General features: G+C 68.5%; 98 protein-coding genes and 2 tRNA genes (2 of these 100 only partly in view). 48 read left to right on the top strand and 52 right to left on the bottom strand.

All coding sequences use genetic code 11. From position 1 onward, the window contains the following. Together ACZ5LB_RS10510 and ACZ5LB_RS10505 are read right to left on the bottom strand one after the other, a co-directional pair. Nucleotides 1-195, bottom strand: the start of a protein-coding gene (locus tag ACZ5LB_RS10510; RefSeq protein ID WP_464602168.1) for a DHA2 family efflux MFS transporter permease subunit. 1,362 nt of this gene lie to the left of the window's left edge; 195 of the gene's 1,557 nt are visible here — the first part of the coding sequence; its start codon is at nt 193-195; the stop codon falls past the left edge of the window. Further along, nucleotides 192-617 carry a MarR family winged helix-turn-helix transcriptional regulator gene (locus tag ACZ5LB_RS10505; protein WP_464602167.1) on the bottom strand — a complete coding sequence of 142 codons (426 nt, stop codon included), beginning with the start codon at nt 615-617 and terminating at the stop codon, nt 192-194. Before ACZ5LB_RS10505 ends, ACZ5LB_RS10510 begins: the two co-directional genes overlap by 4 nt. Before the next feature lie 182 nt (nt 618-799). On the opposite strand from ACZ5LB_RS10505, the gene ACZ5LB_RS10500 reads away from it, so the two are divergent. Continuing rightward, nucleotides 800-1,531 carry an ABC transporter ATP-binding protein gene (locus ACZ5LB_RS10500; RefSeq protein WP_464602166.1) on the top strand — a complete coding sequence of 244 codons (732 nt, stop codon included), beginning with the start codon at nt 800-802 and terminating at the stop codon, nt 1,529-1,531. Nucleotides 1,532-1,533: 2 nt separating this feature from the next. Here the strand turns inward: ACZ5LB_RS10500 and ACZ5LB_RS10495 are convergent, their stop codons facing one another. From ACZ5LB_RS10495 to ACZ5LB_RS10485, 3 genes are read right to left on the bottom strand one after another with little or no spacing between them, the layout of a single operon-like run. After that, nucleotides 1,534-2,829, bottom strand: a complete 1,296-nt coding sequence (locus ACZ5LB_RS10495; RefSeq protein WP_464602165.1) for a protoporphyrinogen/coproporphyrinogen oxidase — start codon at nt 2,827-2,829, stop codon at nt 1,534-1,536. Then, nucleotides 2,822-3,421 (bottom strand): UbiX family flavin prenyltransferase, encoded by a 600-nt coding sequence (locus ACZ5LB_RS10490; RefSeq protein WP_464602164.1) that lies wholly within the window; start codon nt 3,419-3,421, stop codon nt 2,822-2,824. The genes ACZ5LB_RS10495 and ACZ5LB_RS10490 overlap by 8 nt, the downstream gene beginning before the upstream one ends. Nucleotides 3,422-3,481: 60 nt before the next feature. Next, nucleotides 3,482-4,921, bottom strand: a complete 1,440-nt coding sequence (locus ACZ5LB_RS10485; protein ID WP_464602163.1) for an SLC13 family permease — start codon at nt 4,919-4,921, stop codon at nt 3,482-3,484. Nucleotides 4,922-5,418: 497 nt separating this feature from the next. Between ACZ5LB_RS10485 and ACZ5LB_RS10480 the strand changes: the two genes are divergently transcribed. From ACZ5LB_RS10480 to ribD, 6 genes are all read left to right on the top strand, one after another. Continuing rightward, complete coding sequence (locus tag ACZ5LB_RS10480; protein ID WP_464602162.1) at nt 5,419-6,303, top strand: LysR substrate-binding domain-containing protein; 885 nt, start codon at nt 5,419-5,421, stop codon at nt 6,301-6,303. 193 nt (nt 6,304-6,496) lie between these two features. Continuing rightward, complete coding sequence (locus ACZ5LB_RS10475) at nt 6,497-7,975, top strand: non-oxidative hydroxyarylic acid decarboxylases subunit C (protein ID WP_464602161.1); 1,479 nt, start codon at nt 6,497-6,499, stop codon at nt 7,973-7,975. A gap of 33 nt (nt 7,976-8,008) precedes the next feature. After that, entirely contained in the window at nt 8,009-8,233 is a 225-nt protein-coding gene (locus ACZ5LB_RS10470; protein WP_464602160.1) for a non-oxidative hydroxyarylic acid decarboxylases subunit D, read from the top strand. A gap of 63 nt (nt 8,234-8,296) precedes the next feature. After that, nucleotides 8,297-9,502, top strand: coding sequence for a bifunctional 3,4-dihydroxy-2-butanone-4-phosphate synthase/GTP cyclohydrolase II (locus tag ACZ5LB_RS10465; protein WP_464602159.1), 1,206 nt, complete (start codon nt 8,297-8,299; stop codon nt 9,500-9,502). 42 nt (nt 9,503-9,544) lie between these two features. Then, nucleotides 9,545-10,795 carry a porin gene (locus ACZ5LB_RS10460; protein WP_464602158.1) on the top strand — a complete coding sequence of 417 codons (1,251 nt, stop codon included), beginning with the start codon at nt 9,545-9,547 and terminating at the stop codon, nt 10,793-10,795. Next, the gene (gene ribD / locus ACZ5LB_RS10455) at nt 10,795-11,904 is read left to right on the top strand and encodes a bifunctional diaminohydroxyphosphoribosylaminopyrimidine deaminase/5-amino-6-(5-phosphoribosylamino)uracil reductase RibD (protein WP_464602157.1); all 1,110 of its coding nucleotides are present in this window, start codon (nt 10,795-10,797) and stop codon (nt 11,902-11,904) included. Before ACZ5LB_RS10460 ends, ribD begins: the two co-directional genes overlap by 1 nt. A 26-nt stretch (nt 11,905-11,930) precedes the next feature. On the opposite strand, the gene ACZ5LB_RS10450 is transcribed toward ribD, so the two are convergent. After that, on the bottom strand, nt 11,931-13,715 hold the full coding sequence (locus ACZ5LB_RS10450) for a CocE/NonD family hydrolase (protein WP_464602156.1): 1,785 nt from the start codon (nt 13,713-13,715) through the stop codon (nt 11,931-11,933). A gap of 13 nt (nt 13,716-13,728) precedes the next feature. Then, nucleotides 13,729-14,706, bottom strand: coding sequence for a hypothetical protein (locus tag ACZ5LB_RS10445; protein ID WP_464602155.1), 978 nt, complete (start codon nt 14,704-14,706; stop codon nt 13,729-13,731). Between the two features lie 125 nt (nt 14,707-14,831). Between ACZ5LB_RS10445 and murC the strand changes: the two genes are divergently transcribed. Next, nucleotides 14,832-16,199: a UDP-N-acetylmuramate--L-alanine ligase gene (gene murC, locus ACZ5LB_RS10440; RefSeq protein WP_464602154.1), complete on the top strand. Its 1,368-nt coding sequence runs from the start codon at nt 14,832-14,834 to the stop codon at nt 16,197-16,199. Nucleotides 16,200-16,249: 50 nt separating this feature from the next. Here murC and ACZ5LB_RS10435 read toward each other — a convergent pair whose 3' ends face one another. Continuing rightward, nucleotides 16,250-16,504, bottom strand: coding sequence for a hypothetical protein (locus ACZ5LB_RS10435; RefSeq protein WP_464602153.1), 255 nt, complete (start codon nt 16,502-16,504; stop codon nt 16,250-16,252). A gap of 377 nt (nt 16,505-16,881) precedes the next feature. Here ACZ5LB_RS10435 and ACZ5LB_RS10430 point away from each other — a divergent pair, with 377 nt between their 5' ends. The 4 genes from ACZ5LB_RS10430 to ACZ5LB_RS10415 are packed head-to-tail and all read left to right on the top strand — an operon-like array spanning nt 16,882 to nt 22,433. After that, complete coding sequence (locus tag ACZ5LB_RS10430; protein WP_464602152.1) at nt 16,882-18,297, top strand: YfcC family protein; 1,416 nt, start codon at nt 16,882-16,884, stop codon at nt 18,295-18,297. A gap of 11 nt (nt 18,298-18,308) precedes the next feature. After that, nucleotides 18,309-20,897, top strand: coding sequence for a M14 family zinc carboxypeptidase (locus tag ACZ5LB_RS10425; protein ID WP_464606262.1), 2,589 nt, complete (start codon nt 18,309-18,311; stop codon nt 20,895-20,897). 13 nt (nt 20,898-20,910) lie between these two features. Next, nucleotides 20,911-21,486, top strand: a complete 576-nt coding sequence (locus ACZ5LB_RS10420) for a UbiX family flavin prenyltransferase (RefSeq protein WP_464606260.1) — start codon at nt 20,911-20,913, stop codon at nt 21,484-21,486. Beyond that, entirely contained in the window at nt 21,486-22,433 is a 948-nt protein-coding gene (locus tag ACZ5LB_RS10415; protein ID WP_464606259.1) for a YheT family hydrolase, read from the top strand. The genes ACZ5LB_RS10420 and ACZ5LB_RS10415 overlap by 1 nt, the downstream gene beginning before the upstream one ends. 47 nt (nt 22,434-22,480) lie before the next feature. On the opposite strand, the gene ACZ5LB_RS10410 is transcribed toward ACZ5LB_RS10415, so the two are convergent. From ACZ5LB_RS10410 to ACZ5LB_RS10400, 3 genes are all read right to left on the bottom strand, one after another. Beyond that, a complete protein-coding gene (locus tag ACZ5LB_RS10410; protein WP_464606257.1) occupies nt 22,481-23,059 on the bottom strand; it encodes a superoxide dismutase in 579 nt (192 codons plus the stop codon). Nucleotides 23,060-23,133: 74 nt separating this feature from the next. Further along, on the bottom strand, nt 23,134-23,679 hold the full coding sequence (gene folE / locus ACZ5LB_RS10405; RefSeq protein WP_464606255.1) for a GTP cyclohydrolase I: 546 nt from the start codon (nt 23,677-23,679) through the stop codon (nt 23,134-23,136). Nucleotides 23,680-23,709: 30 nt separating this feature from the next. After that, nucleotides 23,710-24,300 (bottom strand): hypothetical protein, encoded by a 591-nt coding sequence (locus ACZ5LB_RS10400; protein WP_464606253.1) that lies wholly within the window; start codon nt 24,298-24,300, stop codon nt 23,710-23,712. A 92-nt stretch (nt 24,301-24,392) separates the two neighbouring features. Here ACZ5LB_RS10400 and purM point away from each other — a divergent pair, with 92 nt between their 5' ends. Together purM and ACZ5LB_RS10390 are read left to right on the top strand one after the other, a co-directional pair. Beyond that, a complete protein-coding gene (gene purM, locus ACZ5LB_RS10395) occupies nt 24,393-25,430 on the top strand; it encodes a phosphoribosylformylglycinamidine cyclo-ligase (RefSeq protein ID WP_464606251.1) in 1,038 nt (345 codons plus the stop codon). Between the two features lie 31 nt (nt 25,431-25,461). Next, nucleotides 25,462-26,514 (top strand): acyltransferase family protein, encoded by a 1,053-nt coding sequence (locus ACZ5LB_RS10390; protein WP_464606249.1) that lies wholly within the window; start codon nt 25,462-25,464, stop codon nt 26,512-26,514. Nucleotides 26,515-27,174: 660 nt separating this feature from the next. On the opposite strand, the gene ACZ5LB_RS10385 is transcribed toward ACZ5LB_RS10390, so the two are convergent. From ACZ5LB_RS10385 to ACZ5LB_RS10375, 3 genes are read right to left on the bottom strand one after another with little or no spacing between them, the layout of a single operon-like run. Beyond that, a complete protein-coding gene (locus ACZ5LB_RS10385) occupies nt 27,175-28,047 on the bottom strand; it encodes a DUF4037 domain-containing protein (protein WP_464606248.1) in 873 nt (290 codons plus the stop codon). Next, entirely contained in the window at nt 28,035-28,607 is a 573-nt protein-coding gene (locus ACZ5LB_RS10380; protein WP_464606247.1) for a DUF4125 family protein, read from the bottom strand. Before ACZ5LB_RS10380 ends, ACZ5LB_RS10385 begins: the two co-directional genes overlap by 13 nt. After that, nucleotides 28,604-29,281, bottom strand: coding sequence for a tetratricopeptide repeat protein (locus ACZ5LB_RS10375; RefSeq protein WP_464606245.1), 678 nt, complete (start codon nt 29,279-29,281; stop codon nt 28,604-28,606). The genes ACZ5LB_RS10380 and ACZ5LB_RS10375 overlap by 4 nt, the downstream gene beginning before the upstream one ends. Nucleotides 29,282-29,701: 420 nt before the next feature. On the opposite strand from ACZ5LB_RS10375, the gene hpdB reads away from it, so the two are divergent. The 7 genes from hpdB to ACZ5LB_RS10340 all read left to right on the top strand — a co-directional run bounded on the left by hpdB (nt 29,702) and on the right by ACZ5LB_RS10340 (nt 40,229). Continuing rightward, on the top strand, nt 29,702-32,416 hold the full coding sequence (gene hpdB / locus ACZ5LB_RS10370; RefSeq protein ID WP_464606243.1) for a 4-hydroxyphenylacetate decarboxylase large subunit: 2,715 nt from the start codon (nt 29,702-29,704) through the stop codon (nt 32,414-32,416). 2 nt (nt 32,417-32,418) lie between these two features. Continuing rightward, nucleotides 32,419-32,691, top strand: a complete 273-nt coding sequence (hpdC, locus tag ACZ5LB_RS10365) for a 4-hydroxyphenylacetate decarboxylase small subunit (RefSeq protein ID WP_464606241.1) — start codon at nt 32,419-32,421, stop codon at nt 32,689-32,691. Nucleotides 32,692-32,808: 117 nt separating this feature from the next. Next, nucleotides 32,809-34,269, top strand: a complete 1,461-nt coding sequence (locus ACZ5LB_RS10360; protein ID WP_464606239.1) for an MFS transporter — start codon at nt 32,809-32,811, stop codon at nt 34,267-34,269. Nucleotides 34,270-34,285: 16 nt separating this feature from the next. Continuing rightward, the gene (locus ACZ5LB_RS10355; RefSeq protein WP_464606237.1) at nt 34,286-35,236 is read left to right on the top strand and encodes a glycyl-radical enzyme activating protein; all 951 of its coding nucleotides are present in this window, start codon (nt 34,286-34,288) and stop codon (nt 35,234-35,236) included. A gap of 28 nt (nt 35,237-35,264) precedes the next feature. Next, nucleotides 35,265-36,596: an alginate export family protein gene (locus tag ACZ5LB_RS10350; protein WP_464606235.1), complete on the top strand. Its 1,332-nt coding sequence runs from the start codon at nt 35,265-35,267 to the stop codon at nt 36,594-36,596. A 128-nt stretch (nt 36,597-36,724) separates the two neighbouring features. After that, the gene (locus tag ACZ5LB_RS10345; protein WP_464606233.1) at nt 36,725-38,620 is read left to right on the top strand and encodes a sigma-54 interaction domain-containing protein; all 1,896 of its coding nucleotides are present in this window, start codon (nt 36,725-36,727) and stop codon (nt 38,618-38,620) included. A 22-nt stretch (nt 38,621-38,642) separates the two neighbouring features. Continuing rightward, on the top strand, nt 38,643-40,229 hold the full coding sequence (locus tag ACZ5LB_RS10340; protein WP_464606231.1) for a methyl-accepting chemotaxis protein: 1,587 nt from the start codon (nt 38,643-38,645) through the stop codon (nt 40,227-40,229). 27 nt (nt 40,230-40,256) lie between these two features. Here the strand turns inward: ACZ5LB_RS10340 and ACZ5LB_RS10335 are convergent, their stop codons facing one another. The 5 genes from ACZ5LB_RS10335 to hrcA are packed head-to-tail and all read right to left on the bottom strand — an operon-like array spanning nt 40,257 to nt 45,950. Further along, on the bottom strand, nt 40,257-41,048 hold the full coding sequence (locus ACZ5LB_RS10335; protein ID WP_464606229.1) for an alpha/beta hydrolase family protein: 792 nt from the start codon (nt 41,046-41,048) through the stop codon (nt 40,257-40,259). A 19-nt stretch (nt 41,049-41,067) separates the two neighbouring features. After that, nucleotides 41,068-42,237, bottom strand: a complete 1,170-nt coding sequence (gene dnaJ, locus ACZ5LB_RS10330) for a molecular chaperone DnaJ (RefSeq protein WP_464606227.1) — start codon at nt 42,235-42,237, stop codon at nt 41,068-41,070. 12 nt (nt 42,238-42,249) lie between these two features. After that, complete coding sequence (dnaK, locus tag ACZ5LB_RS10325) at nt 42,250-44,115, bottom strand: molecular chaperone DnaK (RefSeq protein ID WP_464606225.1); 1,866 nt, start codon at nt 44,113-44,115, stop codon at nt 42,250-42,252. A 39-nt stretch (nt 44,116-44,154) separates the two neighbouring features. Beyond that, entirely contained in the window at nt 44,155-44,856 is a 702-nt protein-coding gene (locus ACZ5LB_RS10320) for a nucleotide exchange factor GrpE (RefSeq protein WP_464606223.1), read from the bottom strand. Between the two features lie 35 nt (nt 44,857-44,891). Then, complete coding sequence (hrcA, locus tag ACZ5LB_RS10315; protein ID WP_464606221.1) at nt 44,892-45,950, bottom strand: heat-inducible transcriptional repressor HrcA; 1,059 nt, start codon at nt 45,948-45,950, stop codon at nt 44,892-44,894. Nucleotides 45,951-46,035: 85 nt separating this feature from the next. On the opposite strand from hrcA, the gene ACZ5LB_RS10310 reads away from it, so the two are divergent. The 3 genes from ACZ5LB_RS10310 to mtnA are packed head-to-tail and all read left to right on the top strand — an operon-like array spanning nt 46,036 to nt 48,554. Continuing rightward, a complete protein-coding gene (locus ACZ5LB_RS10310) occupies nt 46,036-46,890 on the top strand; it encodes a hypothetical protein (protein WP_464606219.1) in 855 nt (284 codons plus the stop codon). Between the two features lie 9 nt (nt 46,891-46,899). Further along, nucleotides 46,900-47,544, top strand: coding sequence for a class II aldolase/adducin family protein (locus ACZ5LB_RS10305; RefSeq protein WP_464606217.1), 645 nt, complete (start codon nt 46,900-46,902; stop codon nt 47,542-47,544). Beyond that, a complete protein-coding gene (mtnA, locus tag ACZ5LB_RS10300; protein ID WP_464606215.1) occupies nt 47,541-48,554 on the top strand; it encodes an S-methyl-5-thioribose-1-phosphate isomerase in 1,014 nt (337 codons plus the stop codon). Before ACZ5LB_RS10305 ends, mtnA begins: the two co-directional genes overlap by 4 nt. A 19-nt stretch (nt 48,555-48,573) precedes the next feature. On the opposite strand, the gene ACZ5LB_RS10295 is transcribed toward mtnA, so the two are convergent. Genes ACZ5LB_RS10295 through ACZ5LB_RS10285 form a run of 3 tightly spaced genes read right to left on the bottom strand, consistent with a single transcriptional unit; the run spans nt 48,574 to nt 51,143 of the window. Then, the gene (locus tag ACZ5LB_RS10295) at nt 48,574-49,323 is read right to left on the bottom strand and encodes a cupin domain-containing protein (RefSeq protein WP_464606213.1); all 750 of its coding nucleotides are present in this window, start codon (nt 49,321-49,323) and stop codon (nt 48,574-48,576) included. Next, nucleotides 49,320-49,925 (bottom strand): RNA polymerase sigma factor, encoded by a 606-nt coding sequence (locus ACZ5LB_RS10290; protein ID WP_464606211.1) that lies wholly within the window; start codon nt 49,923-49,925, stop codon nt 49,320-49,322. The genes ACZ5LB_RS10295 and ACZ5LB_RS10290 overlap by 4 nt, the downstream gene beginning before the upstream one ends. Nucleotides 49,926-49,934: 9 nt before the next feature. Beyond that, nucleotides 49,935-51,143, bottom strand: coding sequence for a sensor histidine kinase (locus ACZ5LB_RS10285; protein WP_464606209.1), 1,209 nt, complete (start codon nt 51,141-51,143; stop codon nt 49,935-49,937). Between the two features lie 97 nt (nt 51,144-51,240). Between ACZ5LB_RS10285 and ACZ5LB_RS10280 the strand changes: the two genes are divergently transcribed. The 5 genes from ACZ5LB_RS10280 (at nt 51,241) to ACZ5LB_RS10260 (ending at nt 57,207) form a co-directional block, all read left to right on the top strand. Continuing rightward, complete coding sequence (locus tag ACZ5LB_RS10280) at nt 51,241-52,674, top strand: GAF domain-containing sensor histidine kinase (protein WP_464606207.1); 1,434 nt, start codon at nt 51,241-51,243, stop codon at nt 52,672-52,674. A 113-nt stretch (nt 52,675-52,787) separates the two neighbouring features. Further along, entirely contained in the window at nt 52,788-54,809 is a 2,022-nt protein-coding gene (locus ACZ5LB_RS10275; RefSeq protein WP_464606205.1) for a S46 family peptidase, read from the top strand. A gap of 13 nt (nt 54,810-54,822) precedes the next feature. Next, nucleotides 54,823-56,889 (top strand): S46 family peptidase, encoded by a 2,067-nt coding sequence (locus ACZ5LB_RS10270; protein ID WP_464606203.1) that lies wholly within the window; start codon nt 54,823-54,825, stop codon nt 56,887-56,889. Nucleotides 56,890-57,004: 115 nt separating this feature from the next. Then, nucleotides 57,005-57,081, top strand: a tRNA-Lys gene (locus tag ACZ5LB_RS10265). A 51-nt stretch (nt 57,082-57,132) separates the two neighbouring features. Continuing rightward, nucleotides 57,133-57,207: transfer RNA gene (locus tag ACZ5LB_RS10260), tRNA-Glu, on the top strand. 195 nt (nt 57,208-57,402) lie between these two features. On the opposite strand, the gene ACZ5LB_RS10255 is transcribed toward ACZ5LB_RS10260, so the two are convergent. From ACZ5LB_RS10255 to ACZ5LB_RS10235, 5 genes are all read right to left on the bottom strand, one after another. Further along, a complete protein-coding gene (locus ACZ5LB_RS10255; RefSeq protein WP_464606201.1) occupies nt 57,403-58,290 on the bottom strand; it encodes an HNH endonuclease in 888 nt (295 codons plus the stop codon). Nucleotides 58,291-58,398: 108 nt separating this feature from the next. After that, nucleotides 58,399-60,777: a TOTE conflict system archaeo-eukaryotic primase domain-containing protein gene (locus tag ACZ5LB_RS10250; protein ID WP_464606199.1), complete on the bottom strand. Its 2,379-nt coding sequence runs from the start codon at nt 60,775-60,777 to the stop codon at nt 58,399-58,401. 200 nt (nt 60,778-60,977) lie between these two features. Beyond that, entirely contained in the window at nt 60,978-62,081 is a 1,104-nt protein-coding gene (locus tag ACZ5LB_RS10245; RefSeq protein ID WP_464606197.1) for a competence protein CoiA family protein, read from the bottom strand. A gap of 17 nt (nt 62,082-62,098) precedes the next feature. After that, nucleotides 62,099-63,058: a nucleotidyl transferase AbiEii/AbiGii toxin family protein gene (locus ACZ5LB_RS10240; RefSeq protein ID WP_464606195.1), complete on the bottom strand. Its 960-nt coding sequence runs from the start codon at nt 63,056-63,058 to the stop codon at nt 62,099-62,101. Next, on the bottom strand, nt 63,055-63,714 hold the full coding sequence (locus ACZ5LB_RS10235; protein ID WP_464606303.1) for a type IV toxin-antitoxin system AbiEi family antitoxin domain-containing protein: 660 nt from the start codon (nt 63,712-63,714) through the stop codon (nt 63,055-63,057). The genes ACZ5LB_RS10240 and ACZ5LB_RS10235 overlap by 4 nt, the downstream gene beginning before the upstream one ends. A gap of 790 nt (nt 63,715-64,504) precedes the next feature. Between ACZ5LB_RS10235 and ACZ5LB_RS10230 the strand changes: the two genes are divergently transcribed. From ACZ5LB_RS10230 to ACZ5LB_RS10220, 3 genes are all read left to right on the top strand, one after another. Next, nucleotides 64,505-65,146, top strand: a complete 642-nt coding sequence (locus ACZ5LB_RS10230; protein ID WP_464606193.1) for a hypothetical protein — start codon at nt 64,505-64,507, stop codon at nt 65,144-65,146. Between the two features lie 81 nt (nt 65,147-65,227). Continuing rightward, entirely contained in the window at nt 65,228-66,664 is a 1,437-nt protein-coding gene (pdxR, locus tag ACZ5LB_RS10225; protein WP_464606191.1) for a MocR-like pyridoxine biosynthesis transcription factor PdxR, read from the top strand. Nucleotides 66,665-66,816: 152 nt separating this feature from the next. Further along, nucleotides 66,817-67,272 (top strand): cupin domain-containing protein, encoded by a 456-nt coding sequence (locus ACZ5LB_RS10220; protein WP_464606189.1) that lies wholly within the window; start codon nt 66,817-66,819, stop codon nt 67,270-67,272. 88 nt (nt 67,273-67,360) lie between these two features. Here ACZ5LB_RS10220 and ACZ5LB_RS10215 read toward each other — a convergent pair whose 3' ends face one another. Beyond that, nucleotides 67,361-67,906 (bottom strand): pyridoxamine 5'-phosphate oxidase family protein, encoded by a 546-nt coding sequence (locus ACZ5LB_RS10215; RefSeq protein ID WP_464606187.1) that lies wholly within the window; start codon nt 67,904-67,906, stop codon nt 67,361-67,363. A gap of 179 nt (nt 67,907-68,085) precedes the next feature. Here ACZ5LB_RS10215 and ACZ5LB_RS10210 point away from each other — a divergent pair, with 179 nt between their 5' ends. From ACZ5LB_RS10210 to ACZ5LB_RS10195, 4 genes are all read left to right on the top strand, one after another. After that, complete coding sequence (locus ACZ5LB_RS10210; protein ID WP_464606185.1) at nt 68,086-68,613, top strand: MarR family winged helix-turn-helix transcriptional regulator; 528 nt, start codon at nt 68,086-68,088, stop codon at nt 68,611-68,613. A gap of 96 nt (nt 68,614-68,709) precedes the next feature. Then, complete coding sequence (locus ACZ5LB_RS10205) at nt 68,710-69,831, top strand: HlyD family secretion protein (RefSeq protein ID WP_464606183.1); 1,122 nt, start codon at nt 68,710-68,712, stop codon at nt 69,829-69,831. A 25-nt stretch (nt 69,832-69,856) separates the two neighbouring features. Next, complete coding sequence (locus ACZ5LB_RS10200; protein ID WP_464606181.1) at nt 69,857-71,407, top strand: DHA2 family efflux MFS transporter permease subunit; 1,551 nt, start codon at nt 69,857-69,859, stop codon at nt 71,405-71,407. A gap of 26 nt (nt 71,408-71,433) precedes the next feature. Next, complete coding sequence (locus ACZ5LB_RS10195; RefSeq protein WP_464606179.1) at nt 71,434-72,864, top strand: efflux transporter outer membrane subunit; 1,431 nt, start codon at nt 71,434-71,436, stop codon at nt 72,862-72,864. Between the two features lie 50 nt (nt 72,865-72,914). Here ACZ5LB_RS10195 and ACZ5LB_RS10190 read toward each other — a convergent pair whose 3' ends face one another. Then, the gene (locus ACZ5LB_RS10190) at nt 72,915-73,802 is read right to left on the bottom strand and encodes an AraC family transcriptional regulator (protein WP_464606177.1); all 888 of its coding nucleotides are present in this window, start codon (nt 73,800-73,802) and stop codon (nt 72,915-72,917) included. A 157-nt stretch (nt 73,803-73,959) separates the two neighbouring features. On the opposite strand from ACZ5LB_RS10190, the gene ACZ5LB_RS10185 reads away from it, so the two are divergent. Next, nucleotides 73,960-74,718, top strand: coding sequence for an SDR family NAD(P)-dependent oxidoreductase (locus tag ACZ5LB_RS10185; protein WP_464606175.1), 759 nt, complete (start codon nt 73,960-73,962; stop codon nt 74,716-74,718). Here ACZ5LB_RS10185 and ACZ5LB_RS10180 read toward each other — a convergent pair. Next, complete coding sequence (locus ACZ5LB_RS10180) at nt 74,675-75,244, bottom strand: lipocalin family protein (protein ID WP_464606173.1); 570 nt, start codon at nt 75,242-75,244, stop codon at nt 74,675-74,677. The two genes, ACZ5LB_RS10185 and ACZ5LB_RS10180, sit on opposite strands and share 44 nt — an antisense overlap. Nucleotides 75,245-75,413: 169 nt before the next feature. Between ACZ5LB_RS10180 and ACZ5LB_RS10175 the strand changes: the two genes are divergently transcribed. Beyond that, a complete protein-coding gene (locus tag ACZ5LB_RS10175) occupies nt 75,414-76,262 on the top strand; it encodes a DUF481 domain-containing protein (RefSeq protein ID WP_464606171.1) in 849 nt (282 codons plus the stop codon). Here ACZ5LB_RS10175 and ACZ5LB_RS10170 read toward each other — a convergent pair. From ACZ5LB_RS10170 to ACZ5LB_RS10145, 6 genes are read right to left on the bottom strand one after another with little or no spacing between them, the layout of a single operon-like run. Further along, nucleotides 76,259-77,290 (bottom strand): PLP-dependent cysteine synthase family protein, encoded by a 1,032-nt coding sequence (locus tag ACZ5LB_RS10170; protein ID WP_464606169.1) that lies wholly within the window; start codon nt 77,288-77,290, stop codon nt 76,259-76,261. The genes ACZ5LB_RS10175 and ACZ5LB_RS10170 overlap by 4 nt on opposite strands. A gap of 14 nt (nt 77,291-77,304) precedes the next feature. Continuing rightward, complete coding sequence (gene trxA / locus ACZ5LB_RS10165; protein ID WP_464606167.1) at nt 77,305-77,619, bottom strand: thioredoxin; 315 nt, start codon at nt 77,617-77,619, stop codon at nt 77,305-77,307. Next, nucleotides 77,612-78,604 (bottom strand): thioredoxin-disulfide reductase, encoded by a 993-nt coding sequence (trxB, locus tag ACZ5LB_RS10160; protein WP_464606165.1) that lies wholly within the window; start codon nt 78,602-78,604, stop codon nt 77,612-77,614. Before trxB ends, trxA begins: the two co-directional genes overlap by 8 nt. 10 nt (nt 78,605-78,614) lie before the next feature. Further along, nucleotides 78,615-80,366 (bottom strand): protein-disulfide reductase DsbD family protein, encoded by a 1,752-nt coding sequence (locus ACZ5LB_RS10155; RefSeq protein WP_464606163.1) that lies wholly within the window; start codon nt 80,364-80,366, stop codon nt 78,615-78,617. A 13-nt stretch (nt 80,367-80,379) separates the two neighbouring features. Continuing rightward, nucleotides 80,380-81,852 carry a M16 family metallopeptidase gene (locus tag ACZ5LB_RS10150; RefSeq protein ID WP_464606160.1) on the bottom strand — a complete coding sequence of 491 codons (1,473 nt, stop codon included), beginning with the start codon at nt 81,850-81,852 and terminating at the stop codon, nt 80,380-80,382. Then, nucleotides 81,852-83,366, bottom strand: coding sequence for a M16 family metallopeptidase (locus ACZ5LB_RS10145; RefSeq protein WP_464606158.1), 1,515 nt, complete (start codon nt 83,364-83,366; stop codon nt 81,852-81,854). Before ACZ5LB_RS10145 ends, ACZ5LB_RS10150 begins: the two co-directional genes overlap by 1 nt. 383 nt (nt 83,367-83,749) lie before the next feature. On the opposite strand from ACZ5LB_RS10145, the gene ACZ5LB_RS10140 reads away from it, so the two are divergent. From ACZ5LB_RS10140 to ACZ5LB_RS10105, 8 genes are all read left to right on the top strand, one after another. Next, on the top strand, nt 83,750-84,460 hold the full coding sequence (locus ACZ5LB_RS10140; protein ID WP_464606156.1) for a response regulator transcription factor: 711 nt from the start codon (nt 83,750-83,752) through the stop codon (nt 84,458-84,460). Nucleotides 84,461-84,673: 213 nt separating this feature from the next. Next, the gene (locus ACZ5LB_RS10135; protein WP_464606154.1) at nt 84,674-87,658 is read left to right on the top strand and encodes a TonB-dependent receptor; all 2,985 of its coding nucleotides are present in this window, start codon (nt 84,674-84,676) and stop codon (nt 87,656-87,658) included. A gap of 62 nt (nt 87,659-87,720) precedes the next feature. Further along, nucleotides 87,721-88,857, top strand: coding sequence for a TlpA family protein disulfide reductase (locus ACZ5LB_RS10130; protein ID WP_464606152.1), 1,137 nt, complete (start codon nt 87,721-87,723; stop codon nt 88,855-88,857). Between the two features lie 9 nt (nt 88,858-88,866). Continuing rightward, entirely contained in the window at nt 88,867-90,492 is a 1,626-nt protein-coding gene (locus ACZ5LB_RS10125; RefSeq protein ID WP_464606150.1) for a sensor histidine kinase, read from the top strand. A gap of 144 nt (nt 90,493-90,636) precedes the next feature. Continuing rightward, nucleotides 90,637-90,867, top strand: a complete 231-nt coding sequence (locus ACZ5LB_RS10120) for a hypothetical protein (RefSeq protein WP_464606148.1) — start codon at nt 90,637-90,639, stop codon at nt 90,865-90,867. Between the two features lies 1 nt (nt 90,868). After that, nucleotides 90,869-91,987 (top strand): serine hydrolase domain-containing protein, encoded by a 1,119-nt coding sequence (locus tag ACZ5LB_RS10115; RefSeq protein ID WP_464606146.1) that lies wholly within the window; start codon nt 90,869-90,871, stop codon nt 91,985-91,987. A 24-nt stretch (nt 91,988-92,011) separates the two neighbouring features. Continuing rightward, entirely contained in the window at nt 92,012-92,698 is a 687-nt protein-coding gene (locus ACZ5LB_RS10110; RefSeq protein ID WP_464606144.1) for a response regulator transcription factor, read from the top strand. Beyond that, nucleotides 92,691-94,034: a sensor histidine kinase gene (locus ACZ5LB_RS10105; RefSeq protein WP_464606141.1), complete on the top strand. Its 1,344-nt coding sequence runs from the start codon at nt 92,691-92,693 to the stop codon at nt 94,032-94,034. The genes ACZ5LB_RS10110 and ACZ5LB_RS10105 overlap by 8 nt, the downstream gene beginning before the upstream one ends. Here ACZ5LB_RS10105 and ACZ5LB_RS10100 read toward each other — a convergent pair. From ACZ5LB_RS10100 to ACZ5LB_RS10090, 3 genes are all read right to left on the bottom strand, one after another. Further along, nucleotides 94,031-95,008 (bottom strand): alpha/beta fold hydrolase, encoded by a 978-nt coding sequence (locus ACZ5LB_RS10100; RefSeq protein ID WP_464606139.1) that lies wholly within the window; start codon nt 95,006-95,008, stop codon nt 94,031-94,033. The two genes, ACZ5LB_RS10105 and ACZ5LB_RS10100, sit on opposite strands and share 4 nt — an antisense overlap. Before the next feature lie 114 nt (nt 95,009-95,122). Then, a complete protein-coding gene (locus tag ACZ5LB_RS10095) occupies nt 95,123-96,163 on the bottom strand; it encodes a DUF933 domain-containing protein (RefSeq protein WP_464606137.1) in 1,041 nt (346 codons plus the stop codon). A 121-nt stretch (nt 96,164-96,284) separates the two neighbouring features. After that, complete coding sequence (locus ACZ5LB_RS10090; RefSeq protein WP_464606135.1) at nt 96,285-97,184, bottom strand: LysR family transcriptional regulator; 900 nt, start codon at nt 97,182-97,184, stop codon at nt 96,285-96,287. Nucleotides 97,185-97,293: 109 nt separating this feature from the next. On the opposite strand from ACZ5LB_RS10090, the gene ACZ5LB_RS10085 reads away from it, so the two are divergent. Together ACZ5LB_RS10085 and ACZ5LB_RS10080 are read left to right on the top strand one after the other, a co-directional pair. Continuing rightward, nucleotides 97,294-97,641, top strand: coding sequence for an HPF/RaiA family ribosome-associated protein (locus ACZ5LB_RS10085; RefSeq protein WP_464606133.1), 348 nt, complete (start codon nt 97,294-97,296; stop codon nt 97,639-97,641). A 56-nt stretch (nt 97,642-97,697) separates the two neighbouring features. Continuing rightward, on the top strand, nt 97,698-97,877 hold the full coding sequence (locus ACZ5LB_RS10080) for a hypothetical protein (protein WP_464606131.1): 180 nt from the start codon (nt 97,698-97,700) through the stop codon (nt 97,875-97,877). A gap of 12 nt (nt 97,878-97,889) precedes the next feature. Here the strand turns inward: ACZ5LB_RS10080 and ACZ5LB_RS10075 are convergent, their stop codons facing one another. The 13 genes from ACZ5LB_RS10075 to oraE all read right to left on the bottom strand — a co-directional run. Then, nucleotides 97,890-98,801 (bottom strand): hypothetical protein, encoded by a 912-nt coding sequence (locus ACZ5LB_RS10075; protein WP_464606129.1) that lies wholly within the window; start codon nt 98,799-98,801, stop codon nt 97,890-97,892. Nucleotides 98,802-98,915: 114 nt separating this feature from the next. Continuing rightward, complete coding sequence (locus ACZ5LB_RS10070; protein WP_464606127.1) at nt 98,916-99,086, bottom strand: hypothetical protein; 171 nt, start codon at nt 99,084-99,086, stop codon at nt 98,916-98,918. Next, a complete protein-coding gene (locus ACZ5LB_RS10065; RefSeq protein WP_464606125.1) occupies nt 99,083-99,556 on the bottom strand; it encodes a hypothetical protein in 474 nt (157 codons plus the stop codon). Before ACZ5LB_RS10065 ends, ACZ5LB_RS10070 begins: the two co-directional genes overlap by 4 nt. A 227-nt stretch (nt 99,557-99,783) precedes the next feature. Continuing rightward, nucleotides 99,784-100,497 (bottom strand): LytR/AlgR family response regulator transcription factor, encoded by a 714-nt coding sequence (locus ACZ5LB_RS10060; RefSeq protein WP_464606123.1) that lies wholly within the window; start codon nt 100,495-100,497, stop codon nt 99,784-99,786. Then, complete coding sequence (locus ACZ5LB_RS10055; RefSeq protein ID WP_464606121.1) at nt 100,490-101,587, bottom strand: sensor histidine kinase; 1,098 nt, start codon at nt 101,585-101,587, stop codon at nt 100,490-100,492. Before ACZ5LB_RS10055 ends, ACZ5LB_RS10060 begins: the two co-directional genes overlap by 8 nt. A gap of 16 nt (nt 101,588-101,603) precedes the next feature. Next, entirely contained in the window at nt 101,604-102,086 is a 483-nt protein-coding gene (locus ACZ5LB_RS10050; RefSeq protein ID WP_464606119.1) for a Spy/CpxP family protein refolding chaperone, read from the bottom strand. A 385-nt stretch (nt 102,087-102,471) separates the two neighbouring features. Continuing rightward, on the bottom strand, nt 102,472-102,960 hold the full coding sequence (locus ACZ5LB_RS10045) for a cysteine hydrolase family protein (RefSeq protein ID WP_464606117.1): 489 nt from the start codon (nt 102,958-102,960) through the stop codon (nt 102,472-102,474). Nucleotides 102,961-103,037: 77 nt separating this feature from the next. Continuing rightward, the gene (locus tag ACZ5LB_RS10040; protein WP_464606114.1) at nt 103,038-106,022 is read right to left on the bottom strand and encodes a ligand-binding sensor domain-containing diguanylate cyclase; all 2,985 of its coding nucleotides are present in this window, start codon (nt 106,020-106,022) and stop codon (nt 103,038-103,040) included. Between the two features lie 64 nt (nt 106,023-106,086). Continuing rightward, nucleotides 106,087-107,451 carry an aminotransferase class I/II-fold pyridoxal phosphate-dependent enzyme gene (locus tag ACZ5LB_RS10035; RefSeq protein WP_464606112.1) on the bottom strand — a complete coding sequence of 455 codons (1,365 nt, stop codon included), beginning with the start codon at nt 107,449-107,451 and terminating at the stop codon, nt 106,087-106,089. 10 nt (nt 107,452-107,461) lie between these two features. Then, the gene (gene alr, locus ACZ5LB_RS10030) at nt 107,462-108,598 is read right to left on the bottom strand and encodes an alanine racemase (protein ID WP_464606110.1); all 1,137 of its coding nucleotides are present in this window, start codon (nt 108,596-108,598) and stop codon (nt 107,462-107,464) included. An 18-nt stretch (nt 108,599-108,616) separates the two neighbouring features. Then, on the bottom strand, nt 108,617-109,696 hold the full coding sequence (locus ACZ5LB_RS10025; RefSeq protein ID WP_464606108.1) for an alanine/ornithine racemase family PLP-dependent enzyme: 1,080 nt from the start codon (nt 109,694-109,696) through the stop codon (nt 108,617-108,619). Then, nucleotides 109,696-111,021: a glutamate mutase L gene (locus ACZ5LB_RS10020; protein ID WP_464606301.1), complete on the bottom strand. Its 1,326-nt coding sequence runs from the start codon at nt 111,019-111,021 to the stop codon at nt 109,696-109,698. The genes ACZ5LB_RS10025 and ACZ5LB_RS10020 overlap by 1 nt, the downstream gene beginning before the upstream one ends. Before the next feature lie 10 nt (nt 111,022-111,031). Next, nucleotides 111,032-112,658 carry the 3' portion of a D-ornithine 4,5-aminomutase subunit OraE gene (gene oraE, locus ACZ5LB_RS10015; RefSeq protein ID WP_464606106.1) on the bottom strand. Its footprint extends 578 nt past the window's final position, so only the last 1,627 of its 2,205 coding nucleotides appear in the window; the start codon falls outside the window, past its right edge — the gene reads right to left on this strand; it ends in the stop codon at nt 111,032-111,034.

Here is a 112,658-nt window from a genome sequence, read left to right as displayed (position 1 = left end):
GATGGGCAGGATGATGGCGTTGGCCACCAGGTAGCTGGTGATGACCCAGGTCACCTCGTCGGTGCCCGCGGCGAAGGACCCCTGGATGTTGGAGAGGGCCACGTTGGCCACGGAGGTGTCCAGTACCTCCATGAAGATGCCCAGCAGGCACGTGAAGCCCACCAGCCACTTGTGGGAGGCGCCCGGGCCGCTCATGGCCGCCCCGGGAGGCGGTTCGTGACGGCCTCGATGGTCCGCAGGGTGATGTCCAGGTCGCCGGGGCTCACCTCCCGGGTGACGGCCTCCATGTAGGCCCGGAGGTTGGCCTTGATGAGGGGCTGGACGGCCCGGGCCTTGGGGGTGGAGAAGACGATCTTGGCCCGGCGGTCCTGGCCCGACCGGGTCCGCTCGATGAACCCGGCCCGCTCCAGGGACTTCATGGCCTTGGCCGTGGCGGACTTGTCGATGGTCAGGAGGGCCGAGAGGCGCTCCTGGTTGATGCCCTCGTTGGCGAAGACGAACAGCAGGAAGATGCACTCCACGGCGCTGATGCCCAGCTCCCGGGCAAAGCCCGCGATGTGGTCCAGTGAATGGCGGTGGAGGACGCCGAACACCCTGCAGATCTGTTCGATTTCCATGGCGGGCCCCGGAAATGGTTGACTGTAACAACCATTTTAGAAGCCGGGGGCACGGAGTCAACCCGTCCTTGTCCCGAATCCCCGCTATCCTTAAACAGTTGGCCGGAACCCGGGTCTAAACCCAGGATGGCCCAGCCCCGAAGACCCCTTGTGGGCCCGTCCCATCCTTCCCGAGGTCGTTCATGACAGACTCCCCCCTCATCCGGCTCAAGGACATCAAGAAGTACTACCAGATGGGGGATATGGAAGTGAGGGCGCTGGACGGCGTCTCCCTGGACATCCACCGCGGGGAGTACGTGGCCATCATGGGCCCGTCCGGATCCGGCAAGTCCACCATGATGAACGTCATCGGGTGCCTCGATACCCCCTCGCACGGCCATTACGAGCTTAATGGAAAGCTAGCCTCGTCCATGACCGACGACGAACTCGCCAAGATCCGCAACGAGGAGATCGGCTTCGTCTTCCAGACCTTCAACCTCCTGGCCCGCACCACGGCCCTGCAGAACGTGGAGCTGCCCCTCATCTACGGCGGCGTGAAGAGCAAGGAACGGCACGCCCAGGCCGTGCAGGCCCTGGAGGCCGTGGGCCTGGGGCCCCGGTCCGACCACATGCCCAACCAGCTCTCCGGCGGCCAGCGCCAGCGGGTGGCCATCGCCCGGGCCCTGGTGAACAATCCCTCCATCCTCCTGGCCGACGAGCCCACCGGCGCCCTGGACACCCGCACCAGCGTGGAGATCATGGCGCTGTTCGAGGAGCTCTACCAGAAGGGCAACACCATCATCCTGGTGACGCACGAAGAGGACATCGCCCGCCACGCCCACCGCATCATCAAGCTCCTGGACGGACAGGTCATCCACGACGAGCCCAACGAGCCCATCTCCAGCGCCCAGCATCTGGCCCACCTGAGGATCTGAAGTCAGGCCGGGAGGTCCAGCCCGGCGGCCCAGGTCCCCACCGCCCCGGCCAGGTCCTTGAGGCTGGGTCCCGAGCGTGCGGCGCCGATCCAGTGGATGCCCGGGGGAAGACCGCCCAGGATGCGCTCTGCGCGCCCCGCGTGGCCGGGGCCCAGCAGGTTGAAGGCCCGGGGGGCGTGCTCGGCGCGCACCTGGACGGGATCGGCCAGTTCCGGCAGCCAGCGCCGGAGTTCCGCGAAGACGCCCGGCCACCGGGCCAGGGCGGGGTCCGCGGGGAAGGCGCCGCCCACGTAGGTGCGCAGCTGGGTGAAGCCCGGCACGCCCCGGGGGTCGCCCGCGGCCAGGGAGACCACCCCCATGAGGCCGCGCCCTTCCGGGGGGTGGACCAGCAGGCCCATGCCCCGTTCCCAGCCGGGGACGGCGGGATGGCGGCTGTGCCAGACCGCGAGGTCCAGCCGGTCCAGTTCCGCGAGGAGGCGCGTGGGGCCCGGCGCCAGTTCCGCCAGGAGGCCCGCGGCGCCATCGGCGGGCAGGGCCAGGACCACCTGGGCGGCGTCCCGGTGGGCGCGGTCGCCGCGCACCCGCCAGCCGCCCCCGGGAAGGGATTCCAGGGCGCGGGCGGGGTGGTCCAGCCGCAGGCCGCGGAGGTTCGACGCCAAGGCGCGCGCCAGGGCGCCGGTGCCCCCCGCCAGGTGCACGGTCTTCTCGGGCCCAAGGGCGAGTCCGCCCCGCACCAGCCCGCCCAGGGCCTCCATGCGTTTCAGGCGGGGCATGGCGTCCATGCCGATGCGGTGGGGCGGCGCGGCCAGGACCCCGGCCACCAGGGCGGGCAGGAGTTCCCGGGCGAATCCCTTCCCGGCGCGGCGCTCGAAGAAGGTCTGGAGGGTGTCGTCCTCCCTGGCCCCGGGGGGCACGAAGGGTTCGGCGAAGATGCGCAGCCGCTCGCCCAGGGTGAGGCCGGGGGCTCGCAACAGGCCGGCGAAGCTCGCCGGGCCCGGGTGTCTCCCGCCGCCCTTGCCCAGCCAGCGGGGTCCCCGCGGGCCCGGGGAGAGGACCTTCAGGGCCAGCTCGTCGAGGAGCTCCTTCATGGGGCCGTCCCGCGAGACCAGGAGACCCTGGGGGCCGCGCTCCAGGAACCCCGGCTCGCCGCCGGGCCCTGGCCAGGCCAGGGTCTGGGCGAAGCCCCCCGGCGCCGGGGAGGCCTCCCACACCTCCACGTCGCCGCCCCGGCGCTGCAGGTGCCAGGCCGCGAGCAGCCCGGAAATCCCGCCTCCGATGACGATCCAGGCGCTACCCATTGCAGGCGGCGGTGAGTTCCTCGTTCCACCGCCTGAACCGCGGCATCTCGATGCCGAAGACGTCCAGGCACTTGCCGACGATGTGCCGGGTCATGTCCTCGATGCAGGTGGGGTGGTTGTAGAAGGTGAGCACGGGAGGCATCAGGATGACGCCCATTTCCGTGACGGCCTGCATGTTGCGGAGGTGGACGGGGCTCAGGGGCGATTCCCGGGCCACCAGCACGAGCCTGCGGCGCTCCTTGATGACCACGTCGGCGGCCCGCAGGAGGAGGTTCTCGGAATAGCCCGTGGCGATGCCGGCCACGGTCTTCATGCTGCAGGGCACGACCACCATGCCGGCGGTCTTGAAGGTGCCGCTGGCGACCAGGGCGCCCACGTCCTCGATGGGGTGCATGCGGGTGGCCAGGGCGGCAACCTCGTCCATGGAGTAGGGGGTCTCGTGGGCGATGGTGCGGCGGCCGCCGTTGGAGACCACCAGGTGGGTCTCCCAGTCCGGCTGCTCCTGCATCACCTTCAGGAGTTCGATGGCCAGAATGGCGCCGCTGGCGCCGCTGACGCCCACGACCAGGCGCTTCTTCTCGGTGGATTCCATGGTTTCATTCCGGGGAAAGGCGTCCTCCCGGGCCCTCGCGGGCCCGGGGGGACGTTCGAGCTAGATCAGGTGGATGAGCTTCCACCAGGTGATCTCCACGACGACCGTCGTGAAGAGGACGATGGCGGTGAGCGGGACGCCGAACTTGATGACGTCCATGTCCCCGTACTTCCCGCCGGAGTCGCCGGCGCCCACCAGGACGTTCATGTGGTGGAAGGGGAGGATGAAGTGCATGCCCACGGCGGTGTACACCAGGAGCGCGGGGACCAGGGGATTGAGCCCGGTGCCCGCGGTGAAGGCGATGATCGTCGGCGTGACGATGCCCATGACGGCCAGCACGCTGCCCAGGCACATGTGGATGAGCACGGCGAAGCAGGTGATCATCAGGGCCAGCAGGTAGATGTTCTGGGGCACGGTGCTGGGCAGGATGACGCCGGCCAGCCACTTGTTCATGCCGGTGACGGCGCCCACGGACCCGATGCCCAGGGCCGCTGTGAGGAAGAACAGGGTGCCCAGGCCGAACTTGCTCCAGTCCGGGGCCTTCAGGACGTCGCCGATGTAGGGCATGGAGAGCAGGATGCCGGTGGCCAGCGCCACCCATCCGGGGTGGATGTGGTGGATGAAGTCCGTCGCCCAGAAGATGAGGGCCAGGGAGACCCAGAACGTGACGCGCTTCTCGGCGCCGGACATGCCGCCCAGGCCCTTGAGCTGCTCGCGGATCTCGTCCTTCTCGATCCGGAAGTCGGGGGGCGCCTTGAAGATGGTGATGTGCATGAAGAAGGTGAGCACGCTGGCGATGACGCCGGGCACGCCCATGTAGATGAGCCACTTCAGCCAGCTGGCCTCCTGGCCCGCGAAGTTCAGGGCGATGGTGTTGATCATGCTGTCGCCGGTGAGGAGGATCATGGACACGGGCACGGAGCTCGCGAAGACGGAGAGGCCGATGGAGGCCGCGTACTTCGCGGGCAGCTTGGTGGCCTTGATGATGATGCCCATGACGGCCATGATCATGAAGGATCGCGGCCAGGGGTGGGGGATCATCACGCTGAGGATGAAGCCCAGGATGTAGCCGGCGGCCACGATGCTGGTGAAGCTGTTCACGTACTTCAGGATGAAGTGGTAGGCGATGCGTTTGCCCAGCCCCGAGTTCTCCACGGCGGTGGCGATCATGTAGCCGCCCACGACGATGTAGATGAGGGGGGTCGTCCAGAGCTTGAAGACGACGCTGGGTTCGGCCGTGCGGGTCAGCACCCACGCCAGCAGCAGGAACAGGGCGCTGAAGCCGGGATGCGCGACGCCCATGGCCCACCAGATGACGGCCAGGAGGCTGAGGGCGAGGCAGTGGCGGCCCTGGGGGCTCAGGCCGGGCCCGGCCGGCATGGCGAACCACACCAGGAGGCACACGGCGATCCCGAGGAGGGCGCCGATTTCACGTTTATAGCGAGTGAAGAACGAGGGCGGAGCAGGCGGCGCTCCGGCCGTTGTGGGCTCATTGGCCACGGGGGGACTCCTTGAATGGGTTGGGGGAAAGGGACTTCAGGGCGGTGCCGGGGAACGGTCCACGTTGTGCATCCATGAACGGTGTTCCCTGGAACCGGTACTTCCTTTCAAGCTGCGGCCGGCGCGGAGGGGTTCGCGGGGCGCGCTCCAATCGAGCAGCAAGGGTCCGAGCCGGGATCCGGGACCGCGCAAAGGGGCGCGCGGATCCTGCTTCCAGGAGGGGACGTCCACCTCTCGGGTATTCCAGGTATGTATGGCAACATGGACGCTTGCCCGCAGCGAGTCCAATAGAAATTCAAAGACTGATTGATACAAAATTTATATCAGCGTGCTTTTCCCATGCGGGGCCGGTGCGTGTCCTATGATTGGAAGGTCCCGAATTTTAGAAATTGGATGAAGCAACGAAGAAGGCCAATCCCGCCCCGGGCGGCGGTTTCCTGGGGCGCCCAACGTACTCCCACTCATTCCTCACACGCTTCGATGCGCGACGGTGAGCCATGGAACTCCGGCAACTCAAATACTTCATCGCCACGGCGGAGGAACTCCATTTCCGCAAAGCGGCCGAACGCGTGCACGTGGCCCAGCCCGCCCTCAGCCAGGCCATCCATCAGCTGGAGGAGGAGATCGGCACCCTCCTGTTCGAGCGCAACAACCGCAACGTGGCCCTCACCGCCGCGGGCAAGGTGTTCTACGCGCGGGCGCGGGTGATGGCGGACAACGCCTGCATGGCCGCCCGCGAGGCCCGCGGGGTGGGGCGGGGCGACGCCGGCACGGTGGCCATCGGCTTCATCAGCACCGCGGCGATGAAGGTGCTGCCTGCGACCCTGCGGCACTTCAAGGAAGTGATCCCCGCCGCGCAACTCGAACTCCTGGAGCTGGGCCCTGGCGAGCAGATGGAGGAACTCGCCCGGGGCCACCTGGACATCGGCCTGACGATCTCGGAGGTGCTGGACGAAGGGTTCCGCGTGCTCGAGCTCTACCGGGAGCCGCTCATCGCGGCCCTGCCGGAGACGCCGGCCTTCGCGGCCCTGGACAGGGTGAACCTCGGGGACCTGGCGGAGCAAACGATCATCACCCCCTCCCGCCATCCCCGGCGCGGGTACTACGAGACCGTGGCGGACGCGTACCGCAAGGCCGGCGTGAGGCCCGCGAACATCCAGTGCGTGCGCATGATCCAGACCGGCCTGATGCTCGTGGGCGCGAGCCTGGGCATCATGCTGGTGCCCGAGTCATTCAAGGCGATCCAGATCAAGGGCGTCATCTACCGGCCGATGGCGGACCCGCAGACGGAAATCGCGGTGAGCGCGGTGTGGCGCAGCGACAACGTTTCGCCGCTCCTCCACAAGTTCGTCTCGGAACTGGGTGAGCTCTTCCCGCGCTGAATGCGGCTGATCGTAATTGACGATCATTCGGTCAGCAAATATGTATTGGACGCTCCAGGCGCTCCGGAGAATTCTTGTCCTGCATCCATGAACAGCAGGGCTGAGATTCCAGGAGGGCCCCGGAGATCCAGGGGGGCGTTCGCCGAAAACCGGATCGCATCCATCACCAACCGTCAGAATTGGAGAACCTTCAATGTCAGAAGCCGGTGTGAAAGACATCCAGATCCCGTCCGGCAAGACGGGCACCACCAAGGCCTACCACGACCTGCGTTCCTTCCTCGCCACCCTCGAAGCCGAAGGCCAGCTGGTGCGCATCAAGGACGAGGTCGACCCCGAGGAGATCGGCGCCGCCGGCCGCGCCTCGGCCAACCTGAAGAACGGCCCCGCCGTGCTCTTCGAGAAGGTCAAGGGCTACGCGAACCCGGTCGTCACCAATGTGCACGGCAGCTGGGCCAACCACGCGCTCATGATGGGCATGGACAAGGACACCCCCGTCAAGGAGCAGTTCCTCGAACTCTCCCGCCGCTGGGACCTGTACCCCGTCGGGCCGAAGCGCGTCACCAACGCGCCGGTCAACGAGAACACGGTCACCGAGAACATCAACATCTTCGACATCATCTCTCTGTACCGCATCAACACCTACGATTCGGGGTGCTTCCTCTCCAAGGCCTGCATCGTCTCGGCCGACCCCGAGGATCCCACCAGCTACGGCAAGACCAACCTCGGCACCTACCGCATGCAGGTCAAGGGCAAGGACAAGCTGGGCATCCAGGCGCTGCCGTTCCATGACATCGGCCTCCAGCTGAGCAAGGCCGAGGCCCTGAACCAGCCCGTGCCCATCGCCATCTGCCTGGGTTGCGACCCCATCACCACCTTCATGGCTTCCACGCCCATCCGCTACGACCAGTCCGAGTACGACTACGTCGGCGCCCTGAACAACGGCGTGCCCATGGAGATCACCAAGTCCGCCACCCTGGGCCTGGAGATCCCCGCCGGCTGCGAGATCTGCATCGAGGGCTACATCGAGCCCCGCCTGCGCGAGTGCGAAGGCCCCTTCGGCGAGTTCCCCGGCTCCTACTCCGGCGCCCGCCTCCAGGCGGTGGTGAGGATCACCGCCATCTCCTACCGCACGAACCCGGTCTTCGAGAACCTCTACCTGGGCATCCCCTGGTCCGAGATCGACTACCTCATGGCCCTGAACACGTCCGTTCCGCTCTACAAGATGCTCAAGGACACCTTCCCCGAGGTGCAGGCCGTCAACGCGATGTACACCCACGGCATCGGCGTCATCGTTTCCACCAAGGTGCGCTTCGGCGGGTTCGGCAAGGCCGTTGCCATGCGGCTGCTCACCACCCCCCACGGCATGGCCTACAACAAGATCATCATCGTCGTGGACGAATACGTGGATCCCTTCAACCTCGAGCAGGTCATGTGGGCCATGACGACCCGCGTGGATCCCGACAAGGACGTGAGCATCATCAAGAACTGCCCAGGCATGCCGCTGGATCCCAGCTCCAACCCCCCGGGCATGCACAACAAGCTCATCATCGACGCCACCACGCCCAAGGCCCCCGAGGTCGTGTCCCGCGAGACCGAGCTCCTGACGCCTCCCGCCGGCACCGAGAAGTGGGAGGGCATCATCGCCCAGCTCGTCAAGGCCGCCCGCAAGTAGCCCAACCCAACCCGTGAACCGAAAGGATCCAACATGAACTGCCCGCGCTGCGACACCGACAAGGTCGAACTCATGGCGAAGTCCCCCGTGGGGAACGCCTGGGAGATGTACATCTGCAAAACCTGCACCTACTCCTGGCGCTCCACCGAGACCCCCAACAAGACCGACCCCAAGCTCTACAACGCCAAGTTCAAGATCAAGCCCGAGAGCATCCCCTCCATGCTCGTGATTCCTCCCGTCCCGCCCCTCAAGGGCTAGACCCGGCGCAGGGAAGGGGGGCCTCCGGGCCCCCCCTTCCCGCACGCAACCAAAGGCACCGCCATGACCCTGTCGCGCATCGAGGATGCCATCGAGGACATCCGCAACGGAAGGATGGTCATCCTCGTGGATGACGAGGACCGCGAGAACGAGGGCGACCTGACCCTCGCGGCCGAGCACGTCACGCCGGAGGCCATCAACTTCATGGCCACCCACGGCCGGGGCCTGGTGTGCCTGAGCCTGACCGGGGAGAAGGCCGCGTCCCTGGGGCTCGCCCCCATGGTCGCGGACAACTCCTCGCCCTTCCAGACCGCCTTCACCGTCTCCATCGAGGCCCGGGAGGGCGTCACCACCGGCATTTCGGCCTTCGACCGCGCCACCACCATCCGCGCGGCCGTCAGGGCCGATGCCGGGCCCGGGGATTTCGTGCGCCCGGGCCACGTCTTCCCCCTCATCGCCCGGGACGGCGGCGTCCTGGTGCGCACGGGCCAGACCGAGGGTTCCGTCGACCTGGCCCGCATGGCCGGCCTGGCCCCGGCCGGGGTGATCTGCGAGATCATGAAGGGCGACGGCACCATGGCCCGCATGCCGGACCTGGAGGTTTTCGCCGCCGAGCATGGCCTGCGCATCGTCGCCGTCAAGGACCTCATCGCCCACCGGCTGCGCAACGAGCGCAGCATCACCCGCCTGGGCGAAACCGCCATGCCGCTGCGGGTGGGCGGGGACTTCCGGGCCATCGCCTACCTCGACGGGGTCACCGGGCGCACCCACATCGCCCTGGTGAAGGGGGAGGTTTCCCCCACGGTTCCGGTGCTGGTGCGGGTCCATAGCGAATGCCTCACCGGGGACGCCTTCGGCTCCATGCGCTGCGACTGCGGGGAGCAGCTCCAGTCGGCGTTCCGCCTGATCGAGGAGGAGGGCGCGGGCATCGTCCTCTACATGCGCCAGGAGGGAAGGGGCATCGGCCTGGGCAGCAAAATCCAGGCGTACGAGCTCCAGGACCGGGGCTACGACACGGTCGAGGCCAACGAGAAGCTCGGCTTCAAGGCCGACCTGCGCGACTACGGCGTGGGCGCCCAGATCCTGCGGGACCTCGGCGTGGTCGAGATGAAGCTCATGACGAACAATCCCAAGAAGATCATCGGTCTGGAAGGGTACGGGCTGCGCGTGGTGGAGCGGGTGTCCATCGAGGTGGCCTCACGGGCCAGCAACGTCCGGTACCTCCTCACCAAGAAGCGGAAGATGGGGCACCTGCTGAGCATGGTCTAGCCCCAGCGCCGCCACCCCAATGGAACCTCGAGAGGAAACCCAATGAGCAAGCGAATCGCACTCTGCCTGGCGGGAGCCTGCGCGTTCCCCGCCCTGGCCCTGGCCCAGGCGGGTCCCGTCCAGATCTACGGAACCCTCCTGCCCTTCCTGGACACGGTCCAGACCACCGGCGCCACCGCCCCCGGGCTGTCGCCCGCCACGGGCGGCGCGACCCTCGTGCCGGCCTCGGCCTACACCGGCATCAACCTGCCTTCCCGCAACCGCATCACTTCGGGCACGTCCAACCTGGGCTTCCGGGGCTCCTTCGCCGTCAGCGGCGACGTGAAGGTGGTCTTCCAGATCGAGAGCGCGGTCAGCCCCGACGGCGACGCCCCCAACACCCTGGCCGGGCGCAACAGCCGCCTGGGCCTGGAAGGCCCCTGGGGAACCGTCTTCTACGGGAACTGGGACACCCCCTACAAGTCCCCGCTCCTGGCTGTGGGCCCCCTGCGCGGCCTCAGCCCCTTCGACAACGCGCTGACCACCAGCCCCGGCTTCAACGTGCCCGGCACCACCACCCAGTCCGGCCGGATCAACGGCAAGGCCGACGCCGCCTTCAACCGCCGCCAGGGCAACAGCGTCCAGTACTGGAGCCCCGACATGAGCGGGCTCAGCTTCCGCCTGGCGTATTCCGTCAACGAAGGGCGCACCACCGCCACCGCCGCCGCGCCCTCCGTGAGCCCCGAGATCCTGTCGGGCCTCGTGACGTACCGCAGCGGGCCCCTTTGCGTGAGCCTGGGCTACGAGCGCCACGACGACTACTTCGGCCTCTCCCAGCTGGGGGGCGCCGCGGGTGCCACCTTCACCAACGCCTCGTCCCGGGACGAGGGCCAGGAACTGGTGGCCTCCTGGACCTTCGCCACGGGGACGAAGGTCTCGGGCATTCTCGAGAACCTCGTGTACGACACTGACGACACCGTGGTGGGCAACGTCAACGAGTACAAGCGCACGGCCTGGTACCTTCTGGTCCAGCAGCGCTTCGGGCCCCACCAGCTCTTCGCGTCCTTCGGCCAGGCCGCCGACGGGAGCTGCACCCGGGTCGGCGGCGCCCCCGCCTCCACCAACGGCCTCGCCGGGCGGCAGTTCTCCCTGGGCTACACCTACGCGTTGAGCAAGGCCGCCGATCTCTTCGTGGCTTACTACGGCATGAACAACGACCGGTCCGCCTCGTACGCGGTGTTCCCCTCCCCGGGCGCCGTGGCCCCGGGCGCCAGCACCAAGGGGCTGGGCGTGGGCCTGCTCTACGCCTTCTGATGGAGGCCGGGGACCGGGCCCCCCGCGAAGCGGCGCTCCTCTGGGGCGCCGCCACCGGCGGGCCCTGGCCCGATCCGGCCGCCCTGGACGGGGACGCCCGGTACATGGCCCTGGCCCTGGCCGCGGCCCAGGCGGGAGTGGGCCTGGCCAGCCCCAACCCTCCGGTGGGGTGTGTGCTGGTGGCCGATGGGCGGGTGATCGGGACGGGGGCCCACCTCATGGCCGGCGGCCCCCACGCCGAGGTGGCCGCCTTGGCCGATGCCGGGGCCCGGGGCGAAGCCGTTTCCGGCGCCACGGCCTACGTGACCCTGGAACCCTGCTGCCACCAGGGCCGGACGCCGCCCTGCACCGCGGCCCTGCTCAAGGCCGGGGTTTCCCGGGTGGTGGTGGGCGTCCGGGACCCCAACCCCCGGGTGAACGGCGGGGGCATCGCCCTCCTGCGGGCCCGGGGCATCCCCGTGGCCGTGGGGGTCCTGGGCGGCGCCTGCGCGGCCTTCCACGCGCCCTTCTTCAAGCTGGTGGGCACGGGCCTGCCCTGGGTGGCCTTCCTGCTCGACCCGGGGGACCGGCCGCCGCCGGTGCGGCGCATCGGCCTGGCCATGCGCCGCTGCGCCGAGGCCGTGGTCATTGGCCGCAGGACAGCCGAGCTCCGGGATCCAAGCCTCCGGGACGCCTGGCCCGGGCCCACCCCCGCCCACCGGCAGCTGCGGCGCGTGGTGCTCGACGCCGAGGCCCGCCTGGATCCCTTCCGCCAGGTGTGGCGCCCCCTGGATCACCAGCCCGCCATCCGCGCCACCCTGGACGCCGCCCTCCCCCTGGCGGGCGTGGAGGATCTCCGCCCCGGACCCGGCCCCGACGGCCTGAACCTGGACGCCCTCCTGCGCACCCTTGCCGACCGGGGCGTGGGCAGGGTGCTCTTCGAGGGGGGCGAGGACCTGGCCCGCAGCCTCATGGCCCTGGACCTGGTGGACGAGTTCCACCGGTTCCGCCCGGAGGGCCCACCCATGCCCCTCTTCCGGGATCCTGTGCTGCGTTGGGCCGGCTGTGCCCGGCTCAGGGTGGGCATTCCCGGCGGCACCTGGGAGAGACTGAACCGAAGGGTGGGATGAAGGAGATGAAGCCTTCTCCTCCCTCCCTAATGCAGCACGCCCAGTTCCAGCTTCGACGGGTATCCACGCCCGAAAAGCACCCGGTTCATCGCCTTCCGGAAATCCCCGGCCTTGGCGTGGTAGATGTCGGTGAAGACCTGGGGGTTGCGGTCCATGAGGGGGAACCAGGAGCTCTGCACCTGGACCATGAGGCGGTGGCCCTTCAGGAAGGTGTGGCACACGTCGTTCAAGGCGAAGGCCACCCGCGTGGGCCGGCCGGGGACGAAGGGCTCGGGGCGCTCGAAGCTGTTCCGGAACTTCCCGCGCATCACCTCGCCGCGCACCAGCTGCTGGTAGCCGTCGGGGCGCACGTCGATGACCTTGACCACCCAGTCGGCGTCGGTGCCGGTGGTGGTCACCCAGAGGTCCGCCTGGATGGGGCCGGCCACGGGCAGGTCGCGCTCCAGGAGGGCGGTCCTGAAGGTGGCCACGTCGGGCCTTCCGTCCACGAAGCGCTGGTCGGCGGTCATGTACTCCTTGGGCATGCCGATGTCCACGCCCTCCCAGAAGGGGACGGGGCGGGCGGGATCGCTGACGTAGGAGGTGCTGCCCCCGGGGCCGGGGCCGTCGAAGCCCAGACGGGCCTCCGCCTGGAACCAGAGGCTCACGGGCCGGGCCTCCGGGGGCGGCCAGGCCGTGAACTGCCGCCAGGCGTTGGACCCGGTCTGGAACACGAAGGCCCGGGGGAGGCCGGGGTCGGGCGTGCCCTTGAGGTGGTGCATGAAGAACGGGAATTCGATGCGGGCCTGGTAGAACTCCGAGGTGGCCGAACCGAACTCCGCGCCTCCCAGGCGCTCGCCGGTGCTGCGGCCCCAGCCCCCGTGGAACCACGGGCCCATGACCAGCCTGTGGTCGGTGGAGGGGCTCTGGCGGTCCAGGGCCTTGTGCACCTGGAGGGTGCCGTAGAGGTTCTCCGCGTCGAACCAGCCCCCCACGGTGAGCACCGCGGGACGCACGCCCTTGAGGTGGGGCCGCAGGTCGCGGGCCTTCCAGAAGGCGTCGTAGGTGCCGTGGGCCATCACGTCGTTCCAGAAGGGGATGCCCCCCTTGAAGTGCAGGTCGTTGGCGCCGGAGAGGGGGCCCATGGCCAGGAAGAAGGCGTAGCCGTCCTGGGTGCCGTGGCGGAAGGGGGGCGCCCAGTGTTCCGTGGGGCCCGGACGGGGGCGGCCGAAGTTGGCGATGAAGTTGAACAGGTGGGGCAGCCAGAGGGCGCCGTTGCGGTGGAAATCGTCGCCCGTGAACCAGTCCGCGATGGGAGCCTGGGGGGAAACGGCCTTCATGGCGGGGTGGGCCCCGGCCAGGGCGGCGGCGGCGTAGTAGGCCGGGTAGCTGATGCCCCACTGGCCCACCCTGCCGTTGGAGGGGACGTTCTTCAGGAGCCAGTCGACGGTGTCGCGGGTGTCGGTGGCTTCGTCCACCCCCGCGCCGTCCAGCACCGGCGTCATGTCCACGAAGGTGCCTTCGCTGCGCATGCGTCCGCGCACGTCCTGGTACACGAAGATGAACCCCTCGCGGGCGAAGCGCTCCGAGGGGCCCAGGGTGTCGGGAAACGCCTCGGGGCCATAGGGCCCCGCGCCGTAGGGGGTGCGCTCCATGAGGACCGGCAGCCCGCCCTTGGCGGCCTTGGGGGTGTAGATGGCCGTGAACAGGCGCACTCCGTCCCGCATGGGAACCATCGCCTCGCGCTTGGCGTAGTGGTCCCGGACCCAGGGCACGCCCTGGGCCGGGACCGGCAGGCACGCCAGTGCCAGGAGGGGGAGCCAGGGCCTCATGCCCTGCCCGGCGTCATGCGGCGGGGGCCTTGGACGCTTCGGCGTCCGCAGGGGGCTTGGGGGCTTCGGCGTCCGCCGGGGCCTTGGGGGTTTCGGCCTGGGCCGGTGCCGCATCCTTCGCCTCGAGTTTGGCCTGCGCCCAGATGCCCATCACCGCAGGCAGCGCGGGCGCCTTGGTGGCGGCCGGATCCCAGCTGCGGTCCACCTTGAGGGTGAAGGGGTTGTCCTTCGTGCCCATCCAGCCCGGATCGTCCACGAGGACGTAGACGGTGTTGGCCAGGTCCGCGGGGTTGGTGTACGAGACTTCGGGGTTGCCCGTGCCGATCAGGTTCTGGAGCATGCCCACGCGCATCTGCCCCCACCGGTCCACCATGGCCAGGCGGAACCAGCCTTCATTGGTGTGATGAAGGCGCACGTGCAGCTTCTCCTTGCCGGGAACCACGAAGGCGTAGGCTCTCCAGCCCGCAGGGAGGTAGGACGATCCGACGATCTCCGCGGCATCCCCTCCGAACGTCACCGGGATGTAGCCCCGGCGGGCCATGTAGCGGATTTCCGCGAAGATGTCCCGGGTCTTCCAGTCCGAGTACTCAGGCCACAGTTGCACCTTGGGGGTGGCCGGGGGGACCAGGACCTCCGACGAGGACGGCGGGGTCAGGTTCCTGGGACGGTTTTCATGGACCATGCCCCGGGGGATGCGGTGCGGTTCGTCGGGTCCCTCCAGGTGGACGGGGCCCTTGTGCCGGCGGGATCCGCCTTCGCCCCGGGCGGCACCCGGGGTGGTGTCCCGGGGGGTGTCCCGGTGGGTGTCCCGGGGGGTGTCCCGGGGGGTGTACCGGGGGGTGTCCCGGGCCGCCGCCGGGGGCTGGGAGGGCGTGGACCGGGGCTCGACGCTGCGCCGTTCCGCGCCGGGACCGGATTTCTGGGCGTAGACCGCGGTGCCGGCCAGGGCCAGGGTGAGGAGTGCAAGGGCGGGAAGGGCTGCGGATCGCATGGGGTACTCCCTTGGGAGGAGAACGGCTGCCGCCATTGACAGGTTCTGGGGTAAAAGATCCCCGGAGAGGGACGTCGGTTTACATATCTTGAAGGTATCCTGGAATATTTCCGCAGGGAGACCAAGTGTTCGGGAAAATCCAACATATCCATTTCGTGGGCATCGGCGGCATCGGGATGTCGGGCATCGCCGAGGTGCTCGTGAACCTGGGCTATCAGGTGAGCGGTTCGGACCTGAAGGAGAGCGCGGTCACCCAGCGGCTTTCCGCCCTGGGGGTCCAGGTGGCGGTCGGCCATGATGCGAAATGCATCGAAGGCGCCCAGGTTGTGGTGATTTCCAGCGCCGTGAAGGGCGACAACCCCGAGGTGGTGGCCGCCAGGGCGGCCAAGATCCCCGTGATCCCCCGGGGCGAGATGCTCGCCGAGCTCATGCGCATGAAGTACGGCATCGCCATCGCCGGTTCCCACGGCAAGACCACCACCACCGGCATGGTGGCCCAGGTGCTCAGCCAGGGTGGCATCGACCCCACCATCGTCATCGGAGGCAAGCTGGGGGCCATCGGTAGCAACGCCAAGCTGGGCAAGGGCCCCTTCCTGGTGGCCGAGGCCGACGAGTCCGACGGCAGCTTCCTGCTCCTGTCGCCCACCATCGGCGTGATCACGAACGTGGACCGGGAACACCTGGACCACTACAAGGACCTGCCCGAGATCCTGGACGCCTTCGCGCAGTTCGGGAACAAGGTGCCCTTCTACGGCTCGGTCTTCGTGTGCATGGACGACCCCAACGTCGCGACCCTCCGGCCCCGCCTCAAGCGCCAGGTGCGAACCTACGGCACCAACCCCCAGGTGGACATCCGGGCCCTGGACATCCGCATGGAGGGCTGGAGGGCCCTCTTCCGGGTGCGGGCCTTCGGCGAGGACCTCGGGGAGTTCTCCATCGGCGTCCCCGGACACCACATGGTCCTCAACGCCCTGGCCACCATCGGCGTGGCCCTGGAACTGGGCGTGGAGCGGGAGGTCATCCGCGCCAGCCTGGCCAGCTTCACCGGCGCCGACCGGCGCTTCCAGAAGAAGGGGGAGCGCAACGGCGTGACGGTCATCGACGACTACGGCCACCACCCCACCGAGATCGCCGCGACCCTGGCCGCGGCCCGCAAGGGCTTCCCGGACAAGCGTATCGTGGTGGCCTTCCAGCCCCACCGCTACTCCCGCACCCAGGCCCTCCTGGAGGAATTCGGCCGGGCCTTCTTCGATGCGGACGTGGTGCTGGTCACCGACATCTACGCCGCCAGCGAGCCGCCGATCCCCGGCCTCACCGGGCGCTCGGTGGTTGATGCCATCCTGGCCCACGGCCAGCGGGATGCCAGCTACGTGCCCCGGGTGGACGACCTGGCCCGGGCGCTGGACGAGATCACCCAGCCGGGCGATCTGGTGGTGACCATGGGCGCCGGCACCATCACCACGGCGGGTCCCGCCTTCCTGGCGCTGGCCTGAACGGAAGCGGCCCGCTTCGCAGCGGGCCGCTCTTCAGGCTGGAAGGGCGATCACTTGCCCTTGTAGTCCTTCAGCCACTTGACGTCGATCTCGGCGGCCTTCTTGGCGGCCTTCTGGGCCACGAGCCACTTGCCCATCTCGTTCAGTTCGCCACCCTTCTTGGGGGCGCCCACGTGGCAGGAGGCGCAGTTCTTGACGGAGTCGATGCCCGCGGCCTTGGCGGCGGCGACGTAGGGCATCTTGGCCTGGGCGGGGATCGCGAGGGCCACGACTGCGGCGGCGAGGAAGAGGGTGGATTTACGCATGTTGCCTCCGTTGATGAAGCCGACCCGGGTGCGGGTGGGTGGACCGGATGGACCAGGATAGATGCATTCGAGAGGGGTGCATCCTGATATAAGGTTATCAAGATCGATGCCAATCATCGGGGGATTCCGGAGCGGATCCTCTTAAAATAAAAATATTCATAAAAATTGTTAATGAAAAAAAACTTCCATCGTTCAAAATGGAAGTCATTCCCCTCTGCGCCCCAGCGAAACCTCTGCGTCTCTGCGTTTATTCCTTTTCTTGGTTGATGTTGGACGGGCGTGCAGGCTAGGTCTTGAAAAGAAATGAACGCAGAGGCGCTGAGGGTTCGCTGAGGCGCAGAGGAAAGAACTTCAAAACCGGTATGTTCGGAGGTGCCATGCAGGGCGGACTGCTCCAGTCGCTGAAGAAGATGAAGATGCCCCACACCCTTGTGGTGGTGGAAACCTTGGTGCTGCTGGTTCTGGTGCTTTCCTGGTTGATCCCTTCCGGGGAGTTCACCCGGATCGCGGTGAACGGGCGCATGGTGCCCGATCCTGCCACCTACCACGTGCTCCCCAAGATCTACGTGAGCGCCTCCATGCTCCTGCTGGCGCCCATCAAGGGCTTCCTGGACGGTGGGCTGCTCATCGCCTTCCTCCTGGTGATCGGCGGGGCCTTCAACGTCCTCAACGACACCGGCGCGGTGGAATTCGGCATCAAGAAGCTCACCCGGGCCATCGCGGCCCGGCCCACGCTGGAGTTCCTGCTGATCCCGGTGCTCATGGTGGTCTTTTCCCTGGCCGGGAGCATCTTCGGCATGGCCGAGGAACTGATCCCCTTCGTCGTCATCTTCATTCCCCTGGCCAGGAGCCTGGGCTACGACTCCATCGTGGGCGTGTGCATCCCGTTCCTGGGCGCGGCGGCGGGTTTCGCCGCGGCCTTCTTCAACCCCTTCACGGTGGGCGTGGCCCAGAAGCTGGCGGGGCTGCCGGTGAACTCCGGCCTGGGCTACCGCGTGTTCAGCTGGTTCGTCGGCACCGCGGTCGTCACCACCTACGTCATGCTCTACGCCCGCAGGATCAAGAAGGACCCCACCCGCAGCCCCGTCCACGAACTGGACCTGGCCCGGGGGCCCGTGGACCGCAACCCCGGATCCGTCGAGCCCTGGTCCATCCGCCACGTCCTGGTGCTCCTGATCTTCGCCGGGGCCCTGGTCCTGCTGGTCTACGGCATCATGGCCAAGGGCTGGGACATGGACGCCATGGCGGCGATGTTCCTGGGCATGGGGATCGTCCTGGGCCTGGCCTCGGGCATGGGGGGGAGCCGCATCGCCACCTCCTTCGTGGCCGGCGCCAAGGACATGGTCGGCGTCGTGTTCATCGTGGCCTGCGCCCGGGCCCTCCTGGTCATCGCCCAGGACGCGCGGATCCTGGACACCATGCTCTTCCACAGCAAGAACCTCATGTCCGTGCTGCCCCGGCCCGTCATCCCCCAGACCATGTTCCTCATCCAGGCCGTCATCAACTTCTTCATCCACTCCGGCACGGCCCAGGCCGCGCTGACCATGCCCATCATGGCCCCCCTGGCCGATCTGGTGGGGATCACGCGCCAGACGGCGGTCTTCGCCTTCCAGCTGTGCGAGTTCGTGAACCCCATCCTGCCCACCTCGGCGGTGACCATGGGCGTGCTGGGCGCGGCCAGGATACCCTGGGAGAAGTGGGCGGGATGGTTCCTGCCGCTCCTGGGAATCGTCCTGGTGATGGGTTTCCTGCTGCTGATCCCCCCGGTCCTGTTCCACTGGGGCCCTTTCTGAAGAGACGGCCCATGCGCATCCTGTCCGCCCTTGCCGCCCTGCCGCTGGCGGCCCAGATCACCTACCCGGGCAGGACCTACCGCCCCGAGGTGCCCCGGCCGCGGGTGGGCCGGGTCCATACCCCGGACGCGGCCCTGGCCGATGCCCTGGCGGGCATCGCCTCGGCGAAGGACCGGGTGCGGGCCTACACCTACAACGTGACCGAGGAGGGCAGGCCCCAGGTGCTGCTGGCCATCACCAGCCCGGAGAACCTCGCCAGGCTCGACGCCCTGAAGGCCGACAACGCGCGCCTGGCCGACCCGAGGACCCTCTCCGAGGCCGACGCCAAGGCGCTGGCGGCCCGGAACCCCGCCTTCGTGTGGCTGGGCTATTCCATCCACGGTTCCGAGCCCGCGGGCACGGAGGCCGCCCTGGCGGTGGCCTACCACTTCGCGGCCTGCCAGGATCCCGAGGTCCTCGAGCAGCTGGGGCGGACCGTGCTCCTCCTGGACGTGACTCAGAACCCCGATGGCCGGGCCCGGCACCTCCAGGCCGTGGCCGAAGCGGTGCAGGGCGAGAACCCGCCCGACCCCCAGGACGCGCAGAACCAGGCCCGGTGGCCTTCGGGGCGCTTCAACCACCGCCTCTTCGACCTGAACCGCGACTGGGCCTGGCAGACCCAGGGGGAGAGCCGCGCCAAGGCAGCCCTCTTCCTTTCCTGGAACCCCCAGGTGCTGGCGGACCACCACGAGATGAAGCCCGAGGGCAACTATTTCTTCCCGCCCGGCATGGCCCCGGTGCACCCGGCCCTGCCCGCCGCCTACGGCGGCGCCTGGCAGAAGACCTTCGGCGACGCCCTGGGCCGGGCCTTCGACGCCCAGGGTTTCGCCTACTTCACCCGGGAGGTCTTCGACCTCTTCTACCCCGGCTACGGCGACTCCTGGGGCTGCTTCCAGGGGGCCGTGGGCATGACCTACGAGTGCCCCAGCCCCGGCGGGCTGGCCTACCTGCGCAAGGACGGCGACCTCCTGACCCTGGAGGCCCGGGTGCGCCGGCACTTCGCGGCCAGCCTCGCCACCGTGGCGGTGGCCGCCTCCGGGCGCGAACGGCTCCTGCTGGATTACCAGGCCACGCGCCGCGAGCGGATGCGGGCCCCGGGCGCCTTCCTCCTGGGCCCTGGCGCCGACCCGGGCCGCACCCTGGCCCTGGTGCGCCTCCTGGGGCGCAACGGCATCGAGGTGCTCCGCACCGCCGGGGCCGTGGCCACCTCGGGCCTGGAACCCGTCAACCCCGGCGCCGCGCCGGCCACGCTTCCCCCGGGCAGCTACCTGGTGCCCCTGGACCAGCCCCGGGGCAGCCTGGCCGAGGCCCTCCTGGAACGCAGGGCCGCCTTCGGCGCCAAGCCCAGCTATGACGCCACGGCCTGGAGCCTTCCCCTGGCCTTCAACGTGCCGGCCTGGCGCGCCCCGGTCCGCCCCAGGGTGGCCACGGAGCCCCTGGGGGAGCCCGCCGCCGCCCCGCTGCCCCGGGCGGGCTACGCCTACCTGGTGTCCTCGGGCGCCGAGGGCCGGGAGCAGGTGCTGGAAGGCCTCCTGAAGGACGGCTTCCGGGGGGCCGCCGCCCCCGCGCCCTTCGTGGCGGGCTCCCGCACCTACCCTGCGGGCACCGCCATCTTCACGCTCCTGCGCAACGACGCGGCCCGGCTCGAGGCCCGCGCGAGGGAACTGGCCGCGAAGGCCCCGGGCGTCGTTTCCGCCGTGGACGCCAGCGCCGTGGACGCGGGCCCCGACCTGGGCTCCGTGAAGGCGCTGACGCTGCGGGCGCCGCGCACCGCCCTGGTCATGGACGCCCCCGCCGACCCCACCTCCGTGGGCGCCGTGATGCAGGCGCTCATCGAGGCCGGCATCCCCTTCACCCAGGTGCGCGCCTCCCGGTTGGCCCAGGCCGACCTGCGCCGCTACACCCACCTCATCCTCCCCGACGACGGTGCCCTGGGCGCCAAATGGAACGCCGAGCTGGGGTCCGGGGGCGCCGCCCGGCTCAAGACGTACGCCCAGGACGGAGGGGTGCTGGTGGCCCTGCGCGGCGGCAGCGCCTACGCCGCGCGCGTGGGCGTCAGCGACGCGGGGGTGACCTTTCTCGCCCGCAGGGACGAGGAGGCCCGCCTCAAGGAAAAGGACCCCCGGCGCGAGGCCGTCGCCCCGCCCCTGGCCGAGCGCATCCGGCCCTGGGCCCTGCGGGAGGAGCAGGCCCTCCAGGAGTCCATTCCCGGCGCGATGCTCAAGGCCGACATCGACCCCACCCATCCCCTGGGCTGGGGCCTCAACGCCACCGAGGGCGCCGTGCTGGACTCCAGCGACCCCGTGCTGGGGCTCAGCCCCGGCGGGGAGAACCCCCTGCGTTTCGGCAAGGGCGACCTGAACCTCTCGGGCCTCCTGCCCGCGGCCCTGGAGGCCAAGGTGCGCGACTCCGCCTACGCGCTGCGGGAGCGCAAGGGCAAGGGCGCCGTCATCCTCTTCTCCGGGGATCCCGTGCACCGGGGCTGCGCGCCCCTGACCACCCGGGTCTTCTACAACGCCCTGTTCTTCGGCGCCTACGCGCCCCAGGACGACGAGGACTAGGTATTCTGTAGGGATGGAGAACCGCCGCTTCATCCTCGCCATCACCGGCGCCACCGGCGCGGCCTTCGGCGTGGCGGCGGCGCGGCGCCTCGCGGCCAATGCGCAGGTGGGCCAGGTGACGCTTCTGCTTTCGCCCACCGGGCGCCGCTGCCTGGTGGACGAGTGCGGGCTGCGGGTGGAGGACCTCGTGGCCCTTTCCCCGAAGTTCCGCCACCTGGACGAGCGCAACGTGGGCGCCGACATCGCCAGCGGCAGCCACCGCCAGGACGGCATGGCCATCGTTCCCTGCAGCGCGGGGACCCTGGGGCGGATCGCCTCGGGGGTGAGCGACGGCCTGGTCACCCGCGCCGCCGACGTGTGCCTCAAGGAGCGCCGCCCCGTGGTGCTGTGCCTCCGGGAGACGCCGCTCAACCGCATCCACCTGGAGAACATGCTGCGCGTGCATGACGCCGGGGCCGTGGTGATGCCCATCATGCCGGGGTTCTACCACAAGCCCGCCTCGCTGGACGACCTCTACCAGGCCTTCGCCACCCGGGTGCTGGACCAACTGGGCCTGCCCGAGGCCGACGCCCGCAGGTGGGGCGGCTGATGGGGCCGGAACGGCCCGCGCTGGCCTGCGTCCCGCCCCTGTGGGCCCGGGGCGCCCACCTGCAGACCATCGCGGCCCAGTACCTGCCCAACCCGGACGCGAATCTACCCTGGGAGCGCCTGCGCCTGGACCTGGACGACGGGGACGCCCTGGCGCTGCGGGCCCTGGACGGCACTTCGGGCGTGGCGGTGCTTCTCTTCCACGGCCTGGGCGGGAGCGTTGAAGGGCACTACATGCGCAGGCTCGCGGCCCTGCTCCACGCCCGGGGCCACGCGGTGCTGGCGGCCAACCACCGGGGCGCGGGCGAGGGCGCCGGTCTCGCGCGGCGCACCTACCACAGCGGCGCCACCGCTGACATGGCCGCCGTGCTCCGCCTGGGACGCCGGCGCTTTCCGGGCCAACTGCAGGTGGCCGTTGGGTTCTCCATCAGCGCCAACATCCTCCTGCTCCTGGCCGGGCGGGACCGGCACCTGGACCTGCCCGACCGGGCCATGGCCGTGAATCCTCCCGCCGACCTGGAAGCCTGTTCCCGGCGCCTGGACCGGGGTTTCAACCGGGTCTATGACCAGTACTTCGTCCGGCGCCTGCGCCGGGAGGTGGCCGGGCGCCCGGGGTGCGAGGCCGCCCTCGCCGCCCGGACCCTGCGGGCCTTCGATGCCGCGTACACCGCCCCCCAGGCGGGGTTCCCCTCCCGGGAGGCCTACTACGCCCTCTGCTCCTGCGGCCCCCACCTGGCGGGGATCCAGGTGCCCACGGTGATCCTGAGTTCCCTGGACGACCCCTTCGCCCCCGCCGGGGACCTCCTGGTCCAGCCCCGCTCCCCGGCCGTGCACCTGCACGTGGAGGCCACGGGCGGCCACATGGGCTACGTCACGAGCAACCTGCCGGACCACCGTTGGCTGGACTACGCGGCGGACCACTACCTGCGCGAGCTGTTGCGGATCTGAAAGGAAACGGGCCCCCGAAGGGGCCCGGAACCGGCGTCGCGTGCGCGCTATTTGGCGAAGCGCTTGGACACTTCGGCCCAGTTGATGTTCTCGTTGAAGGCGTTGATGTAGTCGGGGCGCTTGATGCCGTAGTCCACCATGAAGGCGTGCTCCCAGCTGTCCAGCACCAGGAGCAGGTCCTGCTCGATGGGCAGGCCCAGGTGGTGCTCGGCGATGAAGTACGTGTGGAGCTTGCCGTCGCGGCGGTTGCGGGTGAGCAGGGCCCAGCCGGGGCCGGAGAGGGCGGCCGCCTTGAGGTCGGCGACGACCTTGTCCTTGCCGCCGAAGGCGTCCAGGGCCTTCTGGAGTTCGGGGGAGATGGAGCCGTTGGCGCCCAGGTTCTCGAAGTAGAGCTCGTGGAGGAAGGAGCCGTTGAAGGCCACGGCCTCCCGGCGCTTGAGCTCGGTGTACTCATTGAAGGAGTAGTTGGGCTTGGTGTTGTCGGCCTCGGCCAGCTTGGATTCGATCTCGTTCAGCTTGGCGATGTAGCCCTTATAGAGGGTGAAGTGCTGGTCCAACTGGCTGTCGCTGAAGCCTTTGAGGGCGCCACCCTTGAGGTTGTCGTAATTCTTGGGTTCATAAGCCATGAATTCCTCCGAAACATGCGCGAGCGCGTCGTATATATCCTACCAAACAAGTCGAGAAAGAAATAACAAATTACTTAAGAATTGAAACTGGCGGGGGGCTGCCCGAGCCACTGGCCGCCCAGGACGACGGTGGTCACGGGGACGTTGGGGGTCTTCAGCCCCCGGTGGGACATGCAGGTGTGCACCGCCACCAGCTTCACGCCCCAGGCCGCCGGCCTCAGGTGCAGTTCCAGGGCCCGGGCGATCTGGTGGGTGAGGCGCTCCTGCACCTGGAGGCGGTTGGCGTACCCCTGGATGACCCGCACCAGCTTGGAGAGCCCCACCGTGCCGCCTTCGCCGGGGAGGTAGCCGATGGTGGCGAACCCTTCGAAGGGGGCCAGGTGGTGTTCGCAGGTGCTCACGAAGGGCACCCGCTCCAGGATCACGGGGCAGGGGGCCAGATCGCCGGGCAGGGGCTGCAGTTCCTGGGCCGGGTCCTGGCCGTAGCCGTTGAGCCGCTCAGCCCAGAAGTCGGCCACCCGCGCGGGGGTTTCGGCCAGTTCAGGCGAGGCCGGATCCGCCCCGAAGGCCTTGAGGAGCTCCCTGACCGCCGCCGTCGCTCCCGCCGTGTCGAACGCCATGGACACCTCCGGTGTCCAGGGTGCCACCAATCACGCCAGGAGGGTGAAGGTGTTGTTCAGGGCCGCCACCTGGGCGGCCGCGGAAGCCTGGAGCAGGTAGGCCTGGCTGGTGGAGGTGCCGGCACCGGAGGCGTCGTCGGCCGCGGCGGCGCTGGCGGAGGCCTGGGACCGGGCCTCGGACGTGAGGTTCCCCGAACCGTAGGCCTTCCGGGCCTGGGCCGCCAGGAGGGCCAGGTCGGGGCCGCCGGAGGTGGCCGCCGTGAACCCCGCGAGGCCCGGGGTGCTGTCCCCGAACAGCTCGGACAGGTAGGAGGAACCGGTGGAGCTGGAGAGGCCCGAGACGAGCTGGGAGGTGCTGAGGCCCAGGAGCCCGGTGGCGGTGGAGGCGCCATCGGCCGTTCCGGCGGCCTGGAGGGCCTTGCCCTGGGTGTAGATGGCGGAGACCAGGGGGGCGTTGTTGGCCTGGCTCACCAGGGCCGAAAGGGGGTCGGCGCCGGAGGTTCCCTTGCTGTTGGAATAGGCCTGGGCGAGGACCTGGAACACCGCGTTGGCCCGGCCCGACGTGGCCAGGGTCGACTGGTAGCTGTAGGCGCCTAGCGCGGAGGTCACATCGGGAGTCATGGTCCACCTGGTCTGCTTATCGGCAGGCGGAGGCCGTTCCTGTAGCCCAAATCCGGCCTTTCTTGTGGGATCATCGGAGCCTGGAGAGCTCCATGCCCGAAGCCAAAGTGACGTACGCCGCCTCCGGCGTGGACATCAATCGCCAGGACGACGCCCTGGCTCGGATCAAGCCCCTGGTGAAGGCCACCCGGACCCCCGGGGTGCGCAGCGACCTGGGCCTCTTCGGGGGCCTCTACTCCGCGAAGTTCGAGGAGGGGGACCCCATCCTGGTCAGCTCCATGGACGGGGTGGGCACCAAGATGAAGGTGGCGCGCCTGGCGGGCACCTGGGACACCGTGGGCGCCGACCTGGTCAACCACTGCATCAACGACATCCTCGTGCAGGGCGCGCGGCCCCTCTTCTTCCTGGACTACGTGGCCGCCCAGCGCCTGGAGCCCGAGGTCATCGAGAAGATCGTGGGCGGCATGGCCGCGGCCTGCTCCCAGGGGGGGCTCGCCCTCATCGGCGGCGAGATGGCCGAGATGCCCGGCGTCTACGCCGAGGGCGAGGTGGACGTGGCCGGCACCATCGTCGGCGTGGTGGACGAGCCCCTGCTCCTGCCGCGCCTTTCCGCCATGGCCGCCGGGGACGTGCTCATCGGCCTCCGCTCCTCGGGGCTGCACACCAACGGCTACTCCCTGGCCCGGAAGGTGTGCTTCGAGGTGGCCGGACTCCAGGTCACGGACCTCCTGCCCGGCACGGACCGCACCGTGGGCGAGGCCCTCCTGGCCGTGCACCGCAGCTACCTCCGGCCCGTGCTGCCCCTGGTGCGCTCCCAGCGGCTCAAGGGCATGGCCCATATCACGGGCGGGGGTCTCACGGACAACCTTCCCCGCGTCCTCCCGTCCCACCTGGACGCGGCCATCGACACCTCCAGCTGGGAGATCCCGGCCCTGTTCCGGTTCCTCATGGACCGCGCGGGCCTGCCCCTGGAGGATGCCCGGCGGTCCTTCAACCTGGGCGTGGGCATGGTGCTCATCGCGTCCGCGGAAGAGGCCGCCGGGGTGCTCGAGGACCTGCGCGGCGCCGGGGAGGACCCCTGGGTGCTGGGCGAACTGGCGGCGGGAACCGGGAAGGTGACCTATCGCTGAAGCCGACCTCAAGCCCAGCGCCAAGCCCCGGGTGGACTCCCTGGACATCTTCCGGGGGCTCATGGCCTTCGCGGTGGCCATCTACCACTTCGCCAACTGGTACCCGGTGTTTTCCGCGGGCCAGTTCGCCGCGTACACCACCAAGAAGATCGGCGCCTACGGCGTGGAAGGCTTCTTCATCATCAGCGGGTTCTGCTTCTTCTACCTGTACGGCGCCGGCACCCTCTCCCCCGCGGGCCTGCGGGACTTCCACCTGAAGCGGTTCTTCCGCATCGCGCCGCTCTACTACCTGGCCGTGGCCGCCAACCTGGTTTTCGGCCTCCAGGCCGGGCCCCAGCACACCCTGCGCATGGTGGCCGAGAACGGCTCCTTCACCTTCGGCCTCATCCACCCCAACCACTCCCTGGTCACCGGGGGCTGGTCCATCGGCCTGGAGTACGTCTTCTACCTGGCCTTCCCCCTCTTGGCCTGGGCCGCCGCGCGGTGGAAGCCCTTCCTGGCCGTGGCCACCCTGGCCCTCCTGGCCCTATCGGCGCCCTGGACCTTCACCTGGGTTCCCCAGGCCTCCTACGCGGGCGACATGAAGTTCCACACCTACGTCCACGTGGCCAACCACGCCTTCCTCTTCCTCATGGGAGGGCTCATCGCCCAGGCCCGCCAGGCCTGGAAGGTCCGCCTCTCCACCCCGGTGTTCCTGGCGCTGTGCCTGGCCCTGGTCCTGGCCTTCACCCTGAAGCACCGCAACTTCTACGACGACTTCGAGATCATGGTGGGCTGGCCCCGCTACTACTTCTGCCTGGTGTGCATGGCGGGCGTGGCCGCGTTCGCCTTCTACGACTTCCCGGATTCCCCCGTGAAGACGGTGGGGAAGTTCCTGGGCGAGGTGAGCTATTCGGTGTACCTCCTCCATCCCCTCGTCCAGGAGGGCATGGTCCACGCGGTGCCGGGGGGCCTGGGGCCGTGGACGGGCTTCCTCCTGGGGCTGGGGCTGAGCCTCGGGCTTTCGGCCCTGACCTTCCGCTTTATCGAGAAGCCGATGATGGGGATGGGAAAGAGGCTGTGCGGGAGGGTGCCGGCGCTTTAGGGTGGCTGAACCTTCACGGAAAGGGTGTTTCGGAAGCTTTGGGTTAAAAAACCAGTACGCCGAGCACGCCGAGGCGCAGAGTTGCGCAGAGGTGGCTTCGCACGTGGAGACGCCGACCCATGCCGCCCAGGCCCTGACCGCTGTCGCGGTCCGCGTCGCTGCCACGACGCGCGGCAGGGGGCGCTGGCCCTTCCACATGCAAGCCTGTGGCGGGCCAGCGCCCCCTGCCTTTGACGGGCCTGGGCTAGATGGTGTGGGTTTCGAGGGGTTTCGGGCTGGACCTCGTTCGTCTCTGCCACAACGTGTCGGAGCGTGTGGTGTTCCGGTCGATGCGGATCGATGCCCCACGGTTCCGGTCGCCAAGGAACCACGACGCTGGTTCCCATCCCGATTGATGAGCCCAGGCCCGTCCAAGGCAGGGAGCGCAGGTCCTTCCGCAGGCTTGCATGCGGATGGACCTGCGCGCCCTGCCGCGCGTCGCCTGCGACGCGGCCCGCGTCAGCGGGCAGGGCCTGGGCGGCATGGGTCGGCGCCAAGGATGCGAAGCCACCTCTGCGCAACTCTGCGCCTCGGCGTGCTCGGCGTACGGGTTTTTTCCTCGAACCCGCCTCCACCCTGCCCTTGGCCGATTCCCGGCCCATGTCGCAAAACGAACCGCCCCTACCCCTCCAGATTCGGGTTCAGCCCCAGCACCCCGGGATCCAACCCCCGGCGAAGCTCCCGGGCGTGGGCCAGGAGGAAGGTGTCCCGGGAGCCGGAAAGGTCGCCCAGGGCCCCGGTGAGGAGCAGGGCGGCGGCTTCCACGCGCTCCGCCTTCTCCCGGGCGGTGGCGGCCTTCGCGAGGCCTTCCAGTTCGTCTTTCAGCGCGGGGTCCGGCAGCGCCCGGAACATCCATTTGGAGAAGGGGCGGTAGCGCCGGGCCAGGAGGAACGCGGCGCCCATGGCGTGGCGCAGGAAGGCGGCCTGGGCGAGCGCGGCCGCCACCGCATCGTTCCGGCGCAGGGCCCGCGGCAGGTTGTACTGCCCGGCCTGGGCGGCGGCTTCCAGGGCCGCGGCGAGCTTGTGGCGGCGGACGGGTTCGGGGTAGTGGTCCAGGAGGCGCTGGCGGTGGGCGGTGAAGGTGCCGGGGTCGTCCGCGAAGACCTCGCCGTTGGTGCACGCGGCCAAGGCGTGCTCGGGGATGGCCAGCCACTCGGCGGCGGATTCCGGGGGGCGCTCCAGGCCCGTGAAGCGCCGGTAGAAGGCTGTCGTAACGAGGACGCCGGTGCGGCCCGGGGTGGTGCGCACGGGGAACCCCTCGAAGACCGCCGGGAGCTCGTCCAGGATGGCCCGGAAGGGGGCCGGGGATTCCCCCGGCTGGATCCACAGGCACACCGCCGGTCCCCAGTCGTGGTCCCTGGAAACCTCGTCGTCGAAGCCGAAGCAGTCCGAGCCCTCTCCCACGAGGCCCGCCGCCGCCCGGAGCCCGCCCAGGCGCGGCGCCACTTCCTGCTCGAACAGGCGCCGGGCGAGGCCCAGGCCTACTGGCAGCATTTGAATCTGCGCATGCGGGCCTGCGCCTCGCTGGCTTCGATGTCCTTGAATCCCATGCGCTGGAAGAGGTTGGTGTAGCGCTCCTCCACGAGGTTGCGGCCCGCCGCCAGGGCCGCGAGGGTGAAGGCATGGTAGGCGGCGAGGGTCGCGTCGGAATAGGTCTCGAGATCGGCCGCCAGGTAGGTGCCGAAGGCGTCGCCGCGGCCCGTGAACGTCAGGGGATAGCGCCGGTTCACGGCGAGCATCCATTCCCCTTCGGCCGCCACCACCTCGCCGATGAGCGGCGTCTCCTTGAGGGGCGGGATCTGGCCGGCCATGCGGGCGTACTTCTCCGTCATGAGGTTCCGGCCCCGGGCCGCGGCCTCCACCAGCTGGGCCTCCATGGGGTCCAGGACCTCCGGCGGAAGCACCGAGTGGCTCATCCACCGCATGAGCCGGAAGGTGCCTTCCTCCTCCTGGCAGGCGGCCGGTTCGCTGGCCTTGACGCCGTGGAACATGGGCCATTCCAGGTCGACGATGCGCTGGATCTGGGCTTCGGTGGCGAGGGTGGGGGATTTCATGGGGTTGTCCTTTCCGTGAGGATCTGTGCCAGGCGATCGGCATAGCTGGGGGCCAGGTTCCGGAGCAGGGCTTCCTGCCGCCGGGTCTCCCCGGGGTCGCCGGCGGCCAAAGCCAGCACCCCGAGGTGGAAGTGGGGGGGAGGGAAGGTGGGGTCCCGCTCGATGGCCTGGCGAAGCGCGCCCATGCCCTCGGCGGGCCTGCCCGCCATGCCCAGGGCCAGGCCCAGGCCCCACAGGGCCGGCACATGGCCGGGATCCCGTTCCAGGGCGGCGCGGTACGCCGCCAGGGCCTCCTCCAGCCGGTCCATGGAGCGCAGGGTGGTGCCAAGGTAGGCCCGCACCGTGGCCGAATGCGGGAGCCGGCGCGCGGCCTCCTCCAGGGTCGCCAGGCAGGCCGGCATGTCCTTGAGCTGGCCCTGGGCCATGGCCAGCTTGATCAGGGCGTCCTCCCCGGGGACGAGGTCGGCGGAACGGCGAAGGGCCTCGGCGGCCTCCCGGAAACGTTCCAGGCGGAACAGGACGATGCCGTGGAAATAGTGCGCCTGGGCGTCCCCGGGATAGGCCCGGACCGTGTCCGCGAAGAAGGCGAGGGCCCCCTCGCGGTCGCCCGCATTGAAGCGCCGCATGCCTTCGGCATGGCGCGGGGGCGGCGGCGGATTTTCGGTCTGGGGCATGCTTCTCCCTTGCCGGAACAGGGACCATTCTGGTCACGGAATGGTTTCATTGCACGAAATTCGAGTGTAATAATTGCTGACACGTGCGTCAGCAATGGATACATCTGGAGGCTTCCGGCGCCCTTGATCGACAATAAGCTTTTTGTTTTCAATTCAAAACCGTGAAATTTCCGGGTTGTCACCTTTCGCGATTTTCAAGAATGGGACCTGCGAGCGTTCGTATTTCGTTACACATTTCCCCGGTTGGGAGGGCGACCCATCGGAATTCATTTCAGCGCGATTACTAAATCCAATTAAATCAAAAATTAACAAATAAAAAGCAAGGTTGGCATCGCCCTTGCAAAAACGGGGAGTCCCACGCCCATGTCCTTCCGGCCGAATCGCCGGCCCATCTCCCATCCCCCAATATGGAGGCATCTGATGCCCAAGAAACTCAAAGAGGTGCTGGTCGAAGCCGGCATTCCCATGGACTTCGAGTCGGGCGGCCATTCCCCGGCGAACCTCACGGACCGCGAGATCGTCAGGGAGCCCCACGCCCGCGTGAAGGCGCTCAAGGACATCTTCATGCAGACGTTGTCCTCGGCCAACAACGAGTTCCCCTACTGGTATTCCCGGGAGTACTTCGCCCTGGATTCCGAGATTCCCGTCATCCGCCGCGCCCAGGCCCTGAAGGTCGCCTTCAGCCACCTGACCCCGGTGATCTACCCCGGCGAGCTGCTGGTCATGCACAAGGCCCCCTTCTTCCGCGGGTCCTTCCCCATGCCCTGGCTGTCCGAAGGCTACTACATGGCCAAGGAGGACGAGCTCTACCAGGACGCCCTCAAGCGCGGTTCGGCTTCGGCCGACGAGCACTCCAAGTTCGGCACGGGCGGCGGCAACGTCACCAAGAGCTTCGGCAAGGTGGTTTCCCTGGCCGGCAAGTTCGGCATGCGCCAGGAAGAGGTTCCCGGCCTCCTGAACCTGGCCAAGAAGTGGGTCGGCAAGTCCGTGGACGACCTGGGCCACAAGTACGAGCAGATGGTCCCCGACTACGAAGTGAAGGAAGCCCTCATGCGGAACGTGTTCTGCATGTTCGATTCCGGCTACACCCTGCCCCAGGGCCGGGAAGTCATCAACTACTACTACCCCCTTGAATACGGCATCGACGGCCTGCTGGAGATCGCCCGGGAGCTCAAGGACAAGGTGGCCGGCCGCGCCGATGGCGACGGCATCAAGGGCACCAACCGACTGTTCAACTACGAGGCGATCATCCTGGTCCTGGAAGGCATCAGCACCTGGATCAGCAACTACGCCAAGGAAGCCCGCCGTCTGGAAGGCCTGGAGAAGGACGCCGTCCAGAAGCGCGAATACAGCCAGATCGCCGAACGCCTGGAGTACCTGGCCCACGGCAAGCCCCGCGACTTCCGCGACGCCATCCAGATGATCCTCACCTTCCACCTGGCCGTGCTCAACGAAGACGCCATCTCCGGCATGTCCCCCGGACGCATCGGGCAGGTGCTCTACCCCTACTTCGAGCAGGACATCGCCTCCGGCCGCATCTCCGAGGACGAGGTCATGGAGCTCCTGGAGCTCTACCGCCTTTCCATCTCCTCCATCGACTGCTTCGCCTCCGCGGGCGTCGTGGGTGGCGTGCTCTCGGGCAACACCTTCAACACCGTCAGCATCGGCGGCCTCACCAAGGACGGCAAGCACGCCTGCAACCGCCTGGAATACCTGCTGCTGGAAGCCGGCCTCACCAACGCGATGCCCCAGCCCACCCTGGCCCTGCTCTACGACGAGAAGCTCCCCGAGGACTTCCTCCTGCTGGCCATGGAGACCATCAAGAGCGGCGTCGGCTATCCCGCGTTCATGAACAACCAGAGCGGCATGACCTTCATGATGAACCAGTACGGACCCGAGGGCATGACGCCTGAGGAAGCCCGCGCCTGGGCCATCGGCGGCTGCCTGGAGTCCTCCGCCTGCTGCTGGAAGCCCCTGCACCTGAACGGCAAGGAATACTTCATCCCCGGCGGCGCCGGCCAGCCCACCTCCGTCGGCGTGCACTTCCTGGCCCTGCCCAAGATCCTGGAAGCCGTCCTCTGGAACGGCGTGGATCAGCGCACCGGCCAGAAGGTCTTCGAGCCCCACAACCGCACGTTCAACACCTACGAAGAGCTCTGGGACCAGTTCAAGCTCTACTGGCAGAAGGCCGTGGACATCCTGGCCCTTACCAACAACATCCAGCACGACGTCTGGCGCAAGAACAACATGGCGGTCATCAACTCGCTCATGAAGCCGGACTGCCTGGACACCGGCCACCTCATCGACGAGAAGGGCTACCGCTACAACGCCACCTACAACGTCGAGAGCGCCGGCACCATCACCGCCGTCAACTCCCTGGCGGCCATCAAGAAGCTGGTCTACGTGGACAAGACCGTCACCCTCGAGGACCTCAAGAAGGCCGTCAAGGACAACTTCGGCTTCAAGACCGCCAAGGAAGTGAACTCCTTCTCCCTGTCCGACCAGGAGAAGCGCGAGGACGGCCCCAGCGCCTGGGACAAGCTGCACTTCATGTGCCTGCAGGCCCCCAAGTATGGCAACGACGAAGCCTTCGCCGACCAGATCCTGCTCGAGTGGGAAGAGTTCTTCTGCCCCGACTGCTCGAACTACGAGTCGCTCTTCGCCCACAAGATGTATCCCTGCCAGATCTCCGTGTCCACCCACGGCGCCATGGGCTCGGCCACCATCGCCTCCATGGACGGGCGCCTCGCCGGCACGACCTTCGCCGACGCCTCCCTCTCCGCCTTCCCCGGCACCGACCGCAACGGCGTCTATGCCCTGTTGAACTCCGCGGCCATCTGGGACCACACCCAGAGCCAGAACTCCCAGCTCAACATCAAGGTCCACCCCAGCGCCATCCAGGGCCCCAGCGGCTCCCGCAAGCTCCTGGACCTCTGCCAGGCGTACATGCGCAAGGGCGGCTTCCACATCCAGTTCAACGTCGTGGATACCAAGGTGCTCAAGGACGCCCAGGAGAACCCCCAGAACTACCGCGACCTGATGGTGCGCGTGGCCGGCTTCACCCAGTACTGGGTCGAGATCGGCAAGCCCGTCCAGGATGAACTCATCGCCCGCACCGAATACGAAGGGATCTGACCATGACCGTGAAACTCAACCACCGCGACTGCCAGAACTTCGCCGCCATCGACGTGTCGAAGGGCATCTGCCACCTGACCAAGAACATCGTCCTGAGCGACACCGAGCAGTGCCCCGACTGCGCCCCCCTGCGCAAGTGCTCGGGTTGCAAGCAGTTCGCCGCCACCAAGGACGCCATCGAGATGGGCGTGTGCAACGCCTCCAGGAACGACCCCAAGTTCTTCGCGTATCCTGACATGGTCGCCACGACCTGCGAGATGTACCAGGGCCGCTGACCCCGGGCGCCCCTCCGCTGCCTTCCTGGCCACCCGCGGCAACCCCGCGGGCGCCGGGAAGGTTTGCGGAAGGGGGAAAATCTGACACCAATTGCGTCACAGATGGGAGCCATTCTCATGGAAGACAGAAACGCGAAATTCTACGGCTGGTCGGTGGTCTTCGCATCCTGGCTGGCGGTGTTCTGCCTGTTCGGGTACCGCGCCACCTTCGCCATCCTCAAGGGACCCATGGCCGTCACCCTGGGCTGGACCACCGCTGAAGTGACCCTGGGCTACTCGCTCATGATGGTCGTGTACGCCGTGGCCGCCTACTTCAGCGGCATGATCCTGGACAAGTGGGGCACCAAGCCCGTGTATGCCGTGGCCGCCGTGTTCGGCGCCCTGGGCTTCGTCCTCACCGCCCGCATCGATTCCCACCTGGCCTACCTCTTCTCCTTCGGCCTCCTGGGCGGCATCGCCACGGGCATGCTGTGGGTCACTTCCACCGTCTCGGTGCGCAAGTGGTACATCGGCAAGTCCTACGCCACGATGTGGGGATTCGCCTTCGCCGGCGGCCCCATGGCCCAGTTCGTGCTGGCCCAGGTGGTCAAGCCGACCCTTTCCGCCAGCCAGGCCAAGCTCGACGGCGCCATCCGGCCCCTGGTCGAGGGCGGCGCCGCCATGGCCCCCAAGCAGCTGGCCCTGGCCGTCGCGGCCAAGCTCAAGGATCCCTCCGTCCTGGCCCTGCCCGACGTGAAGAGCGCCCTCCAGGGCCTCGAGCACGCCTGGCGCTACCAGATGACGATCCTGGGCGTCATCGTCCTGATCGCCCTGGTGGTGGCCGTCCTCGTGGCCAAGCAGTCCCCGGAGCGCTACGGCCTCAAGCCCTTCGGCGCCATCCCCGCCGCCCCCGGCACCGCCGCGGTGGCCGAGGTGGACTGGAGCGTCGGCGAAGCCTTCTCCAAGTACGCCATCTGGGGCGGCATCCTCACCTTCCTCACCAGCATGATGGGCGAGTTCCTCATCTGGACCCAGGTGGTGAGCTACTGGACCCAGGACGTGGGCTACAACCTCAAGAAGGCCACCAACATCTACGCCCTCATCGGGCTGGTGGGCATCTTCTCCATGCCCATCATGGGCAAGGTGGCCGACATGGTCGTCCAGAAGGTGGGCATCGAGGCCAAGGGCCGCAAGATCATGCTCCTCGTCGGCCCCGCCACGGGCGTCATCGCCTGCCTCCTGCTGCTGGCGAGCCCCTCGGGCGACATCTTCGCCTACATCGCCTGCGTCATCTTCGCCATCTACTGGGCCATCGTTCCCGGCGGTGTGGTGGGCTACACCGGCGCCATCTACGGCCGCAAGACCCTGGGCAAGATCTGGGGCCTGGCCACGATGATCGTCATGGGCATCGGGCCCTTCCTGGGCTCGTACGTGGGCGGCTGGCTGAAGGATTTCTCCGGCAAGTACACGTATTCCATCTGGTTCGCGCTCTGCGCCTTCGCGGTCTCCATCCTGCTGGCCTCCACCCTGCCGCTGAAGGCCGAGTACCCCAAGGCGGCCCCGTCCAGGCTGCCCCTGGAACCAGAATTCAACAAATAGCCGCGTAGGAGGCAAGGTGAACATCCAGAACGACCCGTCCACGCCCAAAGGGCTCATCTTCGACATCCAGGCCCATTCGGTGCACGACGGCCCCGGGACGAGGACGACCGTGTTCCTCAATGGATGCCCCTTCGCCTGCGAGTGGTGCTGCAATCCCGAAGGACTCCACAAGAAGGCCGTGGTCATGCACCGCGAACAGCGGTGCGCCCACTGCGGCCAGTGCATGCAGGCCTGCCCCAGGGGAGCCATCTCCCTTGGGGCCGACGGCCTCGAGGTCTTCGACCGCACCCTGTGCGAGACCTGCACCACCTACGAATGCGTGAGCACCTGCTACCACGAAGGCAACGTGCTCAGCGGAAAGCTCTACACCGTCGAACAGATCATCGCCATCGCCCAGCGGGACCGCCACTACTGGGGTTCGGGCGGCGGCATGACCTTCTCCGGAGGCGAGCCGCTTCTCCAGCGGAACTTCATGCTGCCCCTGCTCAAGCGCTGCCGGGAGATCCGCATCAATACCTGCATCGAGACCACCGCCAGCCTGCCCTCGGACTACTTCATGGAAGCCGCGTCCATGCTGAACTGGATCTTCGTGGACATCAAGAACATGGACCCCGTCGCCCACAAGGCGAAGACGGGCGCGGACAACGCGCTCACCCTGAAGAACCTGAAGCTGCTGGGCGAATCGGACCTGGACTGCTTCGTGGTGGTCCGCATCCCCGTGATCCCGGGATGGAACGACTCCGAGGAGAACATCCGCGCCACGGCGCGGTACGTCAAGGCGTGCGGCCTGGAGGTCATCAACCTCCTCCCCTTCCACCGGCTCAGCGAATCCAAGTGGCGCCAGGTGGGACGGGAGTACGCCTTCAAGGACATGCCCGGAATGACCCGCGAAGAGCTGGCGCCCCACGCCCAGTGGGTCAGGGAAGAGGGCATCACCTGCTACACCGGCTGGGAAACCCCCTTCTGAACCCCGCCCCGAACCCATTGGAGTGAACATGCGATTGTCATGCAGGTCTCTTGTGTCCGCGCTTGCGGCCACGCTCGCGCTGTCGGCCCAGGCGCCCAACACCCTCGACCTGGGCTTCGAGGAGCGCGTGCGCTCCGAGGCCTGGAACAACATCACCGACCACAGCGACAAGATCAACGACGGCCACCTCCACTACCGCATGCGAACCCGCCTCTGGGCCCAGTACAACCTGGGCAAGGACCTGGAGCTGGCCGCCGGCATCGCCCAGGAGAACCGCAAGGTGGTGCGTCCCGACGCGGCGTACAACGGGCGGCAGATCTTCTTCGAGACCCTCTCGGTCAACTGGCGCTTCCTTCCGGGCTGGTCCGTGAAGGTCGGCCGGCAGGACATCATGCGCGGCGAAGGCTTCGTCTTCATGGACGGCAGCGCCCTGGACGGTTCCCGGTGCGCCTACATGAACGCCATCGACCTCACCCGCAGCCTGGGCACCGCCTCGAAGCTGGAATTCATCGCCATCTCCAATCCCCGCCAGGACAAGTACCTGCCCCGGCTCAACGATCCCGGTGACCCCAACCTGGTGCAGCGGCTCACGGAGTGGGACGAGCAGGCCCTGGCCCTCTACTACACGGGCAAGGAGATCAAGGACACGCAGATCGACGCCTACGCCGTGTACAAGACCGAGACCAACGACTACCGGGCCAGGACCAACGCCATGTTCCAGCCCGACCGGCACCTGGGCACCGTGGGCGGCCGCGTGGACCGCGCCTTCGGGGGAGGCTGGTCCGCCAATGCCGAGCTGGCCTACCAGTTCGGGACCCAGGCCGCCAACCCCATCCAGCACATGGGGTCCAAGGACATCGGCGCCTACGGCGGCTACGCCCGGGTGAAGAAGGCCTTCGAGGCCTCCTGGAAGCCCCGCGTCTCGGTGGGCTACACCGTGCTTTCCGGCACCGATCCCCACTCGGACAAGATCGGGGGCTGGGATCCGCTCTTCAGCCGCTGGCCCAAGTGGAGCGAGCTCTACATCTATTCCCAGCCCGCCGAGAAGGGCGTGGGCTACTGGACCAACACCGGGATGTTCGAGGCCGAGGTGCGCGTGACGCCCGTGCGGAACTTCGACCTGCGGGCCACCTACTACAAGATGTCCGCCATGGAGGCCCCGGCGGCCGTGGCCGGCCAGTTCGGATCGGGCAAGGACCGCGGCGGCCTCGCCCAGGTTCGGGCCGACTACAAGCTCAACGACAGCTTCAAGGGGCACGTGCTGTACGAGCGCCTCACCCCGGGCAGCTTCTACGGTGCCCAGGACCCCGGGTATTTCTTCCGGATGGAAGTGACGTACACGTTCAAGACGCGGATCTGAGCATGGTGCCAGCCACGGGGAGGTGTTCCTTGATGGGGGAGCGGATGCCTGGGATAATTCATCCCATGTCTGTCCACTCCCCCCATGGGAAAGCGGCGTGCTTTCCGATGGTGTCAAGCGATTGCGCCGTGGACGAGGCCGTCGAGCTGCTCCTGGTCAACGGCCGAACTTCGGTGGCGGTGGCCGGAAGCGACGGCGAGCCCTGCGGCACCTTCGACCTGATGGGCCACCTTTCCCGCGTGCGCAACGGCGGGAGCTGGGCGCCGGGCGAGACCGTGGGCGAGCACCTGGAGGTCCCCGGCGGGGACGTCCCCCCCTCCCCGGACGGCCTCTGGCGCGAGATGCTCCACGCGATGCTCGCGGGCGTCGAGAAGCCCATGGTGGCCCTCACGGACGGCGCGGAGCGGGTGCTGTTCGCCAACGCCTCCCTGCGCGCGGCCTTCCCGGGCCTCTTCCCGGCGGCCAGCGTGGGTGTCGGGGACCTTCTGCCCGGCCACCCCGTGGGCCCGGACGAGGACCGGGGGCCCGTGTCCTTCTGGTTCGTGCAGAACCGCCAGCGCGCCTTCATGGTCCTGCGCGTGCGGCCCGGCGTCGCGGGCATCGGGGCCCTGGTGCTCTTCGAGCTCACCGCCCAGCTGGGCCAGGGGTACCGGGAGGCGCTGGACGAGGTGGACGTCCTCAAGCGGGTGCTGGACACCGTGGAGGGCCTGCAGGTGGTCGACTCCCGGGGGATCATCACCCTGGTGAACGAGAGCTTCCTGAAGATCCACCACCTGACCCGGGAGCAGTCCGAAGGCCACCCGGTGACCGAGGTCATCGACAACACGCGCATGCACATCGTCGCCCAGACCGGCGTGCCCGAAGTGGACGAGATCCAGACCATCAACGGCCACGAGTACGTGGTGAGCCGCATTCCCATCTTCAAGGACGGGAAGTGCCTGGGGGCCGTGGGCAAGATCGTGTTCCAGGACTTCCAGGAGATCCAGCGCCTGGCCCTCAAGGCCAAGCGGCTCCAGATGGAACTGGAGGCCCTGCGCAAGAGCAAGGGCAAGTCCCACTCCGACACCCGGTTCGCCTTCGAGGACATCGTGGCGACCTGCGAGTCCAGCCTGCTGGCCAAGGAACGCGCCATGATGGGCGCTCCCACCGCCTCCACCATCCTCCTCCTGGGCGAGAGCGGGGTGGGGAAGGAGGTGTACGCCCACGCCATCCACAACCTCAGCCCGAGGTACAACCGTCCCTTCGTGCGGGTCAACTGCTCGGCCATCACCGAGACCCTGATCGAGAGTGAGCTCTTCGGGTACGAGGACGGCGCCTTCACGGGCGCCCGGAAGGGTGGCAGGGCCGGCAAGTTCGAGCTGGCCGACACCGGCACGATCTTCCTGGACGAGATCGGCGACATGCCGCTTTCCGCCCAGGCCAGGCTGCTGCGGGTGCTCCAGGAGCGGGAGATCGACAGGGTGGGGGGCGAAGGCACCATGCCCGTTGACATCCGCGTCATCGCCGCCACCAACCAGGACCTGTGGGCCATGGTGGAGCAGAAGAAGTTCCGCCGCGACCTCTTCTTCCGGCTCAACGTCATCCCCATCATCATCCCGCCGCTGCGGGACCGCCCCGGCGACGTGAAGGCCCTGGCCAGGCTCTTCTGGGCCGACCTGCAGAAGACCCACGGCATCACCAACAAGTTCCTCACCGAAGGGGCCAAGCACCTGCTCCAGGACTACCCGTGGCCCGGCAACATCCGGGAGCTGCACAACGTCCTCGAGCGCACCTTCACCATCGTGCGGGACAACCTCATCAGCGAAGACCAGGTGCGCATGATCCTCCAGGGCGTCGGCTCCGGCACGGGCCAGGTCTGCGAGAACGAAGAATGCACCATGGACGAAGTGGTGGAGAAGGCCGAGCGCCGCGCCATCGGTTTCGCCCTGGCCCGCACCAACAACAACAAGGCCCAGGCCGCCAAGCTCCTGGGCATCTCCCGGCCGCTCCTCTACCGGAAGATGCACCAGTACGACATTTCCTGAACCTTCAAATTCGGAGTTAACCGTGTACGCCTTCCTGGACGGCCTTCGGCTTCGTTCCAAATTCATTCTGATCCTGGCCACCCAGGCCGTCCTTCTGGTCTCGGTGGCCGCGCTGGCATGGCGCAGCCTGGCCCAGCTCCACGGGAGCCAGGTGGTCCTTTCCGACAGCCTGGAGAAGTCCTCCCGCATCACGGTGGCCATCGGCGACGCCAACCGCCTCCGGGTCCTCCACGTGGCCATGCTGGGAGCCGCGAGGTTCCCCGATCACACCCAGAAGCTGGAGGGGATGGCGGAAAAGGTGGACGTCCGCTTCGTCAAGGAGCTGGCGGACCTGGAGGCTCAGGCCTGGGACCCCGCGGATCAGGCCAAGGTGCGCCGCCTCGTGGGCCTCCTCGAGGCCTACCGCAGCGGGTTCGCCGGGGCCTTCGCGGAGGCCCGCCGGGACCTTTCCCGCCTGCCGGCGCTCATGGACATCGGTTCGGCCGAACTGGCCGAGGCCCGCGCCCAGCTGGAGACGCTGCAGGAGGACCAGCGGCGCAAGGCCCAGGACATCGTGGTGCGCGACTCCGCCTACGCCTCGACCCAGAAGACCATCGTGGCCGGAGCCGTGGTCCTGGCCCTGGCCCTGGGGATCCTCATCACCCTGACCATGAGCCGGCGCGTGGAGGGGGCCGCCCGGGACATCGGCGAGGCCATGGACGCCCTCCGGGGCGGCGACCTCACCCGGGTCCCGCGGGCCCAGGGCAAGGACGAGCTGGCCTTCATCTCGCGGAGCCTGGGCGAAGCGGTGCGGCAGCTGCGGGATGACCTGCAGGCCATCGCGGTCATCACCGAGCACACCGCCTCCGGCGCCCTGGAGCTCTCCACGACGGCCACCCAGCTGGCCTCGGCCACCACGGAGATCAGCCAGGGGGCGGAACGCCAGCGGGAGGAGGTGGGCCAGTCCACCTCCGCCGTGCGCGCCCTGGCGGCCTCCCTGCAGGAGGTCCAGGGCGTGGCCCTTTCCGCCAGCACCCTGGCTTCCACCTCCCTGCAGGCCAGCGCCCGCGGGCTGGGCGAGGTGGAGGCGTCGGTGGAGGCCATGAAGGGGATCCTGGACAGCTCCGAGAAGGTGGGGCGCATCAACGGCGTCATCTCCGACATCGCCCGCCAGACCAACCTCCTTTCGCTGAACGCCGCCATCGAGGCCGCCAAGGCCGGTCAGCAGGGCAAGGGGTTCGCCGTGGTGGCCGAGGAGATCCGCAAGCTCGCCGAGCGCAGCGGCAGCGCGGCCAAGGAGATCCAGGGGCTCATCGCGGAAAGCGGCGAGCGGGTGGAAGTGGGCTCCCGGTCCGTGCGCCTTGTGAGCGACAGCCTGGGGACCATCGAAGGCAACCTGAAGGAGCAGGCCGACGGGGCCCTGGGCGCCGTGCAGGTGCTGGAGGCCCGGTCCGCCGAGAGCCAGGCCATCCTGGAGGGCATGGCCTCCACCCTGGGCATCACCGAGCGCACCGCCACGGCGACGGTGCAGCTGGTGTCCAGCCTGGAGGAGACGGGCCGCACCGTCGAGGACCTCTCGGCCGTGGCCCAGGACCTGCGCCAGCGGCTGATCCGGTTCAAGTTCGCCTAGGCGCGTCGGCTCCGCGCCTTCGTCCTCCTACTTCACGTCCTCGGCGGGCACCTTCATGGGCGCGGCCTTGGAGGGCACCGCCACGGGGTGCCGGCCCAGGATCTCGCCGAACCAGCCGCCCAGGGTGTCCGTGAGGCTGGGCAGGTAGGCCAAGCCGTGCTCCTTGCCGGGGCGGATCCGGGCGTAGACGCCGAATACGCCCTTGAGGGCCTGGGCGTTGGCCAAGGCATGGGAATCGTCCTCGGCGGCCGCCACGAACACGGACGCCTTGGCCCGTTCGACGGCGCGCACCATGCGCGCTTCGGGCTTCTCGCCCCAGCCGCCGGCGGGGCTGAGGGCGAGCACGGCCACGGGGCGCACCTCGGGGGCGGCCACCAGGGCGGAGTACGCCCCGACGCTGGCCCCGGCCAGGCCCAGGCGGCGGCCGTCGATGCGGGGCTGGCGGCGCACCCACTGGGCGGCCTGGGCCAGGTCGGAGGGGATGAGGTCGAAGCGCACCGAGGCGGAGGAGGCCGCGAAGTCGGTGGTGACGGCCACGGTGTCGGAGCCCTTGCGGGTGCTCTGGCCGTGGCCGCGCAGGTCCAGGGCCAGGGTGGCGATGCCCCGGGCGTTCAGGTCGTCCACCAGGAACTTCCACCCGGTGCGGTCCGCGCCGAAGGAATGGGCCAGGATCACCACGGGGCGGCGGCCGGCCTGGGCGGGGATGGTGAGGGTGCCCTTGAGGGTGAAGCCGTCCCGGGTCACGAGGCTCATGTCCACGGCCGCGGGCTGGGCGGCGGTGAGCAGGGCGGGGAGGGACAGGAGGAGGCCGATACGCATAGGAGCTCCTTTCCGTGAGCTAGCGCTTCTTTTTGTTCTTCTTTCCCTTGTCGGAGGAACCGAAGACCTTGGCCAGGAAGCCCTCCTCCTGGGAGGCCTCGCCGTCCACCGGCGCGGGTTCGAGCAGCTGGCGCACCAGGGCCTCCTCGCGGGAGGTGAGCCGGGTGGGCACGGCCACGCGGAGATGCAGGAACAGGTCGCCCCGGCCCGAGGCCCGCAGGCGCGGCACGCCGGCGTTGGGGACCTTCATGACCTTGTCGGCGGGGGTGCCCTTGGCGATCTTGACGGTCTCGGTGCCGTAGGGCGTCTCCACGGGCTGGTTGCCGCCGAGCACCATGAGGGGCCAGGGCACTTCCACCTTGCGGTGCAGGTCGAACCCGTCCCGTTCGTAGGTGGGGTCGTTCTCGATGTCGAAGAGGATGAAGAGGTCGCCCTGGCCGCCGCCGCCGGTGCCGGCCTCCCCCTCGCCCTGGAGGCGCAGGCGCTGGCCCTGGTCCACGCCGGCGGGGATCTTGAAGCGGACCTTGGTGCGCCGGTTGACGCGGCCCGCGCCCCGGCAGGAGGAGCAGGGGCTGGGGATGATCTGGCCCCGGCCCTCGCAGCGGGGGCAGGTCACGGCCATCTGCAGGAAGCCCTGGCGCACCGCCACCTGCCCGTTGCCGCGGCAGTTGGGACACACCTGGGGGCTGGTCCCCTCGGCGCAGCCGGACCCCTTGCAGGTGTCGCAGGCGTCCTGCCTGGGAATCTCGATCTCCTTGTTCTCGACCCCGAAGATGGAGTCCTTGAACGAGATGCGCAGGTTGTACTGGAGGTCGGAACCCCGTTCGCCACCGCCGGAGCGCCGACGGCCCCCCCCTCCGAACAGGTCGGCGAAGATCCCGCCGCCCCCCCCGCCGAAGAAGGAGCCCAGGAGGTCCTCGAAGCCGGCGAACTGGTTGGGGTCGAACTGGAAGCCCTGGCCCTGGCCCCCGGGGGAGGCGAAGCCGTACTGGTCGAAATGCTGGCGCTTGGCGGGGTCGGAAAGGATGGAGTAGGCCTCGGCGGCCTCCTTGAACTTCTCCTCCGCCTCCTTGTTCCCGGGGTTCTGGTCCGGGTGGAACTGCATGGCCAACCTTCGGTAGGCTTTCTTGATCTCGTCGAGGGTGGCTTCCTTGCCTACGCCCAGTACTTCATAGTAGTCGCGCTTCATCCCACCAGAATATCACCTGGGGCGGTTTTCCGCTCCCTCCTCGCCGTCCAGGGAGTTCATCATGGACTCGCTCGCGACGAGGACGGCGTTGGTGAGGAGCTTCTGAACCTCGAGCAGTTCCTCCTCCGCGGCCTTGACGGCGGCCATGTCCTTGTTGGCCACGGCCATGCGCACGGCGTTGAGGGTGTCGCGCACCAGGGTCTGCTCCTCCAGGGCCAGGAACTTCCCGCATTCGGTGAAGCTCCGGTCACAGGAGAAGAGGAGGCCCTCGGCGGAGGCGATGTACTTGAGTTCGTCCCGGCGCCTGGCGTCGGCCTCCTGGTTGTTCTGCGCCTCCCGGAGCATGGCCTGGATCTCCAGCTCGGACAGGCCCGAGGAGGGCCGCATGCTCATGCTCTGCTCCAGACCCGTGAGCAGGTCCTTGGCCGAGACCTTCACGATGCCGTTGGAGTCGATCTCGAAGGCCACCTCGATCTGGGGCACGCCCTTGGGCAGGGGCGGCAGGTTGATCAGGTCGAACCGGCCCAGGCTCTTGTTGTGCTCGGCCAGCTCGCGCTCGCCCTGGAGAACGTGCACCTCCACCCGGCTCTGGTTGTCGGTGACGGTGGTGAAGGTCCGGCTGTCCCGGGTGGGGACGGTGGTGTTGCGCTGGATGATCTTCACGTAGCCGCCGCCCTGGGTCTCGATGCCCAGGGAAAGGGGCGTCACGTCCAGCAGCACCAGGTCCGTCACCTCGCCGGTGAGCACGGCGCCCTGGATGGAGGCGCCCGCGGCCACCACCTCGTCGGGGTTGATGTCGCGGTTGGGCTCGCGGCCGAAGAAGTCCTTGACCACCTGCTGCACCAGGGGCATGCGGGTCTGGCCGCCCACGAGGATCACCTCGTCCACGTCCATGGCCGTCTTGCGGGCCTGCTTGAGGGCGTCCTGCACGGGGACCATGGTGCGGGCCACCAGGTCGGCCACCATGTTCTCCAGGTCCTCCCGGGTCAGGGTGGACTCCAGGTGCTGCGGGCCGGTGGGGCCCTGGGCGATGAAGGGCAGGCGCACCTCCACCCGGTCCAGGGTGGACAGCTCGCACTTGGCCTTCTCCGAGGCCTCCTTGAGGCGCTGCAGGGCCATGCGGTCCCGGGTGAGGTCGATGCCGGTGGCGTCCCGGAAGTGCTCCACCAGCCACATGAGGATGGCCTGGTCGAAGTCCTCGCCGCCCAGGAAGGTGTCGCCGCTGGTGGCCAGCACCTCGAAGACGCCGTCGTTCATCTCCAGGATGGTGAAGTCGAAGGTGCCGCCGCCGAAGTCGTAGATGGCCAGGGTCTGCTTGAGGCCCTTCTTGTCCAGGCCGTAGGCCAGGGCCGCGGCGGTGGGCTCGTTGATGATGCGCTGGACGTTCAGGCCCGCGATGCGCCCGGCGTCCTTGGTGGCCTGGCGCTGGGCGTCGTCGAAGTAGGCGGGGACGGTGATGACGGCGTCCGAGACCTCCTCGTGCAGGAACGCCTCGGCGGAAGCCTTCAGGGCCTTGAGGATGATGGCCGAGATCTCCGGGGGGGCGTACCCGCGGTCGCCCACGCCGAGCCAGGCGTCGCCGTTGGGGGACTTCACCACGGGGAAGGGCAGCTTCTCCATGGCCTCCTGCACCTGGGGCGATCCGAACTTCTGGCCGATGAGGCGCTTGACCGCGAAAAGGGTTCGCTGGGGGTTGGTGACGGCCTGGCGCTTGGCGATGTGTCCCACCAGGACGTCGCCCTTGTCGGTGAAGGCCACCACGGACGGGGTGGTGCGGCTCCCCTCGCGGTTGGGGATGACGCGGCGTTCCCCGCCTTCCATGACGCAGGCGCAGCTGTTGGTGGTACCCAGGTCGATTCCGATGAGCTTGCCGGCCATTGCGTTACTCCCGAGTGGGCGTTTGGGGTGGTGCGGGAATCAGGAGGGGTCCTGGGAAGGCTCCCCTTCGGGATGGTTGTTGACGATGACCCGGGCGGGCCGGAGCAGCTGCTCGCGCAGGAAGTAGCCCCGCTCGTAGATGGCGGCCACGGAGCCGTCGGGCAGGTCGGGCTGGCTGGTGGTGGTGAGGGCCTCGGCGTGCAGCGCGTCGAAGGGGTCGCCGACGTTCAGGGCCAGGGGCTCCACGCCGGACTTGCGCAGGGCCTCCTGCATCTGGCGGTGGATGAGCACCACCCCGGCGTGGAAGTCCTCCAGGCTGGTGTAGGTGGCGTTGATGCACCGCTCGAAGCTGTCCAGCACGGGCAGGAGCTCCATGAGCACCTTGCGCTCGGCCAGGGTCACGGCCAGCTGTGTCTCCCGGCCCACCCGGTTCCGGTGGTTGGTGAAATCCGCCATGAGGCGGTGGTGCCTGTCCTTGTGTTCGCTTTCCGCCTTCTCCAGCGCCTGGAGGCGGGCCCTCGCCGCGGCCAGTTCGGCCTCCAGGTCCTCCCGGCTCATGCCCGCCGTTTCCTGGGATCCGTCCGCCGCGGGTGGCTCGTAGTCGCCGATCTCGTCGGCCAGGGCCTGCAGGTCCGCCCCCTCGCCAAACTCCTCCTGGGTCAGGTCGACCGTGAGGTCGTTCTCCGGGAGGAGGGGATCGGTGGGGAAGTCCTTGGTGTGGGGTTGGATTTTTTCGGTCATTGAGTACTCGATAATGAAATGTTAAGGGGACTGCGTCAAACGGATGTGGGCTTTCGCCGCTGGATTTCCTCCGACCACCACGCCAGGCTGCCCGCCACCTTGCGGTAATCCAGGCGAAGCGGGCCCACCAGGGCGAAGGTGACCTGGGCACTCTTGTTGAGCGTCACCGTGCGCAGGGCGGTGGCCAGGGGAATCTCCTGGAAGAAGGGGTTCTCCGACCCCAGGAGCAGCTGGACCTCGGCGCTGGCCGCCACGGCGAAGGCGTTGAGGAGGTGGGCGAGGCGCTCGTGCTGCTCGAAGACCTCCACCAGGTTCCTGAACCGGGCGGGGTCCAGGAATTCAGGGCACCGGCCCATCTCGCCCAGGCCGGAGACCACCAGGGGGGCGTCCGTGGGCTGGGTCATGCGCGAGGCCAGCTCGGTCAGGCGCCGGCTCAGTTCCCGGGCGTCGGTGGCCTGTCCCTCCAGGTCGGTGATGAGCCGGTCCCGCATCTCGGGCAGGGAGCATCCCCCGAAGTGGGCCGTGGCGAAATTACCCAGTTCCACCAGCTTGTCCGCCGGGAAGCCCCAGGTGTTCTCCATGATCTGGTGTTCCACCTCGCCGCCGGTGCCCACCCACACCGTAACGATGCGGGCCGGGGGCTTGCCCGGGCCCAGGGGCACGAACTCCAGGCGCACCAGGCGGCTCCGGGTCAGGTGCATGGGCAGGGCCACGCAGATGCCGTTCATGGCCTCGCTGAGTACCCGGCTGGCGTTCCGGAGCCACTGGGCGTCCCCGGCCTGGCCCTCCACGCCGCCGATGGCCTCGGTGAGCCGGGCCCCCAGGATGGGGTCGGGGCGGATGGGCTGCACGAAGTGGTCGACGTAGTAGCGATAGGCCTTTTCCGTGGGCACCCGGCCCGCGGACGTGTGGGGCTGGTCCAGGAGGGCGTCGTCCTCCAGGTCCGCCAGGACGTTGCGGATGGTGGCGGAGGAGAAGGACCCCGGGATGCGCTTGGACAGCACCCGCGAGCCCACGGGCTCCCCCTCGACCAGGTAGGTCTCGATGAGCGCCTTCAGGACGGATTCGCTGCGAGGAGAGAGTGTTAGCGCCAAGGTGAAGGTTTCCGGGTTCGCGGACGGTGCTCGTCGTGCGTGTCCCAACTATACTTCATTTTTCGCCCTTTCCTGGAGGTCCACCATGACGATCAAATCATCCCTCTGGCTCACCGGGATCCTTTCCTCCGCCGCCATCTGCGGGCAGCTCGCCTGCGACCGCAAGCCCTCCGAGGCCGAGGTCCAGGCCCAGGCGGCGGCCAAGGCCGCGGATGAGCGCGTGGCCCAGCTGGAAAAGCAGGTCGCCGACATCAAGGCGGGCAAACAGGCTCCCGAAGGCGACGCGGACACCGTCCAGCACCTGTCCAAGGCCCAGCTCAAGTCCCTGGACCGCCGCCTGGCCGACGCCCGCAAGAGCGCCGCCCTCGCCCACCAGGACGCCAAGGCCATCGCGGAGGCGCCCAAGGCCGAGGCGGCCAAGACCGTCATCCTGGAGGTGCCCGCCCAGACCCAGGTGGCCGTGCTGCTGTCCCGGGAGCTCAGCACCGACAAGGACCAGGCCGGCGAGGGCTGGGAAGGCACTCTGGCCGACGACGTGACCGTGGGCGGCAAGGTGGCCTGGCCCAAGGGGACCCCCGTCAAGGGCGTGGTGGCCCAGAGCACTCCGGCCGGCCGGCTCCAGAGCGGGCAGGGCGGGCTGGGCATCCAGCTCTCCACCGTGGGGCGCAACGACGTGGAGGCCGGCACCTACCTGGTGGTGGGCGACAAGCGGGGTGAGCGCAACGCCAAGTTCATCGGCGGCACCGCCGCCCTGGGCGCCCTGGTGGGCATCCTCTCCAGCGGCAAGCACCAGGGCGACCACGCCCTGGGCGGCGCGGCCATCGGCGCCGCGGCCGGCACCGCCGTGGCCGCGGGCACGGCGGACACGATCATCCGGATCCCGGCCTCCAAGACCGTGATCTTCACCCTGAGCCAGCCGGAACGGGTCGTCCTGAAATAGACTGGGGGGATGTACAAGCTCCTGGCCTCCATCTGCGACGTCTGCCGCCGGCTCCACGCCCGCAACCTCCTGGCCGCCGCCGACGGGAACGTCAGCGTGCTGCTGGACGACGGGCGGATCGCCATCACGCCCTCGGGCGTGGCCAAGGCGGGCATGGCGCCTGGGGACCTGGCCTTCCTGGCCCGGGACGGCCGGATCATCTCCGGCCGTCCCAGCACTGAGCGCCTCATGCACCTGGCGGTGTACCGGGCCTGTCCCGAGGCCCGGGCCGTGGTGCACGCCCACCCCCCCACCGCCGTGGCCTTCAGCCTGGCCCACCCGGAGTGGGCCAGCCTGCCCTCGGACGCCCTGCCCGAGGTGATCCTGGCCGCGGGGACCATCCCCTTCGCGCCCTACGCGCGCCCGGGCACCCCCGCCATGGGCGAGGTCCTGGCCCCCTTCCTGCCGGAGCACCGCCTCCTGGTGCTTTCCCGCCACGGCGCCCTGGCCTGGGGCGAGACGCTGGAGGAGGCCTACAACGGCATGGAACGCCTGGAACACGCCTGCCAGATCCTCAAGGCCGCCTTCGACCTGGGCGGCCCCAGGCCCCTGCCGGAGCCCGAGGTGGAAGCCCTCCGCCGGGCCCGCGCGCAATCCGGAAGGAAACTCCTGTGAAGACCGCCGATTCCCTCGCCCTCCGCCACGACGGCCGCAGACTGCGCATCCTGGACCAGACCCTCCTCCCCCACCGGGAGGAATGGGTGGAGGTGCCCGACCCCGACGCCATGGTCCTGCACATCCGGCGCCTGGCGGTGCGGGGCGCGCCGCTCATCGGCGTGGCCGCGGCCCTCTCCCTGGCGACCTTCGCCCAGGACGGCGCCGGCCCCGACGCCCTGCGCCTGGCCGCGGCGCACCTTCGCCGGGCGCGCCCCACCGCCGTGAACCTCATGTGGGCCATGGACCGCCTGGGGGCCATCCTGGAGGGGGGCCGCTGCAAGGACGACGTGGTGGTGGCCGAACTGATCGCCGAGGCCGAGGCCATCTTCGTGGAGGACGTGGCCCTGTGCGAGGCCATGGCGCGAAGGGGCCTGGCGCTCTTCGGCCCGGACGAGGCCGTGCTCACCCACTGCAATTCCGGGGGCCTGGCCACCGCCGGCATCGGCACCGCCCTGGGGGTGATCCGCCGGGGCTGGGAGGCCGGGCGGGTCCGCCACGTGTTCGTGGACGAGACCCGGCCGCTGCTCCAGGGGGCGCGCCTCACCACCTGGGAACTGGCCCGCCTGGGCATCCCCCACACCCTGATCACCGACAGCATGGCGGCCATCCTTCTGCGGGAGGGCCGCGTCGCCCGGGTGCTCCTGGGCGCCGACCGGGTGGCGGCCAACGGCGACTTCGCGAACAAGGTGGGCACCTACGGCCTGGCCGTGCAGTGCCGCTTCCACGGGGTCCCCTTCCATCCGGTGGCCCCCTGGTCCACGGTGGACCTCGCCTGCCCCGACGGCGCGGCCATCCCCATCGAGCAGCGCGACGGGGCCGAGGTGCGGAGCACCTGGACGGCCCCCGCGACGCCGGCCTTCAACCCGTCCTTCGACGTGACGCCGGCCGCCCTGGTGACGAGCCTGGTGACGGACCGGGGCGTGCTGACCGCCGCCGAACTGGCCGCGGGAAAGTTGGCGGCTCAGTAGGCCACGGCCGGACCCGGATTCACGGCACCCGGGAGGTGAGCCAGTCCAGGGGTCCCGCGGCCTCGGTGCCGCCCTCCTCCCGGATCAGGCACCAGCAGTCCTCGCCCCGGATCTCCGGGGCGTGCACCGTGCCCCGCCCGTGGTGGACCCAGTCCCCGGCGCTGAGCGCCAGGCCCTTCTCGTTCATGGTTCCGGCCAGGACGAGGATGCTCTCGGAGCCCAGGTGGCGATGGGCCTTGGCCCGGGCGCCGGTGGGGGAGTAGGCCAGGATCAGGCGCAGACCCCGCTCGGGATCCTTGAGCAGTTCCACCCGGCGCCTGCCCTGGGCGCCGTCGGTCCAGCGCCACTGGTCCTGGGGGGGGAGGCGGTCCAGGATGGCCGGGGGCAGGTGGTAGGGGCCCGGCTGGGGTCCGCGGGCGCTGGCCACTTCCTGGTGGGCCTCGGCGAGGATGGCCAGGGGCAGGTCGGGGCCGGCCTCCAGGAGGTCCCGGGCCTCGGCCGGCACGGGGGTGGCGGGCCAGGCCCGGGGGCCGGCGCTGCCCAGGGCCGCCAGGGCGCCGTCCAGGGCGGCCTGCGCCGCCTCGGGCGCCTCGGGCTCCAGGTCGTGCATGAGCGCCGGCAGGGCGCGCATGGTGGCCAGGATGGCCCGGCAGGAGGGGCAGAAGAGCAGGTGGAGCCTCACCAGGAAGGCCTGCCAGAGGGAGAGCGTCCCGTCCTCGAATTCCGAGAGCAGGGCGCTGGTCGCTTCGCACGTCAATGCCATCGTCATACCCGCCTCCCCGTCATGAACGCGTCCAGGAAACCCCTCAATCCCAGGCGGGCCCGGTGCAGGCGCTGGCGGACGAGTCCGCGGCTGATGCCGAGTTTGGTGGCCACTTCGTCGGTGTCCATGCCTTCCAGATCCCTGAGAATGAAGACAGCGCGCTGGTCGTCGGAAAGCTGGTTGAGGCCTTCGCGGATCTTGGCCCGCATCTGGTCCCGCTCCACGGACACCAGGGCGATCGCGTCCTGGCTCCAGTCCCGCATCCTGTCCGTATTCATGAGATGCCCGTCGGGCGAAAAACGTGGCAGAAAATCTTCGATGGCATCCTCGCGGCGGCGGATCCGTGATCTCCGTAACATTAGTGCTTCATTTATACAGATGCGGTAGGCCCAGGTGGAGAACTTGCTCTTGCCCTGGAACCGGCCCAGCTCCGTGTGGATGCTGATCAGCGCCTCCTGCAGCGCGTCCTGGGTATCCAGCGTGTCCTGGAGGATCCGGTGGATCCCGGCGTAGAACAGGCCAAGGTAGGGGCGCACCAGGACGCTGAAGGCTTCCCCGTCGCCCGCCTGGGCGTTGGAGATGAGCTGGCTTTCGGGCTGTGGGTTCATCCGGTTGACCTAGCGGGAGAGGGGGATGCGGATGGAGAAGGTGGTGCCCAGGCCGGGACCGGGGCTGGACGCCTTGATCTGGCCCTGGTGGAGGTTGACGATTTCCCAGCAGAGAAAGAGCCCCAGGCCGGTTCCAGGAACCTGGCGGGTCATTTCGTCGCCCACCCGGTAGAACCGCTGGAAGACCCGCGGGAGCTCCCGGGCGCTGATCCCGTTCCCGCAGTCCGTGACCGTGATGATGGCGTTTTCGCCGTCGGAGTCCAGGGTGATGCGGGTGGAGCGGGGCTCGGGGGCGTATTTGAAGGCGTTGGACAGGAGGTTGTCGATGACCTGACCCATGGCCTTGCGGTCCATGTCCGCGTGGATGCCGATGCCCAGTTGGAGGTCCAGCCCCAGCGACCCGGTCCCCAGGCGGTGGTCCATGGATTCGGCCACCTCCCGCAGCCAGGGCGCGAGCTCGGTGGGCTCGAACTTCAGGTCCAGGCTGCCCGCGTCGGCCCGGGCGACCTCCAGGAGGTTGCCGACCAGTTCCGTGAGGCGCACCAGGTCGCCGTCCATGAGCTTCTGGATCCGGGCCCGGCGCTCGGGCCCCAGCTCCCGGGTGTAGAGGGTCTCGATCCACACCCGCAGGCTCGCGATGGGCGTCTTGAGTTCGTGGGTGACCGAGGCGATGAAGTTGCGCTGGCGGAGCATCAGCTCCATCTCGGAGTTGAGCTTCCGGTAGATGTAGCTCAGGCCCAGGAGCACGGCGAGGACCATGATGGCGGCCTCGCCGCCGGCCCTCCACAGGGCCAGGGTCCGCTCCCGTTCCATGGCGCCCAGGATCTCCACCCGCAGGGTGAGGTAGGCCGACTGGTCCAGGAGCATGGGATCGTCCGGCTCCACCGGGCCCGGGACCACCGCCACGTACGGGAACCGCCCCTCGATGGCCGCCTTCCGCACCGGCAGGGGAGGGAACTGGGGGAGCCGGGCCTCCACCGTCCCCGGCTTGGCCGTGCCGGGGTCCCCCTGGAACACGATGCGCAGGATCTCGGCGCTGTCCATCTGCCACGCCTCGGCCCGGCCCGCCCTCATGGTGGCGATGCGGGCGTTCTGGAGGTTCCGGGATTCGCGGATCTGGAGGCTGATCCACCAGGCCATCTGGCTGAGCAGAATGAAGGCCACGCTCCAGAAGATGAGGCGTTCGGTGGCGGGAGGTTTGAGGTGGGCCGCTTTCATCCAAGGCTTATCATGTTGAGAAAACAGTCTGAGGCCAGGGCCGGGAAATCCACAAGAGATCTTGCAAAGCGGCCTTGGGAGGGCATCCTTAAAGTGAATGGCCTCCATCCCCCCAAACCCCTTCAAGCCGGGATCCTCCCCCAACCGTCCGGCCCCCGCCGGACCGGTTCCCGCGGGCCTCACGGCGGGCCAGAACAACGAGCTGCTGGTGGAGCTGCTCCACGGTCAGCGCCTGGTGTCCTCCCTCACCCAGGAGGTTGCCGACCTCAAGACCCGGCTCGCGCGCCGGTCGCACCAGATGGGCGTGCTCCAGCACGTGGCCGAGATCCTCGCCGCCACCCCCAAGGCCGCCCAGGTGGCCAGCGTCGTGCAGGACGTCTTCGTGCGGGAGTTCGGCGCCCGCACCTGCATCGTCTGGATCATGGAGGACACCGGGGCCTGCTACGAGCCCCGCAGCGCCCACGGCCTGCCCCGCGCGGTGGGGGCCCGCCTGCGCCTTCCCGCCCCCAATCCCTTCCCCAACGCCCCCATGGTGCTCTTCCAGGACCAGTGGCTCGACCCGTCCGTGCACAAGGGCTACCTGGACGCCCTCAAGCCCACCGAGGACACGGCCCTCTACTACGTGCCCTTCGAGAACCAGCTCCTGCTCATGGGCTTCGCCATCATCGGGCTGGAGGCCGGCAGCACCCTGGAGGAGGACCAGAACTCCCTCACCATCCTCCAGCGCCAGGTGGCCGCCAGCATCTACAACGCCTGGCTCTTCCGGGATCTGGGGAACCAGCGGGACACCCTGCGGCGGCAGGCCGGTGAACTGGAGAAAGCCAACGCCGCCCTGCGGGAGGCGGACCGCTTCCGCAGCGAGTTCCTCGCACTCACCAGCCACGAGCTGCGCACGCCCCTGACGGGCATCATGGGCTTCACGCGCCTGGTCATGGACGGCCTCTACGACGACGAGGAGGAGATGAACCGGATGCTGGCCGACAGCTACAATTCCGGCAAGCACCTCCTGGACCTCCTCAACGACATCCTCGACCTGGCCAAGATCGAGAGCGGCCGCATGCAGATCCGCATCGAGCCCTGCGCCCTCGCGGGGCTGATGGACGAGGTGCGGACCATCGTCCAGGCCTACCCCCGCAAGCCGGAGGTGGACCTGGTCTGGCCCGCGGACCTGGACCAGCTGCCCGAGGTGCTGGCGGACTCCGGACGACTGAGGCAGGTGCTCATCAACCTGCTGTCCAACGCCCTGAAGTTCACCAAGGACGGCGCCGTGACCGTTTCGGCCGAGCGGGGCTTCGGCGAGATCGCCATCCTGGTGACCGACACCGGCATCGGCGTGTCCCCGGAGGCCCAGACCCGCCTGTTCCAGAAGTTCGTCCAGGCGGACGGCGGCCACTCCCGGGAGTACGGCGGCACGGGCCTGGGCCTCGTCATCTGCAAGCACCTCATGGAGATGATGAACGGCACCATCGCCCTGGCAAGCGGCGGAGAAGGCAAGGGGACGACCATGACCCTCACGGTGCCCATCGCATAGGAGGCTGTCCAAGTATTCCTCGCGGGGCCGAGTAATACTTGGACAGCCTCCTTGAAACCCTTCTTGTATGGGAATCCGAGGCCTCGTAAACTGAGGCATCTTCGGAGCCCGGCATGAATCGCAGCGCCCTTGGCATCGCCCTCATCCTCGCCGCCCTCACCAGCCTTCGGGCGGACGAAGGGATGTGGACCTTCGACAATCTGCCCAAGGCCCAGATGAAGGCCAAGTACGGCTTCGCCCCGGACCAGGCCTGGCTGGACCACGTCCGTTTGGCCGTGGTGCGCTTCCCCGGCGGCACCGGCAGCTTCATCAGCCGGGACGGCCTGGTGCTCACCAACCACCACGTGGGCCACGGCTGGATCGAGCGCGTCTCCGACGCCGCCCACGACTACGTCAAGAACGGCTTCGTGGCCATGGACCGGAAGGCCGAGATCAAGGTCCCCGGGCTGGAGCTGGCCACCCTCATGGCCATGGAGGACGTCACCGCGGCCGTGGCCAAGGCCTCCGGCAGCCCGCGGGAGGCGCTGGCGCGCCTGGCCAGGGAGGCCGAGGCCCGCACCGGCCTGCGCTGCGAGCCCGTGTCCCTCTACCAGGGCGGCGAGTCCTGGATCTATTCCTACAAGGTGCACAAGGACGTGCGCCTGGTCATGGCCCCCGAATACGGCATCGCCGCCTTCGGCAAGGACTGGGACAACTTCTCCTTCCCCCGCCACGACCTGGACTTCAGCCTCTTCCGGGTCTACGAGGACGGCAAGCCCTACGTGCCGCCCCAGCACCTCACCTTCGCCGCCGCGGGCCCGCGCTACGGCGACATGACCCTGGTGGTGGGCCACCCCGGACGCACCTCCCGCCTGGAGACCCTGGCCCAGATGGAGGCCTACCGCGACGCCCTGAACCCCGCCCGCATCCGCGCCCTGGACCGCACGCGCAAGGCCCTCCACGCCTTCGCGGCCCGGAGCCCCGAGAACGCCCGCATCGTCTCGGGCACCCTCATGGGCCTGGAGAATTCCTACAAGGTCTACGTCAACGAGACCGTGGGCCTTCGCGACAAGGACGCCATGGCCGCCGTGGCCCGGGCCGAAAAGGAGCTGCGCGAGGCCGTGGCGAAGGATCCCGCCCTGCAGGCCTCCACGGGCTCCAGTTGGGACCTGGTGGCCAAGGCCATGGCCCGGCGCGCCGCCGTGGCCCGGGAGGACGTCGCCTCCACCTTCGGTTCGGCCCTCCCCTACGCCGCCAACCTGCTGCGCCTGGAGGAGGAGCTGGCCCTTCCCGCCGCCCAGAGGGGCGCGGGCTACCGCACCGAGAAGGACATCGCCGATCGCAAGGACGCGCTGCGGCGCCGCATGTTCGAGAACCTGGAGCTGGAGCGGGAGGTCTTCCTGGCCGGCGCCCGGGGCGCCCTGGAGGAACTGGGCGCCGGGCATCCCCAGGTGAAGGCGCTCCTGGACGGCCGCACCCCGGAGGCCGCGACCCAGGCGCTGTTCGCCTCGGCCCTCCTGAGGGATCCCGCCGCCCGCGCCAAGGCCGTGGAGAGCGGCGTCAAGGGCTCCACCGATCCGCTGGTGGTCCTGGCCCGGAGGCTCCAGCCCTTCAACCACGCCCTTCGGCAGATGCGCGAGGAGACCGCCGCCGTCATCGCCGACCAGGGCGCCCGCATCGCCCGGGCCCGCTTCCAGGTGCGGGGCCGGTCCGTCTACCCCGACGCCACCTTCACCCTGCGCCTGTCCTACGGCGCGGTGGAGACCTACCCCGCCAACGGCACCCTGGCCCAGCCCTTCACCACCTTCGGCGGCCTCTACGACCGCGCCGACGCCTGGGGACCCGAAGCCGAGAACCGTTCCTGGGAGCTGCCGGAGCGCTGGATCAAGGCCCGGCCGCGGCTGGACATGAGCACCCACTTCGACTTCATCTCCACCAACGACATCATTGGCGGCAATTCCGGCTCGCCCGTGGTCGACCGCAAGGGCGAGGTGGTGGGCCTGGCCTTCGACGGCAACATCGAGTCCAACGCCGGGCGGTACTTCTTCGACCCCAAGGTGAACCGCTGCATTTCCGTGGACGTCTCGGCCCTCCTCGCCGCCCTGGGGAAGGTCTACGACGCCGGCCACCTCGTCACCGAAATCACGTCCAAGTAACCCTGGAGCCCCCATGAAGACGCGTTTCACCCTCCTTCCCCTCGCGGCCCTCCTGGCCTGCGCCCCCAGCCTCCGCGCCGACGAAGGCATGTGGACCTTCGACAACCTGCCGGTCCAGAAGCTGAAGGCCGACTACGGCTTCACCCCTGACCAGGCCTGGCTGGACCACGTGCGCCTCTCGGCCCTGCGCTTTCCCGGGGGCAGCGGCTCCTTCATCAGCGCCGACGGCCTGGTGCTCACCAACCACCACGTGGGCCGCGGCTCGGTGCAGCAGCTCTCCAGCAAGGAGCACGACTACATCCGCGACGGCTTCATCGCCGCCACCCGCGCCGAGGAACTGAAGGTCCCCGGCCTGGAGCTCTACACCCTCATGGCCATGGAGAACGTCACCGACCGCGTCAACAAGGCCGTCAAGCCCGGCACCGGCGACAAGGAGGCCAACAAGGCCCGCCAGGACGAGCTCGCCCGGATCACCAAGGAGATCCAGGACCGCACCGGCTTCACCGCCGAGGCCGTGTCCCTCTACGCCGGCGGCGAGTACTGGATGTACCAGTACAAGAAGCACACCGACATCCGCCTGGTGATGGCCCCCGAGCAGCAGATCGCCTTCTTCGGCGGCGATTCCGACAACTTCACCTACCCCCGTCACAACCTGGACTTCACCCTCTTCCGCGTCTACGAGGATGGCAAGCCCTACCACCCCGCCCACCACCTGAACTGGACGAAGACCGGCGTGAAGAACGGCGACCTCACCTTCGTCATCGGCCACCCCGGCAGCACCGAGCGCCTGGGGACCTCCGCCCAGATGGCCTTCGCGGGCGAGTTCAACCTGCCCAACCGCATCAAGGCCTCCGAGCGCCAGCGCCAGGCCCTCCTGGACTACGCGAAGCTCTCCCCCGAGAACCGGCGCCAGGTGGCCTCCACCATCTTCGGCATCGAGAACGGCATCAAGGCCATGACCGGCTACGTCTCCGGCCTGAAGAACCAGGAGGCCATGGCCCGCATCGCCAAGGCCGAGGCGGCCCTCAAGGCCAAGGTGGCCGCGGATCCCACCTCCGACGCGGCGGGAAGCTGGGCGGCCATCGAGAAGGCCCTGCAGGTCCAGAAGACCCTGTTCCAGGAGAGCCAGGCCCTCAACGCCCGCTCCGGCGCCGCCTACGATAGCAGCCTCCTGGGCTACGCCCTCACCCTGGTGCGCCTGGCCGAGGAATCCGCCAAGCCCTCCGAGCAGCGCCTGGAGGAGTTCCGCGACACGCGCCTGGAGGGCGTCAAGAAGCGCCTGCAGGTGAACCGCCCCTTCTACCCCGCCCTCGAGACCGCCATGTTCACCTTCGGCCTCCAGGAATCCGCCGGCACGCCCCTGGTGAAGTCCTTCCTCGCCGGGCGCACCCCCGCGGAGTTCGCCAAGGCCGCCGTGGAAGGCTCGAAGCTGGCCGACCCCGCGGCGCGCAAGGCCCTCATGGAAGGCGGCAGGAAGGCCATCGACGCCAGCCAGGATCCCATGATCGTCCTGGCCCGCAAGATCGACGGCCCCAACCGCGAATTCCGCAAGAAGATGGAAGACCAGGTCACCTCCGTCCTGGCCGAGCACGGCCGCCGCATCGCCAAGGCCCGCTTCAAGGCCTACGGCAAGAGCGTCTACCCCGACGCCACCTTCACCCTGCGCATGACCTACGGTCCCGTGGCGTCCTACCCCGCCAACGGCACCCAGATCCAGCCCTTCACCACCCTGGGCGGCCTCTACGACCGCGCCGCGGCCTGGGGCCCCGAAGCCGAGAACGGCGCCTGGTCCCTGCCCAAGCGCTGGATCGAGAACCGCTCCAAGGTGAACCCCGACACCCCCTTCGTCTTCGCCCACGCCGTGGACATCATCGGCGGCAACTCCGGCAGCCCCGTCATCGACCGCAAGGGCGACCTCATCGGCCTGATCTTCGACGGCAACATCGAGAGCCTGCCCGGCCACTTCTTCTACGACGGCAAGGTCAACCGCGGCATCGCCGTGGACGCCCGGGCCATCCTGGAATCCCTGGACAAGGTCTACGCCGACGCCCCCATCGTCAACGAGATCCTCGGCAAGTAGCGACCCCGCCGCCGAGGGCCCCGGGAACTCCGTTCCCCGGGCCCTCGCCCTCGGGAACCATCCCTTGACCTTCCGCCCTTTCAAAGGCAAACTGGTCTTTCGCCGGCAGCGGCATGGGCCCATAGCTCAGCTGGTTAGAGCACCTCCCTTTTAAGGAGATTGTCGCCGGTTCGAGTCCGGCTGGGCTCACCACTCTCCTGGAAGTTCTTGAAAACCAGCAGATCCACCGCAAGTCCAACCCAGGGGGCCATCGTCTAGGGGTTAGGACGTCGCCCTTTCACGGCGATAACACGGGTTCGAATCCCGTTGGCCCTACCAAAGAAGTGCAATGCTTAGAAGCCGGAGTAACCCTCCGGCTTTTTCGTTTTTGGCCAATTCCCTCACGCTTTCCTCCTTCGGGGGCTCCGGGGCAGGGGGGGACCGGCGAGGATGCGCACTGCTGTCCGGGCATGGTTTTACAGCGATTCCCCAGGGGCATGAATCGCTAGGCAAGCCATATTGAGAGCTTCGTTTTCAGGTTTTGAATACATGCTCCCTGTGCCAGCCAAGAAAGACGGGGTGTGGGTAGTGGTCGGGATGTTCGGGTGGCATCAGCCGGTGGTCAGGGCGGAGTAGCCTACCCAGGTCGTCCGGGAGGCCTTGGGGAGAAACAAGAATGGTCAGGTCATCCCCGATGGCAAGCAATCCCCGGTCGAAGAGCCAGTGGATGGTTCCGGTGAGCGCGAGCCCATTCCTGACAGAATCCGGTCCAGCCGAGGCCACGGGCCGGATATGGGCGGCCTGGACTTCGGGTCTTCCCCCGCCATTGATGAGTCGCAACCCTGAAAAAGCGCAGGTCTCCCGGTAGGCTTCCCGGACCCTGCGCCTGAAGGCCTCGTCCCTGAAAGGACGGGTGATGCACTGGGCCACGAGAGGACGCGCTTCCAGATCCACGGCCTCCTCAGGGATTCCCTGGGCCAGGGCAGCATCCTTGGCCTCCCACGCGGCCAAATGACGGTGGAAGCCTTCCCGAACAATCGTTTCGAATTCAGTGGAAGGGAGGATTCGCACGGCACGACCGAAGGCCCCTTTGCTTGTACTCCCATCCTCCTTCTGGAGGGCAGATTCCCAATAGGTGCCGCGGCCCTGGAAGCCCACCGCTTGGTCGAACTCCTGGTAGCCGTCCAGGTAGGCATAGTAATGACCTGGCGACCGCGTGTCGGGTTCGATGGCGACCACTTTGGCCATGGCAAAGTAGGCCAGTCTGCCGCCACGAAGGCTGCGCCTGGGTTCGTAGTACACGATCCAGTCTCCCAGCGCCGCCTTCACCTGGTTCAGGTAGGTGTGGGGAAAGTGGTACCGGAATTCCGGCAGGTCATCGTAGATCGAGCCTACCGATGTGGTGAACACTGCATTGGACATGATGGACCAGGCTACCAGGTCCCATGGTTGCCTGTGCATCCGGTTATTCGCAGATGGAGAGCTGGGCCTCGACCTTCCTTGACGTCCCGCGCACTTCCTTTTCAGTGGTTATGGGGCGTCCAATGCGTCGGTGAAAAGAGAGTCATGCCCTGATTTCTCCCCAGGCTGGTATCCCATGGACCGGTAACTGCGGAGGCGCTTGTCAAACATCTTCCGGAAGACGGGCACGGAAGCGTCCAGGTAGTCGTAGATCCGGACTTCGTCCTTGCCTTCCCGCAGGCGGTGGAGGCGCCCTGCGTACTGGACGAGGGTTCCCTTCCAGGCGATGGGCATGGCCAGGACAAGGGTGTCCAGCCGGGGGTCGTCGAACCCTTCACCGATGTACCGCCCGATACCCAGGATTAGCCGGGATTCATGCTCTGGAACTTCGGCCAACTGCTCAAGGGCGAGCCTGCGCTGCCTGGCAGGGATGCCTCCGTGGAGGACGACGACGTGCTGCGCGGCGTGCTGGAGGGCCGCCTTCAGACGCTCCAGGTGATCCTTCCGCTCCGTCAACACGATCGGGGAGCGGCCTTCACCCAGTGCCTCCTGGACGTCCTTGGCGATCTGCGCGTTCCTCAGGGGGTCATTCACAAGGGCGGCATAAAGCTCCTGGATCGTGCCTTCTCCAAAGAACCGAGTCTCCCGCAGGACCAACCGGTTGGAAAAGGCGTGGCCGAGGGCAGCGGGGCCCTGGAAGCGGATGTCCCCGCACTGGAAATGCAGAAGCCGCTGCAGGCCGTCACGGCGGAAGGGGGTCGCGGTCAGGCCCAGGACATACCTGGCCCGGACCGCACGCATGACGCGATCGAAGGATACTGCGGGGGCATGGTGGCATTCATCGACGATCACATGGCCATACTCGCCAACGAGGTCCATCACGCCTTCCCGAGTGGCCAAGCTCTGGATCATGGCCACATCGATCCTGCCGTTGGGTTTGTGCCTGCCGCCCCCGATCTGCCCGACTTCCCTTGCGTCCAGGCCCAGGAAGGCCTGGAGTTGCGCGCGCCATTGCTCCATGAGCGGTTTGCGGTGGACAAGAACAAGGGTGTTCACGCCCCTGGCGGCAATCATGAAGGCGCCCAGAACCGTTTTTCCCGTTCCTGGAGGCCCGACGAAGACCCCGATGTCTTCCTTCATCAGGGCACGGGACCCCGCCTCCTGTAGGTCCGTCAGGCTTCCCTTGAAGTCCACAAGGAGGGGCCGCCCGCCGAAACGCAGGTCTTCAACCTCCAGGCTGGAGCCGTGGCTCTGGAGCAGTGTTTCCAACTCCTGCCTGCAGCCGCGGGGGAGGGCCAGGTGGGCGGGGTGGTCTTCGGCGGCGCAAATGATCCTTGGAATGCCGTTGGTGGAGAAGCGCATGCCTTGTTTCTGGTAGAACTCCGGATTCTGGAAGGAAGCGAGCCGCTTGGCCTCGGCCAGGAATACCTGGGGCAGGCCCGTCTTCTCCAGGAAGATCTGGCTGGAAAGCGTGGCTCCGACCCTTCCAGGCATGGGGCCCAGGACCGCTGTCCGGGCCTTGCCTGAGGGGGGGCGCTCCCAGGGTGCCATCTCGTACCCATCCTGGATGGCGTCGAAGCGCACCCCAAGGATCCGGCCCTGGCTCGAGGCCTTCTGGACCAGCGTCTCTACCCTGCTCGGCTCCATTCGCTCCACGGTTGCGAGGTAGGCCCATGGATCCGCATGAGGCTCCAGGGCCACATCCAGGAACAGGGTGTTGCCGGCCTTTCGAGCCTCGAACTGGAGGGGCAGGGCGATCAGGTTCCCGAAGCCGCCCTTGGGCATGGTGTCCTGGTTGGGAAACAGGCGGTCATAGGATCCCATGCCCAGGTGAGGGTGTCTGTCCATGGTTTCGGTCAGAAGGAAGCTGCCGAGTCTACGGGCGCTAACCGCAGGGATCGGAGCCTGGAAGAAGATCCATGCGTGCCCGCCATTGCCGGACCGGGACCGCTCGAGGGTGACCGGGACACCCCAGGACTGGCACGTCTGGGCGAAGGCCCGGAGGTCCCCGTGCCAGCCATCCTTGTCGAAGTCCACCGCCAGAAGCCAGCAGGTCTCGTCCCTAAGGAGTGGATACAGCCCGATGACCTGTCGACCCTGGAGATGATCCAGGATCACCTGGTCGGTCAGGGGCGCGTACGCGGGTTCGGGGCCCAGGGCAAGACAAACTGGAGAATACCCGGGCTTTCCCGGCCTTTCCGGCTTCCTGGAAAACCATTGGCGCGGGTAGACATCCTCCCGGCCGCGGAATAGGCTCCTGAACAGGGCGACCTTCGAGGCGGGCGTCGATGGGCCGGGATGGCCTCCGGCCTGGTCGGAAGATGGCGTGGCAACCTGGATTCGCCGCAGTTCCAGGATTTCGGCCCGAAGTCGATCCGCCTCGGCGAGGTTCCCCGCGAGCAGACGCTCCAGGTCCTGCAGGCGCTTTGACCGGGCGAACTGATCCATACAGCTCCTTCACGGTTAAATCTAGCATCCAATAAACAAGGCACTACGATCGGGCCGTAGGCCTTGTGATGGGACTGCTGGACAGGGAGTTCCATTCCAAGGCCTTTGATTTCACCACCCGAATGGAAGCAATCCGGATGCTCCATGCCCACCAGCCATCCCTCATGAGGCGCCGTGGCAAAGCTGGCCTGCAGGATTGATCAACGCATGCATGCACGGCATCTGCAAAGCCCGGTGTTCCCGTAGCGCACCACCCAATCTCGGGTCATGTTGCCGCAGTCCTTGCACGTAAGTAGGTCCTCGGCGTTGGTTTCCGTGGGAGTGGCATGGTCACGGGAGTCGAACGCCAAGGCTGCCGGTCTGCGATCCGGGACCGGGGATTCGGCCATCTCCAGAACCCTCACCTCGGGGGCCACCTTCCCCTCCTCGGGTTCCTCATCGTCATCGTCCTCGTCGTCCCATTCGGCTCGGTGGAAACGCCGGTAATCTTCCGCATTGGTGGTCGCCTGGCGCCGCTTTCGTTCGTCTTCTTCCCGCCTTTTTTGGGTGAGGGCCTCAAGGTGTTCCTTCCAAGTCTCATACTCGCCCGGGTGCACAAATTCTCCGGTCCGGGGATGGAGCAGGATCGATTCCAGAGGGTGCTCAAGGAGGGTGGCCTGGTGGCCCTGGGGAGGGTGCCGAAGCCAGATGCCCCGGCAGGAGGTAAGTTGACGCCTGGCGGGGTCCAGGAAATGGAGGGATTCATCGCCGAACCCATACAGGCCGTCATAGGCGGAATGCTCCGTCAACGCCCGGAGGGTTGCGGAAAGGGTGATGCGGCCCAGGCCCGGTTCCTTGACCAGCAGCCTCGCATGGAACACCGGATGCAGGAGAACCCCGAGTTTCCTGCAGCCCTTCGCCATGGCCTCCCGCACATCGGGCTTGACCGCGGCGGGAACCACCCACCAGGCCAGGGTCGGCTTGCCAGGCCTCTCGACCCAGCAATCAAGGGGCCGTGGAAGACGGGCGGCCGTCTTCTCCAACTGGATGGATTCGGGGAACCGGACCCGAAGCCAGCTAAAAAGCTGCGCCCGGCATTCGAGGACCTCGAGCGTTTCCTTCGCCCGGGGACAGTCCCCGCCGGCCCGGTGGGCAAAATGCCAAATCCGCTCCTCACCGGCCCGGACGATTACGGGCTGTCGGCAGCCTTCGCAGACGATCCGCCCTTCCGCTGCTTCCTCGCGAAGTCGTTCTGCCCTGGACGGACCATCTTCCCTCAGGAGGATCACCTGGCTGGAATCGATGGTTCGCATGGCTGTGAGCATTCACGGCCTCCTGGGGGTCAATCCTTCAGCCCCCGGTGCTGCTTCACATTCTGGGCCTTCCACTGGAGCAGAGGCATGGATAGGATGCGCCGCAGAAGAACGGGATCTTCCGTAAGTCTTTGGGGGGCGATCTCCCCCCGGTCCCATAGGGCCTCCATGAACATGGATTCTTCACGCCGAAGTGGAAGCAGTCTGGCCATGCCAGAACGAACTCTGGCCTCCATCCCCGCCAAGTTCAACGGGCCAGCCTGGGTTCTGAGCAAGGGTCGCACTCTTCGTTCGAAATCTCCTGTCTCAATCGTGATGGCATCAGGCTGGATCGCCCGCAGGTCCATAGTCCTCGCCGTGGATCCCATGACCACGAAGGGCAGCCGGACCTGATCCATGTCAAAGGCGGGATGCTCCAGGATGGCCGCGGCATCCACGACATCCCTGGCGGCGGATCGATCCAGGAGCGCGACCAGCTTTCCCGCGACGAGATCAGGGAATCCCAGCACAGGGATGTTCAAAGCCTGGAATGAGCCGAGCGGATGGGAGCTCATGAATTTGATGGGATGCAAGGGAACCCGGTGAAGGAAATTGAGATCGACCTCAAGGTTGCCGCTGGACCCATGCGCCGACGGGTAACGCAGCAGCCACTTTCCACCAGCATGTTCGGTTGGAGCCCGCCGAACCGTGAACTCCTCCTTCTCCAGGATGGCCTGAAGGAGGGCTTCAACCTTCGGGCGTTCCAATTCCATCCCAGCCCTGGTCGCGGCTCCGATGTAGTTCAGGTCGATATCCACAGAGAGGCGGGGCACTTCGAAGATGAACAGGTTGAGGGCCGTCCCCCCTTTTAGAACCAGCCGGTCGCGCAGGAAAGGATCCCGGAAGATTTCGTTTAGGATGCCGATGAGCCGAATGACCTTTTCCAGGCCTTCGGGCCGGAAGCCGGTCGCTCGGGTTTCAAGTAGCAGTCGCTCCAGAGAGAGTTTCATCCTGGTTCCTCCCAGGCCCGGTTCCAGATGACCTCAGGGACGATCAGGTTCCAACGTCGGGATAGGCGCCCCTTCTCTCCCCGGTCGAGGTATTGCTTCACCTTGGGCCGGAGAGATTCAAGCGCCTTGAGGTCCGTTTCTTCCACATGGAGGGCAGACTGGTGCTGTTCGAGGAAGTGCCCCACCTTCGCGGAGGTGGTTGCGTTCCCCAGTCGCCGAAGGTAGGTGGTGATTTCGTTCAGGTCGACCCATCGGATCGATTCGAGCGAGCGCCAGACCTCCTCCCACCCGCCACCCAGGTCAGGACGATCCAGGACGTCCACGAGTGTGCGGGATTGGGTGGTCACCTGGATATCAATTCCGCGCCGGTCCATCTGCTCCACTCCAAGGCGGAAGGCTTCAGCCCCGAGGGCGTGGCGGGGACGAATGGGGCAGTAGGTCACTCCGCGAAATTGCCAGCCTCGAACTTGTCTCGGCACAAGGATCTGGATGACTTCAAAGGAGGAATAAGCCAGTCCATGGAGTTCCAGTGCAGTGTGGTACCCAAGCACCCCACCCGGACACCCAAGGGTTCCAGCCAGGTAGGCATCCACTGGCGCGGACTCGGGCTTGCCTCCTGGGGGAACGGTTGCGTAAAGACCTCGTCGGACAGCCATGATTCGCCCAGTCCGCTGGTGGTAACGGAGGAGTTCCTCGACCGAATCGCGGCTGGGCGCTTGACCGGACGCCAAGACCAGATGGCGATCCAACGTTTCCCGTCGGAAAACGGGATGGAGCGCAAAAAAATCCGGAAGACCCATGGTTGAATCCGATTGACGAAACCCAAAAGAAATATACGGGTTTCGATCGCCGGATGCAACCCACATTGTTCATCGAGAATTGCCCTCGATGGCTTAGAGTTGGTGAATCCCGTTGACCCTATGGCCCGCCCATTCACGGCGATAAAACGGGTTGGAATCCTGTTCGCCCTACCCAGACAAGCGCAATCCCAGGGAATAAGTCCCGGAGACCTCCGGGCTTCATGCGGAACGGCGGAGGGCGGCGGAGGACCCATCTGCTCTCATGGCTACAGGACCTGGCAGTGGCGGTCATCGTGGGGCGCCTGAGTATTTGGTGAACGTTGCCCGCCAATCAACCCCCTGCGCAGATTTCCGGCGGGGATCCTGCGGCTGCGATAGAGGCCCTCCCGGCGCAGCCTTCGACCTGTACCCCACCCCACACCCTCCACCCCTGCTGGTGGACTTCCCGATGCGACCGCATGCCCGATGATTGTTGGGAAGAACGAACTGGCCACTCCTGTGGTTGACCCGTGCGATGCCGCGTTCTTGAACTTCACCGTTAGCGCACGGTAAACTCCAGAAGTTCCCTCCCAATCCATAAAACCGCATTCGAAACGATTGGCTTAACCGTAGTGGCCCAGAAGCAACTCCCATCCTGGAGGTGAATTTGACCAAGATCCTCAGAGCAACAAGCCTTCTGCTGCTCGCAGCCCCCATGCTCTATTCTGGGGATTTCTCCTGGGCTCTACGGGGTGGCTTTACTTCTCCAATGGGTTCCATGAAGAATGATTCGCTGGTCGGCACCCACCAGGCCATTGGCGGCTTCATGTGGGGCGCCGCCTTTTCCTGGCATTTCGACTCCAGGGATAGCCTGCGGATTCGCCTTGATTTGTCTGGAATTAACCACAGCTCCGACAACACGGTTCCCAACCCACCTTTGGGAAATGTCACGCTCAATTCCGAATGGTCCATCCCGGAAATCGGCCTTGATTGGAGGAGGGATTGGACGGATGGAAATAAAGGGTGGTTTGGAGAAGCCGGAATCGGGCTGGCTTCGCCCAAGCTTTCCCTCACGTCGCGGTTCCCCATTTCATCCGGAGGACCCATGGTGGGAAACACCAAGGAAACGCGCCAGGACAGGAAACTGGCTCTTCGCCTCGGGGCAGGCTACAACTTCTCCAAACGGATCTATGCCGGTGTCGGCTTGCATTCCTTATCCGTTGATAAGAACGGCGCCGATGGTTTCCCGATCGGAAACCTGACCTGGGCGGAGTGTTCCTTGGGGGTCCGGTTTGGCATGCCGAAATAGGTTGCCGGATTCCGGCTTCCGGGTCAGCGCATGGAGCTGTGGTACATGAATAAGATCCATTTCTGATAAGGTGGCTGGACCATGCGCCCCTGGTCCTTCCCGATCCACCTCGACCTCGCATCGGCCGAACCGATCTACCTTCAGATAGCCAGGGCCATAAGCGGCGACATCCGTCGCGGTCGGCTTCGGCCGGGCAATGCCCTGCCGGGTTCCCGCACGCTGGCCCAGACACTCGGCGTCCACCGGAACACGGTGCTGGCAGCCTTGCAGGAATTGCACGCCGAAGGTTGGATCCAGACCCTCCATCGAACGACCCGGGTTGCGGGGGATCTGCCCCCAGCTCCCATTCCATCCAGGACCCTGGCACCGGGAGGCATGGGGTTTCCCCTTCCCACCGCCGCCGTTTCCATCCCCGCAGATAACCCTGGAGGTCCGGGGATGCTTTCCTTCGATGGAGGGTTGCCGGATCTGCGGTTGCTGCCGAAAGAGCTCATCGGCAGAGCCTATGGCCGAGCCCTTCGAAACCGGGACCTGTTGGGTTACGGCGATCCCAAGGGAGAGATCCATCTGCGATCGGCCCTTGCAGGAATGCTCTCTGAAGCGCGTGGTCTTTCCATCGACCCGGGACGGTTGATGACCGCTGGTGGAAGCCAGATGGTGATCGACCTTGTGGCACGCACGCTGATTCGGCCGGGTGATCGGGTGGCCGTCGAAGACCCCGGCTATCCCGCCGCCTGGGCAACCCTCCGGGCGGCAGGGGCGGAACTGGTTCCCGTGCCGGTGGACGAAGGGGGGCTGTGCGTGGAGTCGCTTTCGGCCCTGTTGGAGAAAAAGCCCCTTCGCGCTCTCTACTGCACCCCGCACCACCAATTCCCGACCACGGCCACGATGCAGATTGCGCGCCGTCTGCGTCTCCTTGAATTGGCACGCGACCACCGGATGGCCATCCTCGAGGACGATTACGATTACGAGTTCCACTTCGACGTAAGCCCGATACTGCCCTTGGCGAGCATGGATCGCTCCGGCGTGGTCGTGTACATGGGCACGTTGTCGAAAGTCCTGGCTCCCGGGCTGCGCCTGGGCTTCCTGACGGGACCCCAGCCCCTGGTGGATGCGGTCGCATCCTTTCGATACATTTCAGACCGCCAGGGGGACCAGGTCATGGAACGCGCGGTTGGCGACCTGTTGGAGGAGGGTCTGATCCAGCGTCATGTGCGAAAAATGCGCAAGGTCTACCATGCCCGGCGAGGAATCCTCGCCGGGATTCTGGGCCATCACCTGAAGGATGTGGTTTCCTGGGAGCTTCCACCGGGCGGCATGAGTCTTTGGCTCACGGCTGAACCCTCGGTGGATGTGGAAGCCTGGGCCAGGCGTGCGGAACGTAGAGGCGTCCAGTTGAGCGTTGGACGCAGATACGATTTTCGCGGGTTGTATCGGCCCAACCTCCGAGTCGGGTTCACCGCCTTGGATGAGGATCAGATGGAAGAGGCCGTTCTGCGCATGAAGGCCGCCCTATGACGCGGCACCCGTGGCGTTGACCCCATCCTTTGTGGCTTGCCGTTCGTGCCTCAGGGTGGACTAGCGGCAAATTCAAAAGTGGAACTTTTCCCTGGGCCAATTGGCCGGAGACTTGGGAAGTGACCTGGTGGTCCAACTTTCCAAGGATCGTTATGCGCAAGATTCCGCCCACCACCTTTGTGGACACCGCCCAGATCGGCTGGATCCCGCTTTCAGAGGGCCTGTCCTTCAAACCCATTTACATCTTTCCTGATCTCAGTGGTTGGCAGCTTCTGCTCCGGCTGGAACCCGGAACGGTCATCTCCCGTCATCGCCACACCGGAGAAGTTCATGCCTTCAACCTCTCTGGCACACGGCGGCTGGACACGGGCGAAATCGTAGGCCCCGGGATGTACGTGCACGAACCCGTTGGGAACGAGGACAGTTGGGAGGCCATCGGCGATGAGCCTTGCATTGTTCACATCGAGGTGAATGGCCGGAATGAATACCGGGATGCGGAAGGAAAACTGATCCGCGTCGCGGATGCCCGCGGAGCCCGTCAGGACTATCTGGATTGGTGCCGCACCGAGGGCGTGGAGCCCATCGCAGCCCTGGCGGGGAACGCGTGAATTCGAAGGGTCATGACCGCCTGGGCCGCTGGAGCGCCCGGGGAGCAAGCCTCGCGCTGGGTGCCGCATTCCTGTCGGAAAACCGGATTCAGGACGCCGGGAACGTCACCGCCGGCGGCGCCCAGGCCACGGGGTCGCCGTTCAGGCCGTGCTTGTAGGAGATGATCTCCAGCCGCTCGGGCACCACCTGGATCAGCACCAGGTTCTTGCCGCCCGGGAAGGACTGGTCCCAGTAGGCGCGGTGGCGCCTGCGGATCTCGGCGGGGTCGGTGACCAGGACCGCCTTGCCGCGCAGGGCGACGTACCCTTCCATCCGGGTCAGGTCGCCGTAGAAGAGCGTCACCTTGGGGTTGGCGCGCAATTCCTCCATCTTCCGGGTGGTGGTGCTGGTGGCCATCCAGACGGACATGTCCGCCTCGGGGGGAAAGGGATTCATGGTCCGCACCCGGGGGCCGCCGTCGGTGGCGACCGTGCAGAGCGCGACGTAGCGGCAGGAGGTCATGAGCTCCCGCGCGGCGGCCAGGGTCTCCTCGCGGGAGGGGGTCTTCGCCGGGGTTCCGGCCGGGGCCGGCAGGGCCAGGAGGAGCGCCGCGAACGCGGCGCCGAGGCGGGGGAGAAGGGCAGGGATGCGCATGGCGGGAACTCCGTCGAAACCTGGATGGAAGGGGTGTTCCCGATTCTCCCACCCTTGGACCCGATCCAGAACCGCGCATCCTGGACCCTCAGAACTGTGTCCCAACATTTTTTTGCTGGACGGTTGACGGCCTAATCGTATGGACCCATATTATCTGGACCTCAACCAAGGGGAACCCGTTGACGCCTTGCCCCACCCCCCAGTTCCGATCACCCAAATACGAACGCATCCAGCGTCTCGTTGAGCGCCTTGGCGCCCCGACGCTGGACCGGGGGACCCTGGAGGCCTACCTGCTGCTCATGAGCGTCTCCGACGAGATCCGCGAGATCGCCAACGCCAAGCTCTCCTGCCACGGCCTGGGCGAGGGGCGCATCATGACCCTGGTCCTGCTCCTGGAGAACCAGCCGGAGCCGCTGTCCCACTCCCAACTGGCCGAACTGATGACCGTCACCAAGGGCAGCGTCACGGGCCTTGTGGACAGCCTGGAACAGGATGGGCTGGTCAAGCGGGTCGAATCCCTGGAGGACCGGCGCACCCGGCTGATCAGCATCACCCCCGCCGGCCTGGAGCTGGTGAACACCTACCTTCCCCAGAAGTTCCAGGGCATCGAACGGCTCATGTCCGTCCTGGGCCCGGAGGAACGGGAGACCCTGGCCACCCTTCTGCAGAAGGTCCAGGAAGGGCTCCCCTCGTACCGGAGCGAATAGCGCTCCCCGTTCCACAGCATCGTTCGAATCCGATCCCGGACGGGGCGGCTGCCGGAAGGCTGCCCGGCCCTTCTCCACCCCTTTTCGAGGTTTCCCATGACCCCTGCCGCTACCCAGACTTCCGAACCGGCCCCGTCCCTGGTGGACGAAGCCTCCGCCGTCATCGCCCAGGAGCCGTCCGCCGCCGCCCGAACCTCCAGCCGCCGCCGGCTGCCCTCCCTCCTCGCCGCGGGCGCGCTGGTGGCCGGCTCCCTGGGGGCCGCCTACTACCTGCGCCAGGTGGCGCCCTTCGAATCCACGGACGACGCGTTCATCGACGGCCGCATCATCGGCATCAGTCCCCAGGTGGCGGCCCAGGCCGCGGTGGTGCACATCGACGACAACCAGGTGGTCCACAAGGGCGACCTCCTGGTGGAACTTGACCCCACCGATTTCCAGGTGGCCCTCGAACAGGCCCAGGGGGCGGAGGCGGCCGCCCTGGGCAAGCGGGCCCAGGCCCAGGCCGGCGTGGCGGCGGCGGAAAGCGCCGTGGCGGAAGCGGAGGCCACGCTGTTGTCCCTGCAGGCCACCTTCGAGAACGCCGAGACCGAACTGCGCCGCCAGCAGGGGGTGGATGCCCGGGCCCGGGCCCAGAGGGACCTGGATTCCGCCGTGGCCGCCCGCAAGACCTCCTTCGCCTCCCTGGAGCGGGCCCGGGCCCAGGTGCGCTCCGCCCAGGCGCAGGTGGCCCAGGCCCGGGCCACCGTCACCGCGGCCGAGGGCGACTACCAGAAGGCCCAGGCCGACACCCGCCGGGCCCGGGTGAACCTGGACCACTGCCGCATCCTCGCGCCCGTGGACGGGCGCATCGCCGGCAAGGCGGTGGACGCGGGCGCCTACGTCACCCCCGCCAACCCGCTCTTCCAGATCGTGCCGGCCCAGGTGTGGGTCGTGGCGAACTTCAAGGAGACCCAACTCAAGCACATGGCCCCGGGCCAGCCCGTCGAGGTGAGCGTGGACGCCTTCCCCGGGCTGGCCCTCACCGGAAGGGTGGACTCCATCCAGTCCGGCACGGGATCGCGATTCAGCGTGATCCCCACGGAGAACGCCACGGGCAACTTCGTAAAGGTCGTCCAGCGCGTGCCCGTGAAGATCCTCCTCGACAACGCCGACCAGGGCAGGCTGGGCCAATTGGCCCCGGGCATGTCCGTGGAACCCAAGGTGCGGGTGCGTTCCTGACGCCAGCCCCCGAAACGAGCGAAACATGTCCTTCCCGAGAACCCCCAACAGCGCCGCCAAGCCCGGCGTCAACCCGTGGCTTGTGGCCGTGGTGATCTCCCTGGCCACCTTCATGGAGGTGCTGGACACCAGCATCGCCAACGTGGCCCTGGCCCACATCGGCGGCAGCCTGGGCGCCAGCCAGAGCCAGGCCACCTGGGTGCTCACCAGCTACCTGGCCGCCAACGCCATCATCATCCCCATCAGCGGCTGGCTGTCCAACACCCTGGGCCGCAAGCGCTTCTACATGATCTGCGTGGCCCTCTTCACCGCCAGCTCCTTCCTCTGCGGCATCGCGCCCTCCCTGGGCGTTCTGCTGCTGTGCCGGATCCTCCAGGGCGCCGGGGGCGGGGGACTCGCCCCCAGCGAGCAGAGCATGCTGGCGGACACCTTCCCCGGCAAGTACTTCGGCATGGCCTTCGCGGTCTACGGTGTCGCCGTGGTGGTGGCGCCGGCCATCGGCCCCACCCTCGGCGGCTGGATCACCGACAACTTCTCCTGGCGCTGGATCTTTTTCATGAACGTGCCGGTGGGCCTGGTGTCCCTGCTGCTCACCCAGAGGCTCATCCAGGATCCGCCCAAGGAAACGGCGCCGAAAAAGCCCATCCGGGTGGACGCCATGGGCTTCGCCTTCGTGGTGCTGGCCTTCGGCGCCCTGCAGGTCTTCCTGGACAAGGGCCAGGAGTCCGACTGGTTCGGTTCGCCCGTCATCGTCGTCTTCTTTCTGCTCACCCTGGCGGGCCTCGTCGGCCTGGTGGTCTGGGAGACGATGATCGCGAAGGATCCCGTGGTGGACCTGCCCCTGCTGCGCAACGGCGGCCTGGCCACCTCCATGGGGCTGCAGTTCGCCGTCGGGTTCATCCTCAATTCCACCACCGTCCTGGTGCCGCTCCTGGCCCAGCAGCTCCTGGGCTACGACGCCACCCAGGCCGGCCTCGTGCTGATGCCCGGCGGCCTGATGCTCATGGTGATGATGCCCGTCGCCGGGGCCCTCGTGCGCAAGGTGCAGCCCAAGTACCTGATGGCCTCCGGCCTCTCCCTGCTGGCCCTGTCCCTGGTGATGATGTCGGGCTTCACGGCGCAGATCGCCTTCAACCACCTGCTCTGGGCCCGGCTGATCCAGTGCATGGGGCTGCCGCTGTTCTTCATTCCCCTCAACACCATCGCTTACAGCAACCTGCCGCCCGGGAAGAGCAACCAGGCCAGCGCCATGATGAACCTCATGCGCAACCTGGGCGGCAGCATCGGCATCGCCGTCGCCACCACCCTCCTGGTGCGCCGCGCCCAGGTGCACCAGATGTACCTGGCGGCCACGGCCACCCGGGCGAACCTGCCCCTGATGCACCACCTGCACCCCACCGGCGGGCTCGCCCCGAAGAGCCTCCTGGGCTTCTACAACCAGGTGCAGGTCCAGGCGGCGATGCTTTCCTACCTGGACGTGTTCCGGATCCTTACCGTCGCCTGCGCCATCGTCATCGTCGGGGTCCTGCTGCTCCGCCGCGTGCGCAAGGACGTCCAGCCGGCAATGGGTCACTGAGCCCCCGAATCGTGGAGAAGAGTCCCATGCGAACGTCGATTCCCTTCCTGGCCCTGGCGGCCGCCGCATTGCTCACCGGCTGCAAGGTCGGACCCACCTACCGGCCCCCTGAACCCCGGGCGCCGAGCCGGTGGAGCGAACCCCTGGCCGGCGGCGAGACCCCCCGCGGCGCCGACCTGGCCCAGTGGTGGACGGCCTTCAAGGACCCCGAGCTGGCCTCCCTGGTGGACCGGGCCCTGAAGGCCAACCTGGATCTCCGCCAAGCCCAGGCCCGCCTGTCCGAGGCGCGGGCCCGGCGCGGCGTGGCCGGCTCGGCCCTGGGCCCCGCCGTGGACGCCGGGGGATCCGCCGGCCGTGAGCGCCAGAGCGCCAACCAGCCCCTCCTGGGCGGCCTGCTGCCCCCCGGAACCCCCTTGACCAGCGACGTGTACCAGGCCGGTTTCGACGCCAGCTGGGAACTGGACCTCTTCGGCGGCAACCGGCGCCGCCGGGAGGAGGCCGACGCCGCCCTGGCGGCCGCGGGCTACAGCCTGGCCGACGCCCAGGTCAGCCTGGTGGCGGAGGTGGCCCGCAACTACGTGACGGCCCGGGGGTACCAGCAACGCATGGCCATCGCCCGGGAGAACCTCACCGCCCAGCGCGACATCGTGGCCCTGGCCCGTTCCCGGTACCAGCAGGGGTTCACCAGCAGCCTCGAACCGGAACAGGCGGCCACCGTCCTGGCCCAGACCCAAAGCCAGGTGCCCGCCCTGGAGGCCGGCTACCTGGCCGCACTTCACCACCTGGGGGTGCTTCTGGGGCAAGCCCCGGGCGCCCTGCGCGAGGAACTGGATGCCGCCGCGCCGATCCCCGCCGTCCCCGCGGAGGTTCCCGCGGGCCTGCCCGCCGACCTGGTGCGGCGCCGCCCCGACATCCGGGTGGCGGAACGCCACCTGGCGGAAGCTTCCGCCCGGGTGGGCGTCGCCACGGCCGATCTCTACCCGGCATTCTCACTGGGCGGCAGGTTCGGCTGGGAGAGCGCCCAAAGCGGCAGCCTCTTCACGTCCGCCAGTTCCACCTGGTCCTGGGGCCCCTCCTTCCGCTGGCCGATCTTCGCCTCGGGCCGCATCCGCGCCAACATCCGGGTCCAGGACGCGCGCCAGGAGCAGGCCCTGGCCGCCTACGAAAAGGCCGTGCTCGTGGGCTTCGAGGAGGTGGAGAACGCGCTGGCGGCCTACGCCAAGGAGCAGGCCCGCAACGTGCCCCTGCGGGCGGCCGTGGCCTCCAGCAGCCGGGCTCTGGAGGTGGCGCGCCAGCAGTACGCCAGCGGCCTGACCAGCTTCATCAACGTCCTGGACGCGGAGCGGACGGTGTACCAGGCCCAGGACAGCCTCGTGCAGAGCGACCAGGCCGTCGCCCAGGACCTGATCGCCCTGTGCAAGGCGCTGGGTGGCGGCTGGCCGGCCAAGCCCGCATGACGGGGTGGGCCCCGTCGGGCCAGCCGCGGGGACGACGGGGCCAGGGCCCTTCAGGTGGCGCGGATGTCGCGGATGGGCGGCTGGCCGAAATGGCGGGCATACTCGCGGCTGAAATGGGAGGGGCTTTCGTAGCCCACCCGGAACGCGGCGGTCGCCGCGTCCAGGCCCTCGACGCGCAGCAGGCGGCGGGCCTCCTGCAGGCGCAGCTCCTTCTGGAACTGCAGGGGACTGAGGGTCGTGATCTCCTTGAAATGTTTGTGAAACGACGAGGGACTCATGTTCACCAGCCGGGCCAGGTCCTCGATCCTCAAGGGTTCGTCGAACCGTTCCCGGAGCCGGGCGACGGCCTTGGCGATGCGCTGGACCCGGCTTCCGGCCACGCCCAGCTGCCGGACCAACGGCCCGTACTCCGTCCTCAGCAGGCGGTAGGTGATCTCCCGGCGGAGCATGGGGCCCAGCACGTCCGCATCCGCGGGCGCTTCCAGGCAACGCAGCAGGCGAAGGAAAGCGTCCAGAAGCTCCGGTGTCCCCTCGCTCAGGTGGATGCCGGGCCCCGAAGGGGCCGGCTCGGGGGCGGGCCCCATGCCCTGGAGCAGCCCGAAGACCAGGTCCGGGTCCAGGTCCAGGGCCAGGCTGAGGAAGGGCTTGTCGGGGGAGGCCTCCAGCACGTGGCTGGTGATGGGCAGGTCGATGGACACGATCAGGAAGCGCCCACGCTGGAACCGGAAGACATGCCCGTTCATGGTCACCTCCTTCGCACCCTGGAGGACCAGGCAAAGGGAAGGGCGATAGACGGCATGGGCGGGCAGGGTGCGGCCGTCACTGCGGATCACCAGGAGCCCGGGCAGGGGCGTGGTGTGCACCCCCTCTGTGGGAGCCCATTCCATGGCGGACCTCGCCAGGTCCGTCAGGGTTCCGGTCCGTGGGTCGTTCCGCATGGGTGTCCTCCGGTTCACCCTACCCCACCGCCGGACGCCGCGCATCCGAAACTTCGCAAATCGGGAGGATCCGGCAATCCTTCGACAGGATCCCGCTACCGGCCGCCCCCCGGCCAGGCCTAGTCTGGGGGGGCAGGGCACCCTCGAGGAGATTTCCATGCGCAGACCCATCACCCTCATCACCGGCGGCAGCCGCGGCCTGGGACGCAACGCGGCCCTCCATCTCGCCAAGGCGGGCCACGACCTCATCCTCACCTACCACAGCCGGCAGGACGAAGCCGAGCGGGCGCTGGCCGAGGTGCGGGCCGCGGGCGCCAAGGCCCAGGCCCTGCGCCTGGACGCGGGGGACGTGGCCTCCTTCGGGGCCTTCGCGCAGACGCTGGAGCGGACCCTCCAGGAGCACTGGGGGACCGGCCAGTTCCAGGCCCTGGTCAACAACGCGGGGACCGGCCTGCACGCGCCGTTCCTGGAAACCACGGAAGCCCAGTTCGATCACCTGATGAACGTCCATTTCAAGGGCGTCTTCTTCCTCACCCAGCGCCTCCTGCCCCTCCTGGCCGACGGGGGCCGGATCCTGAACCTTTCCAGCGGCCTGGCCCGCTTCGCCCTCCCGGGCTCGTCCGCCTATGGCGCCATGAAGGGCGCCGTGGAAGTCCTGACCCGCTACCTGGCCAAGGAACTGGGCCCCCGGCGGATCTCGGTGAACGTCCTGGCGCCCGGGGCCATCGAGACGGACTTCAACGGCGGGGCCGTGCGGGACAACCCGGCCCTGAACCAGGCCATCGCCGCCCAGACCGCCCTGGGGCGGGTGGGCCTGCCGGACGACATCGGCGCCGTGGTCGCGGCCCTGCTCGGTCCGGGCACCGGCTGGATCAACGCCCAGCGGATCGAGGCGTCAGGGGGGATGTTCCTGTAGGGCCCTGCTCCACGAGGATCAGCTTGGAGGTGTCGAAGCCCAGGGCGGCGGCCTCGGCGATGAGCTGGCGCTGGAGGGCGGCGTCCAGCGTCGGGGTGCGGGCCAGGAGCCACAGGTAGGATTTGTCGGGGCCGGCCACCAGGGCGTACCGGTAGTCCTTCTGGTCCAGGTGGAAGATGACGTAGGAGCCGTAGAAGGGACCGAAGAAGGAGACCTTCAGGTAGCCCTCCTGGGGGTCCCGCACGAAGTAGGCTTTCCCCGTGGCCGTTTTCCAGGCCCCGTCCTTGGCCGACCAGCCCCGGTTGAGGACCGCCAGGCCTCCATCCTCCCGCAGGCTGTAGGTCGCCGAGACCTGGGTCAGGCCGCGTTCGAAGCTGTGGTCCAGCCGCGCGATCTCGTACCACTGGCCCAGGTACCGGCCCACCTCGAAGGGCTTGACCGGGGTGATGCGCTCCGGGAGCCGCACACAGCCCAGGGAGAGGAATCCGCAGAGGAGCACTGTCAGCTTGAGCCGGGCCGTCTTCATGTCGCCACCCCTTTCCCGGAAAGTATGGAAGGACATTTCCAAATGGAAAGGGGCCACGACGCAGCGGGTGGCTCCGGCACCTTCAGGCGCCCTTCTTCCGAAATCCGGGTGGGGCCGCCGGCTCGGGAAGTGGGCTAGCATGGTCCCTTGAAATCCTTCGGGGGCTGCCATGCTGCGATCCACCCTCTGTCTTCTGCTGTGCGCGGCGTCCGTGGGCGCCGAGGAGGTCCCGAAGCGGCCCTGGAGCGACAAGGCCAGCCTTTCGGTGGTATCCCTGTCCGGCAACGCCCAGGGGCAGACCCTGGGGGTCTCCAACGAATTCAAGTACGCCGGCGAGGCCCATGCCTTCGCCTTCAATGCGGGGGGGGTGCGGGTGTCGAACACGACCATCTCCTACACGGCCACGGGCACGTCGGCCACCCAGTACGAGGTGCGGGAGCTCCGCACCACCGTGACCACGGCGGAGAACTATTTCGTCAATGGGCGGTACGACCACAAGGTGGGCGACCGCTTCTTCGCGTTCGCCGGGGCGGGGTGGGACCGCAATGTCCCGTCGGGCATCGACGGCCGCACCGTGGGCAGCGCGGGCATGGGGTACTGGTGGGCCAGGTCGGGCGCCACCGCGTTCCGCACGGACCTGGGCGCGGGCTACACCCGGATCCGGCCGGTCTTCGAGACGCCGGGGTTCCAGGACAGCTTCGGGACCTGGGACCTGACCCTGGACTTCACCCGGAAGACCGGCGCCACGGGCCAGTTCACCTCCAACCTGGTGGTGTCCACCAGCATGAAGGACACTTCGGCCTACCTCGCCGTGTGGAAGAACGCGTACACCGTCAACATCGGTCCGCGCCTGGCCCTCAAGGTGGGCTACGACTGCACCTACAACAACGCCCCGGCCTTCCTGGCGGTGGACATCGTCCAGACCGGGTCCGTGCCGCCCGTGGTGCTGGGCCAGGCGCCGGTGCGGCTCCGGAAGCTGGATACGGTCTTCACCACCTCGCTGGTCGTGAGCCTCTAGGGCGGAAACTGGACCCGGGACGCCCGGTAGGACTCGAGTTCGATGAAGGGAGAGATGAAGTCGAGGCTCAGCGGCTCCTTCTTCAGGAGGTCGGTGCTGAGGTACTTCCGGTTGTCGTCCGGGAAAAGGGTCACCACCACGGCGTCCGATCCCATCTTCTCCTGCACGCGGACGGCGCCCAGGAAGTTGGCCCCGCTGGAGATGCCCACCCCCAGGCCCAGGCGAGAGGCGAGCATCTGGGCCATGAGGATGGCGTCGCCGTCCCGGATGGCCAGGGGCTCGTCCAGGTCCTCCCGCTTCACCAGGGCGGGCACGAACTGATCGGCGAAGCCTTCGATGCGGTGGGGGGAGGCGGGGCAGTTCCTGCTGAGGATGGGGCAGTTGGACGGCTCCAGGGGATGCACCCGCATGCAGGAGTTGCGCTCTTTCAGGTAGGAGCCCACCCCCATGATCGTGCCACCGGTGCCCACCCCCGCCACGAAGGCGCTGGGCCTCAGGCCCAGGTTGGCCAGCTGGTACCGGATCTCCGGGCCGGTGCCCTCCCGGTGGGACGCGACGTTGTCCGCGTTGGAATACTGGCAGGGAAGGAAACAGCCCGGATTCCGGCCGGCGAATTCGAGGGTCAGGCGGATGCACTCCTTGAACCCGCCCTCCTTCCGGCCCACGCGGACCACCCGCGCGCCCAGGCTCCGCATGAGGAACTCCCGCTCCCGGCTCACCCAGTCCGGCATGAAGATCGTCACCGGATGCCCCAGCGCCCGTCCCAGGGCCGCGAAGGAGATGCCGGTGTTGCCGCTGGAGGCCTCCGCGATGGGGGCGCCGGGGCGGAGGATTCCCTGGTCGCAGGCCTTGCGAAGGATGTGCAGGGCCATGCGGTCCTTCACGCTGCCCGTGAGATTGAAGTTCTCGGCCTTCACATGGATGCGCCCCCTCCGGCCCATGAACCGGTAGTCCACGGCCAGTAGGGGGGTCGAGCCGACCAGGGCGACGGCGCTCTGGTCCATGAAGGCGAACGCTTCTGCGGGCACGGAGGGGCCTGGGTTCAGAGCGCGGATTCGATCAGCGCCCTGATCTGGGCCGCGGACTGGGATCCGCGCTGGTCCAGGCGCTTGCCGTCCTTGAAGAGCACCAGGGCCGGGATGCTCATGATGCCCTGGGAGGCGGCGGTGCCGGGGTTGGCGTCGAGGTCCATCTTCACGATCTTCGCGCGGCCTTCCAGTTCAGCGGCGACCTTCTCCAGCACGGGCGTGAGGGCCTTGCAGGGGCCGCACCAGGGGGCCCAGAAGTCCACCAGGGTCACGCCCTGGGCGACCGATTCCTGGAAGCTGGCGTCGGTGATGGAGGCGAGGTCAGACATGGGTGATCTCCTTGGCGGGGCTTGAAAGGGACGTTTCCGCGAGCCAGCGTTCGGCGTCGATGGCGGCCATGCAGCCCGATCCCGCGGCGGTGATGGCCTGCCGGTAGACGCTGTCCTGCACGTCGCCGCAGGCGAAAACGCCCGGGATCACGGTGCGGCTCGAGCCCTTCTCCACCAGGAGGTAGCCGTTGGCGTCCACGGGGAGCTGGCCCTGGAGGAAGGCGGTGTTGGGCCGGTGGCCGATGGCCACGAACAGCCCGTCCACGGCCAGTGTCGACTCGCGCCCGTCGCCCGTGTCCCTGAGCCGGAGGCTCCCGAGCTTTTCCACCTCGTTGCCGGGCGAGACCTCGACCCGGCGCGTGAGGAGGTCGGCCACCACCTGGTTCCAGTGGACGGTGATCTTCGGGTGGGCCAGGGCGCGGTCCTGCATGGCCTTGGAGGCCCGGAAGCTGTCCCGGCGGTGGACCAGGTGCACCCGGCTGGCGAAGTTGGTGAGGTAGAGCGCCTCCTCCAGGGCGGTGTCGCCCCCGCCCACCACGGCCACGTCCTTGCCGCGGTAGAAGAAGCCGTCGCAGGTGGCGCAGGCGGAAACGCCTCCGCCCCTGCGGCCCAGGTCCTCGTCCTTGCCGATGCCCAGCCACTTGGCGGAGGCTCCCGTGGCGATGACCAGGGCGTCGCAGGTGTAGGCGCCCGTGTCCGTCACGAGTTGGAAGGGGCGCTGGCCCAGCTCCACGGACAGGACGGTCTCCGGGGCGATCTCGGCGCCCAGGCGCTGGGCCTGGGCCCGCAGCTCCTCCATGAGTTCGGGGCCCTGGATGCCGTTGCGGAAGCCCGGGAAGTTCTCCACCTCGGTGGTGATGGTGAGCTGGCCTCCGGGCTGGACGCCCTCCAGCACCAGGGGCTGGAGGTTGGCGCGGGAGGCGTAGATGGCCGCGGTGTAGCCCGCGGGCCCCGTGCCGATGATGATGATCCTGCGGTGGGTCATGGGAATTCCTCTACTGTTTGAGCCAGGCGAGCATTTCTGCGGGTTTCTGGTAGCCCAGGATGCGGCGGACTTCGCGGCCCTCGCCGTCCAGCAGGACGACAGTGGGGAAGCTCCGGATCTGGAGGGTCCTGGCCAGGTCGGGGCGGTCCTTGTCCGCGTCGATCTTCACGGGCACGGCATGGTCCTTGATCCAGGCGGTCACCTGCGGATCGGGCCAGGTCTTCTCGTCCAGTTCCTTGCACTGGGCGCACCACACGGCGAAGGTGTCCAGGAGCACCAGCTTCTTCTCCGCCTTGGCCCGGGCCACGGCCTTCTCGTAGTCGGAGCCCCACAGCTCCGGGGCCTTCTCCACGGCAACCGCACCGCCTCCAGGCAGGAGCTTGACGTCCAGGCCCGTTTCCACGGCCCGCAGACCCAGCAGGGCGGCCAGCGCCACCAGCGCGATGGCGAAGCCCTTGCGCAACTGGCCCGTGAGGCCAACGGCTTCCTCGAAGGCGCCGAAGACGGCCGCGCCGGCCAGGGCGGTGACGAACCACATGCCGTAGTTGGCCCACTCGGGCACCACCAGCCTCACGTTCCAGGCCGCGAAGCCCAGCACCACGAGGCCCATGACGTACTTGAAGCGCGTGAGCCAGTCGCCCGAGCGGGGCAGCCCGGCGGAGAACGTGCCCACCACCATGAACAGCACGCCCATGCCCAGGGCGAAGGTGAACAGCTGGATGCCGCCGCGCACGGCGTCGCCCTGCTGGGCGATGCCCACCAGCACGGTGCCGATGATGGGCCCCACGCAGGGGGCCGCCAGGGGCCCCAGCACCAGGCCCATGAGGAAGGCGCCCAGGTAGCCCTTGCGGGGCCCGTTGCCCTGGAGCCGGCTCTGCAGGCCCTGGGGAAGCGCGATCTCGAAGGCCCCGAAAAGCGACAGGGAGAAGAGGGCGAAGAGGACGGAAACGGGGATGAGGAAGGCCGGCTTCTGGGCGAAGGCCCCGAAGGTGGCGCCGCTGCGGGCGGCCACGACGCCCAGCACCGTGTAGGTGACGGCCATGCCCAGCACGAGGACCAGGGAGAGGGAGAAGCCCTTGAGCTTGCCGCCGCCCTTCGCGCCGATGATGGCCATGGTGATGGGAATCATCGGGTAGACGCAGGGGGTGAGGCTGGCGCCCATGCCCGCCAGGAAGACCACCACCAGGGCCAGGAGGAAGCCCCGCTGGGGGGCGGGGGCCTGGGGCGCCGGTGCGGTCTCGAGGACGGGGGCGGTGACGGCCGGATCCTGGGGAGCCGCCGCGGCGGCCTCGGCCTGGACGGGCGCGGAGGCCAGGGCCTTCACGGGCCCATCAGCCTTGGGGGCTTCGGCGGCCTTGCCGGCCGGGATCTCCGAGGCGGGGACCTTGAGGGTGCGGGTGGTGGGCGGGAAGCAGTTGCCGCCGGCCCCTTCCGTGCAGGGCTGGAACTGGACGTCGAGCGACACTTCGCCCTTCAGGCCGACGCCGGTGACGGGGATGTGGATGGTGCCGTGGTAGACGTCCTCCTTGAGCTCGTCCTGGGCGTCGGCCTTGGGCAGGGGGCCTGCCTTGATCGAGCCGGGCTTCGAGGCCAGCGTGACCTCGGTGAAGGACTTCTTGATGTGGACGCCCTTGGGGGTGGTGATGACCACGGCGCCCTTCTGGAAGGACACCTGGACGTCGGGGTCGCCGCCGAAGGCGGACGCCGAAAGGGCCAGGGCTCCGGCCAGGGCGAGGAGTTTCAGGGTTCGTAAAAGGGGCATGGGGGCCTCGGGATCAGGAAAGGGGCTTGAGCGTGAGGGGGTCGCGCAGGGGCAGGCGGATCAGGGGCAGGGGCGCCACGTCCTTCAGGGCCCCGGGATGGCCGGCATCGCCCGCCTCGGCCTCGCCGGCCTTGCCCACCACCAGGATCACCAGCTGGGCAGGGTCCAGGTACGTCTTCGCGGCGCGCTGCACGTCCTCGGCGGTGACGGCCTGGATCTTCTCCCGGAAGCCGGCCCACCAGTCCTCGGGCCAGCCCACGAGCTGCTCCTGGGCGAACAGGTTCACGACGTTGGCCTTCTTGCCCCACTGGGAGGGGAAGGCCTGCACGATGCTGTCCTTGATGACGGCCAGTTCCTCGGGCGGAACGGGCTCGGCCTTGAGGCGCTCGAGCTCCGCCAGGGCCAGGCGCAGGACGTAGGCCACGGACCGGTTCTTGGTCTGCACCGATCCCGACCAGTTCCCCTTCCAGTGGGCGCCGTCGCTGAAACCGGTGCCGATGCCGTAGGTGAGGCCCTCGTCGCTGCGGATCTTCTTCATGAGCCGGGAGGTGAAGCCGCTTCCGCCCAGGATCTGGTTCATCACCAGGGCCGCGTGCCAGCCCGGATCCGTGCGGCGAAGGCCGGGCAGGGCGAAGCGCACCAGGCTCTGGGGCACGTCCTTGTCCACGACGTAGATGCCCGGCCTGCGCCGGAAGGACGGGGCTTGGACCCTGGGGCTGGCCTGGGCCGCCGTCCCGGGCTTCAGGGCGCCCAGGGTGTGGTTCAGGAGGTCCAGCATGGCCTCCTTCTTGAACTTGCCCGACACCGAGACGACCAGGTTCGCGGGGTGCAGGAGCCTGGCGTGGAAGGCCGCCAGGTCCTCCCGGGTGATGGCCTTGAGGCTGTCTCCGGTGATCTGGGCGGAACTGAAGTGGTCCTCGCCGTTGAGGAGGCGGGGCAGCTCGACCTTGGCGATCCCGTCGGTCTTGTCGTTGCGGGCCAGGAGGCCCTGCTGGAAGTTTTCCTTGGCCTGGTCCAGGCGGTCCTGCGCGAAGGCGGGGCGGGTGAGCACCTGCATGAACAGGTCCAGGCCCTCCTTCAGGTCCTTTTCCATGAACTCCATGGTTACGGTGCCGGAGGTTTCCCCCAGGTTCGAACCGATGTCCCCGGCCAGGAATTCCAGCCGTTCGTCCAGGGCCGCCGCGGGCGTCTTTTCGGTTCCGCCCGCGCGCATCTGCACGCCGGTGAGGGCGGCGAGGCCCTCCTTTCCCTTGGGATCCAGGTAGGAGCCTCCCCGGATCAGCACCTGGAGCCGCACGAAGGGCACCCCGGCGGGGTCCGCGGCCACAAGGACCGGGATGCCGTTCTTCAGCTTGGCCTTGAAGGCGGCGGCGCGGGGAGCCTCGAAGGCCAGGGGCTTGAAGGTGAGCTGCTCAGGCCTCGCGGGCGGGACGTGGGCCAGGAGGGCCCCGGATGCCAGCAGGGCCAGGATCGTTGCGCGGGCCATCACTTTGCCTCCTTGCGGCGGATCACCATCGTGTTGCGGGCCTCGGGGCCGAAGTAGGCCTTGGCCACGCGCTGGACGTCCTCGCGGGTCACCGCGTTCAGGCGCGCGGGCTCTTCCAGGAAGTCCCTGTAGCTACCGGCCCCTTCGGCCTCGGCCAGCTGGTCCCGGAGGTCGCCGTTGTTCTCCATGCGGGCGTAGGTGGAAGCCTGCACCTGGTTCTTCACCTTCTGCAGTTCCTGGGCCGTGACGCCCTCCTTCTGGATGCGCTCCACCTCTTGAAGGAGAAGGCCTTCCACCTCCTCGGGCGTGTGCCCCGGGGCGGGAATGCCTCCGAGGTAGAAGATGCCGCCGAACTTCATGCCGCGGTTGCCGGCCCCGGCGTTGACGGCGACCCGCTTGCGGATCACCAGCTCCCGGTTGAGGCGCCCCGACTGGCCGTTCAGGATGGAGCTGAGCACATCCAGGGCCGCCGCGTCCCGGTGGACGGAAGGGACGGTCTTGTGGGTGACCTGGACCATGGGCATGGCGTTGGCGGTGGCCACCAGGCGCTGCTCGGCGCCCTGGGGCGGCTCGAGGGTCGTGACCTTGGGGGGCGGGGTGGTCCGGGAGGGGATGGCGCCGAAGTACGTCTGGAGGGTGGCGAAGGCCTCCTCGGTCTTGAAGTCGCCCACGAGGATCGCGGTGATGTTGTTGGGGGCGTAGTAGGTGGAAAAGAAGTAGTCCGCCTGGTCCCGGGTGACGGTGGTGATGTCGCTGGGCCAGCCGATGACGGGCCAGCTGTAGGGGTGGGCCTGCCAGATCAGGGCGTTGAAGGTCTCCTGCACCTTGCCGGTGGGCGTGGCTTCCACCCGCAGGCGCCGCTCCTCCAGCACCACGTCGCGCTCGCTGTAGAACTCGCGGAACACCGCGTTCTTCAGGCGGTCCGCCTCCAGCCAGGCCCAGAGCTCCAGCTTGTTGGCGGGCACGTCGATGTGGTAGAAGGTGCGGTCCGAGGTGGTGTTGGCGTTGAGGCCGGTGGCCCCGGCCTGCTTGTAGACCTTGTCCAGCTCGTCCTTGACGATGAGGCCGCGCTGCTCCTGCACCAGCTTGTCGAGCTCGGCCAGGAGCTGCAGGTGGCGGGGGCTTCGTGCCTTCGGATCGTTGATGTCGGCGATCTCCCCGCGGCGCAGCTTCTCCCGGAGGGCGTCGAGCTCCTTGCGGATCTCGCCCATGGTCTGGTCCTGCAGGGCGTTCAGCTCGGCGTCGCGCCGGGCGTCCCGGGTGCCGATGGTCTTGGTGCCCTTGAACATCATGTGCTCGAAGAGGTGCGCGATGCCCGTGATGCCGGGACGCTCGTCGGCGCTGCCCACCCGGGCCACCCAGCCGCAGGAGATGGTGGGCTCGTCATGGCGTTCGACCATGAGGACCCGCATGCCGTTGGGCAAGGTGCGCTCGGTGATGGGTAAGTCCTGGGCCGATAGGGGCGCCAGGGCGCATAAAGCGGCCGCGGCAACCCGGCCTGGGGTGCGGAACATGGGTCCTCCTGGGGATGGCTACGGGAGTGGTGACGTGCTGGGAGACCTCAACAAATCGAGGAATGGGGGAGCGTCCTTTGGGGGAATTCCCCATGCCTCATCTTTTTCGGTGCCTCGCAAGATGACAATGTCTCGTTCAGTGAAAAATTCGAGGGGATTTAATCGCGGAGGAATGCCGACCTTAGTGCCTGTTATAATAATGTTTGCGCAACGTTGCGCATCCGGTCCCGGGCAGGGAAGCGGTACCGATTCCCCCAGTATCGGGGATCGGCCCGACCCGGAGACGGTCCAGTTTCGGCATTTGCAGGTAGTCCGGACGGTCCTGCCGGGAATTTCGGCCCACGGACATCACGCGGGGCCCATCTCGTGGTTGAATCGGTTCCATGCGCCCCAATCCCCAGCGACCGCGCCGCATCCTCGTCATCGAGGACGAGGAGGCCCTTGGGACGCTTCTGAAGGCCAATCTGGAATCCGAAGGCTTCAACGCGACGCTGGAGGGCGACGGGGAGGCTGGCCTCGCCGCCCACATCCGGGAGGCGGCGGATCTCATCGTCCTGGACCTGTCCCTGCCGGGCATGGACGGCTTCGAGGTGCTGCGCACCCTGCGCCGGCGGCAGGACAAGGTGCCGGTGCTCATCCTCACCGCCCGTTCGGGAAGCGAGGATCGGATCCACGGACTTTCCTACGGCGCCGACGACTACCTGGCCAAGCCCTTCGCCATGCTGGAGCTCACGGCCCGCATCCGGGCCATCCTGCGCCGCGCCGCGCCGGAGGAGGAAGGGCGGCGCATGGTGCGCAGCGGGCCCTACCGCATCGACTACGTCCACCTTTCGGTGCACCGGGGCCGCAGGGACACGCAGCTGACCCTGCGGGAATTCCGGCTGCTGGAGGTGCTGGTGGCCCACCCCGGGCGGGTCCACGGCCGCCAGGACCTGGTGAACCTGGCCTGGGAGGCCGACGCCCATCCCACCCTGCGCACCGTGGACAAGCACATCAACACCCTGCGGAAGAAGCTGGGGGACTCCGACGAGAACCCCGCCATCCAGACCCTGGAACGGGAAGGCTACCGCTGGGCCCTGCCGGTGAAGGGATGAGGCGACCTTGCAACCACCGTGCAGCTTCCTTGGCCTCCCGTGACGGCGGTGTGGCGCAAAGGGCTTTATTTGAAGTGTTTAAAATTAGAGTTTAAGTAATTATAATTATACAATTTATTCTCTTGAGTTCTTCTTGCTGGGGGTGTAACCCGACCCGACCATGGATACCGACCAAGGGAATTCAAACGTAACCCGATCCCCAGGAGGAATCACATGATCAGACCCGGCCAATCGTCGGGGCCAGGAAGGCTCTGCGCCCTCATCGTCGCCTCGTCAACCCTGCTGCTCGGCCAGAGCGCCGCGGTGGGCAATCTCACGGGCCTCGTGTCCGGCCCGGGCGGCAAGCCCGTGGCGGGGGCCCTCGTCCAGGTGGACACCGGCCGCGGCGTGCGGGAATTCCGCTCGGGTGCCGACGGCCGCTTCAAGGCGCCCCAGCTGCTGCCCGGGGTGGTGAAGGTCCACGTGACCGCCAAGGGCATGAATGGCTTCCGGACCCAGGTGACCGTGGTCTCCAACCAGAACGTCGTCCTCACGGTGCCCCTGGCGCCGGTGGCGGAGGCCTTCGTGGAGGTGGTGGCCGTGCAGAACCCCGAGGTGGGGGTGGATCCGGGCGTGGCCGTGACGGGCCGGAACTTCGACGCGGAGGCCATCGCCAACCTGCCCAGCATCGGTTCCTCCCTCTACTCCGCCGCCCTCAAGACCCTGCCCGGGACGCCCTCGGGCGGCTACAACTTCCACGGTTCCGAGGACGGCGGCAACGGCTATGCCGTCAACGGCGTGGAATCCCGGTCCGCCAACGGCGGCACCCAGATGCTGCCCCTGAACCCCGATCTCATCGAGCAGTTCAACGTCCTTTCGGCGGGCGTCTCCGCGAAGTACGGCCGCTTCGTGGGCGGGGTGGTGAGCACCGTCACCAAGAGCGGCAGCAACACCTTCCAGGGGTCCATGCGCCACGACCTCACCAGCGATTCCTGGAACGCCCTGCCCCGGCAGTCCGCCTACACCACCAGCAAGAAGGTGCCCCGGCGGGTCACGGACATGCAGTCCTACACCTTCCTCGGACCCATCATCAAGGACAAGCTGTTCTTCGCGGTGGGCTACAACACCACCACCCCCAGCGTCACCAAGGTGGTCACCGGGTCGGTGGGCAGCGGCCTCTTCGCGCCCTACACCTACGCCTCCACCAGCAGCAATGAACTCAAGGACATCCGCCTGGACTGGCAGGTCAACGCGGAGAACAAGGTTTCCGGCTCCTGGAGCCGATACCTTTCAACCCAGTCCGCCTCCACCAACGGCCGGGGCATCTCCACCCTCGCGGCCGGAAACGGCCCGTCGCGCACCGAGAAGAGCTACAAGTCGGTGAGCTGGACCAGCACCCTGACCAGCACCCTCCTGCTGGACGTCATCGCCAGCGACACCCTCTCCAAGAGCGGGGGCCCCGGCACGGGTTCCCAGGGCGGCCCGGGGGTGGTGACCTGGAAGGATCTCAAGAACCCCGGCAACGGCGACCTCTACGACAACGGACTCAACGCCGGGAATCTCAACCAGGAGCGGATCCGGACCCTGGGCGTCAACCTGGCCTGGAACGGCGCGGGCCATTCCCTGGAAGGCGGCGTGCAGTACTACCACAGCCGCATCGATTCCATGGGCAGCTATTCCGGTTCCGACGGCGGCTATGCCTCCATGACCCCCTCCCGCGCCCTGCTGCAGTTCTACGGCTGGAACGTGGCGGCCCCGCCCTCCATGGACCGCGCCTACCGCAACCTGGCGGTCGACGACTCCACGCGCACCCGGCTGGTGATGTTCGATCCCCTCCAGGGCGGCGCCGATACGCGGATCCTCGGCCTGTTCGTCAACGACGTGTGGACCCTGGACAACCACTGGACCGTCAACCTGGGCCTGCGCTATGACCGCAACCAGGTGGATCTGGACCCCGAGGGGGACAGCTTCACCGCCTCCTCCCTGACCCCGCGCCTCTCGGCCTCCTACGACCTCCAGGGCAACACCCGGCACGTCTTCACCCTGAGCCTGGCCGAATACGCCGGCCAGTACAACGTCAGCACCTTCTCGTCCACCAGCGTCTCCAACACGGTCCCGGTACGCCTCTACAAGTACTACGGCGCCGGCAGCGGCAGCGACGCCCTGAACGCCGACGGTTCCATCAACTGGAACGTCTGGGGCAAGTCGGCCTCCGCGCTGGGCGTGGGCAACCCCTACCAGGCCACCCCCGATCCCCTCACCAGCCGTTCCGTGACGGCCGATCCGGACATCAAGCCGCCCCGGTCCCGGGAGGCGACGCTGGCCTACCGCTACACCGATTCTGTCCAATCCCTTTCCGCCACCTTCATCCACAAGGTGCAGGACAACTACGTCGGCATGAAGTATCTGGGCGCCGCCGGAACCGCCCCAGGCGCGGCCAGGAAGCAGTACTTCACGGACTCGGGCATGGAAACCCGCTACGAGGCTCTGGAGCTCCAGTACAAGCGCGAGATCGCGCCCGGATTCCGGGCCGGGGGCAACCTCAGCTGGTCCTACACGCGGGCCAACGCGGGGCAGGGGGTGGGCACCAGTTCCCGCAACCAGTACGGCGATTTCATCGCCAACGACCTGGTGGATCCCTTCGGCCCCCAATCCGGCCAGTGGTCCTCCTCCTCCACGCCGGTGACCCTGCACCTGGACGCCACCTACACCCGCTCCTTCGGCAAGGCCGGCAAGCTGGACGTGTCCATCCTGGGCAACTACTGGTCCAAGAGCTTCCGGGGCTACCGCACCTATTCGGGCCCCACCACGGCGGAAATCCAGGGCTTCGGCTACCCCGACAGCGTCACCCGGTCCTACGCGGATTCCCCCACCTGGTGGCCGGAACAGTTCGGTTTCGACCTGCACGTGGGCTACGAGATCGAGCTGTACCGGAAGATCACGTTCTTCACGGCCCTGGACGTCCTGAACGTCTTCAATCACATGCAGCCCATGTACGTGAACTACAGCACGGCGCTCACGGACGGCACCCGGACCTTCGCGCCCTACGACCCGTCCGTCGCCGCCGCCTATCCGGACTGGTATTCCAATCCCAAGCTCAGGCCCGTGCCCTACAACGCGCCGAACCCCGGCAACAATCCGTACGTCATGGCCGATGGGCAGACCGGGGACTACACCGCCCCCCGCAAGATCCAGGTCCGCGTCGGATTCCGCTTCTAGCCTTCCCTTTCTCCAACGGCCTGCCCGGGTTTCCGGGCAGGCCCCTGATCACGAGACGTTTCATGCCCAATCGCCTTTCCGCAGCTCTACTCTTCCCCGCGATGCTCGTTGCCCAGGCCCCCGCCGGGGATAACCAGGCCCTGGCGGCCCAGTACGCCGCCGTCGTCAAGAACTACACCGCCCACCTCAAGGAGGGCAAGGCCGCCAAGACCCGCCTTCCCCTGGACGGCACGCCCGAAGGGCTCTCGGTGCTCCTCGCCCACGAGACCCGCCCCGGGGTGCGCCAGATCATGCTCCAGGCCCGGTACTTCATGCTCCGGTCCCAGGCGGAGGAGACCGGCAAGCTCCCCGAGAACCTGGCCAACTTCCAGTTCACCCTGATCACCAGCTCCATGCTCGAGCTGGCCGGGCAGATGAGCCCCGATTCCCCCGCCCTGGACCTGGTGGCTGCGCTGGATCCCGAATTCCTGGGCTGGATCGCCTGGCATGCCAGCGGGGGCGGGTTCGCCAAGCAGACCGAGGCCCAGGCCGCGACCAAGGCCTTCGCCTTCCTCGACCAGGTCTTCGAGAAGCACCCCACCCGCACCGTGAAGCTCCTGGCGCTGGAGTCCTCCATCGAGCTGTCCTCCCGGCCCCGCATGATCGCCGACGTACGCAAGGGACTGGCCCGGCTCCAGGCCTTCGAGCCCGCCTCCCCCTCCATCGCCAAGTGGAACGCCTGGATCGCCAAGGCCGAAGTGGAGGACAAGGTGGCGCCCAAGGCGGGCAATCCCATGCCCGCCTTCAAGGTCACCGAGCTCGGCAAGCCCGGGACGGTGCTGACCCCGGCCTCCTTCAAAGGCAAGTACTGGATCCTGGATTTCTGGGCGACCTGGTGCGGCCCCTGCAAGGGCGAGCTGCCCTTCGTGCACAAGGCCTACGCCAAGTACCACCCCGCGGGGCTGGAGATCCTCAGCGTCTCCAGCGACAAGAAGGCCGGCGACATCGCCACCTTCCGCAAGAACCCGGCGACGCCCATGCCCTGGCACCACGCCTTCCCGGAAGGCAAGGAACGGGAAGCCCTCATGAACCTCTTCCAGGTGCGGGGCATCCCCCACGTGATCCTGGTGGGCCCTGACGGGAAGATCATCACCGTCAACGAGGGGATGCGGGGCGAGGAACTGGACAGGACCCTAGGCAAGCTCCTCAAGACCAAGTAGGGTCCTTCCATGCCCCTCGTCCAGATCGCCCGGGCACGACCCGGGACCCGGCGCCTTCGCGCGGCCCTTCGGATCCTTCCGGGGCCGCGCGGGGCCGTGTGGCCCCTGGTGGTGGCCTGGGCCGCCATCTGCGCCATGCTGGCGGTCCTGCCGGCCTGGTGGCTCTCCGACTGGAAGGACCTGACCCTCGACCGGTGGTTCAGCACCACCCACACCCAGGCGGTCAGGCTCACCCAGGAATGGGAACATTGGACGGTGGGCGTGCCCGACTTCACCACCGGCGACGAACCCGCCATGCGCGCCTGGCTGGCCCGGGAGGCCCTGGTCACGGCCCTGGTGGACTCGGACACGGGCCGGGTGTGGCTCCGGGACGGCGACCGCCTCCGGCCGTCCACGGATCCCGAGGCCACCCGGGAACCGGCGGACTGGGCCCGCAGGGCCCTGGAACTGGCCCCCGTGTGGACGCCGCGGGGGGCGCAGGCCGTGGCCAGCCGCAGGGGGTTCAGCACGGACGCCGGCACCTGGTGGCTGGTGGGCACGGTGGACCCCCTCGTCCGAGAGCGATGCTCCATCGTGGCTTTCCACGGCAAATGGTGCCTCATCAAGGCCTGGGTGCCCGGCAGCCCTGAAGTGGAGCGGTGGCTCCAGGGCACGCTCAAGCCCGGCGCCTCCTATCGCTTCGGGGTGGTCTCGGGCTTCAGGCACAGCGCGGACCTGAAGCGTCCGCGCGCGTTCTCCAGTTTCCGCGCCTGCAAGGGCGAGGTCCCGGGCCGGCTCGAGTTCACCTGCGCGGACACGGCGCCCTTCCGGGTGGACAAGGACCTGAGCCAGTCCTTCGGGGGCATGTGGTACGCGGTGCTCCAGATGGCTCCGGAAACCTACCGCGCCTTCTGGAAGGCCTACGTCCAGCGCGGGCTCCTGGCCTGGAGCGCCTACGGCCTCCTGGTGGCGTCCAGCGGCCTCGCGGTGGCCCTGGTGATCCAGGGCCGCAACCGGGAGCGCCTCCTCGCCGATCGCCTGGCCTCCCTCACCCACAGCCTCAAGACCCCCCTGGCGGTGCTCAAGCTCCGCTGCGACACGGTCCTCAACCCCGACCTGTCCCGGGACGCCCAGGAGGCGCGCCTCCTGGAGATCCGGGGCGAGGTGGACCACCTGGTGCGTTCCATCGAGGGCGGGCTGGAGGAGATGCGCAGCCGGTACGCTGAGCGGGCCCAGGACCGCGTGGACGCGGCCTTCTTCGAGCGCATGGACGAGGAACTCACCCCCGCCTTCGAAGCCCGTGGACGCCTCCTGGAGGTCTACGGGGCCGAGGTCAGCCTGCACTGCAGCGCCACCGCCCTGCGCGCCGCCCTGGACACCCTGGTGGAGAATGCCCTGGTCCACGGCCGCGGCCGCGTGGTGGTGAAGGCCTCCCGGCAGGAGGGCGGCGTGCGGGTGGAGGTTTCGGACGAAGGCGACGGGATTCCCCAGGCCGTCCTGGACGGGCTGCTCAGGCGGGCTCCGGCCGGGCCCGCCCAGGGCAAGGGCAGGGGCATGGGGCTCCTGGTCCTGGCCCAGGTGGCCCGGCAGGAGGGGTGGGGGTTGGCATTCGGCCGGGAGAACGGGCATTTCATGGCCTGCCTGGATCTTCCCTGAACGCCGCATCCTGACCTGGCCGCCTGACAATTCCTGACAAAGGTCCTTTGAAACCCTTCGGGTTCGGCGGGGTCCAAAGCTCTGTGAACCCCGCGGCCGGATTCCCCTTCCGGAATCCCGCCCGGGTCACCGGAGGACTCACCCATGCGAAACCCACACACCCTTCTCCTTTCCGCCCTCGTCCTGCTGGCCGTAACCGTCCAGCCGGCCCTGGCCGCCTCGCGGACCGTGACCCGGTCCGTCACCGGGCCCAACGGAAGGACCGCGAGCCGTTCCCGCACCGTGACGCGGGAGGCCGGAAGCCGAACGGTGACCACCACCGCCACGGGACCGAACGGCACCACCGTGAGCCGGTCCCGGACGATCCGGCGCTAGGATGGGCGGGCACTGGGCGAAGCGCGCGGGGCCAGGGGTCGCGCTCCTGCTGGTGGTGGGCCTTTCGGGCTGCCTCCGCGCCGTGCGGCGCGTGGCGGCCCAGGTGTCCACCCCGGACGTGGTGGTGAGTGGCGATCCCGGCCGGGTTCCGGCCGGGGTCCGGGAGGCGCTGGAGGACGCCGTCCGGCGGGGCGCCAGGGGCGTCACCGCCATCGTCATGCGGGACGGGAAGGAACTGTTCCGGCTGGACGTGGGGAGGATCGACCCGGAGGCCCGGTACCCGGTGGCCTCGGCCTCGAAATGGATGACGGCCGCGCTGGTGATGACGGTGGTGGACGAGGGCCGGCTTTCCCTGGACGAGCCCATTGCGAACCACCTTCCGGAGTTCCAGGGCGAGAAGGGCCGCACGACCCTGCGCCACCTGCTGGCCCAGACCTCCGGCCAGGGCAGCCTGAAGGGCCGCGTGGACATCCGCCAGGATCCCCGGCTCACCCTGGCCGAGTCGGCCGCGGAGGTGGCACGGCTGCCCCTGGAGCATCCGCCGGGCGCGGTGTTCGCCTACGGCGGGCCGGGCTTCCAGGTGGCGGGTGCGCTGGTGGAGAAGGTGACCGGCCGGCGGTGGGCGGACCTCTTCAGGGAACGGATCGCCGGGCCCCTGGGCATGGAACGCACGTCCTGGGAGCACCCGCCGGGCCGGGTGCCTTCGGGGCAGACCACCAACCCCCTGCTCCAGGGGGGCGTGACCACCACGGCCGGAGACTACATGCGCTTCCTCTCCATGCTGGCCCAGGGGGGCGTCCACGGCGGCCGCCGGGTGCTGTCGGCCCAGGCCGTGCGGACCCTGGAGACGGTCCAGACCCTCGGCCTGCCCAAGGACTACCTTCCGCCCGGCATCCCGGCGGACTCGGACCCGCAGTACGCCCTGGGGAACTGGTGCGAAACCTGGTCCCCGGACGGGCAGGGCGTCCTGGTGTCCAGTCCCGGGGCCCTGGGAACCTACCCCTGGATCGACCGGAAGCGCGGCGTGTGCGGCATCTTCTTCACGAAGCACCGGCTCCCGAAGGTCCGAGACGACTTCCTGAAGGCCAGGGCCGCGATCCTCCGGGCCATTGACGGTTGAGGCCGGCGGGAACCATCATACGCCATGCCCACCACGGTTCTCCTCATCGACGATGACCTGGCCCTGTGCGAGTCCCTGGCGCGCTTCCTGGCCTTGCACGACCTCCAGGTCACGTGCCTGCCCACGGTGCGGGAGGGCGAGGCCGGGATCCGGGCGGGGGGCTGGGACCTGGTCCTGCTGGACGTGGGGCTCCCCGACGGCGATGGCCGGGAACTGCTCCGGTGGATCCGGGGCCGGTCCGGGGTCCCGGTCATCATGCTCACCGCCCAGGGGGACGCGGGGGACCGCATCGCCGGGCTGGAGGACGGGGCCGACGACTTCGTGCCCAAGCCCTTCGTCCCCAGGGAACTGCTCGCCCGGATCCGGGCGGTCCTGCGCCGGCGGGGCGGTGCCGCCGGGGGGCGCCTGGTGGTGGGGGACCTCCAGGTGGACGTGCCCACCCGGCGGGTGCTGCAGGAAGGCGGGGAACTCCCCCTCACGGCGGCGGAATTCGATATCCTCCTGGTCCTGCTCCGGCGGTGCGGCACCTGCGTGACCCGGGACGAGCTCTCCGAGCAGGCCCTGGGCCGGCCCCTCGGCTTCAGCGACCGCACCATCGACAACCACATCAGCAACCTGCGGCGCAAGCTCGGGCCCCGGTCCGGGTCCGTGGAGCGCATCCGGAGCGTCCGCAACCTCGGCTACTGCTACACCGGGTTCCTGGATGCGTGATTTCTTCCTGAGGGTCTTCCTCACCTTCTGGGCCGCCTCGGTGCTGATGCTCCTGGGCTTCTGGGCCGTCACCGAGGCCACCGACGCCAGGCCCCTGGCCCGGCGGTGGATGGTGGACACCGTGGAGACCCTGGGGGCCACCGCGGTCGACCAGTTCGAGTTCGGGGGGAAGGACCGGCTGGACCGCTTCCTGGGCGCCCTCCGGGACCATTCGGGGATCCAGGCGACCCTGGTGAAGGATGGCGTGGACCTGGGCGCCGCGCCCCCTCCGCCGGAACTGGCGGACCTGATCGCCAAGGCCCGGGCGGAGCGGCGAGCCGGCTATGTGCTGCGGTCGCCCTGGCGCGGGGCGGTGGTTTCCCAGCGGGGGGCGAGCACCTACGTGTTCGCCGCCCAGGTGCGCCCCCGCCGGCTGCTGGCCCAGTCCCTCACAACCGGCATCCCTCAGCTGAAGCTGGCGCTGGCCGTGCTCATTTCCGCGGCCCTGAGCTGGCTGCTCGCCAAGAGCGTCACCGGGCCCATCGGCAGGCTCCAGGCCGTGGCCCGGGACCTGGCGGGGGGGAACCTGTCCGCCCGGGCGCGGCCGGTGGTGGCCGCCGGGGCGCCGGGGGTCGTGACCGCCCTGGCGGAGGACTTCGATTCCATGGCCGCGCGGATCCAGACCCTGATGGACCAGCAGAAGGAATTCCTCCGGGACATTTCCCACGAGCTGCGTTCCCCCCTCTCCCGCCTCAGCGTGGCCGCCGGGCTCGCCCAGCGGGGTGACCTGGCGGGCGCCGAACGCATGGAGCGGGAAATCGGGATTCTGGAAGGCATGATCTCGGATCTGCTGACCCTTGCCCGCATCGACGCGTCCGGGCCGGCCTCGCGCCGGGCGCCCGTGCACCTGGGCCGGCTGGTCCAGCAGGTGGTCCTGGACGCCTCCTTCGAAGGGGCGCCGGAGGGAAAGACGGTGATGCAGACGGGCCCCTTCGAGGTGCGGCTCCAGGGCGACCCGGGCCTGCTGCACCGCTGCATCGAGAATGTCGTGCGGAACGCCGTGAGCTTCACCCCGCCCCAGGGCGAGGTGGAAGTCGAACTTTCCCTCACGGCGCGCGGGGGCATCGACGGCTGCCTCGTCGCCGTGAGCGACGGGGGCCCCGGCGTGCCGGAGGAAGGCCTGGAGCGGCTCTTCGAGCCCTTCTACCGGGGCTCCGGCGAATTGAACGCCACCCGGGGCGGGGCAGGGGTCGGGCTCGCCATCAGCCGGAAGGTGGCCCAGTGCCACGGGGGAACCATCGAGGCCGGGAACCTCGCCGGGGGAGGGCTCCAGGTCCGGCTTTGGCTACCCCTCTAGTTTTCGGCCAGGAAGGCCATCACGGTATCCATGACCACGGTGGGTGATGCCGGATTCATGCGGGCGGCGATGGCGTCGACGCCGTGGTCCGCCCCCCGCACCCGCTTGAGCACCAGCTTCCCGCCGCAGGACGTCCAGGTGTCGACGTTTCCGGTGGTCTGGCAGCCGGCGAGGTCCAGGGTGGTGCCGCAGACCTGCAGGACCCGGTCACCGTGCTGGTGCCACTCCCCGATCATGGTGCCGTCCAGGAAGGCCGCATTGCCGGCCCAGACGACCACCGGGTTGACGTACCAGTTCGGCTGCGTCCAGTTGCCGGAGGTCTGCATGACGGAATCGGCATCCCCGAAAAGGCCCAGGTAGGGAGGCGTCGCGCTCCCCAGGGTGCAGACGCAGGGCGTGGCGGCCTGCTGGAACCGGGCGGAGGCCGGGCCCGCCAGGGACACATAGGCGTTGAAGGTGGATGGGGATTCGCACCACATGCGGTTCGCCATCGTCCCTCCCATGGAGTGGCCCATGAGGGTTACGTTCGCAAGGCCGTAGGTGGTGCGGATCTTCGCGGCCAGGGCCTGCAGGAAGGCCTTGTCGTCCTGCCCGGAGGTCATGGCGTAGTTGGACCAGGTGGTGGCCCCGGGCGACCCGTCGATGTGCTGGCCCTGGGGCAGGACGAGCATCACCTTGTGGGCGCTGAGCCAGGTCCAGTTGACGGTGCCCGTGGTGGTGGCGGTGGCGCTGGAATTCAGGGCCAGCTGGTATCCGATGGCGTTGCTGTTCCCGCCGCCACCGTGCAGCGCCACGATGGCCCGGGTGGCGCCGGCGGGAATGCAGAAGGTCACCGCATGGGGGAAGCCGGGAACCTGGGTGGTGACGACCTGGTTGTCCGGGGCGGGAGGCGCCTGGGACCCGGGCGCTCCGCCGCCGCAGGCGGTCATCATCCCGGCCAGGGCCGGGACCAGAAGGGCGGTTCGGCGGTTCATGGGCATGGATCCTTCCGGGCTGGGCGCCTTCCAGATGGAAGGGGCGCTTCCCATTAGATCCCGGGGCCGGGGATGGAAACGTAAGGAAGTGTCAGGGAAGGGCCTTCGCTCCCCTCAGACGTTGAAACGGAAGTTGATCACGTCCCCGTCGTGGACCACGTATTCCTTGCCCTCGCTGCGGAGCTTGCCCGCCTCCCTGCATTTGGCCTCGCTCTTGAGGCGGACCAGGTCGTCCCACCTCGTCACCTCGGCCCGGATGAAGCCGCGCTCGATGTCGGAGTGGATCTTGCCGGCGGCCTTGGGGGCCGTGAGGCCCCGGCGGATGGGCCAGGCGCGGCACTCGTCCTCGCCGGCGGTGAGGAAGCTGATGAGATCCAGGAGGGCGTAGGCCCCCCGGATGAACCGCGCGATGGCCGGTTCGGCCAGGCCCAGGGACGCCACGAACTCCAGCTGGTCCTCGGGCGACATCTGGGCGATGTCCATCTCGATCAGGCCGGCCAGGACCACCAGGCCGAGGCCCGCCTCGCGGGTGTGGCGCGCCAGGTCCTCGGGGGCGGGGGCGGCGGCCTCGGCCTCGGCGACGTTGAGCACCAGCAGCAGGGGTTTCTGGGTCAGGAAGCGGTACCCGGCCAGGGACGCCCAGGCTTCCGGGGCGACGCCTTCCACCTTGCGCAGGGGCACGCCGGCCTCCAGGGCGGCCTTGAGGGTGCCCAGGAGCTCGGCCTCGCCGGTCTTCGCCTTCTCCTTGGCGAGGCGCTCCAAGCGCTTCTCGATGAGGATGAGGTCGGCGAGGTTCATTTCGTCCTCGAGGCCCTTGGCTTCGGCGAGGGGTTCGGGGACCTCGCCCGCCGCGCCCGGGAAGCCCCGGACCACCTGGCACAGCGCATCCACCTCCCGCATGGCCCGGAGGGTCGCCTCGTCCAGGCTCTGGCCGTGGCCCCCCGCGGAAGCCGCGGCCACGTCGCAGAAGGTGATCTCGGCCAGGGTGGTCTTCTTGGGGTGGAAGAGCCCCGCCAGGGCCGCGACCCGTTCGTCGGGGACCTTGACGGTGCCCAGGTTGGTCTTGCCCCGGGCCGCGCTGAAGCCGGTCTCGGCGGAGAGCCCCGTGAGGGCGTTGAACACCGTGGTCTTGCCGCTGCCTGGGAATCCGACCAATCCGACCTTCATGGCGTGCCTCGCAAAGGGCTGTACGCGTGCTGCGGCGATGGCCGGATGCCCGCCATCCCGATCCCTGGAGCCTGATCCGTTCAGCCGATTGTAACCCTACGGGTCCGGATCACGGAAAGATCTCCTCCTTGGCGGCCCTGAGGATGGCGAGCACGGCCGGGTGGACCAGCTTGCGCTCGGCCGAGACGGCGTAGGTCCGTTCCCGGACCCCGTCCAGGCTGCCCAGGGAACGCACGCCGTAGGTCCTGGCCACCTCCTGGCTGATGGCCGCGGGCGCCGCGAAGAAACCCAGGCCTTGGGCTCCGAAGGTTTCCAGAAGGGCGGTGTCGTCAAATTCCCCCACGATCACGGGCACGACGGCGTTCCGTTCAAACCAGGCGTCCAGGGAGCGGCGCAGCGCGTTGCCCGGGGAGGGGAGCAGGAGGGGCGCGCCGTTCAGGCCCCCCGGAAAGGGGCCCGGGTGGCGTTCCGCCAGGGCCGGGGTGCCGAAGAGCTCCACGCCGGACTCGCCCAGGAGATGGTTGTAGGCCCGCGCCCCGCTCCGGGGCGTCCAGGGCGCATCGGAGAGGACGATGTCGATCTCGTGGGTCTGGAGGGCGTTGAGGAGCCGGGGCAGGGGCGCCTCGCGGCAGGCGAGCCGAAGGGGCTCTCCGAGCTCCAGGGCGGGTTGCAGCAGGCGGTGCACCATCAGCTTGGGGAGCACGTCCGAGACGCCGGCCACCAACTGGAGGGCCCGGCCCGTGGGGTGCCCCTTGAGCTGGTGCTGGAACTCCCGTCCGAGGGAGAAGATCTCCTCCGCGTACCGGTAGGCCGTCTGCCCAGCGGCGGTGAGCCGCAGGCCCCGGCCGGATTTCTCGAAGAGCCTTTCCCCCAGGCTCGCTTCCAACTGGCGGATCTGGGTGCTGAGCGCCGGCTGGGAGAGGTTCAGGGTCCTGGCGGCCGACGTGATGGACCCTTCCTTGGCCGCTGTCCAGAAATAGAGCAGATGGTGGTAGTTGAGCCATTCCATGCCAAGATCATACATCCATTAAATGAATGGAATGTCTAAAAACAATATATAAAACATATTCATTTCTAGACCCATCCTATAGGTGCACGCGTCGTGCGAGGAGTGATCCATGAAGATCCTGCTGAAGTCCCTCGGTTTCAACGCTGGCGAAGCTTTGCATCAGCACGCGATTTCGCGGCTGGGGTCGGCCCTTGAGCACTGGAGCGACCGGCTCGAAGGCGCGGTGGTCCGGATCGCGGATGCCAACGGGCCCCGGGGCGGGGTGGACAAGGTCTGCTCCATCCAGATCGCCCTCCCCCATCGGGCCTTCGTGGTGGTCACTGCCGCCGCCTCGGACTACTACGCCGCGGTGGACCTGGCGATCCACCGCGCCTGCCGGGCCACGGCCCGCGCCATCGGGCGCATCGCCCAGCCCAAGGGACAGGGCGGTTCCTGGCCCCTGGCCGCCTTCGAATGAAGCGGGCCCCGGTGGGCGGTAGAATGGCTGATCCCCAGCCATGCCAGGAGGCCGCCATGCCCACCGAGACCCCGACCCTCTTCACCGCCGGCGCCATGGCCAAGGAACTGGGCGTCTCCGACGCCAAGGTCAAGAAGGCCATCCTGGAACTGGGCCTGGCGCCGGCGGCGAAGAAGGGCTGCTGCTCCTATTTCACCGCCGAGGACCGGAAGAAGCTCGCGGCCGTCCTGAAATAGCCGGGTTCCCCGTCAGGGACTGGAAAGTCGCCGGGTCAGGTCGGCGATGAGGCGATCCTTCTCCTCGAGAGCCTGTTCCTTCTCGACCAGGGCCTGATCCTTCTCGACCAAAGCCTGATCCTTCTCCACGAGGGCCTGATCCTTCTCCACGAGGGCCTGGCGCAGGTCGGATGCCTCCCGCGCCTGGTCCTGGAAGGCGGTCAGCATGTCGTCTTCCACATCCATCCAGTCGCGGACTTCCTGTTCGGCGCCGGCCCGCATGAGCCGGCGCAGGACTTCCCGATGGCGCTCTGGGAAATTCTCCTCCAGGATGTCCAGCAGGTGGGGATCGGAACGGGAGGCCAGGCCCTGGTCGAACACCTCCAGGAGCCGTTCCAGGTCCGTTCGCCGGCGGTTCTTGAGGCGATTGATCTGGACCACGATCGCATCGTGGGTGAGCGCCTCCACGAAGGGGTCGGTGATGGGCACCGTCTCGCCGGTGGCCGCGTCCAGGTAGTGCCGGTTGATCTTGAGCACCGGCACGTCCACGCATTCCAGGCCCTGGCCCAGGAAATAGATGGTCAGGATGGGCAGCGCCTGCTTCTTCCCGGCCGGGTCCAGGTGGACGTTTTCCGGGCTGGCGTAATTGGAGCCGAGGTAGCGCCGGAAGCGCTGCACGTCCCAGGCGCTGCGGGCCTTCTGGATCTCGATCAGGACCAGCTTGCGGCTGCCGTCCTCCATGCGCACGGCGGCGGCAAAATCCAGGCGCAGGACCAGCAGCTGGGTGCCATCGGCCTTGGCTGCCTTGTGGTGCACCTCCGTGGGGCGGAACTGCAGTTCCAGGACCTCCTTGCCCAGCAGGGCGGAGAGCAGGATCCTGGCGACCTTCTCGTCGTCCAGGAGGTACTTGAACACCACGTCGTAGATGGGGTTGGCGATGCGCACCGGTGAGGAACCTCCAGGCCGAAGCGTACCGGCCTCCCGCGCCAGGGCGCCACGGAACGGCTCATGGGGTCGCAGGCAACCGCCCTGGATCATCCGGGAAAATCCGCCGGCCCTTCATTCAGCGGGCCTGCCTCCGTACCGGGGCTCCGCCTGGGCGGAAGGGGACGTCTCCCTCCCGGGCTCCGGGGTCCCGGGGCCGTCCCCGCGCCGCTCCGGAGCGTCGGCCTGGGGCCAGGGTGCGAAGAGGGCCAGGGCAGGGGGAAGGGGGAGGCGCACGCGGATCATGGGGTGACTCCTTCAAGCTGGAAGAGGGCTACCGAACCGCGGGCGCGCAGGTCCACGAGGATCTGGTGGTTCCCGCAGCGGTCCAGGAAGCCGTCCACGTCCCCTTCGCGGCGGATCCCGCGTTCCGCCTCCTGGACCAGTTCCGCGCAGAGCCGGGCGGGGTCGGCGGGCAGGGGACGCCCCGGGAGCGCGAACCGGTAGCCGCAGTCCGAATAGGTGGATTCCACGTCCCGGCAGCGGTCCAGGCACCCCCGCATCCGCGGGACGATGAACCCCGGCCAGAGGTCCTCGAAGGCCTCGGGCCGGCGGTGGTGGGGCTCCTGGAACCACTTCAGGACGCTGCTGGCCTCGCAGCGGCACTTGCCGAGGATGGCGGCGGAGCCTTCGGGGTGCAGGATGACCACGGTGGTCCCGCCGCCCCGGGTGTCAAGGCCCTCGCATCGCGCCGGGCTCGATGGATTTGGGAACATTCGATACCTCCATCAGGGGATGGGCGTTGCGGCCTGCGGTGGACGAGCGCGCAACTCCCTCGCGAATCCAGGGATGGCACGGGAACTCCGGGGCGGTTGAGGGTTCCGCCTGGGCCGGGTCCCAGGCTTCCGGGTGGATACAACAAACATAATGAGATTGAGTCTAAATTTCAACAAAAAATCGAATGAAGGGTTTCACCGGTCCCGCAAGGTAATTCCGGACGCCCTCAGGGCAGGCCGAGGCGTTTCTTCAAGGCCGGCGCCGCCCCACGGCTTATCTCCACGTCCTGGCCTCCGGCGAGCTTCACCTGCATGCGCCCGGAATCCAGGTTCCTTGCCCCCAGGACCGCCTCGGGCCGCAGGAGGAGGTGGCGGTGGCCGCGGATCAGGCCGCGGCCCTCCAGGGCCTGTTCCGCCTCGGCCAGGGTCTTCCAGAGGGTGCGCCATTCGCCGCCGGCGTGGGCCCACACGGCGCCGTCCCTGAATTCGAAATGGGAGGTCCGGGCCAGGTCCAGGAGGACGAGGCCCTCGCCCGCCTTCGCGGGGTAGCGGAAGGGGCCCGCCGTTGGGGGTTTCGGAGGACGGGCGGCCCGGAGCCGTTCGAGGGTCAGGGCCAGCCGTTCTTCCGTGACGGGCTTCAGGAGGTAGTCCAGGGCGGCATGCTCGAAGGCCTTCACGGCGTGCTCGGCGAAGGCGGTGACCAGCACCACGGGCATCCCGGACTGCACTTCGGCCATGACCTCCAGGCCGGTGAGGCCGGGCATCTGCACGTCCAGGAACAGCGCATCCGCCGTGCCGCCGGCTTCCAGCCATTCCATGACGGCGAGGCCGTCCTCCAGCTCCGCCACGACCTGGCAGCCCTGGTCCTTCAGGAGGCGGACCAGGCGCTTGAGGTTGTAAGGCTCGTCCTCGGCCACGACGATGCGGAGCGGTTCAGGCAAGGTCCCCTCCCGGCAGCTGGATGACGGCCCGGGTCCACGCGCCTTCACGCCAGAGCCGGAAGGAGGTGGCGGGATCGGCTCCCAGCAGGGCCAGCCGCTCCCTGAGATTGCGCAAGCCGATGCTGTCGGGCGCGCCTTCGCCCGGGGGGCGGCCGGTGTTGGCCACTTCCAGTTCCAGGCCGCGGCCCCAGGGTCGCAGGCTGATGTGGAGCTCACCCCCGGCACGCTCGGGGCCGATGCCGTGCTTGAGGGCGTTCTCCACCAGGGGCTGGAGGAGGAGGGGCGGCACCTCGCGGTCGTCGAGGCCGGGATCCCAGGACCACCGGACCTGGAGCCGCCTGCCCAGGCGAAGCTGCTCCAGGGCGAGGTACTGCTCCACCACCTGCCGTTCCTGGGCCAGGGCCAGGGAGGTGCGGTCGCCCAGTTCCAGGAGGTGGCGCAGCAGGCCGGCCAGGTCCACCAGGACCTTCTCGGCGGCGGCCGGGTCCTCCCGGACCATTTCGGCCACCCCGCTGATGGCGTTGAAGAGCACGTGGGGGTTCATCTGGTTCTGCAGGGCCTTCAGGCGGGCCTGGGCCGCGGCCTTCACGGCCAGGTCCTCGCTGCGCTCGGCCTTTTCCATCCGGGCGATGACGCCTCCGAGAAGGACCGAGAAGCAGAGGTAGGAGGCCGCCAGGATCAGGAGCCTGGGATGCGGGACGCCGCCCATGGCCCCGTGGAACTCCATGCCGCCCCGGTGCATCATGCCCCGGCCCATGCCCCGCGGACCCATGGGCGGGGCGCCGGGGCCCAGCAGGACCAGAAGGAGGAGCGCGCAGGCCGCATTGAAGGGGATGGCCTGCAGGAGCCCACGGATGGGCGAGGCCACGGCGTCCGGGGTCCCCGTCCACTGCCAGGGCAGGGGGGCGAACACCAGGAAGAAGAAGCCCCAGGCGAAAGGCGCCAGGGCCTCCCCGTCCAGGGGGAGGCTCCCGGGCCCCAGCCCCCACCGGGTGAGGTTCCAGAGCAGGCCGAACACCAGGATGGCGCCCAGGGTGAGGGGGCGCCGGATCCTGTGGACGGTGGTCCTGAATAGGGGCTCGGCCTGCATGATAGATCAGTCTAGTTCAGCGCATCCCCTGGGGACAGCAGCGGTTGCCGTGGCCCATGCCCTTGCCGCGCCCCATGCCCCGGCCCATTCCGGGGCCCTCGGCCCAGCGCTTTTCCCACTGGGCCTTCTGCTCGGGGGTGAGGAGCTTGGCCATTTCCAGGTGGTTGGCCTGGTGCGCTTCCAGGAGGGCGAAGCGGGCCTGGCTCTCCTTGTCGAAGAGGGCCTTGAGGTCGGCGCCGGGCTTGGTCATGGCCTGACGGAGGGCCTCATGGGCGTCGTGGACGGCCTTGCGCTTGGCTTCCATGGCCGGCCGGTGCTTGGCCCGCAGGTCGGCCATGGCGGTCTTCTGGGCCTCGGTGAGGCCCGGGAGGTTCTCGCAGGCGCCGCCGCGGGGGCCGCAGCCCCGGTGAGGCCCGGGCCCGCCCTGGGCCAGCGCGGGCAGGGCCATCAGGGCGAGGGCCCCGGTGCAGAGGATGAGGGTTCGGATGGATGGTTTCATGGGTGCCTCCAGCGTCCGGGGAACGTTGCCCCGTCCACACCATTGGAGCCGCCATGGGCCGGAAAGGCAGCCTGGGTCCGCCCAGACGCACCTCCGGGGGGTCGAATCGCACGAACCGGGGATCGAATGACATCCGGCAGTTGCACCTTGTACTCCCATTGCGATTGACACGCAATCCCACGGACCGATACTTCCCTATTCCCCAGGGAGGACCCATGGTGGATTTCCGCGACAAGACGCCGGTCACCCGCTGTGCCTGGTGCGGGTTCATCCGCATGGGACAGGTGTGGCGCTCGGACCGGCGGGGGCTGAATCTGGGCGGCTACCGCCATGCCATCTGCGCGAGGTGTCTGGGCGCGAACTTCCCGGGCGTACAGACACCCTCTTAGGCCACGTTCACGCGGATCGAAAGCGCCTTGAGGGCCATGCGGTGCAGGGGCTCGGTCACCGTGGTGCAGGCGTCGGCCAGGACCGTCACCCGGTAGGGGTCCGCGGCCCGGGAGATGGCGGTGTGGGTGACGCAGTTCTGGGTCATCATGCCGGCCAGAACCAGCTCGGTGGCGCCCAGCTCCCGCAGGGTGCGCTCCAGCGTGGTCTGGTGAAAGGCGTCGGCGTGGTGCTTGATCACCACCGGGGCGTGGGGGGCGGCGGCGAGGACGCGGGGGTGGATCGCCGCCCCGGGGGTGCCCTCGGCGAAGAAGGAGGACGGCCCCTCGGCCAGATGCTGGATGTGGCTGACGGGCACACCTTCCGCCGTGGCCCGGGCGATGGCCTCCACCACCCGCTCCAGGGTGCCCTCGGCGTTCCAGAGGGGGTAGGCCCCTCCGGGGAAGTAGTCGTTCTGGAGGTCGATGACCAGGAGGGCTTTGCCCATGGGGTCTCCTTCACGGGTCCAGGTTGACAGGATTCGCCGGTCCCCCTGGTTCTGATGGAAATTCTTGTCAGGGCTTTTCAGGTCCCCTCCGGACCGGCCGTTTCGATCCGGTTGCGGCCCAGGGCCTTGGCCCGGTAGAGCAGGGCATCCACCTGGACCAGGAGGTCGGTAAAGGTGGTCTCCAGCCGGGGGCGCAGGGTGAGGGCGCCCAGGCTCACCGTGATCACTTCGGCGGTGGCGGAGGCCCGGTGGGGGATGGAGCTGGCCTGCACGGCCTCCCGGATCCGTTCGGCGAGGAGGGCGGCGCCCTGGGCATCGGTTTCGGGCAGCACGCAGGCGAACTCTTCCCCGCCGTAGCGGGCCGGCAGGTCCGAGGTGCGGCTGGCGCACTGGGTGAGGATCCGGGCGATCTGCTGCAGGCAGGCGTCGCCGGCCACGTGGCCGTAGGTGTCGTTGAAGGCCTTGAAATGGTCCACGTCCAGGAGGAGCAGGGACAGGTGTGTGCCCAGGCGGGCATGGCGAGCCAGTTCCCGGGCGAGCACGGTATCGAAATGCCGGCGGTTGGCGATGCCGGTGAGGCCATCGGTGGCGCTCAGGGCCTCCAGCTTGCGGTTGCTTTCAGCCAGGGCGGCGGACTGGGCCTCGATGATCCGGGTGCGCCGGCGCACCGCCCGGGCCAGGGACCGGGTGCGCAGGCGAAGCAGGGCGTAGACCGCGGCGCCGGCGGCCGCCAGGTAGCCCAGGATGGCCGCGGGGTGCAGCCACGGTGACGGCGCGACCTGGAAGGGGAAATCCAGGGGTTCGGATAGGCTGCCGTTGTATGCGCGGGCCCGCACCCGCAGGGTGTAGCTGCCCTGCGGCAGGGTGGTGAATTCCCGCCATCCCTCCACCTGCCAGGGGCGGGCCTCGGCCTCCAGTCCCAGCAACTGGGTCTGGTAGCGGGTATCCTCCTTGCGGTGGTACACCGGCAGCGAGAATTCGAACCGCAGGTGCCGGTCCCCGTGGGCCAGGCGCTGGTGCGGGACCACCGGGCGCCCGGGATCGGCCACAAGGGCCCGTTCCAGGATCAACCGGGGCAGGGGCTGCGGCGGGGTCTCCTGGGCCGGGTCCAGGGCCGCGGCTCCCCGGGAGGTTCCGATCCAGACCCGGCCCTGGTGGTCCACGATGGACGCGCCCAGGTTGCCGTTCTGGCTGGGCAGGCCGTCGCCCAGGGTGAAGGTGTCCACCACCGCAGGCCGCGGCGCGCCGCCTGTCCAGGTGAGGTGGAGCCGGTTCACCCCGCCGGCGGTGGAAAGGTAGAGCCTGCCCTGGCTGTCGGCCTCGATGCGCTGAACGTAGGAACTGGACAGCCCGGGCAGGCTGTCGGCAGTGAAGGTCTCCCAGCGGCTGGGGTTTCGCAGGTCCAGGAGTGCCAAGCCGCCCCCCAGGGTGCCGGCCCACAGCCAGGGGTGGCCATCCGGGCCGGCGCTCGCGTGCAGGGCGTAGACGGTCTGGTTGGGCAGGCCCGTGGCGGCGCCGAAGGAGGTCCAGCGGCCCTGCTCAAGGCGGGCGACGCCGCCTCCCCGGGTGCCCACCCACAGCACCGGCTCACCGTCGGCGCCCGGCACCGCGCACAGGCTCGCCACGTAGTCGTGGGGCAGGCCGTCCTTGCGCGTGAGAAGGCGCCAGCGGCCCCGCGTCCGGAAAGCAAGGCCCCCGGGGGTGCCCACCCAGAGGGTGCGCTCCCCGGCGCGGTTTTGCGTCTCCAGCAGGCAGATCACCAGGCCCGGGGGCAGCAGCCCATCGGCATTTTCGCGGTGCCACCCGGCGCGGTCCTTGCGGGCCAGGCCCTTGAGGGTGGCCACCCAGAGGTCCTGGCCGCTGGCCAGGAGGGCGATGATGTAGTCGCTGGGCAGGTCCGCGGCGCGGACCCGGGTCACGGGCCGCCCGGGGGAATAGCTCACGAGACCGTTGGAGGTGCCCACCCAGAAGGCGCCCGGCGTCCCGGGGGTCTCGGCGAAACAGGTGACCTCCTGGCCGGGCAGGCCCAGGGCCTCATTGAGGGTGCGCCAGCCGCCCAGGTCCAGGCTGGCCACGCCGCCGCCCCGGATGCCGAACCACACGGTGGGCTTGCCCCCGGGCATGGGAAGGGTGGCGAGGATGCCTGGGGTGGCCAGGCCCTGGCCTTGGCCCAGGGAGTGCCACCGGCCGTCCCGGAACCACCAGAGTCCCTGGTTGAGGGTTCCGATCCACAGGATGGGGCGGCCCTGGGCATCCCGGGTGGCGGCCAGGCTGGAGGTGGGGGACCGGGCCGGAAAGGCCGCGCCGGCCTCGAAGATCTGCCAGGTGCGGCCATCCCAGCGGGCGAGGCCGCCCGTCCACAGGCAGGCCCATACGCTCCGGCGGCCATCCCCTTCCTCCACGCCCAGCACGTCGTTGGCCGCGCCACCGGGAAAGCCGTCCGCCGGTCCCAGCACCCGCCATCGCTCGCCCTCAAGGCGGCACAGGCCCTTCTCCGTGGCCGCCCACAGACCCAGGGTTCCGTCCGGCGCCCGGAGCTGGCGGATGCGCCAGACGGTGCCGGCGGGCAGGCCCTGCTCCGGTCCCCAGGTGCGCCAGCGGCCATTTTCCAGGCTGGCGATGCCGTGGTCGCCGGTGCCCACCCAGAGCACCTGCCGGTCCTGGGCGTCCCGGGTTTCGGCCAGGGCGAACACGTGGTCGGAAGGCAGGTCCCGGCCGCCCCGGAAGTGGCTCCAGGTTCCCTCCTGGAGACGCCAGAGGCCGCCGTCCTGGGTACCGAACCAGACGCTGCCGTCCCGGGGCGCCAGGATCGCCCGGATGTACTGGGAGGAGCTCTCCTTGGGCATCCGCACCGGAACCCAGCCCTGTCCGGTGTAGAAGGCCGCCCCGTCGACGGTTCCCGCCCACAGCCGGCCCCTGGCATCGGTGGCGAATCCGTAAACGGTGCCGCTGGGCAGTCCATGCTCCATGCCCCAGACCCGCAGGGCCGGACGGGCCAGGTCGAAGGCGGACTGGGCCTGGACCAGGGCCCCAGTCAGGAGGCCCAGGAAACACAGACGCATGTGCAGAGGTTGCGGCATGCCCAAGGGTAGCGCAGAAGGTGCGCCGGCAGGGCGACGGTGCGCCCTAGACGCGGGCGGCGTAGGTCCTATGGAACGCGGCCAGCTTCTCCACCACCGCGCGGATCTTGTCGGTGGGCGGCAGGATGGTGGTGCGGAAGTGGGCGGTGCCCTCGGCCTGGCCGAAGCCGGAGCCGGGCACCACGCAGATGCCGGTCTCCTCCAGGAGCGCCATGCACCAGGCTTCGTCGTTGAGGCCCTGGGGCAGCTCGACGCGGGGGAAGGCGTACATGGCGCCGGCGATGACGTTGCAGGTGATGCCTTCCACGCGGTTGAGGCCCTCGGCGAGGATGACGGCGCGCTGCTTCATGCTCTCGAGGATGCCGGAACGCTCCTTCTGGTAGAGGGCATGGGAGGGGGTGCCGGGGCGGGGAGGCCGCACCATGGCGTAGGTCGCCACCTGTCCCGCCAGGTTGGCGCACAGGCTCACCGACTGGAGCTTGAGGATCTGGGCGGCCACGTCCTCGGGGACGTTGCGGTACTCGAAGTACCCGCCCCGCACGCCGCACTCGCCCTGGAAGCCCTTGGAGCAGGAGTGGAAGCTGAAGAGCGAGACGTCCTGGATCCCCCGGTCGTGGAGGACCTTGGCGAAGGACACGAACCTGTCGCCGGCCAGGTAGATGTTCTCCTGGTACACCTCGTCGGCCAGCACGGCCAGGCCGTGCTTACGCGCGAAGTCCAGGACCATGGCGATGTTCGCCTCGTCCAGCACCGCGCCGGTGGGGTTGCCGGGGTTGATGACGCAGATGGCCTTGACCCGGGTGCCTTCGGCCTGGGCCTTGGCCAGGGAGGCCTCCAGCAGGGCGGGGTTGAGCCGCCAGTTGTCGGCCTCGTCCAGGCCGTAGGGGACGATGCGGCCCTCGTAGAGCGTGATGGTGGCGCTGTAGAGGGGATACTGGGGGATGGGGATCATGATGCCGTCGGCCGGCCCCGAGATGAGGAGCTTCAGGATGCTCTGCACGCCCTTGCTGGCGCCGTCGGTGAGGTAGATCTGGTCGGGGTCGATCCCCACGCCGTCCCGTTCCTGGATGAACTGGGCCACGGCCTCGCGGATGAATCGCACGCCGCGGCTTTCGCTGTAGGCGCCCAGCCCGTGGCGGGAGCCCTTGAGGACGGCCTGGGCGGTCTCCAGGACATCGGCGGGAAAGAGCCCGGGGGCGGCGGTGATCAGCTCGGGATACTCGCAAAGGGCGAGAAGCTGGCGCACGTAGGTGATGGGCCGCTGGCCCAGGGACTGGGGATTCCCGATGTTGCAGTAGATGACCTCGCGGCCCTGCTTCTCCAGTTCCTGCGCCCGGGCGACGATGGGCCCCCGCACCGCGTATTCCGTGTCCAGCACGGCTTTCCCGAGATCCTTGAGTTGCATGGTCATGGTTGCTCCGTCAATGTGTTCCGGCGTCGAAGACCCGCTGGACGCGGGCGTTGATCTGGCAGGTGACTTCGTAGGTGATGGTTCCCAGGACGTCGGCCCACTCCTGGGCCGTGATCTCCTCGTTGCCGCTGCGGCCCATGAGGACCACCTCGTCGCCCGGCACGGCCTCCGTCTCGGGGCCCAGGTCGATCATGCACTGGTCCATGCAGACGCGGCCCACCACCGGATAGGAGCGTCCGTGAAGGAGGGCCCTCCCGCGGTTGGAGAAGAGGCGGTTGAACCCGTCGGCGTAGCCCGCGGGCAGGGTGCCGATCCAGGTGTCCTGCCCGGCCACCCAGGTGCGGCCGTAGCCGATGCTGGTGCCCCGGGCGACCTTCTTGAGAAAGGAGAGCCGGGTGAGCAGCGACATCCCCGGAAGGAGGGCGATGGTGCGGGGCGTGGTGGGGTCCGGGTAGTGCCCGTAGATCATGACCCCGGGCCTCACCATGGAGAGCCAGGCGTCCTCGTGGCCCAGCACCGCGCCCGAGTTGGAGCAGTGCACCAGCCCTGGCTCGCGTCCGATGGCCGCTGCGATGGCCGCCGCGACGTCGCGGAACTGGCCGATCTCGGCGCGGGTGTAGGGCGTCTGGGCCGGTTCGTCGCTCACGGGAAGGTGGGTCATGACGCCTTCCAGCGCCAGGTCCGGGCACGCCCGTTCCAGAAAGAGGGCAAGGTCCGGGGCCACCCCGGGCGTCACGCCGACCCGGCCCATGCCGGTGTCGACCTTGAGGTGCACGTGGGCCTTCCGGCCCAGGCCGGCCGCCACCGCCTGCAGCAGCTCGGCGTTGGCCCGGTCGCAGACCGTGAGCGTGATATCCGCGGCCACCGCCGCGGCCATCTCCTCGGGGAAGGTGGGGGAGAACTTGAGGATGGGCAGCCGGATGCCGGCCTCCCGCAGCTCGAGCCCCTCGGGCACGGTGGCCACGCCCAGCCAGTCCGCGAGCCTTCCCTCCTCCGCCATGCGCGAGACCTCCACCGCCCCGTGCCCGTAGGCGTTCGCCTTGACGGCGATGAGGACCTTCCGGCCTGGTCCTACCTGGGCGCGGATGCCTTCGAGGTTCCTGCGGATGTTCCCGAGATGCACCCGGGCGTGGGTCTGGTAGAGCATGGGTTCCCCTGCATTATTCTAGCCCCGCATGACGGCCTTCTGCACGTAGGGCGAGGTTGATAAGGCCAGCAGAGCGCTGTAGTTGGGGCTGAAGGCCAGCTCCATCCCCAGCTCCACGGGCGTCTCGGCGTCCTCCACGTCGAGCACCAGGTGGTCGCTGCTGCCGCCCAGGACGATGATGCCCTTGTCCTCGGGCACGATGCCGTCCACGGTGACGTCCTGGCGGCCCAGGTTGCAGATGGCCCGGAGGCGCACGCCCCGGTCCTGGAATTCCTCGTAGCCGCCGAAGGCGTCCTGGCCCCGGTCGCCCACGGGCACCGAGGGCTTGCGCTCCAGCTCCACCACCTCGGCCACCATGCGGAAGGTGTCCTGGCGGGTGCCGGGCCAGGGGGTGCGATCCAGGACGTTGCGGCCCAGGACGATGGCTTCCCCGATGCGGAACTGATTGATTTCCTTTGGCATGCGCCCCGACTCCAGCAGCGGCAGGCTGGCGCTGTTGCCGCCGGACAGGGTTTCCAGCTCCAGGCCCGTGGCCCGCCGGCAGGCGTCGCGAACCTCGATGAGGGCCGCCATGTTCTCCACGGACGGGATGACCCCGCCGTAGCAGGCCAGGTTGCAGCCCAGGCCGGCCACGTGGATGTTGGGGAGCCGGCTGGCCTCGCGCACGACGTCGATGGCCCGGTCCGGCCAGACGCCCTCCCGCAGGTCGCCCACGTCCACCATGACGATGACGTTGTGGTGGACGTTGAGGAACTGGGCCGCCTCGGAGAGGAGCCGGATGGTGGAGACGCTGGAATTGAGGGTGGTGTCGGCGCAGCGCACCACGTCGGCGGCCCGGGAGGGCGCCGGGATGCGCAGGAGCATCAGGGGCAGGGACTGGCCCGTGTTGGCCATGGACATGAGGTTGGCGATGCGGGAATCGGCGATGAGGTCGGCCCCCGCCTGTTCCAGGGCATGCACCACCGCAGGGTGCGCGCAGGTGACCTTGGTGACGCAGGCCACCTTGGCGCCGTGGGCGTGGCAGCGGCCGATGACGGACCGCGCGTTGGCGGCGATGCGGTCGGGGTAGATCTCGAGGCGGGGGGTCCGGTAGTACATCAGTGCTCCGTTTCGGCCCAGCGCCTGAAGGTGGCCTTCACGTCGTCCGGGTAGGCCTGGGCCAGGGTGCCCAGGGCCGAGAAGAGGTAGTCGCGGTCGATGAGGACGCGGGCCTCGGGCGGCGGAAGGAGGTGGGTGCCCGCGCCGGTGCACACGGACCGCAGGCAGTCCTCCCCCCCGGGAACCCGGGTGAGGGCGCCGCCGGTGGCCACCACCCATCTGACGGAGGTGAGGTCCTTGCCCTTGATGATCTGCTTGCGTCCGGTGGGGGTGTAGAGGTCCGAGATGATCCCCGCGTGGCGGCGGGCGCCCACCTCCACGGCCCGGGCGCGGAGCCAACGGGTGAGTTCCCGCTCCCGCTCGGTGCCGGGCAGGGCCTGCAGGTCCAGGAGCCGCTCGCGCCACGCGTCGTCCCCGTAGGTGTCCACGATGTGGTGGGCGTTGACGTAGACGCCCAGGTCGCCCTCCACGGTGCGCTTGGCCCGTGGCTCGGGGTCCACCAGGCGGCTGGCGAACTCCAGGCTGCCGTCGGTGACGGAGTGCACGTCGGTGGTGGCTCCGCCCACGTCGAACACCAGGCAGTCGCCCATGGCCTCGGCGAACAGCTCGGCGCCCCGGAGCACCGCGCCCGGCGTGGGCAGGATGCCCCAGCGGGTGAGCCCGGCGAAGGGGGCCATGCCCGGGGCGTGGACGATGTGGCGGCTGAAGAGGTCGTGGATCCGCGCGCGCAGGGGCACCACGTTCAGCACGTCCACGTCGGGGAAGACGTTCTCGGCCAGGAGCAGCTCGAGGCCGGCCTCCTGGAAGAGCTGGCGGATGGGGCGCTGCAGCGCGACGTTGCCCGCATAGACCACCGGCACCTTCAGGCCCAGGCCGGCGATCCGTTCGGCATTGCGCAGGACGATGGCCTTCTCGCCGTAGTCCACGCCCCCGGCCAGGAGGATCATGTTGGGCGCGATCTCCCGCAGCTCCTCCAGGTCGAAGTCGTCCAGGGGGCCCGCGGTCACCTGCTTGACGATGGCCCCGGCGCCCAGGGAGGCCTCCTGGGCGGCCCGGGCGGTCATGCCCCGGGTGAGCCCGTGCACGGTCATGCGCAGGCCACCGGCGGCCGAGCTGTTCACGAAGGTCTCGGGGTCTCCCGCGGGCCTCCCGAAGCGGACCTCCAGGTCGGCCACGGCGGCCTTCACGCCGATGCCCACGTCGCCCTGGGCCACGCTGGTGGGCGCGAACCCCTGGGCCAGGTGCCGGAATCCGTCCCGGCCATCGCGCGCGAAGCCGTTCACCTTCGTGATCGTGCTCCCCACCTCGATGGTCAGGACCTGGATTCCGTCCACGCTACACCACGCCCCGGGCCCGGAGGACCTTGACCATGGCGTTGACCACGTGGATTCCCTTGGTGCCCCGGCCGAAGGTGGCGTCCAGGCCCGTTTCGGCCGCCATCTCCCGGTTCACCTGGGTGCCCCCGGCGATCAGCACCAGGTTGTCCCGGATGCCCTTCTCCCGGCAGAGCTCGGCCAGCTTGCGCATCTGGGCCCGGTGCACGTCGTTGTGGCTGATGATCGTGGAGATGAGGATGGCCTGGGCCCCGGTCTCGATGGCCGCGTCCACCAGCTTGGCCAGGGGCACCGAGGTGCCCAGGTAGGTGTACTTGACGCCATACTTCTCGATGCCGCCGTGCTTGATGTCGAGGATCTCGCGCAGGCCCACGCTGTGCTCGTCCTCGCCCACGGTGCCGGCCACCACCCGGAGGCCGGTGGCCTTCACGGCGGCGCGCAGGACCTCCTCGGGCAGGATGATCTCCTTCTCGGGGATCTTCAGGGAGTTCCGCTCGATGTCGAAGGCCACCTTGCCCTTGACCTCCACGAAGCAGCCTTCGGAGGGGTGCAGGACCATGGTGTTGATGACCTCCGGGTCGGTCAGGCCCATCTTGCGGGCCATCTCGGTGGCGTACACCGGGGCGATGTCCTCGTTCTCGGGCACGAAGAGCTGGATGAGGACGGTGCCGTCCCCCGCCCACTCGGCCTCGGGGCGGATGAGGCCGCCCTTGCGGTAGGGCAGGGTCTTCTCCAGGCGCCGGGTGCAGCTGTCCTCGGGATCCAGCTCGTCGATGTAGACGATCTTCTCCGGATCGCACAGGGTGCAGCCCTGGATGGGGGCGCAGGGCTTGTCCAGGCCTTCGGGGACGTGGTTGTGGCCGAAGTGGCTGCACACGGGGGCGAAGTAGTCCGGGTCGCGGGGAACCAGGGAACCTGCGCCCACGCCGCCCTTGCCGTCGCGGGCGATGCCGTCGCCGTTGCGCTCGGGGTACTTGGCGGAGTCCACGAAGAAGCCCTGCTCCACGGCGGCGAAGTAGCCGCCCTGGTCCACCACCTCCTCCAGGAAGGCCACGGCGCGTTCCTTGAGGTCGCGGACCATGGCGCCCAGGGGGCCGTCGTGGTTGAGGGTCACCAGCTCCTTGATGCCGTCCAGGGCCGCCCAGGTCTGCTTCACGGTCTGGACGCCCCGGATGTTGTTGTAGTGCCAGGGCACGTTGCGGCCTTCGTCCGGGGTGATGGTGGACTGGATGTCGGCCCGGGTGAGCATGGAGATGAGGGTGTCCACCGTATGGGTGCGCACGGCCTCCTCGATGTCGGCCTCGATGTAGCGGGTGTTCTGCTGGGCCCGCATGCGGTATTCGCTGAAGAAGTCGCGCAGGGCAACGGCGTAGGGCAGGTCGAACCAGAGCTTGGGCGCGGGGGGGGAATTGGGGGGCACGGTGGACAGGCCGATGAGGTCCCGGTCCATGCCCGCGGCCACGGAGAAGGCGCAGTTGATGCCGTGCTGCACCATGAGCTCGGGCATCACCAGCCAGCCCGCCTTGGCGGTGGCGTTGGCGTTGTGCGCCCCGTCGATCTGGAAGATCCCGGCGCCGGCCATCACGGACTTGGCCTCGGCGGCGTCCACGAAGGAGCGGTACATGTTC

The sequence above is a fragment of the Mesoterricola sp. MK458 genome (assembly GCF_055384935.1).
Note: the sequence above shows the minus strand (reverse complement) of the source record. Positions and strands in the feature narration are given on the sequence as shown.

Coding starts and splice junctions, on each gene's coding strand:
- ACZ5LB_RS10505 (WP_464602167.1), bottom strand. CDS start 617: ATGGAAATCGAACAGATCTGCAGGGTGTTCGGCGTCCTCCACCGCCAT.
- ACZ5LB_RS10500 (WP_464602166.1), top strand. CDS start 800: ATGACAGACTCCCCCCTCATCCGGCTCAAGGACATCAAGAAGTACTAC.
- ACZ5LB_RS10495 (WP_464602165.1), bottom strand. CDS start 2,829: ATGGGTAGCGCCTGGATCGTCATCGGAGGCGGGATTTCCGGGCTGCTC.
- ACZ5LB_RS10490 (WP_464602164.1), bottom strand. CDS start 3,421: ATGGAATCCACCGAGAAGAAGCGCCTGGTCGTGGGCGTCAGCGGCGCC.
- ACZ5LB_RS10480 (WP_464602162.1), top strand. CDS start 5,419: ATGGAACTCCGGCAACTCAAATACTTCATCGCCACGGCGGAGGAACTC.
- ACZ5LB_RS10475 (WP_464602161.1), top strand. CDS start 6,497: ATGTCAGAAGCCGGTGTGAAAGACATCCAGATCCCGTCCGGCAAGACG.
- ACZ5LB_RS10470 (WP_464602160.1), top strand. CDS start 8,009: ATGAACTGCCCGCGCTGCGACACCGACAAGGTCGAACTCATGGCGAAG.
- ACZ5LB_RS10465 (WP_464602159.1), top strand. CDS start 8,297: ATGACCCTGTCGCGCATCGAGGATGCCATCGAGGACATCCGCAACGGA.
- ACZ5LB_RS10460 (WP_464602158.1), top strand. CDS start 9,545: ATGAGCAAGCGAATCGCACTCTGCCTGGCGGGAGCCTGCGCGTTCCCC.
- ribD (WP_464602157.1), top strand. CDS start 10,795: ATGGAGGCCGGGGACCGGGCCCCCCGCGAAGCGGCGCTCCTCTGGGGC.
- ACZ5LB_RS10450 (WP_464602156.1), bottom strand. CDS start 13,715: ATGAGGCCCTGGCTCCCCCTCCTGGCACTGGCGTGCCTGCCGGTCCCG.
- ACZ5LB_RS10445 (WP_464602155.1), bottom strand. CDS start 14,706: ATGCGATCCGCAGCCCTTCCCGCCCTTGCACTCCTCACCCTGGCCCTG.
- ACZ5LB_RS10435 (WP_464602153.1), bottom strand. CDS start 16,504: ATGCGTAAATCCACCCTCTTCCTCGCCGCCGCAGTCGTGGCCCTCGCG.
- ACZ5LB_RS10430 (WP_464602152.1), top strand. CDS start 16,882: ATGCAGGGCGGACTGCTCCAGTCGCTGAAGAAGATGAAGATGCCCCAC.
- ACZ5LB_RS10425 (WP_464606262.1), top strand. CDS start 18,309: ATGCGCATCCTGTCCGCCCTTGCCGCCCTGCCGCTGGCGGCCCAGATC.
- ACZ5LB_RS10420 (WP_464606260.1), top strand. CDS start 20,911: ATGGAGAACCGCCGCTTCATCCTCGCCATCACCGGCGCCACCGGCGCG.
- ACZ5LB_RS10415 (WP_464606259.1), top strand. CDS start 21,486: ATGGGGCCGGAACGGCCCGCGCTGGCCTGCGTCCCGCCCCTGTGGGCC.
- ACZ5LB_RS10410 (WP_464606257.1), bottom strand. CDS start 23,059: ATGGCTTATGAACCCAAGAATTACGACAACCTCAAGGGTGGCGCCCTC.
- folE (WP_464606255.1), bottom strand. CDS start 23,679: ATGGCGTTCGACACGGCGGGAGCGACGGCGGCGGTCAGGGAGCTCCTC.
- ACZ5LB_RS10400 (WP_464606253.1), bottom strand. CDS start 24,300: ATGACTCCCGATGTGACCTCCGCGCTAGGCGCCTACAGCTACCAGTCG.
- purM (WP_464606251.1), top strand. CDS start 24,393: ATGCCCGAAGCCAAAGTGACGTACGCCGCCTCCGGCGTGGACATCAAT.
- ACZ5LB_RS10385 (WP_464606248.1), bottom strand. CDS start 28,047: ATGCTGCCAGTAGGCCTGGGCCTCGCCCGGCGCCTGTTCGAGCAGGAA.
- ACZ5LB_RS10380 (WP_464606247.1), bottom strand. CDS start 28,607: ATGAAATCCCCCACCCTCGCCACCGAAGCCCAGATCCAGCGCATCGTC.
- ACZ5LB_RS10375 (WP_464606245.1), bottom strand. CDS start 29,281: ATGCCCCAGACCGAAAATCCGCCGCCGCCCCCGCGCCATGCCGAAGGC.
- hpdB (WP_464606243.1), top strand. CDS start 29,702: ATGCCCAAGAAACTCAAAGAGGTGCTGGTCGAAGCCGGCATTCCCATG.
- hpdC (WP_464606241.1), top strand. CDS start 32,419: ATGACCGTGAAACTCAACCACCGCGACTGCCAGAACTTCGCCGCCATC.
- ACZ5LB_RS10360 (WP_464606239.1), top strand. CDS start 32,809: ATGGAAGACAGAAACGCGAAATTCTACGGCTGGTCGGTGGTCTTCGCA.
- ACZ5LB_RS10350 (WP_464606235.1), top strand. CDS start 35,265: ATGCGATTGTCATGCAGGTCTCTTGTGTCCGCGCTTGCGGCCACGCTC.
- ACZ5LB_RS10335 (WP_464606229.1), bottom strand. CDS start 41,048: ATGCGTATCGGCCTCCTCCTGTCCCTCCCCGCCCTGCTCACCGCCGCC.
- dnaJ (WP_464606227.1), bottom strand. CDS start 42,237: ATGAAGCGCGACTACTATGAAGTACTGGGCGTAGGCAAGGAAGCCACC.
- dnaK (WP_464606225.1), bottom strand. CDS start 44,115: ATGGCCGGCAAGCTCATCGGAATCGACCTGGGTACCACCAACAGCTGC.
- ACZ5LB_RS10320 (WP_464606223.1), bottom strand. CDS start 44,856: ATGACCGAAAAAATCCAACCCCACACCAAGGACTTCCCCACCGATCCC.
- ACZ5LB_RS10310 (WP_464606219.1), top strand. CDS start 46,036: ATGACGATCAAATCATCCCTCTGGCTCACCGGGATCCTTTCCTCCGCC.
- ACZ5LB_RS10305 (WP_464606217.1), top strand. CDS start 46,900: ATGTACAAGCTCCTGGCCTCCATCTGCGACGTCTGCCGCCGGCTCCAC.
- ACZ5LB_RS10295 (WP_464606213.1), bottom strand. CDS start 49,323: ATGACGATGGCATTGACGTGCGAAGCGACCAGCGCCCTGCTCTCGGAA.
- ACZ5LB_RS10290 (WP_464606211.1), bottom strand. CDS start 49,925: ATGAACCCACAGCCCGAAAGCCAGCTCATCTCCAACGCCCAGGCGGGC.
- ACZ5LB_RS10285 (WP_464606209.1), bottom strand. CDS start 51,143: ATGAAAGCGGCCCACCTCAAACCTCCCGCCACCGAACGCCTCATCTTC.
- ACZ5LB_RS10280 (WP_464606207.1), top strand. CDS start 51,241: ATGGCCTCCATCCCCCCAAACCCCTTCAAGCCGGGATCCTCCCCCAAC.
- ACZ5LB_RS10275 (WP_464606205.1), top strand. CDS start 52,788: ATGAATCGCAGCGCCCTTGGCATCGCCCTCATCCTCGCCGCCCTCACC.
- ACZ5LB_RS10270 (WP_464606203.1), top strand. CDS start 54,823: ATGAAGACGCGTTTCACCCTCCTTCCCCTCGCGGCCCTCCTGGCCTGC.
- ACZ5LB_RS10255 (WP_464606201.1), bottom strand. CDS start 58,290: ATGTCCAATGCAGTGTTCACCACATCGGTAGGCTCGATCTACGATGAC.
- ACZ5LB_RS10250 (WP_464606199.1), bottom strand. CDS start 60,777: ATGGATCAGTTCGCCCGGTCAAAGCGCCTGCAGGACCTGGAGCGTCTG.
- ACZ5LB_RS10245 (WP_464606197.1), bottom strand. CDS start 62,081: ATGCTCACAGCCATGCGAACCATCGATTCCAGCCAGGTGATCCTCCTG.
- ACZ5LB_RS10240 (WP_464606195.1), bottom strand. CDS start 63,058: ATGAAACTCTCTCTGGAGCGACTGCTACTTGAAACCCGAGCGACCGGC.
- ACZ5LB_RS10235 (WP_464606303.1), bottom strand. CDS start 63,714: ATGGCTGTCCGACGAGGTCTTTACGCAACCGTTCCCCCAGGAGGCAAG.
- pdxR (WP_464606191.1), top strand. CDS start 65,228: ATGCGCCCCTGGTCCTTCCCGATCCACCTCGACCTCGCATCGGCCGAA.
- ACZ5LB_RS10220 (WP_464606189.1), top strand. CDS start 66,817: ATGCGCAAGATTCCGCCCACCACCTTTGTGGACACCGCCCAGATCGGC.
- ACZ5LB_RS10215 (WP_464606187.1), bottom strand. CDS start 67,906: ATGCGCATCCCTGCCCTTCTCCCCCGCCTCGGCGCCGCGTTCGCGGCG.
- ACZ5LB_RS10205 (WP_464606183.1), top strand. CDS start 68,710: ATGACCCCTGCCGCTACCCAGACTTCCGAACCGGCCCCGTCCCTGGTG.
- ACZ5LB_RS10200 (WP_464606181.1), top strand. CDS start 69,857: ATGTCCTTCCCGAGAACCCCCAACAGCGCCGCCAAGCCCGGCGTCAAC.
- ACZ5LB_RS10195 (WP_464606179.1), top strand. CDS start 71,434: ATGCGAACGTCGATTCCCTTCCTGGCCCTGGCGGCCGCCGCATTGCTC.
- ACZ5LB_RS10190 (WP_464606177.1), bottom strand. CDS start 73,802: ATGCGGAACGACCCACGGACCGGAACCCTGACGGACCTGGCGAGGTCC.
- ACZ5LB_RS10185 (WP_464606175.1), top strand. CDS start 73,960: ATGCGCAGACCCATCACCCTCATCACCGGCGGCAGCCGCGGCCTGGGA.
- ACZ5LB_RS10180 (WP_464606173.1), bottom strand. CDS start 75,244: ATGAAGACGGCCCGGCTCAAGCTGACAGTGCTCCTCTGCGGATTCCTC.
- ACZ5LB_RS10175 (WP_464606171.1), top strand. CDS start 75,414: ATGCTGCGATCCACCCTCTGTCTTCTGCTGTGCGCGGCGTCCGTGGGC.
- trxA (WP_464606167.1), bottom strand. CDS start 77,619: ATGTCTGACCTCGCCTCCATCACCGACGCCAGCTTCCAGGAATCGGTC.
- trxB (WP_464606165.1), bottom strand. CDS start 78,604: ATGACCCACCGCAGGATCATCATCATCGGCACGGGGCCCGCGGGCTAC.
- ACZ5LB_RS10155 (WP_464606163.1), bottom strand. CDS start 80,366: ATGCCCCTTTTACGAACCCTGAAACTCCTCGCCCTGGCCGGAGCCCTG.
- ACZ5LB_RS10150 (WP_464606160.1), bottom strand. CDS start 81,852: ATGGCCCGCGCAACGATCCTGGCCCTGCTGGCATCCGGGGCCCTCCTG.
- ACZ5LB_RS10145 (WP_464606158.1), bottom strand. CDS start 83,366: ATGTTCCGCACCCCAGGCCGGGTTGCCGCGGCCGCTTTATGCGCCCTG.
- ACZ5LB_RS10140 (WP_464606156.1), top strand. CDS start 83,750: ATGCGCCCCAATCCCCAGCGACCGCGCCGCATCCTCGTCATCGAGGAC.
- ACZ5LB_RS10135 (WP_464606154.1), top strand. CDS start 84,674: ATGATCAGACCCGGCCAATCGTCGGGGCCAGGAAGGCTCTGCGCCCTC.
- ACZ5LB_RS10130 (WP_464606152.1), top strand. CDS start 87,721: ATGCCCAATCGCCTTTCCGCAGCTCTACTCTTCCCCGCGATGCTCGTT.
- ACZ5LB_RS10125 (WP_464606150.1), top strand. CDS start 88,867: ATGCCCCTCGTCCAGATCGCCCGGGCACGACCCGGGACCCGGCGCCTT.
- ACZ5LB_RS10120 (WP_464606148.1), top strand. CDS start 90,637: ATGCGAAACCCACACACCCTTCTCCTTTCCGCCCTCGTCCTGCTGGCC.
- ACZ5LB_RS10115 (WP_464606146.1), top strand. CDS start 90,869: ATGGGCGGGCACTGGGCGAAGCGCGCGGGGCCAGGGGTCGCGCTCCTG.
- ACZ5LB_RS10110 (WP_464606144.1), top strand. CDS start 92,012: ATGCCCACCACGGTTCTCCTCATCGACGATGACCTGGCCCTGTGCGAG.
- ACZ5LB_RS10105 (WP_464606141.1), top strand. CDS start 92,691: ATGCGTGATTTCTTCCTGAGGGTCTTCCTCACCTTCTGGGCCGCCTCG.
- ACZ5LB_RS10100 (WP_464606139.1), bottom strand. CDS start 95,008: ATGAACCGCCGAACCGCCCTTCTGGTCCCGGCCCTGGCCGGGATGATG.
- ACZ5LB_RS10090 (WP_464606135.1), bottom strand. CDS start 97,184: ATGGAATGGCTCAACTACCACCATCTGCTCTATTTCTGGACAGCGGCC.
- ACZ5LB_RS10085 (WP_464606133.1), top strand. CDS start 97,294: ATGAAGATCCTGCTGAAGTCCCTCGGTTTCAACGCTGGCGAAGCTTTG.
- ACZ5LB_RS10080 (WP_464606131.1), top strand. CDS start 97,698: ATGCCCACCGAGACCCCGACCCTCTTCACCGCCGGCGCCATGGCCAAG.
- ACZ5LB_RS10070 (WP_464606127.1), bottom strand. CDS start 99,086: ATGATCCGCGTGCGCCTCCCCCTTCCCCCTGCCCTGGCCCTCTTCGCA.
- ACZ5LB_RS10065 (WP_464606125.1), bottom strand. CDS start 99,556: ATGTTCCCAAATCCATCGAGCCCGGCGCGATGCGAGGGCCTTGACACC.
- ACZ5LB_RS10055 (WP_464606121.1), bottom strand. CDS start 101,587: ATGCAGGCCGAGCCCCTATTCAGGACCACCGTCCACAGGATCCGGCGC.
- ACZ5LB_RS10050 (WP_464606119.1), bottom strand. CDS start 102,086: ATGAAACCATCCATCCGAACCCTCATCCTCTGCACCGGGGCCCTCGCC.
- ACZ5LB_RS10045 (WP_464606117.1), bottom strand. CDS start 102,960: ATGGGCAAAGCCCTCCTGGTCATCGACCTCCAGAACGACTACTTCCCC.
- ACZ5LB_RS10040 (WP_464606114.1), bottom strand. CDS start 106,022: ATGCGTCTGTGTTTCCTGGGCCTCCTGACTGGGGCCCTGGTCCAGGCC.
- ACZ5LB_RS10035 (WP_464606112.1), bottom strand. CDS start 107,451: ATGACCATGCAACTCAAGGATCTCGGGAAAGCCGTGCTGGACACGGAA.
- alr (WP_464606110.1), bottom strand. CDS start 108,598: ATGCTCTACCAGACCCACGCCCGGGTGCATCTCGGGAACATCCGCAGG.
- ACZ5LB_RS10025 (WP_464606108.1), bottom strand. CDS start 109,696: ATGTACTACCGGACCCCCCGCCTCGAGATCTACCCCGACCGCATCGCC.